At 38.1% G+C, this 115,343-nt stretch carries 93 protein-coding genes and 1 tRNA gene (2 of these 94 running past the window's edge); 38 read left to right on the forward strand and 56 right to left on the reverse strand.

Annotated features, from left to right (window positions below; translation table 11 throughout):
* Positions 1-84: the beginning of an N-acetylglucosamine kinase gene (locus tag CRT24_RS13550; RefSeq protein WP_099371755.1), read on the reverse strand. Its footprint begins 777 nt before the window's first position; the window shows 84 of its 861 coding nt (coding positions 1-84); it begins with the start codon at positions 82-84; its stop codon lies beyond the left edge, outside the window.
* A 151-nt stretch (positions 85-235) separates the two neighbouring features.
* Between CRT24_RS13550 and CRT24_RS13555 the strand changes: the two genes are divergently transcribed.
* Positions 236-2,899, forward strand: a complete 2,664-nt coding sequence (locus tag CRT24_RS13555) for a M14 metallopeptidase family protein (RefSeq protein WP_099371756.1) — start codon at positions 236-238, stop codon at positions 2,897-2,899.
* Between the two features lie 149 nt (positions 2,900-3,048).
* On the opposite strand, the gene CRT24_RS13560 is transcribed toward CRT24_RS13555, so the two are convergent.
* Positions 3,049-4,053: a D-alanine--D-alanine ligase gene (locus tag CRT24_RS13560; RefSeq protein WP_099371757.1), complete on the reverse strand. Its 1,005-nt coding sequence runs from the start codon at positions 4,051-4,053 to the stop codon at positions 3,049-3,051.
* A gap of 137 nt (positions 4,054-4,190) precedes the next feature.
* On the opposite strand from CRT24_RS13560, the gene CRT24_RS13565 reads away from it, so the two are divergent.
* The 6 genes from CRT24_RS13565 (at position 4,191) to rpsA (ending at position 11,690) form a co-directional block, all read left to right on the forward strand.
* A complete protein-coding gene (locus CRT24_RS13565; protein ID WP_099371758.1) occupies positions 4,191-4,985 on the forward strand; it encodes a PASTA domain-containing protein in 795 nt (264 codons plus the stop codon).
* Position 4,986: 1 nt separating this feature from the next.
* Entirely contained in the window at positions 4,987-6,030 is a 1,044-nt protein-coding gene (gene mltG / locus CRT24_RS13570) for an endolytic transglycosylase MltG (RefSeq protein ID WP_099371759.1), read from the forward strand.
* A 1-nt stretch (position 6,031) separates the two neighbouring features.
* Complete coding sequence (locus tag CRT24_RS13575) at positions 6,032-6,442, forward strand: thioesterase family protein (RefSeq protein WP_099371760.1); 411 nt, start codon at positions 6,032-6,034, stop codon at positions 6,440-6,442.
* Entirely contained in the window at positions 6,443-7,414 is a 972-nt protein-coding gene (locus tag CRT24_RS13580; protein WP_099371761.1) for a YihY/virulence factor BrkB family protein, read from the forward strand.
* Positions 7,415-7,584: 170 nt separating this feature from the next.
* On the forward strand, positions 7,585-9,651 hold the full coding sequence (locus tag CRT24_RS13585) for an ATP-binding protein (protein WP_180269139.1): 2,067 nt from the start codon (positions 7,585-7,587) through the stop codon (positions 9,649-9,651).
* A 104-nt stretch (positions 9,652-9,755) separates the two neighbouring features.
* A complete protein-coding gene (gene rpsA / locus CRT24_RS13590) occupies positions 9,756-11,690 on the forward strand; it encodes a 30S ribosomal protein S1 (protein WP_099371763.1) in 1,935 nt (644 codons plus the stop codon).
* A 251-nt stretch (positions 11,691-11,941) separates the two neighbouring features.
* Here rpsA and CRT24_RS20700 read toward each other — a convergent pair whose 3' ends face one another.
* Positions 11,942-12,172, reverse strand: coding sequence for a hypothetical protein (locus tag CRT24_RS20700; RefSeq protein ID WP_144034586.1), 231 nt, complete (start codon positions 12,170-12,172; stop codon positions 11,942-11,944).
* Between the two features lie 259 nt (positions 12,173-12,431).
* Between CRT24_RS20700 and CRT24_RS13595 the strand changes: the two genes are divergently transcribed.
* Positions 12,432-13,265, forward strand: coding sequence for a sulfurtransferase (locus CRT24_RS13595; protein WP_099371764.1), 834 nt, complete (start codon positions 12,432-12,434; stop codon positions 13,263-13,265).
* A gap of 73 nt (positions 13,266-13,338) precedes the next feature.
* Here CRT24_RS13595 and CRT24_RS13600 read toward each other — a convergent pair whose 3' ends face one another.
* Genes CRT24_RS13600 through hutH form a run of 5 tightly spaced genes read right to left on the reverse strand, consistent with a single transcriptional unit; the run spans position 13,339 to position 20,088 of the window.
* Positions 13,339-14,217, reverse strand: a complete 879-nt coding sequence (locus tag CRT24_RS13600) for a pirin family protein (protein WP_099371765.1) — start codon at positions 14,215-14,217, stop codon at positions 13,339-13,341.
* A 40-nt stretch (positions 14,218-14,257) separates the two neighbouring features.
* A complete protein-coding gene (gene hutG / locus CRT24_RS13605) occupies positions 14,258-15,283 on the reverse strand; it encodes a formimidoylglutamase (RefSeq protein WP_144034587.1) in 1,026 nt (341 codons plus the stop codon).
* Positions 15,252-17,261: a urocanate hydratase gene (locus CRT24_RS13610; RefSeq protein ID WP_099371767.1), complete on the reverse strand. Its 2,010-nt coding sequence runs from the start codon at positions 17,259-17,261 to the stop codon at positions 15,252-15,254. Before CRT24_RS13610 ends, hutG begins: the two co-directional genes overlap by 32 nt.
* 2 nt (positions 17,262-17,263) lie before the next feature.
* The gene (gene hutI / locus CRT24_RS13615) at positions 17,264-18,517 is read right to left on the reverse strand and encodes an imidazolonepropionase (protein WP_099371768.1); all 1,254 of its coding nucleotides are present in this window, start codon (positions 18,515-18,517) and stop codon (positions 17,264-17,266) included.
* 2 nt (positions 18,518-18,519) lie between these two features.
* Positions 18,520-20,088: a histidine ammonia-lyase gene (gene hutH, locus CRT24_RS13620; protein ID WP_099371769.1), complete on the reverse strand. Its 1,569-nt coding sequence runs from the start codon at positions 20,086-20,088 to the stop codon at positions 18,520-18,522.
* Between the two features lie 78 nt (positions 20,089-20,166).
* Here hutH and CRT24_RS13625 point away from each other — a divergent pair, with 78 nt between their 5' ends.
* Positions 20,167-21,066 (forward strand): LysR family transcriptional regulator, encoded by a 900-nt coding sequence (locus tag CRT24_RS13625; protein WP_099371770.1) that lies wholly within the window; start codon positions 20,167-20,169, stop codon positions 21,064-21,066.
* A gap of 74 nt (positions 21,067-21,140) precedes the next feature.
* A complete protein-coding gene (locus CRT24_RS13630) occupies positions 21,141-26,936 on the forward strand; it encodes an alpha-2-macroglobulin family protein (protein ID WP_218962632.1) in 5,796 nt (1,931 codons plus the stop codon).
* A gap of 66 nt (positions 26,937-27,002) precedes the next feature.
* Here CRT24_RS13630 and CRT24_RS13635 read toward each other — a convergent pair whose 3' ends face one another.
* From CRT24_RS13635 to gyrB, 6 genes are all read right to left on the reverse strand, one after another.
* Complete coding sequence (locus tag CRT24_RS13635; protein ID WP_099371772.1) at positions 27,003-29,249, reverse strand: sodium-translocating pyrophosphatase; 2,247 nt, start codon at positions 29,247-29,249, stop codon at positions 27,003-27,005.
* Positions 29,250-29,392: 143 nt separating this feature from the next.
* Positions 29,393-31,291 (reverse strand): ATP-dependent DNA helicase RecQ, encoded by a 1,899-nt coding sequence (locus tag CRT24_RS13640; protein WP_257214048.1) that lies wholly within the window; start codon positions 31,289-31,291, stop codon positions 29,393-29,395.
* Positions 31,278-33,341, reverse strand: coding sequence for a ComEC/Rec2 family competence protein (locus tag CRT24_RS13645; protein ID WP_099371774.1), 2,064 nt, complete (start codon positions 33,339-33,341; stop codon positions 31,278-31,280). The genes CRT24_RS13640 and CRT24_RS13645 overlap by 14 nt, the downstream gene beginning before the upstream one ends.
* On the reverse strand, positions 33,341-35,428 hold the full coding sequence (locus tag CRT24_RS13650; RefSeq protein WP_099371775.1) for a helix-hairpin-helix domain-containing protein: 2,088 nt from the start codon (positions 35,426-35,428) through the stop codon (positions 33,341-33,343). The genes CRT24_RS13645 and CRT24_RS13650 overlap by 1 nt, the downstream gene beginning before the upstream one ends.
* 116 nt (positions 35,429-35,544) lie before the next feature.
* On the reverse strand, positions 35,545-36,705 hold the full coding sequence (locus tag CRT24_RS13655; protein ID WP_099371776.1) for a VCBS repeat-containing protein: 1,161 nt from the start codon (positions 36,703-36,705) through the stop codon (positions 35,545-35,547).
* A gap of 166 nt (positions 36,706-36,871) precedes the next feature.
* Entirely contained in the window at positions 36,872-38,830 is a 1,959-nt protein-coding gene (gene gyrB / locus CRT24_RS13660; protein WP_099371777.1) for a DNA topoisomerase (ATP-hydrolyzing) subunit B, read from the reverse strand.
* A gap of 200 nt (positions 38,831-39,030) precedes the next feature.
* On the opposite strand from gyrB, the gene CRT24_RS13665 reads away from it, so the two are divergent.
* Together CRT24_RS13665 and CRT24_RS13670 are read left to right on the forward strand one after the other, a co-directional pair.
* Positions 39,031-39,642: an OmpH family outer membrane protein gene (locus CRT24_RS13665; RefSeq protein ID WP_099371778.1), complete on the forward strand. Its 612-nt coding sequence runs from the start codon at positions 39,031-39,033 to the stop codon at positions 39,640-39,642.
* A 136-nt stretch (positions 39,643-39,778) separates the two neighbouring features.
* Positions 39,779-40,684 carry a CorA family divalent cation transporter gene (locus tag CRT24_RS13670; RefSeq protein WP_099371779.1) on the forward strand — a complete coding sequence of 302 codons (906 nt, stop codon included), beginning with the start codon at positions 39,779-39,781 and terminating at the stop codon, positions 40,682-40,684.
* Here CRT24_RS13670 and tsaB read toward each other — a convergent pair.
* The 5 genes from tsaB to mscL form a co-directional block, all read right to left on the reverse strand.
* Positions 40,679-41,395 (reverse strand): tRNA (adenosine(37)-N6)-threonylcarbamoyltransferase complex dimerization subunit type 1 TsaB, encoded by a 717-nt coding sequence (gene tsaB, locus CRT24_RS13675; RefSeq protein WP_257214049.1) that lies wholly within the window; start codon positions 41,393-41,395, stop codon positions 40,679-40,681. The two genes, CRT24_RS13670 and tsaB, sit on opposite strands and share 6 nt — an antisense overlap.
* A gap of 7 nt (positions 41,396-41,402) precedes the next feature.
* Positions 41,403-41,657, reverse strand: coding sequence for a membrane protein insertion efficiency factor YidD (gene yidD, locus CRT24_RS13680; RefSeq protein WP_099371780.1), 255 nt, complete (start codon positions 41,655-41,657; stop codon positions 41,403-41,405).
* Entirely contained in the window at positions 41,620-42,033 is a 414-nt protein-coding gene (locus CRT24_RS13685) for a ribonuclease P protein component (RefSeq protein WP_099371781.1), read from the reverse strand. Before CRT24_RS13685 ends, yidD begins: the two co-directional genes overlap by 38 nt.
* A gap of 58 nt (positions 42,034-42,091) precedes the next feature.
* A complete protein-coding gene (rpmH, locus tag CRT24_RS13690; RefSeq protein ID WP_099371782.1) occupies positions 42,092-42,250 on the reverse strand; it encodes a 50S ribosomal protein L34 in 159 nt (52 codons plus the stop codon).
* A gap of 171 nt (positions 42,251-42,421) precedes the next feature.
* The gene (gene mscL / locus CRT24_RS13695) at positions 42,422-42,829 is read right to left on the reverse strand and encodes a large-conductance mechanosensitive channel protein MscL (protein WP_099371783.1); all 408 of its coding nucleotides are present in this window, start codon (positions 42,827-42,829) and stop codon (positions 42,422-42,424) included.
* Between the two features lie 305 nt (positions 42,830-43,134).
* Here mscL and CRT24_RS13700 point away from each other — a divergent pair, with 305 nt between their 5' ends.
* The gene (locus tag CRT24_RS13700; RefSeq protein WP_099371784.1) at positions 43,135-43,779 is read left to right on the forward strand and encodes a response regulator transcription factor; all 645 of its coding nucleotides are present in this window, start codon (positions 43,135-43,137) and stop codon (positions 43,777-43,779) included.
* A gap of 33 nt (positions 43,780-43,812) precedes the next feature.
* On the opposite strand, the gene CRT24_RS13705 is transcribed toward CRT24_RS13700, so the two are convergent.
* The 15 genes from CRT24_RS13705 to mraZ form a co-directional block, all read right to left on the reverse strand.
* Positions 43,813-44,949 carry a sugar phosphate isomerase/epimerase gene (locus CRT24_RS13705; RefSeq protein WP_099371785.1) on the reverse strand — a complete coding sequence of 379 codons (1,137 nt, stop codon included), beginning with the start codon at positions 44,947-44,949 and terminating at the stop codon, positions 43,813-43,815.
* Between the two features lie 82 nt (positions 44,950-45,031).
* On the reverse strand, positions 45,032-45,217 hold the full coding sequence (locus tag CRT24_RS13710; RefSeq protein WP_099371786.1) for a histone H1: 186 nt from the start codon (positions 45,215-45,217) through the stop codon (positions 45,032-45,034).
* Between the two features lie 131 nt (positions 45,218-45,348).
* Complete coding sequence (gene ftsZ, locus CRT24_RS13715) at positions 45,349-47,073, reverse strand: cell division protein FtsZ (RefSeq protein WP_099371787.1); 1,725 nt, start codon at positions 47,071-47,073, stop codon at positions 45,349-45,351.
* Between the two features lie 141 nt (positions 47,074-47,214).
* Positions 47,215-48,597: a cell division protein FtsA gene (gene ftsA / locus CRT24_RS13720; protein ID WP_099371788.1), complete on the reverse strand. Its 1,383-nt coding sequence runs from the start codon at positions 48,595-48,597 to the stop codon at positions 47,215-47,217.
* Positions 48,598-48,630: 33 nt separating this feature from the next.
* Positions 48,631-49,461, reverse strand: a complete 831-nt coding sequence (locus tag CRT24_RS13725; RefSeq protein WP_099371789.1) for a cell division protein FtsQ — start codon at positions 49,459-49,461, stop codon at positions 48,631-48,633.
* The gene (murC, locus tag CRT24_RS13730) at positions 49,451-50,809 is read right to left on the reverse strand and encodes a UDP-N-acetylmuramate--L-alanine ligase (protein WP_099371790.1); all 1,359 of its coding nucleotides are present in this window, start codon (positions 50,807-50,809) and stop codon (positions 49,451-49,453) included. The genes CRT24_RS13725 and murC overlap by 11 nt, the downstream gene beginning before the upstream one ends.
* A 3-nt stretch (positions 50,810-50,812) precedes the next feature.
* Positions 50,813-51,913 (reverse strand): undecaprenyldiphospho-muramoylpentapeptide beta-N-acetylglucosaminyltransferase, encoded by a 1,101-nt coding sequence (gene murG, locus CRT24_RS13735; protein WP_099371791.1) that lies wholly within the window; start codon positions 51,911-51,913, stop codon positions 50,813-50,815.
* Positions 51,914-51,925: 12 nt separating this feature from the next.
* Positions 51,926-53,119 carry an FtsW/RodA/SpoVE family cell cycle protein gene (locus tag CRT24_RS13740; RefSeq protein WP_099371792.1) on the reverse strand — a complete coding sequence of 398 codons (1,194 nt, stop codon included), beginning with the start codon at positions 53,117-53,119 and terminating at the stop codon, positions 51,926-51,928.
* 16 nt (positions 53,120-53,135) lie between these two features.
* Positions 53,136-54,509: a UDP-N-acetylmuramoyl-L-alanine--D-glutamate ligase gene (gene murD, locus CRT24_RS13745; RefSeq protein WP_099371793.1), complete on the reverse strand. Its 1,374-nt coding sequence runs from the start codon at positions 54,507-54,509 to the stop codon at positions 53,136-53,138.
* 4 nt (positions 54,510-54,513) lie between these two features.
* Positions 54,514-55,758 (reverse strand): phospho-N-acetylmuramoyl-pentapeptide-transferase, encoded by a 1,245-nt coding sequence (gene mraY, locus CRT24_RS13750; protein ID WP_099371794.1) that lies wholly within the window; start codon positions 55,756-55,758, stop codon positions 54,514-54,516.
* Between the two features lie 5 nt (positions 55,759-55,763).
* Positions 55,764-57,221, reverse strand: coding sequence for a UDP-N-acetylmuramoyl-L-alanyl-D-glutamate--2,6-diaminopimelate ligase (locus tag CRT24_RS13755; protein ID WP_099371795.1), 1,458 nt, complete (start codon positions 57,219-57,221; stop codon positions 55,764-55,766).
* 1 nt (position 57,222) lies between these two features.
* Positions 57,223-59,349, reverse strand: coding sequence for a penicillin-binding protein (locus tag CRT24_RS13760; protein ID WP_099371796.1), 2,127 nt, complete (start codon positions 59,347-59,349; stop codon positions 57,223-57,225).
* Between the two features lie 15 nt (positions 59,350-59,364).
* Positions 59,365-59,775, reverse strand: coding sequence for an FtsL-like putative cell division protein (locus CRT24_RS13765; protein WP_099371797.1), 411 nt, complete (start codon positions 59,773-59,775; stop codon positions 59,365-59,367).
* Between the two features lie 12 nt (positions 59,776-59,787).
* A complete protein-coding gene (gene rsmH, locus CRT24_RS13770) occupies positions 59,788-60,699 on the reverse strand; it encodes a 16S rRNA (cytosine(1402)-N(4))-methyltransferase RsmH (protein WP_099371858.1) in 912 nt (303 codons plus the stop codon).
* Positions 60,692-61,162 (reverse strand): division/cell wall cluster transcriptional repressor MraZ, encoded by a 471-nt coding sequence (mraZ, locus tag CRT24_RS13775; protein ID WP_099371798.1) that lies wholly within the window; start codon positions 61,160-61,162, stop codon positions 60,692-60,694. Before mraZ ends, rsmH begins: the two co-directional genes overlap by 8 nt.
* 597 nt (positions 61,163-61,759) lie before the next feature.
* On the opposite strand from mraZ, the gene aspS reads away from it, so the two are divergent.
* The 3 genes from aspS (at position 61,760) to CRT24_RS13795 (ending at position 65,863) form a co-directional block, all read left to right on the forward strand.
* On the forward strand, positions 61,760-63,514 hold the full coding sequence (gene aspS, locus CRT24_RS13785; RefSeq protein WP_099371800.1) for an aspartate--tRNA ligase: 1,755 nt from the start codon (positions 61,760-61,762) through the stop codon (positions 63,512-63,514).
* A 186-nt stretch (positions 63,515-63,700) separates the two neighbouring features.
* Positions 63,701-65,083, forward strand: a complete 1,383-nt coding sequence (locus CRT24_RS13790) for a LutB/LldF family L-lactate oxidation iron-sulfur protein (RefSeq protein ID WP_099371801.1) — start codon at positions 63,701-63,703, stop codon at positions 65,081-65,083.
* A 243-nt stretch (positions 65,084-65,326) separates the two neighbouring features.
* On the forward strand, positions 65,327-65,863 hold the full coding sequence (locus CRT24_RS13795; protein WP_144034588.1) for a hypothetical protein: 537 nt from the start codon (positions 65,327-65,329) through the stop codon (positions 65,861-65,863).
* Positions 65,864-65,927: 64 nt separating this feature from the next.
* Here the strand turns inward: CRT24_RS13795 and CRT24_RS13800 are convergent, their stop codons facing one another.
* Positions 65,928-67,772, reverse strand: a complete 1,845-nt coding sequence (locus tag CRT24_RS13800) for a von Willebrand factor type A domain-containing protein (protein ID WP_099371803.1) — start codon at positions 67,770-67,772, stop codon at positions 65,928-65,930.
* A 79-nt stretch (positions 67,773-67,851) separates the two neighbouring features.
* Here CRT24_RS13800 and CRT24_RS13805 point away from each other — a divergent pair, with 79 nt between their 5' ends.
* Both CRT24_RS13805 and CRT24_RS13810 read left to right on the forward strand, forming a co-directional pair.
* Positions 67,852-68,427 carry an RNA polymerase sigma factor gene (locus CRT24_RS13805; RefSeq protein WP_099371804.1) on the forward strand — a complete coding sequence of 192 codons (576 nt, stop codon included), beginning with the start codon at positions 67,852-67,854 and terminating at the stop codon, positions 68,425-68,427.
* Complete coding sequence (locus CRT24_RS13810) at positions 68,420-69,721, forward strand: carboxypeptidase-like regulatory domain-containing protein (protein ID WP_099371805.1); 1,302 nt, start codon at positions 68,420-68,422, stop codon at positions 69,719-69,721. Before CRT24_RS13805 ends, CRT24_RS13810 begins: the two co-directional genes overlap by 8 nt.
* A 274-nt stretch (positions 69,722-69,995) precedes the next feature.
* On the opposite strand, the gene tsaD is transcribed toward CRT24_RS13810, so the two are convergent.
* Positions 69,996-70,997 (reverse strand): tRNA (adenosine(37)-N6)-threonylcarbamoyltransferase complex transferase subunit TsaD, encoded by a 1,002-nt coding sequence (gene tsaD, locus CRT24_RS13815; RefSeq protein WP_099371806.1) that lies wholly within the window; start codon positions 70,995-70,997, stop codon positions 69,996-69,998.
* Between the two features lie 172 nt (positions 70,998-71,169).
* On the opposite strand from tsaD, the gene CRT24_RS13820 reads away from it, so the two are divergent.
* On the forward strand, positions 71,170-75,462 hold the full coding sequence (locus CRT24_RS13820) for a translocation/assembly module TamB domain-containing protein (protein ID WP_099371807.1): 4,293 nt from the start codon (positions 71,170-71,172) through the stop codon (positions 75,460-75,462).
* Here the strand turns inward: CRT24_RS13820 and CRT24_RS13825 are convergent.
* Positions 75,455-75,742 (reverse strand): hypothetical protein, encoded by a 288-nt coding sequence (locus tag CRT24_RS13825; protein ID WP_099371808.1) that lies wholly within the window; start codon positions 75,740-75,742, stop codon positions 75,455-75,457. The genes CRT24_RS13820 and CRT24_RS13825 overlap by 8 nt on opposite strands.
* 162 nt (positions 75,743-75,904) lie before the next feature.
* Here CRT24_RS13825 and CRT24_RS13830 point away from each other — a divergent pair, with 162 nt between their 5' ends.
* The 3 genes from CRT24_RS13830 to CRT24_RS13840 all read left to right on the forward strand — a co-directional run bounded on the left by CRT24_RS13830 (position 75,905) and on the right by CRT24_RS13840 (position 78,892).
* Complete coding sequence (locus CRT24_RS13830) at positions 75,905-76,798, forward strand: AraC family transcriptional regulator (RefSeq protein WP_099371809.1); 894 nt, start codon at positions 75,905-75,907, stop codon at positions 76,796-76,798.
* Between the two features lie 92 nt (positions 76,799-76,890).
* Positions 76,891-77,844 (forward strand): MBL fold metallo-hydrolase, encoded by a 954-nt coding sequence (locus tag CRT24_RS13835; RefSeq protein ID WP_099371810.1) that lies wholly within the window; start codon positions 76,891-76,893, stop codon positions 77,842-77,844.
* A gap of 46 nt (positions 77,845-77,890) precedes the next feature.
* Positions 77,891-78,892 (forward strand): aldo/keto reductase, encoded by a 1,002-nt coding sequence (locus tag CRT24_RS13840; RefSeq protein WP_099371811.1) that lies wholly within the window; start codon positions 77,891-77,893, stop codon positions 78,890-78,892.
* Between the two features lie 73 nt (positions 78,893-78,965).
* Here the strand turns inward: CRT24_RS13840 and CRT24_RS13845 are convergent, their stop codons facing one another.
* Both CRT24_RS13845 and CRT24_RS21325 read right to left on the reverse strand, forming a co-directional pair.
* Positions 78,966-81,203, reverse strand: a complete 2,238-nt coding sequence (locus tag CRT24_RS13845; RefSeq protein ID WP_099371812.1) for a Tex family protein — start codon at positions 81,201-81,203, stop codon at positions 78,966-78,968.
* Between the two features lie 70 nt (positions 81,204-81,273).
* On the reverse strand, positions 81,274-81,822 hold the full coding sequence (locus CRT24_RS21325; RefSeq protein WP_099371813.1) for a twin-arginine translocase TatA/TatE family subunit: 549 nt from the start codon (positions 81,820-81,822) through the stop codon (positions 81,274-81,276).
* Between the two features lie 153 nt (positions 81,823-81,975).
* On the opposite strand from CRT24_RS21325, the gene CRT24_RS13855 reads away from it, so the two are divergent.
* Positions 81,976-83,352 (forward strand): MATE family efflux transporter, encoded by a 1,377-nt coding sequence (locus tag CRT24_RS13855; RefSeq protein WP_099371814.1) that lies wholly within the window; start codon positions 81,976-81,978, stop codon positions 83,350-83,352.
* 53 nt (positions 83,353-83,405) lie between these two features.
* Here the strand turns inward: CRT24_RS13855 and CRT24_RS13860 are convergent, their stop codons facing one another.
* The 3 genes from CRT24_RS13860 to CRT24_RS13870 form a co-directional block, all read right to left on the reverse strand.
* Positions 83,406-84,827: a dihydrolipoamide acetyltransferase family protein gene (locus CRT24_RS13860; RefSeq protein ID WP_099371815.1), complete on the reverse strand. Its 1,422-nt coding sequence runs from the start codon at positions 84,825-84,827 to the stop codon at positions 83,406-83,408.
* A 107-nt stretch (positions 84,828-84,934) separates the two neighbouring features.
* Positions 84,935-86,185 (reverse strand): competence/damage-inducible protein A, encoded by a 1,251-nt coding sequence (locus CRT24_RS13865; protein WP_099371816.1) that lies wholly within the window; start codon positions 86,183-86,185, stop codon positions 84,935-84,937.
* 23 nt (positions 86,186-86,208) lie between these two features.
* On the reverse strand, positions 86,209-88,833 hold the full coding sequence (locus tag CRT24_RS13870; RefSeq protein WP_257214050.1) for a putative LPS assembly protein LptD: 2,625 nt from the start codon (positions 88,831-88,833) through the stop codon (positions 86,209-86,211).
* Between the two features lie 195 nt (positions 88,834-89,028).
* Between CRT24_RS13870 and CRT24_RS13875 the strand changes: the two genes are divergently transcribed.
* Genes CRT24_RS13875 through CRT24_RS13885 form a run of 3 tightly spaced genes read left to right on the forward strand, consistent with a single transcriptional unit; the run spans position 89,029 to position 91,839 of the window.
* Positions 89,029-89,922 carry an N-acetylmuramoyl-L-alanine amidase gene (locus CRT24_RS13875; protein WP_099371859.1) on the forward strand — a complete coding sequence of 298 codons (894 nt, stop codon included), beginning with the start codon at positions 89,029-89,031 and terminating at the stop codon, positions 89,920-89,922.
* A 40-nt stretch (positions 89,923-89,962) separates the two neighbouring features.
* A complete protein-coding gene (locus tag CRT24_RS13880; RefSeq protein ID WP_257214051.1) occupies positions 89,963-90,835 on the forward strand; it encodes an N-acetylmuramoyl-L-alanine amidase in 873 nt (290 codons plus the stop codon).
* A 56-nt stretch (positions 90,836-90,891) separates the two neighbouring features.
* The gene (locus CRT24_RS13885) at positions 90,892-91,839 is read left to right on the forward strand and encodes an MlaD family protein (protein WP_099371818.1); all 948 of its coding nucleotides are present in this window, start codon (positions 90,892-90,894) and stop codon (positions 91,837-91,839) included.
* A 296-nt stretch (positions 91,840-92,135) separates the two neighbouring features.
* Here the strand turns inward: CRT24_RS13885 and CRT24_RS13890 are convergent, their stop codons facing one another.
* The 5 genes from CRT24_RS13890 to CRT24_RS13910 form a co-directional block, all read right to left on the reverse strand.
* Entirely contained in the window at positions 92,136-94,244 is a 2,109-nt protein-coding gene (locus CRT24_RS13890) for a S9 family peptidase (RefSeq protein ID WP_099371819.1), read from the reverse strand.
* A gap of 141 nt (positions 94,245-94,385) precedes the next feature.
* The gene (gene creD, locus CRT24_RS13895) at positions 94,386-95,882 is read right to left on the reverse strand and encodes a cell envelope integrity protein CreD (RefSeq protein WP_099371820.1); all 1,497 of its coding nucleotides are present in this window, start codon (positions 95,880-95,882) and stop codon (positions 94,386-94,388) included.
* Positions 95,872-96,354 carry a Coq4 family protein gene (locus tag CRT24_RS13900; protein ID WP_180269141.1) on the reverse strand — a complete coding sequence of 161 codons (483 nt, stop codon included), beginning with the start codon at positions 96,352-96,354 and terminating at the stop codon, positions 95,872-95,874. The genes creD and CRT24_RS13900 overlap by 11 nt, the downstream gene beginning before the upstream one ends.
* A gap of 79 nt (positions 96,355-96,433) precedes the next feature.
* Positions 96,434-96,736 carry a transcriptional regulator gene (locus CRT24_RS13905; RefSeq protein WP_099371822.1) on the reverse strand — a complete coding sequence of 101 codons (303 nt, stop codon included), beginning with the start codon at positions 96,734-96,736 and terminating at the stop codon, positions 96,434-96,436.
* Positions 96,733-97,356, reverse strand: a complete 624-nt coding sequence (locus tag CRT24_RS13910) for a hypothetical protein (protein ID WP_099371823.1) — start codon at positions 97,354-97,356, stop codon at positions 96,733-96,735. Before CRT24_RS13910 ends, CRT24_RS13905 begins: the two co-directional genes overlap by 4 nt.
* A gap of 318 nt (positions 97,357-97,674) precedes the next feature.
* Here CRT24_RS13910 and CRT24_RS13915 point away from each other — a divergent pair.
* Together CRT24_RS13915 and CRT24_RS13920 are read left to right on the forward strand one after the other, a co-directional pair.
* Positions 97,675-97,756 (forward strand) — tRNA-Leu (locus CRT24_RS13915).
* A 71-nt stretch (positions 97,757-97,827) separates the two neighbouring features.
* Positions 97,828-99,162, forward strand: a complete 1,335-nt coding sequence (locus tag CRT24_RS13920; protein WP_099371824.1) for a trigger factor — start codon at positions 97,828-97,830, stop codon at positions 99,160-99,162.
* A 79-nt stretch (positions 99,163-99,241) separates the two neighbouring features.
* Here CRT24_RS13920 and CRT24_RS13925 read toward each other — a convergent pair whose 3' ends face one another.
* Positions 99,242-99,892, reverse strand: a complete 651-nt coding sequence (locus CRT24_RS13925; protein ID WP_099371825.1) for a hypothetical protein — start codon at positions 99,890-99,892, stop codon at positions 99,242-99,244.
* Between the two features lie 87 nt (positions 99,893-99,979).
* Positions 99,980-101,458 (reverse strand): DUF3943 domain-containing protein, encoded by a 1,479-nt coding sequence (locus tag CRT24_RS13930; protein WP_099371826.1) that lies wholly within the window; start codon positions 101,456-101,458, stop codon positions 99,980-99,982.
* 112 nt (positions 101,459-101,570) lie between these two features.
* Between CRT24_RS13930 and CRT24_RS13935 the strand changes: the two genes are divergently transcribed.
* Positions 101,571-102,260 carry a hypothetical protein gene (locus CRT24_RS13935; protein WP_099371827.1) on the forward strand — a complete coding sequence of 230 codons (690 nt, stop codon included), beginning with the start codon at positions 101,571-101,573 and terminating at the stop codon, positions 102,258-102,260.
* 59 nt (positions 102,261-102,319) lie between these two features.
* Here CRT24_RS13935 and cysM read toward each other — a convergent pair whose 3' ends face one another.
* From cysM to CRT24_RS13960, 5 genes are read right to left on the reverse strand one after another with little or no spacing between them, the layout of a single operon-like run.
* Entirely contained in the window at positions 102,320-103,192 is an 873-nt protein-coding gene (cysM, locus tag CRT24_RS13940; protein ID WP_099371828.1) for a cysteine synthase CysM, read from the reverse strand.
* Positions 103,192-104,001, reverse strand: a complete 810-nt coding sequence (locus tag CRT24_RS13945) for a serine O-acetyltransferase (protein WP_099371829.1) — start codon at positions 103,999-104,001, stop codon at positions 103,192-103,194. The genes cysM and CRT24_RS13945 overlap by 1 nt, the downstream gene beginning before the upstream one ends.
* A gap of 34 nt (positions 104,002-104,035) precedes the next feature.
* Positions 104,036-104,419: a DUF3037 domain-containing protein gene (locus CRT24_RS13950; protein ID WP_099371830.1), complete on the reverse strand. Its 384-nt coding sequence runs from the start codon at positions 104,417-104,419 to the stop codon at positions 104,036-104,038.
* The gene (locus CRT24_RS13955) at positions 104,409-105,197 is read right to left on the reverse strand and encodes a HipA family kinase (RefSeq protein WP_180269142.1); all 789 of its coding nucleotides are present in this window, start codon (positions 105,195-105,197) and stop codon (positions 104,409-104,411) included. The genes CRT24_RS13950 and CRT24_RS13955 overlap by 11 nt, the downstream gene beginning before the upstream one ends.
* The gene (locus tag CRT24_RS13960) at positions 105,175-105,732 is read right to left on the reverse strand and encodes a DUF4269 domain-containing protein (protein WP_099371831.1); all 558 of its coding nucleotides are present in this window, start codon (positions 105,730-105,732) and stop codon (positions 105,175-105,177) included. The genes CRT24_RS13955 and CRT24_RS13960 overlap by 23 nt, the downstream gene beginning before the upstream one ends.
* A gap of 127 nt (positions 105,733-105,859) precedes the next feature.
* Between CRT24_RS13960 and CRT24_RS13965 the strand changes: the two genes are divergently transcribed.
* The 5 genes from CRT24_RS13965 (at position 105,860) to CRT24_RS13985 (ending at position 109,838) form a co-directional block, all read left to right on the forward strand.
* Positions 105,860-106,399, forward strand: a complete 540-nt coding sequence (locus CRT24_RS13965) for a DUF1599 domain-containing protein (protein WP_099371862.1) — start codon at positions 105,860-105,862, stop codon at positions 106,397-106,399.
* A 9-nt stretch (positions 106,400-106,408) separates the two neighbouring features.
* Positions 106,409-107,614, forward strand: coding sequence for a BT_3928 family protein (locus CRT24_RS13970; protein WP_099371832.1), 1,206 nt, complete (start codon positions 106,409-106,411; stop codon positions 107,612-107,614).
* Positions 107,611-108,141 (forward strand): shikimate kinase, encoded by a 531-nt coding sequence (locus CRT24_RS13975; RefSeq protein ID WP_257214052.1) that lies wholly within the window; start codon positions 107,611-107,613, stop codon positions 108,139-108,141. The genes CRT24_RS13970 and CRT24_RS13975 overlap by 4 nt, the downstream gene beginning before the upstream one ends.
* Positions 108,131-109,084: a glycerophosphodiester phosphodiesterase family protein gene (locus CRT24_RS13980; protein WP_099371833.1), complete on the forward strand. Its 954-nt coding sequence runs from the start codon at positions 108,131-108,133 to the stop codon at positions 109,082-109,084. Before CRT24_RS13975 ends, CRT24_RS13980 begins: the two co-directional genes overlap by 11 nt.
* A 157-nt stretch (positions 109,085-109,241) precedes the next feature.
* The gene (locus CRT24_RS13985) at positions 109,242-109,838 is read left to right on the forward strand and encodes a hypothetical protein (RefSeq protein WP_099371864.1); all 597 of its coding nucleotides are present in this window, start codon (positions 109,242-109,244) and stop codon (positions 109,836-109,838) included.
* Positions 109,839-109,936: 98 nt separating this feature from the next.
* On the opposite strand, the gene CRT24_RS13990 is transcribed toward CRT24_RS13985, so the two are convergent.
* Positions 109,937-111,424 (reverse strand): succinate CoA transferase, encoded by a 1,488-nt coding sequence (locus tag CRT24_RS13990; RefSeq protein WP_099371834.1) that lies wholly within the window; start codon positions 111,422-111,424, stop codon positions 109,937-109,939.
* 355 nt (positions 111,425-111,779) lie between these two features.
* On the opposite strand from CRT24_RS13990, the gene CRT24_RS13995 reads away from it, so the two are divergent.
* Both CRT24_RS13995 and CRT24_RS14000 read left to right on the forward strand, forming a co-directional pair.
* Positions 111,780-112,589, forward strand: coding sequence for an AraC family transcriptional regulator (locus CRT24_RS13995; protein WP_099371835.1), 810 nt, complete (start codon positions 111,780-111,782; stop codon positions 112,587-112,589).
* 10 nt (positions 112,590-112,599) lie between these two features.
* Entirely contained in the window at positions 112,600-113,457 is an 858-nt protein-coding gene (locus tag CRT24_RS14000; RefSeq protein ID WP_099371836.1) for a DUF1080 domain-containing protein, read from the forward strand.
* A 146-nt stretch (positions 113,458-113,603) separates the two neighbouring features.
* Here the strand turns inward: CRT24_RS14000 and rpsT are convergent, their stop codons facing one another.
* A complete protein-coding gene (gene rpsT / locus CRT24_RS14005) occupies positions 113,604-113,858 on the reverse strand; it encodes a 30S ribosomal protein S20 (RefSeq protein WP_099371837.1) in 255 nt (84 codons plus the stop codon).
* 118 nt (positions 113,859-113,976) lie between these two features.
* Here rpsT and CRT24_RS14010 point away from each other — a divergent pair, with 118 nt between their 5' ends.
* Both CRT24_RS14010 and sucD read left to right on the forward strand, forming a co-directional pair.
* Positions 113,977-114,516, forward strand: a complete 540-nt coding sequence (locus CRT24_RS14010; protein WP_099371838.1) for an RNA methyltransferase — start codon at positions 113,977-113,979, stop codon at positions 114,514-114,516.
* A 73-nt stretch (positions 114,517-114,589) separates the two neighbouring features.
* Positions 114,590-115,343, forward strand: the 5' portion of a protein-coding gene (sucD, locus tag CRT24_RS14015; protein WP_093098465.1) for a succinate--CoA ligase subunit alpha. Its footprint extends 119 nt past the window's final position; the window shows 754 of its 873 coding nt (coding positions 1-754); the start codon lies at positions 114,590-114,592; its stop codon lies off the right edge, out of view.

Here is a 115,343-nt window from a genome sequence, read left to right on the forward strand (position 1 = left end):
GGTACTAAAACGTAATGGTTTGCTATCTGGAAGATGAAGCATCCAATCTGATCTTGATGATCCGCTATCTGCTACTAAAATCATATGGTAATAATGTCATCAAATCAAATATACAAAATCCAAGAGAATTTAGCACTGTAATATTGTTGTGAACAATTGATTAATTAGGTCTCTTCTGGCCGTAATTAAGCGGGGTTTTATATCTTTATGCAAGAAATTATTACCTAATAGAAATATGAAAAACTCATTTAACCTAATCAGGTTACTATTAATTTCATTGGCCTTAGTACAATTCGGATTTGCACAACAAATCACGAGCCCCAAAGAACATTTTGGGTTCAACATAGGCGATGATTACCAATTGGCATCCTTCACTCAAACCGAAGATTATTTTAAAAAATTAGATCAACAATCAGATCGTTTGAAATATACGGTCATTGGAAAAACGGAGGAAGGCAGAGACCAATGTATGTTGATCGTAAGTTCCCCTGAGAATCTTCAGAATCTTGAGGAGTATAAAAAGATTTCTACTAGTTTGGCAAGGGCTGAAATGACTGAGGAAGAAGCAAGAAGCCTATCGCAAAAAGGAAAAAGTATCGTTTGGATCGATGGTGGATTGCACTCGACAGAGGTAGTTGGTATGCACCAATTAATTCAGATTGCTTATTTATTGGCCTCTTCAAATGATGCTGAAACAAAGAATATCTTGGATAACACCATTGTTCTATTGGTTCATGCAAATCCAGATGGACAAGAATTGGTGACCAATTGGTATATGAGGGAAAAAACTCCGGAGAAGCGCTCGAGCAACTTTGTTCCTGTACTGTATCAAAAATATGCCGGCCACGATAATAACAGGGATTTCTTTATGTTGAACCTGAAGGAAACTCAGAACATGGCAAGACAGTTATTTGTAGAATGGGTTCCTCAAATCATGTACAATCATCACCAGACAGCACCCGCAGGGGCTGTTGTGGCAGGTGCGCCATATAGAGATCCTTTCAATTATGTATTCGACCCTTTATTGATGTCAGGGATTGATGCATTGGGCGCTGCAATGGCAAACAGATTGAACGTAGAAAATAAACCCGGTTATACTGCCAAAGATGGTTCAGTGTTTTCTACTTGGTATAATGGAGGGCTGAGAACAACTACCTATTTCCATAATATCATGGGATTATTGACTGAAATGATTGGCAACCCTACTCCATTTGAGATTCCATTGGTTCCAAATCGATTGATCCCTAACAATGACACGCAAAACCCTGTACTTCCCCAAGTATGGCATTTTCAGCAGTCTATTGATTATTCTACATCACTGAATTATGCTATCCTGAACTATGCTAGCCGTTATAAAGATGAAGTTTTGTACAACATCTACAAAATGGGCAGAAATTCAATTGAGCGCGGTTCCAAGGATTTCTGGGCTTTGTCACCTAGCCGCGTCGCTGTTATTGACACGGCATTGCAACAGGCAAAAAGAAAAGATCCTAAAATTGAATCCAACAGAGCAGAGGAAAGAAAATTATTGGGAAGCTTATTCAATGACAAGGTTCTACGCGATCCACGTGGTTATATAATTCCTTCCAATCAGCCAGATTTTGTTAAAGCAACAGATTTCATCAATGCCTTGATCCAAAACGGAATTGAGATAAAACAGGCTTCCAATGACTTTACTGTAAATGGCAAAAAATATGCTAAGGATTCTTATATCATAAAAACAGATCAAGCCTTCAGACCCCATATCTTAGATATGTTTGAGGCACAGGATCACCCTGATGATTTCCAATATCCTGGAGGCCCTCCTATTCCACCTTACGACGCTGCAGGTTGGACATTAGCTTATTTAATGGACGTCAAGTTTGACCGTGTCCTAGATGATTTCAATGGTCCTTTCCAAGATCTAGAAATCGGTAAGATGATTCAACTACCTGAGGTTGCAAAATCAAAGGGTAAATATCTGAAATTGCCTGCAACCATTAACGAATCTTTCCGTATAAGTAATGATCTATTGAAACAAGGAAAGAATGTTTGGCGAGATGAAAGCAATGGCGATATCTACGTCGAGAATAAAGCTGATGTGAAATTGAATTTTGCAACAGCTACCAGCAATAACTTGCCTAAGAAAAGCAAAAAACTGAAACCAATGCGTATTGCCCTTTGGGATACTTATGGAGGAAGTATGCCATCAGGATGGTTGAGATTTTTGTTGGAACAATACCATTATAACTTTGATGTAGTCTATGCTCCAGATATTGACAAAGGTAACCTGAATGCCAAATATGATATTATTATTTTCCCAGGCAATTCGATTCCTCGTTTTGGGTCAAGCCAAAGTACTGGCGGATATTACGGCAGGATGCCAGCTGAAGCTCCTGAAAACATCCCTTCTCCTTACAAAGAAAGATGGGGAAGAACATCGGTGGAAAAAACGATCCCTGTTCTAAAATCTTTCCTAGAAAATGGCGGCAAGGTGCTAACGATTGGAAGCAGTTCAGATCTTGCGGAGCACCTAGAGATTGGTGTAGAAAACCACCTTGTGGATGCAAATAAAGTCGAATTAAAAAGAACAGAATTCTATACTCCTGGATCAGTACTTACAGCTAAAGTCGGTAAAGACAGCCATAGCACTTGGGGATACGAAGATGAAATCGATGTTTATTACAGCAATGACAACCTATACAAAATTACAAACTCTGCGATTAAGCCTATATTATGGTTTGATTCAGAAAAGGTTCTGAAAAGTGGTTGGTCTTGGGGCCAAAAATACCTGAAAGATGGTGTGCTTGCCTTTGAAGCACCTGTAGGAAAAGGAACCTTGGTTTCATTCGGAAATGACATCAATTTTAGAGCCCAAACACATGGGACATTTAAGCTGCTGTTTAATCAATTGATGTGAGGGTAGTATTTAGAAGTTAGTATTTAGAAGAAATTAAAAGGCTCAAAATTTTTGGATGGTTAAAACCACCTAAAATTTTGAGCCTTTTAATTTATTATGAAGAGTCTATTAAAGTATTATTATACTTTAATATGTTCTATAAACTTTATTTAGGAGATTAGAGCTGCTTCGATCAGTTCGCCGTAGAATTCTATTGCTGTTCTTCCGGATGCTTTGACTTGTTGAGGGATAAAGCTCTGTGGTGTTTGTCCTGGGATTGTGTTGATTTCGATAAAATAGAATTTATCAGTTTCATTTTGAAGGAAAAAATCTACCCGTACCATTCCTTTACAATTCAAGCGGATATAAATTTCCTTAATGATTTCATCGGCTCTATTTTTTTGGTCAGCATTTATTTCTGCAGGAGTAATTTCTTGAGTTAACCCAGGCGTATATTTTGCCTCAAAGTCGAAAAATTCACGGGTGGTGATTACTTCTGTTGCTGGCAATACCTGCAATTCACCTTTGGAATCCCTATAGATGCCTTGGGAGAATTCTCTACCTTTTACAAATTCCTCTACAAGCACCTGCTTACCTGTTCCTTCTGCGTCATAGGCATCGTCCAATGCTTTGGGCAGTTCTTCCCAAGTATTTACTTTATTCATACCGATACTACTTCCACCAGCATTAGGCTTTACAAATAAGGGCAATGAGAGTTTGTTTTTCACAAATTCCGAAGCTTTTGGCCTATCAATGTCAAATAAAAGCACTGACTGTGCAACATTTAATTGATCGATGTCCTGTATAATAGCTTTGGTATAGCCTTTATTCATGGTCAATGACGATGTAAGCGCTCCGCAAGATGTATATGGCAAACCAATCATATCAAAATATCCTTGCAACCTTCCATCTTCCCCTGGAGTTCCATGAAGAATGATAAATGCCACATCGAAATGTATCTTTTCATTATTGATGTTCAAAGAAAAGTCTTGACGGTCAATTTCATGTTTTTGATTGTCCTGATCAATATACCCCCAGCTTTGTGGGGTAATATCGATAAGGAAAACATCATATTTTTCTTTATCAATTTGCGAGTACACAAATGCCGAACTTTTATAAGAAATTTCAGCCTCTCCGGTGTATCCTCCAGTAATTAATGCTACTTTAGTTTTCATATGTAATAATCGAGAAACAAATATAATTTGAGATACGAGGAAAAACGAATATTTTTGCGTTTAATTAAGTCCAATGATGCGAAATAGAAAAATTGGAATTAATATTGTTAATAAGATTTACAAAAACACAACATTAGATGTCTAAGTTCTTTTTATACTTGAGGACGAGTGCTTTCAGAAAAAACTTGATAAGTGGGCTCATTTTCATTGTCATTCTTTTTATTTTAGTTTATTTCGGGTTAAAGATTTACACCAAGCATGGTGATTCTCAAGAGGTTCCATTACTGAAGGGATTAAACATCAGTGAAGCATTGAACATTTTGGACAAAGCTGGTCTAGAGGTTGAAATTGATTCAATATACCAGATGGATGCAAAGCCTGGTTTGGTTATCGATCAAGATCCAGATCCAAAAGCCCATGTTAAAGGTGGTCGTACCATCTATTTGACTATAATTACGCAGTCCGCTCCGGAAATTGCATTTCCTGAAATCATAGACAAGACATTTATTGAAGCATCAGCAATTTTAAAGAACCATTCTTTAAAAATCGCTGATACCGTTTATAAAAATGATATTGCCAGAGATGTGGTATTGGATGTAAAATTTGCTGGTCAACCTATCAGACAGGGCAGAATGGTTCCTAAAGGTTCAAAGATCAGCTTGATCTTGGGTAATGGTCGTGGCGATGATGAAGTAGAAATACCGGTATTGATCGGCTTGAACTTGACTGAGGCTAAATTTGCACTGGCAGGGAAAGGCTTGGCCTTAGGTTCTGTATCCTTTGCAGACAACTCTAATGACACATTGGGCTCCGTTGTTGTCAAACAAAACCCTGACACCAGCGCGAAAATTATTTCGATAGGGAATGCAATTCACGTAACATTGGGCAAACCAGTGACTGCGGAACCCGTAACAACCCCACAAATCCCATAACATGACACAGAACACGAAGAAAAGAAGAGGATTAGGAGTGGTTCTAATCATAATCCTTCTTGTAGCCTTGGTTGCAGGATGGATAGGTTACCAAGCTTTTATGGGACCGAGCATCGCGACAGATGAGGAATATTTTTACGTAAAGACAGATGAACCTTATGAAAGCGTAATTTCAAGGATAGAATCTGAAGGCATTGTAAAGAACCCAACATACTTTAATTACGTAGCAAAAGCTATGGACCTAGAATCCACAGGCATTAAAGCTGGTCGCTATAAATTGAGCAAAGATCTTAGCAACCGCAGATTTATCGGAAACTTGCGTGCTGGATATCAAGATGCGGTGAAATTCAGGTTTCAGAATATCCGTCTGAGACAAGATTTTGCAGGTCTGTTAGGTAGAGACTTTGAAGCTGACTCATTGGCTTTCTTGAATCTACTGAATGATGAAAAATTAGCTGAAAAATATGGCTTCAACAAGGAGAATTTCTTCAGCATGTTCATTCCAAACACCTATGAAATTTACTGGAACACCAAACCAGAGGAGATAATCGATCGTTTTTCAAAGGAATATGAGAAATTCTGGACTGCCGAGAGAAAAGCAAAGGCTGACTCTTTGGGAATGACCACACAAGAAGTGAGCACTTTGGCTTCTATCGTGAAGGGCGAGGCATTGCACCAAGACGAAATGCCAAAGATTGCTGGGCTATATTTGAACAGATTGAAGAAAGGGATGCTTCTACAGGCTGACCCTACTGTAATCTTTGCAAACAATGATTTTACGATCCGTCGTGTATTGAACAGACATTTGACCATTGACAATCCATATAATACTTATCGTTACAAAGGATTGCCTCCGGGTCCTATCATGATGCCTAGTATTGCATCTATTGATGCGGTATTGAACTATGAGCATCATCCATATATTTACATGTGTGCCAAGGATGATTTTTCAGGATATCATTTGTACGCACAGACTGTTGCAGAACATTTGGTGAATGCCAGAAAATTCCAAAAAGCATTAGACGCAAGAAATATTAAGAAATAATATGTTTCTATATCAGCATCAAGTGAGGGTCCGTTATGCCGAAACCGACAATATGGGCTATGTTTACTATGGCAATTATGCTACCTACTATGAAGTAGCCCGTACGGAGATGCTTCGAAGCACAGGAATTTCTTATAAAGAGCTCGAGGACATGGGTGTTATGCTCCCAGTGATTGAATTGACCTGCAAATTCAACAAAGCTGCAAAGTATGATGATTTAGTGACGATAAATACTTATATTCGGGAAAAGCCTGGGATAAGGATTAAATTTGAATATGAGCTGTTTAATGAGGCTGGTGAGTTGCTGAATACGGGATCAACCCAATTGGTATTTGTTGATATAGAAAAGAACAGACCCTGCAAACCTCCACAGATTTTCATTGACAAAATGGCTCCATTTTTTGGAGAATAAATGAAAAAAATTCACCAACAATTACTGTACGTCAAACCCTACGACAGATTTATCGAATGGACCAAGTCAGCGACATTGCCTGGTTTTGGAAAACTCCCTCTGTATACCGTCATGGTGTTTTTCTTTCAGGAAATCGCTCGTGAATCGATCCTTAACAAAGCCTCTTCCCTAGCCTACAACTTTATGTTGGCTGTATTTCCCGGGATTATATTTTTATTTACCCTCATCCCCTATATACCGGTCGATAATTTTCAAGAACAATTGATGGAGCTAATCCAACTAGCCCTTCCCAATAACGCTTACGAAATCCTGGAAGCTACATTAGAAGATATTATTAAAAGACAGAATGGTGGATTATTGTCAGCCGGTTTCGTATTATGTACTTTCTTTGCGACCAATGGTATGACCACCCTGATGATGAGTTTTAACAAAGCATCCCTTTCTAAGGAGTCGAGAACTTGGTTCCAAAGAAGAATCGTTGCTCTAGCTCTTTCCCTTGCTATTGTTTTGGCCCTAGCCGTTGGAATTGCATTATATGCTGGTTCAAACTATTTGATCAACTACTTGAAGACCCATATCGATTATGACCTCAAATGGTTTTGGGCATTCTTGATCAAAGTAGCACAATGGAGCATCTTGTTTAGTATTTATTTTTTTACTGTAAGCTTAATCTACAAGTTTGGTCCCAGCTCCACTAAAAAATGGAAACTTTTTACTCCGGGAGCTACATTGGCCACTTTGCTAGCGATGCTGTCTTTTTCTTTTTTCACCTTTTACATCAACAATTTTGGAGCTTACAACAAACTTTATGGCTCAATCGGAACTTTGATTGTAGTCATGATCTGGATGTACATTAATGCCCTTATTCTTATCATAGGCTTCGAATTAAATGCTAGTATAGCACTTTCAAAGCAGAGTATAAAAATTGTAAAGCCACGTATATATAATTCTTTTAAGCCAAACAAAATTTAATTTTTGATTATTTTATTATAATTGTACTCTTAATTGAGTTGTTAACGCACCTCAAGTATTAACTGAAAAATTACGGGATGGAAAACAAAGAGTTACAAAAGAGAAGTATTCGGAATAAAAATGTTCGAAATATACTATTGAGTTCTATAATAGTATTATTCATAACTTTTGTGATTTTTTTTATTTTCTCATATATCCAGTATAAGAGCATCCAAAATAAAATTCAGAATATTTACACCTCGGTAAATAGCGACCAGAACAATTTCACGGAACTATTGAACATCTTCAGTGATGCGGAGGATCATTTCCGTAAATTCTCCATTACCTATAATATGCGAGATTACAACCTCTACAGGACCAAGCTCGTTAAATTAAAAACATCTGTAGACTCTTTGATTCAGATCCGGACCAAGGAATCCAAGGTACAGGGAGATAGTTCTTATAAAGGGAGAAGCCTTGAGGATTTGATGCCAAAGTATACGCTGTTGAACAACAAGTTGGATTCCATGCTTGTAGCATCTGAAACACTAAAAAGTTTTAGGATGGAATCAACGGATGAAACGATTTTTGATTTGCCTCAAGCTAAGGTTCCCTCACCTATCGTTGTTCAAGAGCCAAAAACAGTAGTAGTCAAAAAGAAATCTCTTATCAAACGGATTTTTCAGAAAGGTGATGACACCATCACTGTTGAACCTGATAATCCAGGCCATACAGAGCAAGTGGTAGCTCAAAACAATAATCTCAAGAATATTATCCGAGAAAAAAATTCGCAGACCAAAAATAAAATGGATGAGTTAAAAAGAACTTTAACTGAAATCCGAAAAAGCGAACGTTCTCTATTGGCAGATAATTTCACTTTGTTGCACAGTGCCAATCAATTGATAAGAATTATCCATGAAGATAGGATTCAGATCCAAAGGGACAAAACAGACCATGAACTGAGCATCCTAATCGGCAAAACCGATACATTCAAATGGCAGATTATTATTTCGCTAACCTTTGTATTTATCGTCATCTGTATATTGGTGTATTATCAGTTTTTCACCAGCTATTATGAACGAAAACTGTTGGATGAAAAAATCTACGCTTCTAAATTAGCAGAGCAGAAAACTGATATCCTGGCTGAGATCACCCACGAAATCAGAACGCCTATTAACTCCTTAATTGGAATTGTGGATCTATTGAAGAGCCGTAAGGATTTATATCAAGCTAAGGATGTACAACTGCTGGAATCAGCATACACAAATATTACAGCGACATCGAAGACAATCAATGATATCTTAAATCTGAGTAAGATCGATCAGCATGACAACATTGAAGCTATTCACTTTGATTATGCGGATTTATTGATTGAGGTTGTAGAGACCCATCGGAACCATGCTGAAATGAAAGGTATAGAATTGGAATATACATTGGACAAGGATCAACCCACCATTATCTTTTCAGATGAATTTAAGGTTCGCCAGATTATGAGCAACCTGGTGAGCAATGCCATTAAATACTCCAATGCCGGCAAGGTTGTAGCAACAGCCTTTGTGGATGACCAGAGCAATTTGATCTTTAAGGTTTCGGACCAAGGGCAAGGAATTCCGGAGGCTCTAAAAAAGAATATTTTCAAGAAATATTACACGGTTAATAAATCTAATAAAGTAGAAGGTGGCGTCGGTTTGGGCTTATACATTACCAAAAACATCGTAAATACATTAAAAGGGAAAATAAACTTTAAGACCAATGCAGGTCAAGGAACTACTTTTAAGGTTGAGATTCCAATTCCTAAGCCAAAATTCAGAAGGAAAAACACCTTGAACATCCAAAAGATCAGTGATTTTTCCAAAGATTTGAGATGGTTGATTGTGGACGACAATGCCTTGAATTTATTATATTTAAAACAGTTCTTTTCGTTACACACCCATGTAAAGACCGCCACCAATGGTAAAGAGGCCTTAGATGTAATTAGCAGATTTCCAATAGATGTTGTTGTTACAGATATCAATATGCCGGTTATGACAGGCGATGAACTTTTGGCGACTGTTCGAGAGAATCCATTATACGATTCTGTGAAGATTATTGCTACATCATCTGATAATGAGCAGGTTAAGAAGTTAGAGAAAGAGCGTAAGGTTAATTTCGATGGCATCTTGATTAAACCTTTCAATGAGCGTAAATTAACGGAGATCATTGTAAAAACTATCTATCCTATCTTTGAGGACAGCGATGAGCTGAGCCAGGAATCTTAATAATTTCAATCTTTTTAAACTTTTTTACATCTAAACTATTGTAAATAAAAGTTTTTCGTATCTTTGCAATCCCTACATTGTAGGGAAAAGGAGATTATTAATTAATGGCAAAAAAACAAGAAGCAGAAAAAGAGTTAGCGGCAAAAAATGCAGAGCTACAAGGTGCTGACACAAAAGTTGTGAAGGACACTGAAAAGATTGAGTCTGAGGCAGATTCAAATTTAATCGATGAGATTAAATCAAACACTTGGAGTACTCCTTCTGGGGACTTCGACTGGGATCTTGATGAAAAAGCTTTTGGTAACTACAGTGATTCAGAACGTACTAAATTAGAAGAGCAGTACGCTGGAACATTCAACCAAATCAATCAAGGTGAGATTATTGAGGGATCAGTTGTATCTATCAATAACAAAGATGTTGTTTTAAACATCGGTTTCAAATCAGACGGTCTAGTAGCATTATCTGAGTTCCGTGACTTACCTGACTTAAAAATCGGTGATACGGTTGACGTATTTGTAGAATCGCAAGAGGATGCAAACGGTCAATTAGTATTATCACGCAAACGTGCGAAAACTCAAAAATCTTGGGAAGAAATCAACGAGGCTTTGGAAAATGACAAAGTTATCGATGGTTTCGTTAAATCACGTACAAAAGGTGGTTTAATTGTAGACATCAAAGGTGTTGAGGCTTTCTTACCAGGATCTCAAATTGATATCAAACCTATCCGTGACTATGATGTATACGTAGGTAAAACTATGGAGTTCAAAGTTGTGAAAATCAACCACGAATTCAAAAACGTAGTAGTTTCTCACAAAGTATTGATCGAGGACGATTTAGAAAACCAAAAATCAGAAATCGTTGCGAAATTGGAAAAAGGACAAGTATTGGAAGGTACTGTTAAAAATATCACTGACTTCGGTGTGTTCATCGACTTGGGTGGTGTTGACGGATTACTACACATTACAGACATCTCTTGGGGCCGTATCGAGCATCCAAAAGAGGTATTGTCATTAGACCAAACTATCAACGTTGTAGTTCTTGACTTTGATGATGAGAAAAAACGTATCGCATTAGGCTTGAAACAACTTTCTGAGCACCCTTGGGAATCTTTAGACAAGAACTTAGAAATCGGTTCTAAAGTTAAAGGTAAGATCGTTACTGTAGCTGACTACGGTGCATTCTTAGAAATCATCCCTGGTGTTGAAGGATTGATCCACGTTTCAGAAATGTCTTGGTCTCAAAACTTACGTTCTCCACAAGAGTTCTTGAAAGTAGGTGACGAAATCGAAGCTGAGATCTTAACATTAGATCGTGAAGAGCGCAAAATGAGCTTAGGTATCAAACAATTGACTCCTGACCCTTGGCAAAACATCACTGAACGTTACCCAGTTGGTTCTAAACAATCAGCAGTTGTTAAGAACATGACTAACTTCGGTGTATTCGTTGAGTTAGAAGACGGAATCGACGGTTTAATTCACATTTCTGACCTTTCATGGTCTAAGAAAGTTAACCACCCTAACGAATTTACTAAAGTAGGTGAAAGATTAGACGTTGTGGTTTTAGAATTAGACGAAGAAAACCGCAAGCTTTCATTAGGTCACAAACAATTAGAGGAAAACCCTTGGGATACTTTCGAAACTATCTTCACTGAAGGTTCAGTTCACGAAGGTACAGTAATCAAAGTTGGTGACAAAGGAGATATCGTTGCTTTACAATATGGTGTTGAAGGATTCTGTCCTAACAAGCACTCTGTAAAAGAAGACGGTTCTGCATTGAAAGTTGACGAAGTTGCTGAATTCAAAATCATCGAGTTCAACAAAGAAAACAAACGTCTAGTTATTTCTCACTCTCGTATTTGGGAAGATGCTAAAGCTGAAGCTCGTATCGAAGAGTTCAACGCTCGTAAAAAAGAAGCTAAAGCTGCTAACTCAGCAGTGAAAAAAGTTAAAGATTCAGTTGAGAAATCAACTTTAGGTGATCTTGACGTATTAGCTCAATTGAAAGAGCAAATGGAAGACGACGAGAAAAAATCTAAATAATTAGGTTTTTAAATAAAAAAACGAAGCCCCGATTGAAAAGTCGGGGCTTTGTTTTTTTTAGACATTAGACATAAGACAAAAGACATAAGAAATGGCAGGGCGAAAAATTTCTTTAGCAGACATGCCACAGAAAGGGAGTTAGTTTACCGAAGTTGGTGCCTCACCATTCATGGCGTAGCGGGTGTCACTTCCATTCATGCCGTGGCGAGTGTCCCCTCTATTCACGCCGTGGCGGGTGTCCCCACCCGACACTATATATTACGACAAAGGCCTATTGCCTTTTTTTTCGCTGTGGTTGGTGTCTCTCCAAAAATAACTTCTGGGTGGGCAGGTTGTGTTTTTAACAAGCGTATCACAGCGATGACGATGATTGTTGAAGTGATTTTAAAATCTATAGATTGGCTTTGTTTTTTTTTAGACATAAGACATAAGACATAAGACATAAGAAAGGCAAAGCGCAAAATCATTTCTTTAGCAGACATGCCACAGAAAGGGAGTTAGTTTACCGTAGTTGGTGCCTCACCATTCATGCCGTAGCGGGTGTCACTTCCATTCATGCCGTGGCGGGTGTCCCCACCCGACACTATATATTACGACAAAGATCTATTAGTTTTATGTCATAGGTCCAGTGTGTATTAGACATATGTCTAGTGTCTAATGTCTTGTGTCTAATGTCTATTAGTTTGTTGTCTAATGTCTATTTTATTGTTAATTTAATGTTTTATTCCAATCCTATAGAACATGAGAACTTCAGCTCTAATCAGCACCGATCAAGCACTCAAATTAATTAATGAGGATAATGCCATTGTATTGGATGCAACGATTGACAAGGTCAACGAGAAAATGGACAACAGTAAACTGTCGTTAATTCCCAACAGTCAGTTTTTTGACATTGAAGGTGTTTTTTCGGATCATAAGAGTGGTTTCCCTCATACGATGGTCAGTCCGGAGCAGTTTTCAAAAGAAACAAAGAAACTGGGAATCAACCAGGATTCTACGGTTATAGTGTATGATCGATGGGGTGTCTATTCAAGTCCGAGGGCATGGTGGATGTTTCGGTACATGGGATTGGAAGAGGTGTTTGTACTTAACGGAGGAGAACCAGCGTGGAAAGCTGCTGGATTACCTATTGTAGATGATTATAGGACTCCTGAAGCACAAGGTAACTTTAAAGCGAAACCCAATTATGAATGGTTTATATCCAAAGAGGAATTGGTTGAAAGATTGGGAGATGATGATTTCACCATCACGGATGCTCGATCATCAGGTCGATTTCATGGCACTGCGCCAGAACCGCGCGAAGGTTTAAGGTCTGGCCATATTCCGGGATCCAAGAATTTGCCCTTTGACCAGGTTTTGGACGGCATTAATTACCAAGATGACATGGAACTCCAAAGATTATATGAGGGAAAAATAGATAGCGGTAAGCAGAATATCTTTACCTGCGGATCGGGTATTTCAGCTGCTATTATTGCACTCGGAGCCTATGAATTGGGCAATGATTACGTGACCATTTATGATGGCTCATGGAGCGAATGGGGAGCAGATACGGAAGTTCCTGTGGAAAAAGACTGATGACCCACCAGTATAAAAATAAAAGCCGCCCTATCTGTTGAATGAGCGGCTTTTTTATTTTAATCTCTTGATGTTATTTTGATTGACTTGGAAGTGGTACATAACCATCATCTCCTGGTATTTTTGGAAATTCATGGTTGATCCATTTTTCTTTGGCTGCATCGATAGTTTCTCTACTGCTCGCAACAAAATTCCATGATATAAATCTTTCCTCCGGAAAAGGTTCGCCACCAAATATATAAACTGTGGTGCCAGCTTTCATTTCAAAGGTACAAAGATGGGCATCCAATGTAATTAATATTTGTTTGGGACCATAAGTAAATCCATTGCTCTCAATCTCCCCTTCCAGGATATAAAGCCCACTCTCGCCATAAAGCTCTCCTTTGATATCGATCAATGCATCTTTTTCTGCCTTCACCTCTATCATATACAATTTACTATAAACGGGTACTGGAGATTTTTTGCTAAAAGCTTCACCTGCGATCAACTTATACTTTACTCCATCCTCCTCCCATGCAGGGATTTGATCAGCTTCGGTATGATGAAATTCAGGTTCCATAAATTCCAGGTCTTTTGGCAATGCCACCCAGATCTGTAATCCGTGTAAATATTTATCCTTTACCCTTAAATATTCTGGTGTTCTTTCAGAATGCACCACACCTTTGCCGGCAGTCATCCAGTTGACAGCTCCAGGTTTTATTTCCATTGCTGTACCCAAGCTGTCCCTATGAAAGATGGACCCATCAAATAAATATGTAAGGGTTGACAATCCAATATGTGGATGAGGGCCAACATCTAAATTCTCATGGTCTGCAAGACATGCAGGACCCATATGGTCAATAAATACGAATGGACCGATAGATCTTTTCTGGCGGAATGGTAGCAACCTTCCGACCATAAAATTCCCGATGTTTGCAGCAGTTTCTTCTCTGATGAAATCAATATTCGACATAAACTCCTTAATTAGTGTTCTATTTCTTTAAAGTTACGAATTAAAGAGGCTTCTTAACGAGCTTAAAAATCAAATCGCACGCTAATTTTGTCGTTCTATTGTCAATATCGAATATGGGATTTAGTTCTGCAAAATCAATGCAGTCCAAATTTGGTAGCGAAATTATCGTCTGATAAATAGTCTGAAAAGTTGCATCCGGTATGACGCCATTGAAGGCTGTAGCACTAACTCCAGGTGCAAATGCTGAAGCAAAGAAATCCATATCTACGGTAACATAAATATGGTCCACCTTTTTAGAAAATTCAAGGATCTGGGTTTTGATATTTTGAAGATTCTCAGCATTTATCTGATCAGCTTTAATGATTTCAACCCCTCTTTCTTGTGCAAAATCAAACAATGCTTTTGTATTGCTAATATCTTGAATACCGATGGCAAGATATTTCACGCTGTTTCCTTCCTTGATCCCTTCTTCGATTATCTGGTAAAATCCAGTGCCTGAATTTCCTTGATTATCTATGGTGGTTCGGATATCTAAATGGGCGTCCAAATTGACAACTCCGATTTTCTTGGACATACTGTATCTCTTGAGTCCATTGAAGTGAGCGTAAGTAACTTCATGTCCACCACCCAGCACAATAGGAAAAGCACCTATTTCAAGAATTTGAGCCACTCTTTTAGAAAGTTCATTCTGGGCGCTTTCCATATCGTCTGAAATGCATATTACATCACCTGCATCGACTATTTTTCTGGAATTAGGGAGATGATTAGGGAGGTTTGCCAAGACTTTCCTTAATGCCTCTGGCGCATCCTTCGCACCTACTCTACCTTGGTTTCTTTTCACTCCTTCATCACAACAGAAACCCAAGAGCACATATTGAGAATTTAGATCTGGCAAATGATCGTCTAGATTTATAAATTCAATAATCTGATGCCACCGCTTTAATTCCGGGGTATCTCCATCATTGCGTCCTATCCAATTTTGTGGCTCCCCAGGTTTATAAAAAACATTTCCAAGTGATTCCATAATTTCCTCCTTAAAATAGGTTGTCGATAATACTGTCTTCAACCAATTCTGGTTTTGTAATTTTCAGGGTTGAAGTTCTTTCTAGTTCAGTTTCGATTGCACTGAGAGCCTCCTTGTTTCTTGCCCATGCTCTTCTGGCAATACCATTGTTGACATCAAAGAACAGCATTTGCTTTAATTTGGTGTCACTTTCCATAGACCCATCCAATAACATACCAAAACCGCCATTGATCACTTCACCCCAACCTACGCCACCTCCATTATGGATAGAAACCCAGGTTGCACCGCGGAAGCTATCCCCGATTACGTTGTGTATAGCCATATCAGCAGTAAATTTACTGCCGTCATAAATATTACTTGTCTCACGATAAGGAGAATCTGTACCGCTTACATCATGGTGATCTCTCCCTAGGACAACAGGAGCAGAAAGTCGTCCGTCATTTACTGCATTGTTAAATGCTTCTGCGATTTTCATTCTACCCAGTGCATCAGCATATAAAATACGAGCTTGTGACCCAACGACCAATTTATTCTGTTCCGCTTCCTGTATCCATTTTATATTGTCTTCCATTTGCTGGAAAATTTCTTGAGAAGCATTTTTTTGAAGGTCTCTCAGGACTTCCAATGCCAAGCGATCTGTTGTTCTGAGGTCTTCAGCTTTTCCAGAGGTACAAACCCATCTAAATGGACCAAACCCATAGTCAAAACACATAGGCCCCAGAATATCTTGCACATATGATGGATATTTGAAATTAATTCCATCGGATGCCATGATATCTGCACCTGCACGGCTTGCTTCCAATAAAAAAGCATTTCCATAATCAAAAAAGTAAGTGCCACGCTCCACATGTTTGTTGATAGCGTCAGCATGTCTAATCAGTGTCCTTTGGACTTCTTTTTTGAACTGCTCAGGATTATTGGCTATTAAATTATTTGATTCTTCAAAAGATAAATCAACAGGATAGTAACCTCCCGACCATGGATTGTGAAGAGAGGTCTGATCAGACCCTACAGTAACCGTTATATTTTGTCTGTAGAATTGTTCCCAGACATCCACGATATTACCAATATAAGCGATAGAAACTGTTTCTTTTTTCTCAATTGCAGTTTTCACAGCAGTTATTAGGTTTTCTATATCCTCAACCAATATATCCACCCAACCTTGCTCGTGTCTTTTTCTGGCAGCTGCGGGATTCACCTCTGCGCATACGGTGATACATCCTGCAATATTTCCAGCTTTCGGTTGAGCTCCGCTCATACCTCCCAATCCTGAAGTTACAAAGACTTTCCCTTTGATATCTTCACCTTCTTTGAGGTGTTTTCGGAATGCATTCATCACTGTGATTGTGGTGCCATGAACGATTCCTTGAGGTCCGATATACATGTACGATCCAGCGGTCATCTGTCCATATTGTGTTACTCCTAATGCATTGTACTTCTCCCAATCATCAGGTTTAGAATAATTGGGTATCATCATACCATTGGTAACTACTACCCTAGGAGCATTTTCGGATGAAGGGAATAATCCCATCGGATGTCCTGAATACATGTGTAGTGTTTGGCTATCGGTCATTTTTGACAAGTAGCTCATAGTAACCAAGTACTGAGCCCAATTTTGAAAAACAGCACCATTACCACCATAGGTGATTAATTCATGCGGGTGTTGTGCTACAGCTGGATCTAAATTGTTCTGGATCATCAACATAATTGCAGCTGCTTGTTGACTCTTTGCAGGGTATGAATTGATCGGTCTTGCAAACATTTTATAGGAAGGCCTAAACCTATACATATAAATTCGTCCATAAGTCCTTAACTCATCCAAAAAATCCGCAGCCAGTTCTTCGTGCCATTCCTTGGGGAAATACCTTAATGCATTTCGAACAGCTAATTTCTCTTCATCTTTTGTCAAAATTGCCTTGCGTTTTGGAGCATGGCTTACCGTATGATCTAAATCAACTTTCTTAGGTAGTTCCTTTGGGATACCCTGAACGATTGATGCTTTAAATTCTTTTTCAGTCATTTTTAATTTTCATTTACAAAAACCTCAATACCATTTTTCCAAACAGCCTTTGGCTGTAAACCACCTTGGAGGTAGGTTATATTTTGATAATTATCAGTTTGATAAATAACAAAATCTGCTAGTTTACCTTCCATTAATCGACCTCTATCATCCAGGTTCAATGCTTTAGCAGCTCTGAAAGTGATAGCTGCAAAAAGTTCTGCATTGCTTAATTTCTGCATGGTTGCCAAAATACTGGCACTTTCGATCAATTTTCCCATAGGTGCTGACCCAGGGTTCCAGTCAGTAGCGATTGCCAAGCTTGCTCCGGCATCCAATAATCTTCTTGCCGGTGTAAATTCACATCCTATTCCAAGGGATGCTGCTGGTAATGCTACAGGGATAACCTCAGAGCCTGCCAAAAGAGTAATTTCATCTTCGGTCGAAGCTTCCAGGTGATCCGCTGAAACTGCTGCAAGTTCAACAGCAAGTTTAGACCCTGAAGTACTAAACTGATCAGCATGAACGGTCAGATCGAAGCCCATTTCTTTGGCTTTTTTATAATATGGTAGGATTTGCTCTGCCGAAAAGGCACTCTTTTCCACAAAAGCATCTATTCTGTTTGTAAGTTTTTCTTCCTTTAAGATTGGGAATAATTTTTCTCCCATCTCATACAAGTAATCTTCAGGAGTTCCCTTGTGGTCTTTGGGGTGCATATGTGCAGCCAAACATGTAGAAATTAAATCCACATAAGTGGATTTATTAGCTTCTTTAATTGCTCTCAAGGTTTTGAGCTCCTCTTCTACTTTCAATCCATAACCGCTTTTTACCTCGACTGTTGTAATACCCTGTCTAAGGAGGGCATCTGCTCTTTTTAGAGTAAGTTCTTTGAGTTCTTCTTGACTACAAGCACGTGTATGCTGGACTGTGCTCCAGATTCCACCTCCTGCTTCCGCAATCTCGAGGTATGAGCTACCTGCATTTCGCATGGCAAAATCATTTGCTCGGCTTCCACCGAAAGCAATATGGGTATGACAGTCAATAAATCCCGGCAAAGCCACGAAATCTCCGTTCAGTTCGATTATTTCAATATCATTACCCAAGGCTTCCCTTAATCCCTGAAAATCCCCCACAACAGATATTCTGCCATCCTGGATAAAAATACCGGCATTGGCAATGATTTCTAGTTCACTATCTTTCAAAGCACCCTTCACAGGCAGGTGCTGCATGGTGAGCAACTGTTTGAATGGTCCTATAAGTTTTCCTGTTTCCTTCATGATTAATAGTTTTCAAAATGTTCAACACCTTCACCAAAATATGGCAATGCATTCTTTGCTGCAGCCTCTTTGGCAACTTGAATCAATTCTCCAGATTTAATAAGTGCCAAAGCATTGTCCAAAATATCCTGCATTGGCTGATCCTCTTCAATATGTGGGATTTTTGTGCGTATGTGTTGGTGAATCGCCTCAATAACAGGCGTAGATTGCATTGGATTATGGAAGTCCTTGGCTTGAGCAGCACACAGCAATTCAATACTTAAGATCTTATCAACATTATCCAAAACCTGCAATAATTTTCTACCGGAAATTGAACCCATACTTACATGATCTTCCTGGCCCAATGATGTCGGAATACTATCTGCACTTGCAGGGAAACATAATCCTTTGTTTTCGCTCGCGATTGCAGCAGTACTATATTGTAGAATCATAAATCCAGAGTTTAATCCAGTTGCTTTCATTAACAATTTAGGAACGCCATTGGTTTCTCCTTCAAGGGATAAGTAAACCCTGCGATCAGAGATATTCCCTAATTCTGAAACGGCCAATGTTGCATAATCCAATGGCAATGCAATAGGCTGACCATGGAAAGAACCTCCACTGATTGTCAATTCACTATTGATGATAATCGGGTTATCAGTAACTGAGTTTATTTCTGTTTCTATGATATCCCTGAAATGTAACCAGGCATTCCTTGAGGCACCGTGAACCTGCGGAATACAACGAAGGGAATAAGGATCTTGTACACGAGAACAGTTTTTATGGGATTCTAAGATTTCGGAACCCTTTAGTAGATTGTAAACTGTAGAGGCAACAAAAGTATTTCCTTTATAGGGTCTCAATTGATGTAGCTCACTAAAGAACGGTTTAATAGAACCATTCAATCCTTCGATCATTAAGGTTGCGATCAAGTCAGCGTTGTTCATTAATCTGTTCATTTCCACGACTGCTTTAACACCATGAGCTGCCATAAATTGAGTACCATTGATCAGAGCTAATCCTTCCTTTGCTCCCAAATGAATCGGTTCTAAATTATGATCACTTAATACTTGAGCGGTATCTACAGCCTTTCCATCTTTCCAGACTTTTCCTAATCCAATCAGTGGCAAAAATAAGTGCGACAATGGCGCTAAATCGCCTGATGCTCCAACAGAACCTTGCTTCGGAACGACAGGGACAACATCATTTTGTATATGCCAAATAATACGTTCTATCGTGCTCAATTGTACACCAGAGAAACCCTTTGCCAATGCATGGACTTTTAGGATCATCATCAATTTGCTAAGTTCCTTGTCAATAGGCTCACCCATTCCAACAGCATGGCTCTTCAAAATATTCTCTTGCAATTTTTTGGTATCCTGAGGACTGATCAAGGTGGTGCATAATGGACCAAAACCAGTATTTATTCCATAAACAACCTTTCCGGCGTCTACAATTTCTTGAACATACTGCGCACTTTGGTTGATTTTTGCTGTTGTTTCATCAGTAAGAATACCTTGACATTCAGACTTTGCTATAGATAGAGCAATAGAACTGCTCAAATAATCTTCTCCGTATTTAAATGAATTCATAATTAATTTCTGTCTTACCCAAATTTACCTGCTATATTTGATAATTAATAATATCAATATTATCAACAACTGATAACTATGAATTATCAAATAGAACTTAGACATCTTTTATATTTTAAGGTTGTAGCTGAGGAATTGCACTTCCGTAGGGCAGCTGAAAGACTTTTTATTGCACAACCAGGTTTATCCAGACAAATCAAACAACTCGAGGATTACTATAAGACTAATTTATTTATTCGTGATAAACGAAATGTTGAACTGACCGAAGCAGGAGTTTATTTGAAAAAGGAAGTTGATTTGATTTTCAATCAACTTTCTAATGTGAAGGACCACATTGAGAAGATTTCTGAAGGCAAGATAACATCACTTAAACTAGGATTTATAGGGTCGGCAGTTCAGGCCATTTTACCGCAGCTATTGGTTGAGTTGAAGCAAAAGCAGCCTCTGATTGATATTACACTCAATGAACTTTCTAATGAGGTGCAGATGGAAATGATTCACAAACAAGAATTGGATTTTGGTTTTGTAAGGATAGAAAGCACTCCTTTGGGAATACAATCTGTTCCTATTTTGACGGAACATTTCTCCTTAGTCGTTCCCAAGAACAGATTTCCAAAAGCTAAAGGAAAAGTAAATTTGATGGACTTTACGGAGGAGCCATTTATCTTATTTTCCAAAGAATACAGCAATTCATATTATGAATTGGTCATGAGTATTTTTGATGACCATGGGTTTGAACCGAATGTAACCCTAAAAACTGTCAATGCATTGAGTATTTTTAATTTGGTGAGTCAGGGCTTGGGAGTTGCCATTGTACCTACTTCATTGAAAAAGGGTTACCATACCCATGTTGATTTCCTTGAATTGAACCATTTGCCACAAAGGACAACATTATCATTGGTATGGAACAAAAAAAACAGAAACCCAGGGATCCCTCTGATGTTGGAAATTGTAAATGGGTTGAAAGGAAAAAGTTAATTTTTTTCTCCTAAATTTATGGAATCCAAACTTTTCCTGCATCAGTAGGTGAAACAAGGTTTTATTTAATGGTTATGAAAAAATTAATCCTGCTAGTTATCATCCTTGCCCCTATTTTTTTGTTCGGGCAGAAAATTAAAACAGATCCTATGATTGCAGAAAAATGGAAAGAAATAGACCGTCTCAACTCCATTGGGAATTTTGAGCAGACAGCCCCTATAGTGAAGGAAATAAAGGCTTATGCAAAAAAGAACAATGATGCTCCAATGTTAATTCGAGCAATTCTTGCTGAAAGTCAATTCCTAAGGATTAATACTATGCAGAAAGATTTTTTTAGTAAAGTCGAAAAACACTTTCAAGAAAATATTAATGAAACAAATGGGGTTCAAAAAAGTCTTCTATATGGTTTTTATGCTCAATTCTTAGGCAGTAACTCCGATTATTACAGTGAAGGCGACAATAAATTCCTTACATCTGATGAAAAAACTAAGAATAAAATCATTGATTCTATTTTTCAACAATCAATTGAAAATAAAGATCTTCTGTTAAAAGAGTCCATAGATAAATGGTTACCCCTGTTTGCAGATACGAACAATGTATCTTTGACTCCAACCTTGTACCATTTTAACATCAATTCTTATTTAGCCTTTTTAAGACTAGATAGGGAAGCAAATAAAAGCAGAATAGAGAGCTTATCGAAGGACCTGCTAGCTATCAATGCAAAAGGTAATTACCATAATGCAACATCATACCTGTTATTGAACAATATCTCTAAAGAAAACGGAGATCCAAAGGATAAAATCAATGAATTAAAGAAAATAATTGCCCAAAATAAGAGTGATTTCAATGCTTATATTTATTCCATGATGGCCTCATTGGCACATCAACAAGGTAATTCCACAGAGGGAATTGGTTATTTAGAAAAGGCTAAAATGGAATACCCCAAATCACCATGGCTGAGAGAAGTTGCTGTCATAGAACATTCCATAAAAAAGGCTGAATTGGATTTCAGGATCAACAAAATTCTTCCATCTAATGAGTATAGTCCTATTGAGTTGAGCTTCCGAAACACTGAAAAATTGTTTATCAAAATTTTCAATACGACCAATACCCCAAAAAACTTTAAAAGATATAAGGTTGAAATTGACAGTATTACTTATAAAGTGTCATTAGATGCTAAGGAAGTATATTCTGAGGTAGTAGAACTTAAAGATTTTGGAGATTATAAATTTCATTCTACGATTTATAAAATAAATCCATTGCCATACGGTAGTTATGAATTAATGATTTCCAACAACAGCGAATTTATTAATGATGGAGCATTCAACACGGTTTCTTCCTCTAAATTTCTAGTGAGTGATCTATTTATTTCGAGTGGAATTGAGCATAATATTGACAATTCACAAAGTTTTATTGGGATGCTAATGAATCGGAAATCAGGCAATCCTTATGCAAATAAGACGCTGAATATTTTCGATATAAACTCAGGGAAACAGCCCAAGCTAAAGACAACCGTTAAAACCAATGCTGTAGGTAAATTCAAAATATCAAAAATATCTCAAGAGGAACCACAAAGAATTGCCGAACTGCAAATCTTTATTCCTGAGGAGAACCAATTGATTGATATTCAGAACTACGAGCAATTTACGGGAAATGTGGATTTTTGGGATAATGAGTCAATAAATTTCAATAGCAGGACACTAACAGACCGTGCGATTTATAGACCAGGCCAAAAAATATTATTCAAAACTATTGTTTACAGCTCTAATTTATTGGCTGGAAAAATAGAAGCAGAAAAGAAAGTTCAAATCATATTAACAGATGCAAATGGTCAAAAAGTAGACTCTCTGAATCTAACCACCAATGGATTTGGATCGGTAAATGGTGAGCTTCAGATTCCCAATAATATTTTAGCCGGTGGATTCAACATTTTGGTTTTGGAAAATGGAAATCAGATTGGTTTCCATTTTATCCGGGTAGAGGAATATAAACGACCTACCTTCAAGGTGTCATTTGATGAGAATAAAGATACTTACAAAAGAAGTGACATTGCAGTCTTCTCAGGGAAAGCAGAATCTTTATCCGGCGCTAATCTATCTGGTGCTACGGTCAACTACATCGTCAATATATCTAGCCATTCACCACGTTATAAGAGTTTCTTATTTACGGACAGCTCAGTTATTGCAGATGAAAATGGCAAGTTCAGCATTAAAGTTCCACTTGAGGATACAGCTTTAATGAAGTACGAGAATTTCACGATATCTATAACTGCTGAAGTAGTGAATCAAACCGGTGAGATGCAAAGCGGATTTACATTTTATACCTATTCCGACAAGCCTTGGAGAATAAATATTCTCACTCCATACCAAGTTGAAGCAGGGAAATGGGATTCAGTTGAAATTCGAACCGTGAATCAGAACGGTCAACCATTGAATTTTGCTGGTGAAATTAAGATATTTAAATATCCAGAACCTGGGATTACTTTGCCAACTGATTTTAGGAATATTTTCTTGGACTTAAAATATAATCTACTTAGCAATGAAGAATACAAAAAATATTTTCCAACCATATTTGACGAATCTTTAGAAAGCAAACAAGAATCAGAATTGATTAAAACATATTCCTTTGACACAAACGATACGACCATAATCAAGATTGACCCTGAATTATTCAAAAAGGGGAAATACTATATCCAAGCTATGTCTATACAGGGGAAAGACACGGTAACATCAGTTCATAATATTCAGGTGTTTGATCCTGTTACCAAAAAAACTAGTGACCATGATTATCTAGTCTATAGTTTTGACAAAGAAAGCTATGGTCAAGGAGACCAAGTAAAAGTTACATTTTATACGGATATCAAAGAAGCAGAATTAATTTACCTGTACCCATACACCGATATAGAAAGTCTAGAGACCATAACCATTCCTGTTAAGGATGGAAAAGCTTTCTATGAATTTACATTGGATAAGGAGAAATTCAATAAATCTTATCGCATTCAGGCTATGCTTGTTGTAGACAACAAACAAGAAAATGTGTTTGTAAATATTCCTATTAAGGGCAAAGATCAAGACTATATAATTAAAATCAACACATTTAGGGATAAAATAACTCCTGGTGTGAAAGAAAAATGGAGCTTTAATATTTTTCAAAAGGATAGGGTTGTTCCAACTGAGGTTTTGGCAACGATGTACGATATGTCCTTGGATGCTTTCGCAGGAAATTATTATCCAGCCTTTTTTGATAAAAATAATAGCTTTTACTTTCGCTCATTCTATCGTCTTGGCGAAAATTTCAATCAGGTTCAATACTCTAATAGACTACCTGATTATTGGTCCATAGAAAATTTGACCGGCATAGAACTTCCAAATGTCTATAACTATGGATTATGGGATTATATGTGGTTGAGTCCAAATGAAATAGTTTATTATGGATATGGGGCGAAAATTTCAGGATCAGTAACTGGAAGTACAAGAGGAACGGCTGATAACGCAGCTCCTGCAAGGCTTATTTTAAGGGGTGCTACTTCTATTGAACCAACTGTGGTAGATGCACGTCAGGTGGTTGAGGAGGTAGTTGAACAGGATTTATTGGCAAGTAAATTAAATGAACCGTCAAATATTGAGAAGAATGAATTTGAAATTGATTTAAATCAGGTTCAAGCGCGCACCAACCTTCAGGAAACAGCCTTCTTCTATCCCACCCTTTACACGGACAAGGACGGAAACATAAGCTTTGAGTTCGACAGTCCCGAAGCTTTGACCACATGGAAACTACTTTTGTTTGCTCATGGCAAGAACCTTGAAGTTGGCTCAGGTCAGTTTGTGACCCAGACACAGAAGCAATTGATGGTGCGCCCAAACCTTCCCCGTTATTTTAGGGAATCGGATGAGATTGAACTCATCAGCCAGATCCAGAACCTAAGCGATCAAGCACAGCAGGGGCAGGCAAAAATTGAGATCATCAATCCCGTAGACAATTCCGTCATCACGGAAAAATTTGTGATCAGTCCTGTAACCACGGACTTTAGGGTCGAAAAATTCAGCAATCAAACTGTAAGCTGGAAATTAAAGATACCTGAGGGTTATCCGACAGTTCAGGTTAAGGTAGTGGCTGCCTCAGAGGCATTTTCAGATGGCGAGGCTCAGGAGCTGCCGATATTATCGAACAAAGTCCTGATCTCCGAAACCGAAAAGATCACCCTGAAAGCCGGTGAAAATAGAACCTTCGAGATCGATGCTGCCGAAAAGGACAATTTACAGGCCAAGGTGCAAGTTCAGAGCAACCCCATCCTGGAAATCATCTCTGCTATCGACTACCTGAAAAACTATCCTTATGAATGCACAGAGCAGACCAGCAGCAAGTGGTTTGGACTGAAGATGGTCCAATATATCGGAAAAAATTATCCTGCGATCTCTGCCTATTTTAAGACCACCAAATCAAGGGAGACCAAGGGCAGATTGGAAGAGAACGCCGAACTGAGCGAGCTGAAGCTCCAGGAAATGCCTTGGCTCAGAGATATCCAACATGATGACAAAAGAATGGATCAGTTGGCCGAGCTCTTCAATACCAATATCGTGTCAGAGTTGAATTCACTGGAACAAAAACTGATCAGGAGCCAACTGGACAATGGTGCTTTCCCGTGGTTCGAAGGCGGAAAAGAAGATCAGCATATCTCTATTCGGATCCTGGAGATAGTCGGAAAGGTCTATAATCTGGATCCGACATTGGTCGATTCAGACCTGAATGGCAGCATGAAGAAACTGGCGGGTTACCTGGACAAGGACAGGGAAATCACAAAACCGAATTCCTCCGCTACATTGGCACTTGACTATTTATATGCCCGTCATTTCTGGAATTCGGAAGTGAAGGTTCCTGAGGACAACAAACAAGCCCTGAAAACAAAGATTGCCAAGGCTCCGTTGATCACTGCCAAAGGCCCTGCAGGATATGCTGCGAAAGCATGGATCGTCAATCAGCTCTTCGGAGACAGCAAAGAGGCCAACGAGATCAAGAACAGGATCCAACAGGAAGTTATCCTAGATCCTGAAAAAGGAATGTATTGGGAAAGCAACGGCAAATCCTACAATGACATCAGCCTGCACAGTTACCTGCTGGAAGCTTACAGATTATATGACCCGAGCAAACTGAACCAGATCAGTCAATGGATCTTCTATCGCAAAGAAGCCAATTATTGGAGAAGTACCTGGTCGACCGTAGATGCTATCTACAGTCTTTTACTGGCCAATAACCCCAAGGACTTCAGCCTTGACAACAATGTCACGGTATTGGTAGATGGTCAAAGATCAACGATGGACTCGGTGGTGCTTGGTCAGGTTTCCAGGACTTTTGAGGGGGAAGAGCTTTCAAGCAACAGATCTGTCCAGGTACAGAACCACAATGACAGGCCTGTCTTTGGTGGAGTGTTCCACCAATATTTCCTGCCGGTTTCTGAGGTCAAGAGTTCTACGAACGACCTGAAGGTGAGCAAGCAGTACATGGTAGAGCGAAACGGAAAATGGGTAGAGAGCAACGAAGCCAAGCTCGGCGAAAAGATCAAGATCGTCATCACGGTGATCAACGACCAGAACTTGGAGTATGTACATCTGAAAGACAGCCGCCCAGCCGGTGTCGAACCAGTGTTTGTTCCTTCAGGATACAACTGGAGAAACAATTACTACTTCACCCTGAAGGATGCTTCGACCAACTATTTCTTTGGCAACCTGGCTAAAGGAAAACGGACCCTTGAATATGAGGTGAAGGCAAATAACATCGGGGTTTTCAATTCAGGAATTACTACCATAGAAAGTATGTATGACCCTACGGTGAATGCGAGGTCGGACAATAAGGTGATTACGATAGTGAAGTAGGTACCAAAGAAAAATCCTTCTGGAAACCATATGGCTTTCAGAAGGATTTTTTTATTATAAAGTTTTCTATTTAACTCTTGAAATTGTTGGTTTTTGATCGACAACTACCACTTTTTCTTTAGTCTCAACCTTTTCTTTCTTGGCATTTTCACTAAGCGTATGACCACCTAAAATAGGTGCAATTACTAAACCTACTAAACATGTCAGTTTAATCAGAATATTCATTGAAGGTCCAGATGTATCTTTGAATGGATCTCCGACTGTATCTCCAGTTACTGCAGCTTTATGGGCATCAGAACCTTTATAAGTCATTTCACCATTGATCATTACACCTGCTTCAAATGATTTTTTGGCATTATCCCATGCTCCACCGGCATTATTTTGAAAGATAGCCCACATTACTCCAGAAACAGCAACACCTGCCATATAAGCTCCTAATGCTTCAGGTCCCATCACAAAACCAACAATAATTGGAGTAATAATGGTAATAGCTCCTGGAAGCATCATTTCGCGCAATGCTGCCTTCGTAGAAATATCCACACATCTTCCGTAATCAGGCTTTCCTGTTCCTTCCAAAATCCCAGGGATTTCACGGAACTGCCTTCTAACTTCATTCACCATGTCCATTGCTGCTTTACCAACAGATTGCATGGCCAACGCCGAGAAAACAACAGGTATCATCCCACCGATGAACAATGCCGCCAACACATCCGCTTTGAAGATATTGATTCCATCAATTCCTGTGAAAGTAACATAGGCAGCAAATAGTGCCAATGCAGTCAATGCTGCTGAAGCAATAGCAAACCCCTTACCTACCGCAGCTGTTGTATTTCCTACAGAATCTAACACATCCGTACGCTGACGAACTTCTTTAGGTAATTCACTCATCTCAGCAATACCACCTGCATTATCAGCAATAGGTCCGAATGCATCGATTGCCAACTGCATCGCTGTGGTTGCCATCATTGCCGAAGCCGCAATAGCAACTCCATAAAATCCTGCCAATTCATAAGATCCCCAAATTGCAGCAGCAAAAAGGATAACTGAAGAAGCTGTAGATTTCATACCTGTAGCCAAACCTGCAATAATATTGGTTGCTGCACCAGTTGAGGAGTTTTGTACAATATTCAATACTGGTTTTTTACCAAGACCAGTGTAAAACTCAGTAAAAGCTGAAATTAATCCACCCACAGCTAATCCTACGATTGTGGAGTAGAAAATGTTCATGCGCGGTACATCTTGATAGCCCTCACCAAAGAATTTCATCTGAATAACTTCTGGTAACATATATTGGATCAAGAAGAAACACGCAATCACAGTCAATATAATCGAAGCCCAGTTACCTGTGTTCAATGCTTTTTGAACTTGGTTCTCTTTAGCATCATTTGAAGATACATTGACCAAGAAAGTTCCGATAATGGACGCAAGGATACCCACCCCTGCAATAACAATAGGCAATAAGATCGGACCCATTCCATTGAACGCATCTGTATATTGAGAGCCTGTAACTTCCGACATATCCTTGATAATATAATTACCAAGAACCATGGAGGCTAATACAGTTGCCACGTACGAGCCGAATAAATCTGCCCCCATACCTGCAACATCACCCACATTATCGCCTACATTGTCTGCAATAGTTGCTGGGTTTCTAGGATCATCCTCAGGAATTCCGGCCTCTACTTTTCCTACCAAATCCGCACCTACATCGGCAGCTTTGGTATAAATACCACCGCCTACACGTGCAAACAGGGCAATAGATTCAGCTCCCAATGAAAAACCTGCCAGGGCTTCCAAAACAACGGTCATCTCATTATAGAAATTACCGTTTTCTGTAAGGAACATCTTAAGGAACAATAAAAAGAAAATGCTTAATCCCAATACCGCCAATCCAGCTACGCCGAGTCCCATAACAGTTCCTCCGGAAAAGGAAACCTTTAAGGCTTGTGGTAAACTAGTCCTAGCTGCTTGGGTGGTGCGTACATTGGCACTGGTCGCAATACGCATACCGATATTTCCTGCCAATGCCGAAAAAAAGGCCCCGCAAACAAAGGCAACCACTATAATCCAGTGAGATGTCTCAACAAGCGTAGACACAATAAATAATGCAATCGAAGCGATTACAACGAAAATCAACAGAATCCTGTATTCAGCTTTCAGGAAAGCCATCGCTCCCTCCTGAATACTTTTGGAAATGGATTGCATTTTGCCGTCGCCAGCATCTTGCTTACCAACCCATCCTGCCTTGACAAACATAAATAAGAGACCCAATACAGCGAGTGCTGCTGGTAAATAGATGATAAATTGTTCCATACAAAGTTTATTTGGTTACTATTAAAGATAACAACTTTTTTTATCAATATACAAGACCAAAAAAACAAGTTTATGATATAACTCAATCGATAAACCTTGGAGAAACAATTACTTAGAGATAGGAAATAAAAATATTTAAAACCTTAAAAGGCATTCCAATGGTAAAGGTCATCTTCAATTTTGACTGTATCGTTATCCATCAAGTTTCTTAAGACTTTTAGACGATCTTCTTCCTTGCCGATTTCTATCGCTTCGATAAGGTCATGCAATGACAATGGTTTTTCCAAAAGGAGATATTGGATTTTCTTTTCAATGGATTCAGATACTCCCGATTTATGCTGCCTGACCACACATAGATCACATACTCCACACGATTCTGTCGCCTCTTCGCCAAAATAATGCTGTAATGATAAACTGCGGCAATCCTTACCGTCCAAATATTGATAGATAGCTTTGATTTGCTGTTCTTTTATCGCTTTTCGCTCAGCAATAAACTGAGTATCGATATAAAGATTTTTATAATCCACTCGAGGTTGCAGAAACTGTAGCTGAGGGGCATCAGTTTTGGCCACATAGGTGGCGAGCTCTTGTTGTTGTAAGGACCTTAACATCTTAACGACCTCTTCATAAGGTTTGCCAATCTTCTTTGCAATTTCAAATTCATTGATAGGAACATAATAATCAAATACTCCACCATAAGCTCGAAGAATAGCTTTGATCAACGGATCAAAATGGGCGCTTTGAACTTGAAATCTATATAACTCTTGATAATCTACTTCAAATTTAATTCGAGCAGGAATATAAACCGCCTCACTCAGGGCCAACCATTTGTCCCTCTCTAAAAATTTCAGCGCACTCAAGGTTTTCACGACATCCAATTTATATTTTTTGGAAAAATCAACTACATCAAAGTCATAAGTCAATCCCTTGCCAGCACCATACGCTATTTGATAATAATTGCATAGATGATGGTACACCTGTTGAATAAATTGAAAGTCAGGGAAGCTGAGGTCAATATTTTCCCAAAGCTCATTTCTATCAGACTGTTGATACAGCATAACGGGGTATGCTTTTTTACCATCTCTACCTGCCCTACCGGCCTCTTGATAATAAGCTTCTAAAGAATCTGGAATATCAAGGTGGACAACAAACCTGACATCAGGTTTGTCTATGCCCATTCCAAAAGCATTCGTTGCTACTATGACACGAATTTGATTGCTGGTCCAAGCATCCTGTTTTTTTGCTCTACTCTGCATATCCAACCCCGCATGATAAAAATCTGCAGGAATGCCATGGTTCAATAAATACCTCGCTACCTCTTGCGTCTCCCGCCTATTGCGAACATACACTATCCCCGTGCCACCAATTTTACTGATCACCTTCAGCATTCTACCCATTTTGTTTTCTTCATCGAAAACCATATATGCTAGGTTTTCCCTTCTGAAGCTTTTAGATAGAACATTTGAAGTTTGAAATCCAAGTTTATCTTGAATATCATCAATTACCTTCGGAGTAGCTGTTGCAGTAAGCGCTAAAACAGGAACCTTAGTTTTCAGTTCCCTCAATTTTATTAGCTCTAGATAGGAAGGCCTAAAATCATAACCCCATTGAGAAATACAATGGGCCTCATCAATGGCAAACAGGTTCACGTTCATATGACGGATCCTTTCCTGAACCATATCATTGTACAAACGCTCTGGAGCAAGATATAAGAACTTGATGTTCCCGAAAATACAATTGTCTAATGCGATATCAATCTCTCGGTGCGACATACCTGAATAAATCGCAATTGCTGGAATATTTCGCTTTCGAAGGTTTTCTACCTGGTCCTTCATCAGCGCAATCAAAGGACTGATTACAATACAAATCCCCTCTCTCAATAATGCCGGAACCTGAAAACAAATAGACTTACCACCACCTGTAGGCATCAAAGCCAAGGTGTCATTTCCTAAGAGAACTTCGTGAATGATTTCTTCCTGCAATGGACGAAATTTATCATAACCCCAATATTCCTTAAGTATGGATAAGCTAGTTTTTTCCATGGTTGTTATTCTTCCAAACATACGCAAAATTATCCTTCAATACGTAGTAAGCCCGATTTTTGGACTCTAGAACAGACACTGACTGATGAATATGTTTCCAACTATTGGACCCATCTAAGATGGTCAAAGTTGAATTTATTTCATTTGGCAAGTCGGTATTATTCCTGAGAAAAAGGATTTTAGAGTTATGAACGGAATCATTATTTCCATTCATTACATACAAACTCATATCGTTTTGAATGGCTAAAGATTGGTTTTTATTATTACCACTTAAATTAGTAAATCCTACTTTGGAGAGGTCGGTATATCTTTTGAGATCCGGATGTACAGCAAATTTTAATGCTTTGTGGGAAATTGAATCGTAGGTACTGTAAAGATGAACTGATCCGGCATCGATAATGGCAAATGTCAATTCTTTTTTTGTATTGTATACTTTTAATCCTTTAAAGGATTTATTTATTAACCTAGAATGCAATACTAAACTGGTCGTTAACATAATCAAAGACAAACTGATCATAAATAACCATTTCTTCTGAAATCTAATCGAAAGAAATATCAGCAAAATAATTATATAAGATAATATGGTAAGTGCTGCGGAGAATGGAATCCCTTGAATACTTGAAAAAGGCAAAGAATCAATATAATTCAAGATATCATAAGTAGATAAAACTAGTTTTTTGACGATGTCTCCCAATATTTCGTTAAATCCTGTCCAAGGAACAACTAAAAAAGTACCAAAGTATAAAATTAGGGTGGAAGGAATCGTAAGAATAAGGTTTGAAATCAAAAAGTAGGTTGGAAATTGGTGGAAATAGAACATAGCTAAAGTAGTTGTGGTTAGTTGAGCAGATAGTGACACATACACTATGGTTAATATGTTGTTAAGATGTTTATTTTCACATTGATATAGTTTCTTGAGGAGGGGTACAAAGAGTAAAATTCCTAAAACAGCTAAATAGGATAGCTGAAAGCCTATATCAAATAGCATAAATGGATCATAAATCAAAAGGAGAAATGCGGATGAAAAAACAGCATTGACCGAAAATAAAACTTTATTTTTCCAATACCCAATTAAGAAAATACTGAACATCAAGGTCGCTCTTAGCACTGCAGGTACAAGTCCGCAAATCAATGCATAGAACCAAATAAATAACAGAACAAATAAAAACCTCAATGACCGGCCTTTTGGCAGCCTATCCATAGGTTTTAAAACCCAAGTCAACAAACCAAACATCAGACTGACATGAAACCCTGAAACACTCAATACATGAATGGTCCCGGTATTTGAAAATACCTCCAAGATCTCTGCCGAGAGGTCAGCTTTATATCCAAATGTTATCGCACTTGCTATTTGATACGCTGAATGGTCACTAATAAAGCTCTTAAACTTTGCCTGTAAAAAATTCTGGATCTTAAAAATATTGGCTTCAAATTTATAAGCATCCTGTGGTATTTTAGAAAGTATCTTAACATCTTTGGAGGGAATAAATATTTGATAAAATATTCCATTTCTTTTTAAGTAGCTCGAATAATCAAATTGATTTGGATTATAAGGAGAAGGCAAGTTTTGAATCCTTCCTTTTAAAACGATGGCATCTCCTTTTTCAAGGTTCGTAATCTTTAAATCTTTATCCCAAATTGTTGTTTGTAATCGAAGGTTCGACGATTTCAAAAATCGAAATTCTAGTGTGTTTATTATTTCTACTCTAGTTTGTAAAATCTCTCCTTTTCTTACTGGAATTTCGGCTACTACAGCTTTATAAAACCTTGTGTTTTCAAGGTCAGGAATATCTATGGGCAATTGATTGGCCATGCCCAATACTCCTAACAAAAATGTGGTTACAAATAAGATATAATCTCTGTAATTGTATATTTTGAAAAACAACAGTCCAATGTAAATGCACAAAAGAAGAAACAATGTGACGATAGATGATAGTAATAGGAATTCACTCCAAGTCATCCAAAATGCAACCACAATTCCAATAGCATAGAAAAGAAAAATTCTCAAAAACGGAATCTGTTGGAGATTGATCTTTTGAATTTCCAGCATCACCAAGAATATCGAAGTTGGAGTCTTACATCTGATTTTTGATTTCCAGAAATTTTATCCAAACCAGAACCAAGCTCACTAATTCCTAAATAATGTGTAAGAGCATAGCGAAACCAGATATCCAATCCCCTAACAGGTTTGATCTTCTTGTTAAAATAAATCCTCAATCCTTTCCTGAAATAGGAAGGAAATGAAAATGAATGCAAAACATTTCTTTCATAAGCATATAACCGTGATTCATAACCATCAGCTTGAAAATAGGCTACCCTAAAATTCCCTCCTATTTTCCATTTCGGATATCCCCATATCACATCCTGAAAAATTAAAAATCCATGCTTTCTTCCAACAGCTGTTTTTTCGAAACGCTTAAATTCAACCTGATTTCCAATCTGAAAGTTGGGCTTCAATTTATACAGAAAAGCTACTCTAGCTTGTTGTCTTGCCACATCCGCAATTCCTATTTTACGTTTCATTTCGGATGGAAAATTCTCCTGAAAGAACTTATATTGATAACGGAACTTCAAGTGCCCTTTTTTGTACCAGATATAGCTGAATTGCGTCCTTCCTTGAAAAGAAAAGGTAGATTGATTTGCACGAAATTTCTTCCATGGAAATTTTATATAATCTATGCTATTCATCCATTCAATTCTCCTTCGGGGATGGTATACAAAACTTAGATGCCAACCTTTTTCATTGGCAAGGAGTGATTGATCTTGAAAAGACTGAGCAAAAAAACTGTGATAGTCAACCGTATAATTTCGATAACTTAAAGAAGTTGAAAACTTCCTACCTAACGCGGCAATTACCCCATGATTATTTGCAAAACCAGAACCTAACGAATGTGCCGATTCACCAAAAAACAGTAAGTTGTAAAAATTAAACCGATAATAAGCTGAAATATTTTGAAGAGCATGGCCTTCAAATCGATACTTACTGTATTCTCTTGAATTTAGTTTCAGAGGAATATCAAAATGTGTAGAAATAAAATTAGTACCTATTACAAATCCCCTTTTTTGATAATCTGCATTCAATCCATAGGTTGTTTGGCCCAAACCTCTTCGATTACGCAATTCAGAGGGAGTGCGATGAAGTCCAGAATAATTGATGCTAGTTACATTTCTATGAGGACCTTGTTCCTTTACTGTAGCAGTTAATCGATTATATGAAATAAATGGTGTAAGATTAATTTTTTTGAAAAGAAATGTACCAGCAACTCCTCGCATATACTTACTCTCCATCATGCCAGTATGCGGCCTAATCCCCAAACCTTGCTGCATAACATGAGCTACGGAAGCACCTTTTCCAAAGACTGCGCCATTCCATATAGTCAAACCTTGACCAAATTGTAACAAATAATCCCCAAAAATAACCTTAGAAAAAGGACCGACTTTATTGAATAAAAGTGAACCTGAAATATGATCAAATCCGTATATTTTTTCTTCCATAAAAAATGGCTCACCGGCATCCTTTTCCATATTTAATGTCATCCGCAAACGATCTTGATATGTCCAGCGATAGCGCACGCTCATCTTATCTGGTGTACCCAAATATTTGGATCTTTTTGGATCCGAAATCTTATAGCCCTGTGGAACTTGCAAAGATCTCCCATAAGTAACCATCACTGTACTGATTGCCTTCTTGGCCACTTCTGGAATTGAAAATTGATCTAAAAATGGTTCTTTAACGATTACAAATGGCAAAAGCTGATCGAGAGTTTCTAGACTTAATCCAGGGATCACCTGAAGCTCCAAAGGCGAAATAAAAGAACCGACCTTTTCGCGATGCAATAAAATCTGTTGAATCTGAAATGCTGAAAGAAAGATTAATTGGTTTAGGTCCTGCTCTGTGGCTTTATTAAGATCAATAGGTTTTTTTAAAATATCTAATAAGGCTTCACTATATTCTGCAAGCTCATTGGATGCTTCAGATTCATCCAAAACTTGATTGGCAATTATATCTTCAAGTTGATTATTTTGTTGAGCAGATACCTCTTTTGTAAATAATGACAATAAAGGCAACAGCAAAACGTAGCCCACATATGGTCTCCGACGCCATGAAAAAATCACCCCATAAACAAAAATTGCCATCGATACTAAATATCGGATGGCAGTTTTAGTTCATCGTAAATTCCACTTTAAAGATATAAGTAGGTTACGAAGGTTATTATTAAGAAATTGTTAGGACTTTAGCCTTTAGAATCTCCTTACCTACTTCCTTCATTAAAAAATATATACAGTCCATCTTTTCCCGCAACCACAATATCCTTCCTACCAGACTTCCTTAAATCTTCGATTGCAAAATAAATTCCAGCCCCTTTCCCATCTACACCAGATCCATAAGCAACAATATTTTTAGTAAAAGATTCTCCATTCCATTTAAAATAATAAACTCCCGCAGGATCATTAGCACCCGGATCACCTCCATTATGTGCTCTATATCGTTTTCCGGTTACCAATTCATACTCGCCATCATTATCGATATCTACCCACTCCATGGTGTGGTATTGTGAATTATATGGATCAATAACATGTTTTTTCCAAGTGGTATTTCCTTTTTTATCTTTTACCTGTTCATACCAATCCAATCCATAAGAATGTCCTTGCCCCACGATCAAGTCATTTAGACCATCTTTATTTACATCAACCACTAGAATTGGCACTCCAGCATCTCCAAAATCAAACCCTTCATGAAGCTTCCACTCTGCATTTGCCGTTGCTGGTCCTTCCAACCAGCCTGTATTCAATATTATATCTACGCGTTTGTCCCCATTGATATCTCCAAATCCAAAGCCATGACCCTGCGTTTTGGCGACTTCAACCTTTGTGAATTTTCCTGTTCCTTTTCCTTGAGCATCCTTTTCAAGCTTATAATATTTCAATGGATGATTAGGATTGTTAGGGATAATCTCAGGTGTGCCATCTCCGTCCAGGTCATATGCTCGAGTAGTTTCAATATTACCGGTTTGATCAATTACATGTTTCTTCCATGGGCCATCATTCCCAGGATTTTCCATCCAGATAAGAGAAGCATCAAACCATCCACCTGTGATGTAGTCCATCTTTCCATCACCATTCACATCCATCGGAATATTTGAAAAATCATCCCAATATTCCTGCACACGTTTTACTTCTCCAATAAAATGTCGTTTTATAAAAGTTGGTCCTTCGTACCAGAAAGCACCAGAAACCAAGTCTGGATGGCCATCATTATTGACATCCATCACCCCCACAGATTCATAGGTCTCCGAAGAAACTTTCATTTTTGTGAAGTGCAATGGACCAGCTGGAAGTTCTTTTTTAGGGTTTTGGCCAAAAGCTAGATTGGACAATCCCAAGGATAATAATAAAGGTATAATTAGTCGCATACTACAAGTTAGGAAACTTGAATTGCTTAACTGTCATGGCGCATCATGCTCTATATCAACAAAAAAGCCACCTTAATGGTGGCTTTTCCGATTTTATCAATTTTTGACTTTTAGATCAAAAAACCTTTAGCTTCTCATATCTCCCATCACAAATCTTACATCTATTCTAAATATCAATCTTCGCATAACGTGCATTTTGCTCGATAAATTCACGACGAGGAGCAACTTCATCACCCATCAACATCGAGAATATACGGTCACATTCTGCTGCATTTTCGATTGTAACTTGGCGTAATGTACGTCTTTCTGGATCCATCGTAGTTTCCCACAATTGCTCCGCGTTCATCTCACCAAGACCTTTATAACGTTGAACATGTACGCTATCTTCTTTACCAGCACCCTTCAAGCGCTGAATAGCTGCCAAACGTTGAGGTTCGGTCCATGCATATTCAAAATCTTTACCTTTCTTAACCAAATATAAAGGCGGCGTTGCGATATAAACATATCCGCGCTCGATCAATTCCTTCATATAACGGAAGTAGAATGTCAACAATAAGGTTGCAATGTGAGAACCATCGACATCGGCATCCGTCATGATGATAATCTTATGGTAACGAAGTTTATCAATGTTCAGAGCTTTTGAATCTTCGGCTGTTCCAATGCTTACACCAAGCGCAGTAAACATATTCTTGATCTCTTCATTCTCATAGATCTTATGTTCCATTGCTTTCTCCACATTCAGGATCTTACCTCTCAAAGGCATAATCGCTTGTGTAGCACGGTCCCTACCTTGTTTAGCAGTTCCACCCGCAGAATCCCCCTCGACAAAGAAAATTTCACATCTATTAGGATCTCTATCTGAACAGTCCGCCAATTTACCCGGAAGTCCTGAACCACCCATCACAGTTTTACGCTGTACGAGTTCTCTAGCTTTACGAGCGGCAGCGCGTGCTTGAGCAGCAATTACTACCTTCTGAACGATCTGTTTAGCCTCCTTAGGGTTTTCTTCCAAATATGAGCTCAAGATCTCGCCTACAGCAACATCTACAGCACCCATTACTTCAGAGTTACCTAATTTGGTCTTGGTCTGACCTTCAAACTGTGGCTCTGCAACTTTAACAGAAATTACGGCTGTTAAACCTTCACGGAAGTCATCACCTAAGATTTCAACCTTCAAGTTTTTCAACAAACCAGAGTCATCCGCATATTTTTTCAATGTACGGGTCAATCCTCTACGGAAACCTGCCACATGAGAACCACCCTCAATTGTATTGATGTTGTTCACATATGAATGTACATTTTCAGAATAAGTATCATTGTATTGAAGAGCAAGCTCAACTGGTACACCTTGCTTAATACCTTCAACATAAATTGGCTCAGGGATTAAGGCAGTTCTGTTACCATCCAAGAATTTAACAAATTCTTGAAGACCACCTTCTGACAAGTATACATTTTTCTTGAACTCGCCATTATCCAAGATTTCTCTCTCATCGATCAATGTCAATGTAATGCCTTTGTTCAAGAATGACAATTCCCTTAAGCGGTTAGCTAAGGTGTCATAGTTATATACAGTGGTAGTTGTAAAAATCTCTGGATCCGGTTGGAATGTAACGATGGTACCAGTATCTTCACTGACACCGATTTCTTTTACATCCTCTTGTGGTTTACCTTGAGAATATTCTTGCACAAAGATCTTTCCTTCTCTGTGTACTTCTGCACGCAAATGCGTAGATAAAGCGTTCACACAGGATACACCCACACCGTGCAAACCACCGGAAACCTTATAAGTATCCTTGTCGAATTTACCACCGGCGTGCAATACTGTCATTACAAGCTCTAAAGCAGATTTCTTTTCTTTTTTATTGATTCCTGTTGGAATACCGCGACCATTATCGCGAACTGATACACCGTTAGATTTTAAAATGGTTACTACAATGTCGTTACAATAACCGGCAACAGCTTCATCGATAGAGTTATCGACTACTTCATAAACCAAGTGATGTAGACCTTTTACGCCTGTATCACCGATGTACATGGAAGGGCGCTTACGTACAGCTTCTAATCCTTCTAATACCTGGATATTATCCGCTGAATACGTAGATGCATTTTTATTTTCTTCGCTCATGAAAATCCTTTAAAATTACTGTTGATTAACTTTCAAAAATACGAAATTTTGTCCTAATTATCAAATAAAAAAGGCAATGTGAACGAGCAAAATTAACATAATTTAAGAGTTGATTTTTACCGTAAATAATGTCGATTCTATAATATTTCAAAATTTTATCTTAGGTTTGTCATTGACAAAATCGAAATACAGTAAACAGAATGAATAAACTATTAAAAATTACCCTAGGCCTTGTTGCAACTGCAGCGATCGTATCATGTAACCAACAAGCTAGTACAACAACTGAAAAAACTACAGCACCTGCAACTGAAACTGCAACTGCTGCTGACCCAATTGACAAAATCGCATATGTAAATTCAGATACATTATCTGAAAAATACCAATATTTCAAAGACATCCGTGCTAAACTGGAAGCTAAAGTTAAAAAAGCACAGAATGATCTTCAAGCTAAAGGACAAGCTTATCAACGTGAGGTAGCTGACTACCAACAAAAAGCACCTACTATGAGCGCATCTGAGCGCCAAGCTACTGAAGAACGCTTAATGAGACGCCAAAACGAACTTGGCCGTCTTGATCAAAACGCATCCACTTCTATCGCACAGGAAGAACAAACGGAATTTACTAAGGTATATACATCTATCACAGACCACCTGAAAAAACATTCTGAAGAAAAAGGATACAAATTAGTATTGACTTATTCAAAAACTAATCCTGCTGTATTGTACGCAGACCCTAAAATGGATATCACAAATGAAGTTCTTACTTCTTTGAATAAAGAATATAGTGACAAGAATGCTGCAGCTAAAAAATAAGCAGCTTCTTTAAACATAAAAAAACAGGTCATTAACATAAATGACCTGTTTTTTTATGCTCTAATTTTCATATTCAAACTTGTAATCAATTTGATTTCTGCATTAATCTCATTAATTTCAATTAAAATCTACTCATATGGTAAGACAAATTCTACGCAAAGAAGAAAACGGTTACGACTGGTACGAAATTCTTGACCCTACTCTGGAGGATTTTACAGAACTTAAGAAAAAATACAACCTAAACGACGCCTCCATAAAAGATTGTCTAGAAATTGGTCACCTACCGAAAATCGAAGAATTTGAAAATTACCACTTCCTGATCTTAAGATCGATTGCAGAAAATTTCCCAGAGAACTCAGATACCCTAATGGATATAACCCTGCGTATCTCGGTATTCTATGATGAAGACTTTATTATCACGGTGCACCGCAATGAGATCAAACTATTGGACGAGCTAATAAATCTTGATAAAACCAATAAAAAACTTAAGTCAAGCAAAAGCCTGGTCAATAGCCTAGTTTCTCAATCGCTAAAAACCTTTGAAAACTTAGTGATCAATGATCTATCTGAAAAATTAGATGATTATGAAGAGAGAGTATTTTTGCACAGCAGAAGGAAACCGTTTTTGATGAGACTCTATTACCTGAAAAGACAAATCGACCTGATTCGAATCATTCTAACACTTTACAAAGATATTGTCGATTATTTCCACATGCCGGAATATCAGAACATCTACACCCAAGACCTCAGGGATATCTACTCTAGAACCAACACCCTTTTCAGAAACATTGGCGAGAATACAGCACAACTATTATCGGTATATTTCAACATCGAGTCCAACCATACCAATGAAATAATGCGGACACTGACCATTATATCGGTATTCTTTATGCCACTTACCTTTATTGTTGGAGTCTACGGGATGAATTTCAAATACATGCCCGAATTGGACTGGAGAATCGGATACCCAGCAGTTTGGTTGTTGATGGTAGTAGTATCGATCCTAATTTACATCTGGTTCAAAAGAAAGAGATGGCTATAAAAACGGAGATTTTTTAGGTGTTGTCGCGACAAAATCTTTAAGGTAAAAAGGCTCAAAATATGCAACATCCTCAAAACCTTCATCCTGATATTTTTGAAAAGAAAGAGCATCCTGATAGAACGCCAAAGAATCAAATCCTGAGATTACCTGAACAGAACTGTTATTTTCAAAGGTTTCCTTAAACTTATCAGCACCTGATCCAAAAAGAACCAATTTAAAACCTTGTTCTAAATAAGGGTTGAAACTTTCTTCATCAATAATCAGCGCTTCAGTCTGCTTGATTAAGCTACCTTCATGAGAATAAACCGCAGTATAAACCTCTCTCCTTCTAGCATCGATCATTGGCAGCAACAATGTCTTGCTATCTAATTCTAAAGTATGATGAGCTAATAACCCTGCGACAAGCGCATCTAAGGTATTATTGGCAATTAACGGAATATCCAGTGCATAACACAGACCTTTAGCTGTAGAAACTCCAATCCTGAGACCTGTATATGATCCCGGACCCATACTAACTGCAACTGCAGCCAAATGATTGAATTGCAATCCTGCCTTCTCTAATAACTCCTGGATGAATACGGTCAATTTTGTTGCATGAAGATTGGGATCTTCACCTACAACTGATAAGACATGTTCACCATGATTGGATAAAGAAACAGAACACAGGTTGGTAGCTGTTTCAATGGCAAGGATATAAGAATTTGACATCATTTTATTTCTAAGGTACTGGATCATGGCCATGTCCGCCCCATGGATTGCAGCGAACAATACGTTTTATGGTTAACCAACCTCCTTTAAAAGGTCCATATTTTAGGATCGCCTCCTTCCCATATTGTGAACAAGTTGGGGAATAACGGCAACTAGCGCCCAATAAAGGTGACAGGAATATTTGATAACCCCTAATAATCACAATAAAAAGCCATTTCAATGGCTGCTTAATTCCCTTCTCCCAGATTAGATTTAGATATCTCATTTTTTAGTTTTCCTATCAATTGTTGGAGCTTGGACTGCAATGTTTCCAAAGGAAGCTTTTCGTTGCTCACATATTGAATAGCTAACAACAAATTTAAAGAATGATCCTTTAAAAAGGAATAGAGCTGATGTTTTTCAAGCCTATAGCTTTCACGCATCAATCTCTTGAGGTAGTTTCTATCTACAGCCCTTTTAAAGCGCTTCTTTGGAACAGATGTAATTACTTGTACAGGGAATTCCTGATTTGGATTGTCGGGTTTTACGAGAAAAACAACCCGAAAAGGATATACAACAAAAGAAGAACCATTATGGAAAAGGTCATCAATCAACCTTTTGCTACATAATCGTTCTTCTTTTGTAAATGTATATTTTTTCATCTCGATGACCATAAAGCCGGCTAAAAGCTCGGTCCCTACATCACCGGCGAGAGTAATATTAACCTTTGTGGCGGCTTTCGTCAGAAACTGAAAGGCGTTTTCTTCCTTTTGCTCTACGAGAAGCAAGTACTCTTCTACCATTTGCAGAGCTCATACGCTCTCTGAATCCGTGTTTATTTCTTCTTTTTCTTTGCGAAGGTTGAAATGTTCTTTTCATGACGCTTTTATGCTTTTTTAAATACTTTTTATCAAATTATCCCTCAAAAGAGGAATGCAAAAATAAAGTTTATTTCACAAATAAGCAATACCCAAAATCTAATAAATAAAAAAAAGCAGATTATTTCAGCGAATAACTGTCATAATCTGCTATAATGCTCAAAAATTAAGCTTATTTATTTTTTAAAATATCGCGAATCTCAGTAAGCAATGCTTCTTCCTTAGTAGGAGCAGGAGCTGCTTCTGGCTCTGCTGGCTCCTCCCTTTTCAAAGAGTTGATACCTTTGATCACCAAGAATATACAGAATGCAATGATTAAGAACTGGATCAATACATTGATAAAGTTACCATAGGTAATAGCAACTTCTGTAACACCAGCAGCCTCATTGGCCTCCTTGATTACATACTTCATGCTCGAAAAATCAACACCACCAGTAATAAAGCCAATTGGAGGCATAATAATATCGTCTACCAATGAAGTAACAATTTTACCAAATGCACCTCCGATTACCACACCGACAGCCAAATCAATCACGCTGCCACGCATAGCGAATTCTTTAAATTCTTTTAAAAATCCCATAAGTTTAATAGTCTAAAAAGTGAATATAATGTAATTAAATAGTTTCGTAAATGTTTAGTAAGTATAACTACCCTACAAAAAAAGCTGTTTACTTTCAGAAACTGAAATTTTATTCAAAATAAATGAGTATTTTTAGCATGTCTGTAGATTAATTCAGTAAAATAATTTTAAAATTAAGTGAAAACGTATAAAATTATTATATTTGAGGAAACAAATTAACTACTAAAAACAATTTTTCAACCTTTTAAATCCTCCGGTTGAAATCATTCAAAAAGTGAATCTAGGAAATTTGTGTAATAATCTTTATGAAAAAAATATTAATAGCCGACGACCATATCATAGTACGCCTGGGTGTTTCAACTGCAATCAAAGAGACAATTAAAGCAGTTGAAATTGTTCATGCTCAAACTTATGATGAGGTATTTGCACAATTAAAAGCAACAAATTTCGACCTTCTACTACTGGACATCAATATGCCAGGCGGAAACAATATCAAAGTTATTAGAGAGTTGTTGGACATACAACCGGACTTGAAAATCCTAGTCTTCTCTTCTTATGACGAGACACTCTACGCTCTTAGATATATTGAAGCTGGAGCTGCTGGATATGTCAATAAAACAACCAGCATGACCGAATTCACTAACGCCATCAACAGCATTTTCGAACGTGGCCGCTATATGTCAGAAGCAATTAAGGATCTATATGTTCAAAAACTGACAACCAGCAAATCTAAAGTAGATAGTTTAAACCCACTTTATAAATTGTCTAACCGTGAGATGGATGTCGCAAGGCATTTGATTGAAGGTCTAGGAATTATTGAAGTGTCAAATAGACTTAACTTGAGCTCATCAACGGTCAGCACTTATAAAAGTAGAATTTTTGAAAAACTGGGAGTACACAACATCCCAGATTTAATATCACTGTTCAAAATGAACGCAGATAAGGAATAACCAAACGGTTATTCCTTATTTTTTTAACTTACCTTATCTAAGCTGATCCATAGTCATTACTGGAATATCTTCCCTTTTGACTGTCTTCAGTTCTTTCTGATCAGTATATTCATATCCATTTTCCCCCAATTTCCACAACAGTGGTGACAAGAAGTTGATACAGGCTTGTGCTCCTTGACTAATCGCTGCCATGTTTTGGGTATCTTTCGAATTCTTGGCCTCATTCTCAATTTCAAAAGGACCGCTAAAACCTCGGTCGTGCAGCACCTCCACAAAACTGTTCCAATCCATATCATCTGTTCCACCAAAACCAGGTAACATTGCCGTGTAGTGATGTCTGTCCCAATCGCTTTGAGGAATACTGACTCCTGCAAGCTTTGCCAATTCTTCATTCACATGCTGCATTGGGTACATCCCACCCCACTCTATCCTACCTTTGCTGCTCAGCATCCTTGTGGTCTTTACATGCACTCGCTTCAACCTCGAGATATCCATCTCTTCGATAACCTCAACAGGATCCGTATTTTGCCAAATGTCATGCGAAGGATCATAAATTTCCCCATGTGCTTTACTTGGAACTAAGGCATACATGAGTTTCCTAGCAGCCAATACACCTGGAAGGTTATTAAAAGTACTTGTAAACCTGGATGAACGCCACCCTTCCATCGGACAGTTTTCATAAACAATCGTTACCCCAAGACTCTCAGCATAATCTACAATCGGACCGAATACTTTTTTATATTCATCTAGGTTCTTTTGGAAACCATCAATTTGGTTCCCAAGTTCGTGATTGTAACCTACGAAAGTCCCAACCATCGCATTGTTTTCATCGCCACCCAGCAAATAAGCTATTCTTATCAGTTTTAAGAGATGATTCTGGTTCTTAAGCCTCTCAGACTCTTCTCCACCAATCATGTTCTCAAACGCCCCCAAAGACAGCCTCAAGCCTTTAGAATTGAAAGCTTCTAATGTTCTCTTGGCGTCATCGGGAGTAAATCCATCATAATCCAAATGCGTAGCAGTATGATCTTCCCGAGACCCGTCCTTCCTGAACACACATAAATCTATTCCTTGGGCACCTAATCTTGCTGCAGTTTCTAATAATTCAGATTGATTGAGTTTATCGTAAGCTGAGCTCATCAGCCATATGGGGTTTTGAATTTGCTTCATTTATAATTTTGTTCTTTTGTTCAAATATACTCATAAAAAAAGCCCAGAACTGGGCTTAGATTGTAACAGAATCTTAAGAACTTTATTTCTTGTTCTTGAGATCCTGGATTCCTAGGCGCAAATCTTGGGCTAAAGTTTTAATATCCTGAAGACCTTTTCGCACACGGGTACCAGCTGCGCTGTTTCCCTTTGCAAAAAATTTGTCCGCATCACCTTCTAATCCGTCGACTAGAGACTTTAGCTCTTTAAATTTATCAATACTTGCCATAATCTTAAGTTTAGTTTATAATGTTTTTTAGTAACTCACTTAAAATTAACATCTTTTTTCCATAAACAAAACCTAAACACAAAAAAAGGTGACCTTTGCAAGCCACCCTTTATTTATTAAATAGGATAAGATTAATCTACATTGTCATGTAAGAATGAATTATTTGGTCTGATTTCAGTCTCACCATCATCAAATGACAAAGTGAAACGTGATACCTGAGACTCTGAAGAATGAGGAACATCATCTAATGTTTTTTGCTTTCTTTTATAAGCTGGCTCATTCTCAAGCTCTTGAAGACCATTCGAAGATTTCAACTTCATGCTCAATTCTTTCAAACGCAAGATACGCTCTTTCGTTTTCAACAACTGATCTTCAAAGTTTGTTTCTTCTTTTTTCGCTTCTTCCAATTCAATTTCAGCTTTTTGCGGCTGCGCCTCCATTACTGGTTCAGGTGCAGGTGCTGGAGCTGGCTCTTCTACAGGCTCCTCAGATTTGTAAGTGTCAAATACCGTAGGTAATTTGAATTCAAACATTGAAGGTGATGTTTTCAACTCAAAACCGTGTGGATTCGGATCTTCTTCAATCTCTTCAACATCTGAATTATCTTCTAATTCCAAGGTATGACGGATCATCTGAGAATCGTTCTTTTCAACAGCATTTGCATTTACTTGTTGAGTAGCTGCAGCAGCTTTGTTAGAGAACAAGTCTGTTTGTGGAGCTTGATTTGATGGAGTTTCCGTTGGAGTGCTAGGTTTCACGAATGAACTAGCCTCTGTATTGGTTCTGTCCACAAATTGATTTGTTGCTACGGGTTTTACGAATGCAGAAGTTGGAACTTCTGGTGTCAAGGGAATGGCAATTTTCTCCATTTCCTTCTCTTTAACACGTTCCTCTGCAGTTTGGAAACCAGTCGCTATAATAGTTACCGAAAGTTCATCTTCAAAGTTCTCATCAATACAGTTACCCCAGATCAAGTCAGCCGATAGACCAGCTTTCTCTTGGATGTAATCCGTAACGATTGCAACCTCATCCATTGTTACTTCACGTGTTCCTGAAGTAATGTTCAATAAGATGTAACGAGCACCTTCGATTTCATTGTCTTTTAATAATGGAGAAGCCAACGCGCCAGTTACAGCATCTAATGCACGTTGTTCACCTGTTGCCACAGCATTACCCATGATTGCAACACCAGAATCGTTCATCACAGTACGAACGTCCTTGAAATCCACGTTTACATAACCTGGGATGGTAATGATTTCAGCGATACCTTTGGCCGCAGTGGTCAAGATATCATCCGCTTTCGCAAATGCCGCCGTCATCGTCAAGTTCCCAAAGATCTCGCGTAAACGATCGTTAGAAATAACTAAATAAGAATCTACATACTTACGCAATTCCGAAAGTCCATCTTCAGCTTGCATACGACGTCTCTTACCCTCGAAAGTAAATGGAGTAGTAACGATCGCTACTGTCAGAATGCCCAACTCCTTTGCCGCTTTCGCAAGCACAGGACTAGCACCAGTACCAGTACCACCACCCATTCCAGCTGTGATAAACAACATCTTCGTATTGGTACCCAACATACGTTTGATATCCTCAATACTCTCGATAGCTGAATTTTCACCAACATCAGGGTCGGCACCTGCACCCATACCTTCAGTAAGACTCGCTCCTAATTGTACCTTGTTTGGAATAGGACTCAACTCCAAAGCCTGCGCATCAGTATTGCAAACAATGAAATCAACTCCACTTATTCCCTGCTTATACATGTGATTAACAGCGTTGCCACCGCCACCACCAACACCGATTACCTTAATAATCGATGAGTTCTCCTTTAACATTTCAAATTGTATCGACATATATTTTATCCTATTTAATTCTTCATCAATCTATTACGTTAACACAACGTAAGTCGACAATCCTAATGTAATATTACCAAAATCTTAACAAGAGTTTTCCACATTTGTTAAATTGTGGAAAAAACATACCGATGTTGATAATTATTTCTTACCAATGAAAGTGTCATCGTCTATATCCGCCCCATCTTTGATCCAATCGCCTAAAAAACGAGTCAACCAACCCTCCTTTTTGCTCTGACCTTCCGCTATCTCTTTAACGCCTTCTTTGTGCTTTTCTTTTGTAGGAGCTGCCTTTTTGATGAATTTTTCTTCGTTCCTCTTCTCCTCTTCCTCAATCGACTGAATACCCTTAATCAATAAACCAATACCCGTCGCATACAATGGGCTCTTCAACTCATCGAATGCTTGCTTGTTCAACATATCTGTCTTAGCAAGGTATTCGTTCGGATATCCAATACGACAATCGATTCCTGTGATATACTCAACTAATTGAACCAAATGTTTCAATTGTGCTCCACCACCGGTGATCACGATTCCCGCAATTAATTTATCTTCATATCCTGATGCCTTGATTTCGTAGAATACGTGCTCAATGATCTCCTCCATTCTAGCCTGAATAATAAATGCTAGATTCTTTACAGAAATCTCCTTCGCCTCTCTGCCTCTGATTCCTGGAACACAGATCACTTCGTTTTCTTTGTTCTCATCAGCAAGTGCAGAACCATATCTTACTTTCAATTGCTCAGCTTGATTGCGCAATACAGCACAACCTTGACGAATGTCTTCTGTAACGATGTTACCTCCCAATGGAATTACTGCCGTATGGCGAATAATACCCTCATGGAAAATAGCAACATCTGTCGTACCACCACCGATATCTACCAAAACAACTCCCGCAGTTTTTTCCTCTTCATCCAACACAGCCTCGGATGATGCTAGAGGTTCAAGAATCAATTCTGAAACTTCAAGATCTGAGTTGTCAACACATCTCTTGATGTTCTTGATATCAGTAACACGACCTGAGATAATATGAAAGTTTGCTTCCACACGTCTTCCGGCCATACCGATAGGTTCTTTGATACCTGGTTCGTTGTCAATCGTAAATTCTTGTGGCAATACATGAATGATCTCCTCTCCCGGAGGAAGTACCAATTTGTACATGTCTGAAATCAAACGCTCAATGTCTAAACGGCCGATCTCATCATCGTCATTCTTCGTTAAAATACCACGGTGCTGGATACTCTTGATGTGCTGACCTGCAATACCAACATTGACTACCTTGATGTCAACATTCGATTGCCCTTCAGCCACAGCAACAGCTTCGCGGATGCTCGTTACCGTCTTCTGGATGTTCGCAACAACCCCACGGTTTACGCCGGCAGACTCCGCCTTCCCTACACCTAATAACTCAACCTTGTTCGATCCACTACGACGACCCACTGTGACGCAGATCTTTGTAGTCCCGATGTCCAATCCCACAATGATTGGATTCTCTTTTTCATTTTCTACAATTCTAGGTTTCATATGCTGTGTTTGATGCTGTATGTAATTAATTTCTTATATTTTCTTATTTATTTTCATTTGAAGGCTATCGATAAACCAATCGCCCTTCCGCTCGCAGACTATCTGTCCGCTGTACTTCACATTTACCTTGCTGTAAGCATCAGAACCTACCTTCGGTAAAATATGAGTGTAAAATTTCTTCAATCGATCCAATTTATAGCTCAATGAATCCGCATTGCCAATGATCAATTGCTGATTTCCAACCCTTGGAACAATCTCGATATCCTTGTCGTCATTCACATATAATTGAACAATCTGATTGCTCCACAATTCATCAGACTTGGTATCTTCAACGATTTTTACCAAATCTTTCACTAAGTCGCTGGTCACTGGCTCCAAAGATTTTTTATATCCCTCGCGGATATTTCCATTCGCAACCATCACATGAGGTACATATTTCAATGTCACCGGAATTTTGTTGCCTTTTGAATCTACATAATACTCTTGCCCAACCTGGTTAATGATTCGTACTACCACTTCCCTTTGTTGAACTGCAACCTGCATCGTGCCATCCATATCCATATGAACATCTGCTGACGATACATATGGAGATTTCATCAATTCGGTTTCTATCTTTTGCAAGGGAAGCGCATTTAGTTCCTTGCCTACCACCTTTCCAAACTTTTCTTTGATCATAGAGGAGATATCATTTTGATCAATGAAGGTCTCCTTTCCCTCAACCATTACTTTCAAATCAGTACATACTTGAACTTGGTCCTTCTTGTTTACCAAACTCATCAACATACCAACCCCAACTAATCCAACCAGACCTAAGAAAAAATAGCCTACTTGACGCCATTGAATATTTCTTATTCTATTTAACATGGTTTAATTCTTCTTTTAATGGTTTCACCAATTTATCAATATCCCCTGCTCCAACCGTTACAAGCAGTTCAGGGTTTTCTGTCTTAACGATTTCAAGAACTTCTTCCGGACTTACCAATCGCTTGTTTTCAAGATTAATTTTTTCCAATAACCAAGATGAATCAACCCCTTCAATCGGCAATTCCCTCGCTGGGTATATTTCCATTAACAACAACTCATCCGCCAAGCCCAATACTTCAGCAAATCCGTCTACAAAATCACGGGTCCTGCTAAAAAGGTGTGGCTGAAATATCACTGTCAATTTCTTCTCCGGATATAATTTGCGCATCGATGTCAGAAATGCTCTCAACTCTTCAGGATGATGAGCATAATCATCGATATATACATTATTATCTGTTTTTACAATGTATTCGAAACGACGTTTTACACCTTGGAAAGCAGATAATGCCGCAACAATTTTATCAGCCTCGATATCCAACAATTTGGCAACCGTAATCGCAGCAACTGCATTCTCTACATTGTGCAAACCTGGTATTCCCAAATGAATATCTTTGATGGTTAAATCCGCAGAATGATAATCAAAATAGAACTCACCGTTTTCAACGCGAACATTTTCAGCATAGGCATCGCAAACTTGCTCACGTGCATAACTGATATCTCCACTAAATGGAAGTCCTAACTTCACAATTTTAGTTCCGCCATCAACAACTCTGTCCAAGAACATCTCAAAGGACAGCACCAATTCCTTAGGATCACCATAGATATCCAAGTGATCAGCATCCGCAGAAGTAACGATTGCAATATTTGGATGCAAAGTCAAAAATGAACGATCGTATTCATCGGCTTCTACAACTACTACATCATTGTCCCCAAACAATACATTGTTTTGGTAATTCGTACTGATACCTCCCAAAAATGCAGAGCAATCATAGCCACTATGTTTCAACACATGTGCAACCATCGTTGAAGTTGTAGTTTTACCATGCGTACCAGCAACGGCAATCGTGAACCTGCTAGCAGAAATAAATCCCAATACTTGTGAACGCTTGAACAATTCATGACCGTGGTCAACGAAAAATCCTTTTAACGCCAAATCCTTTGGAATAGCAGGAGTAAATATGATCAGGGTTTCTTCACTTGCTGTCTTGAATGCTGAAGGAACAGATTCCACATCATCCGTATAGGTGATTGGCATCCCTTCTTCTTCCAATGTTCTAGTAAGCTCAGTTGAGGTACGGTCATAACCAGCAACCTCACATCCCAAACGACTAAAATAACGAGCCAACCCGCTCATGCCGATTCCGCCAATCCCAAGTAGATAAACTCTTTTTATTTTGTCGATATTCATATTCTATTTTTTTATTAAACTCAATACTTCTTGTGCAATTACTTCGTCCGCATCTGCAAGTGCCAACATCTTAATCTGCTCTTCCAGCTCCCGTTGCTTTGCTTCATCTTTGAAAAGACCCAAAACAGTTGGAACTAATTCTTCCCTAGCAACAGCATCTCTCACCATTAATGCAGCATGTTTCTGAACCAATGCATTCGCATTTTTGGTTTGATGATCATCTGCTACATTTGGTGAAGGAACCAAAACAACCGGTTTTCCTATCACACATAGTTCCGAGATGGTTCCTGCTCCTGCCCTAGCCACAATAACATCAGCAGCAGCATAAGCATAATCCATACGCTCTAGAAATGGCATCAACTTAATTGACTCTGGCAAGGTATCACCAAGCTCAGCCTCCAATTTCTCGTAATAGTAACTACCACATTGCCAAATCACTTGAATTCCTGCAGCTGTTAATGCTGGAATACCAGCCTTGATGCTATCATTCAAGGTCAATGCGCCTAAGCTACCCCCAGTTACCAATAAGGTCTTCTTTTCAAGATCCAATCCAAATGCATGGATAGCTTCTTCTCTTTTTCCTTCTATAGCAACCGAAGACTTACGGATAGGATTCCCTGTCAACAGTACACGCTCGGCAGGAAAAAATCTTTCCATCCCTTCATATGCAACACATATTTTCTTGGCCTTCGCACCCAACTTTTTGTTGGTCATCCCTGCATATGAATTTTGCTCTTGGATAACAGTCGGCAAACCCATCATATTTGCCATCATCAACAATGGACCAGAAGCATAACCTCCAACACCAATTGCTGCCTCAGCTTTAAAATCTTTAAGAACTCTTCTCGCCTTCCATAAGCTTTTCAGCATCTTGAATGGAAGACTAATGTTTTTTAATAATGATTGACGATTGAATCCAGCAATGTCCAATCCTACAATCTCATATCCCGCAGCTGGAACTCTTTCCATTTCCATCTTTCCATTGGCACCTACAAATAGGATTTCAATATCCGGAGATATGTTCTTCAACGCATTGGCAATCGCTATCGCAGGAAAGATATGACCTCCCGTTCCACCACCACTTATGATTACTCTATGCGCCATTCAATATTTCAATTAAATTGTTCCAACCACTACTTTACGTGGAGCCTTCACAACTTCTTTTTCTTCTTTTACTTTTAATTCTTCAACATTACGGCTTACACTCAAGATAATCCCTAATGCAACACTCGTAAATAAAATGGATGTACCACCCATACTCACCAATGGCAATGGCACCCCTGTTACTGGACCCAACCCTACGGCAACTGCCATGTTGGCCAAGGCCTGTATCGTAAGACTGAAGCCCAACCCGGCTGCCAGAAAGGCACCGAATGCCCGAGGACTCAACGTGACAATCCGAATACATCGGTACATCAACGCTATATACAGGAAGAGTAATACCGCCCCTCCAATTGTGCCATATTCTTCAATGATAATCGCGAAAATAAAATCCGAATAAGGGTGTGGCAATACATTTCGTTGAACACTGTTACCAACTCCTTTTCCAAACATTTCACCTGTCGCAATGGCTATTTTCGCATTATTCGCTTGGTAGTTCTTGTCATCTTGGAAAGAAGTCTTTCCATCATGAACCTGCTCCGTATTAAAGAAACCTTGGATACGACTCAAATAAGTAGCACGCCTTGGCCCCAAGAATATCACCAGCATCAATAAAACTCCACCGCCCATACATACCACAGCAATCTGCTTGAAACTGATACGACCAATTAATAATAACAAGACACTAACTCCAAAAAGCATCAAAGCAGTCGATAAGTTAGCCCATGCAATCAATACAAACACAAAACAAACCGCTCCCATGATAGGTATAAAAGACTTCTTTACATCCTTGATTTCCTCCTGCTTGCGAGATAACATCCTTGCCAAAAATGTGATCAATGCCAACTTCGCCAAATCCGAAGTCTGAAACGTTTGATTAATCACAGGGATAGTCAACCAACGACTAGCCTCATTTACCTTACTACCAAAAACTAAGGTGTAAAGCAATAGAGGAATCGTAATGACCATCAATAACTTCGAAATACCAGCATAATAACGGTAATCCAATTTATGTGAAAGGTACATCAATGCTAAACCTGCAATCACAATGAATAGGTGTTTGAATAAGTACATCTCAGTACCTTTACCTTCCTTGTAGGCCAATGTTCCCACTGAACTGTAAACAGCCAATAGTGACCAAATGGATAATAGAATCACAATGATCCAAATCCATTTATCGCCTTTTAGTTTAGAAAAAATGTATTCCATTGTCTCTCTTTTATGTTTATAAAGTCATTACTGCTTCTTTGAACTTATCTCCACGGTCTTCGTAGTTTTTAAACCAATCAAAGCTGGCACATGCTGGCGACAACAATACCGTATCACCTTTTTTAGCCAAATGTGAAGCTATTTGAACAGCATCACTCATAGATGCGCTGTTCACGATTACATCAGTATCATCCTCAAATGCTTCGTGGATACGACCAGTATCTTTACCGATGCAGATGATTGCTTTTACCTTAGAGCGAACAAGATCTTTCAACATCTCATAATCGTTGCCTTTATCAACACCACCCATGATCAATACGATATCCGTAGAGAAACTCTCCAATGCATACCAAACTGAGTTCACGTTTGTAGCCTTTGAATCATTGATATAGTTCACTCCGCCAATACAAGCAACGTGCTCCAACCTGTGCTCAACATTCACAAAGGACCCCATGCTCTCCTTCATCTTTTGGTTCCTCAATTCCTGAACCTTAGCAACTAAACCCGAAGCCATGTTGTTGTAAACATTGTGCTTGCCCTGCAGTGATAATTCTTCAATATTCATGATAAAAGCTTCTCTATTTGGTATTAAAATATTCAAATTCTTCTCGTCGTCCAGATACGCTCCGGTATCTAATTTCCCCTCCAATGTGAATGGCAAGTGCATTGCTGCTGTTGGATGTTTATCCAGGGCTGCCACAGTTTCAGGATCATCCTTGCAATAAATAAAGTAATCCGTATCCTTTTGATTTTGAACCATGCGGAACTTTGATGCCACATAATTCTCCATCTTGTATTCATATCGATCCAAATGATCGGGTGTAATATTCAATATCACTGCTACATCTGCCCTGAAATGGTACATATCATCCAACATAAAACTGGAGATCTCCAATACATAAGCATCATGTTTTTCCCTTGCTACCTGCAATGCGAAGCTATTACCAATGTTTCCTGCAAGACCAACATTCAAGCCTCCATTTTTCAACATGTTATAGGTCAACAAGGTGGTCGTTGTTTTTCCGTTTGACCCAGTGATGCAAAATAATTTCGCATCCGTATATTGCGCGGCAAACTCGATCTCCGAAATAATCGGCAAGCCTAAGCCTCTCAATTCTTTAATTAATGGAGCCTTTTCAGGAATCCCAGGACTTTTTACAACTAAATCAGCATTGATGATCTGGTCCTTAGTATGCTGTCCCTCCTCATAGGCAATACCCTCTTTTTCCAAAGTGGATTTATACGTATCAGCTATGCTTCCCATATCTGACACAAATACATCAAAACCCTGGTCTTTGCCGAGAATCGCAGCTCCAACGCCGCTCTCACCAGCACCTAGTATCACTAAGCGACCTGATTGTGGGTAATATGTATGTGCAATATTTGGCATTTCGTTATCTTACTTTCAATGTCACAATGGTTAAAATCGCCAAGATGATAGACACAATTACAAAGCGCGTAACAATCTTGGATTCGTGATAACCTTTCTTTTGATAATGGTGATGCAATGGAGACATCAAGAAAATCCTTCTTCCTTCTCCAAATTTCTTTTTGGTGTACTTGAAGTATGATACTTGAAGGATTACTGACAAGTTCTCGATCAAGAAAATACCACATAACACAGGAATCAAAAGTTCCTTACGAATTAAGATCGCAAAGGCTGCAATGATACCCCCAATTGCCAAACTACCTGTATCACCCATAAACACCTGTGCAGGGTAGGCATTGTACCATAAAAAGCCAGTACATGCCCCAACAAAGGCTCCCGCAAAAATTACCAGCTCACCCGAATTCGGAATAAACATGATGTTGAGGTAATCCGCAAAAATGATGTTACCAGATACATAGGCCAAAACAGCTAAGGTAATACCCATAATTGCCGATGTACCCGTCGCGAGACCATCAATCCCATCCGTAATATTCGCTCCATTGGAAACCGCAGTAATAATAAATACGACTACGACCAAGAAAACAAAGAACGTCGCCATAGGGCTATTGACACCGAATACATCCAATACTTTGGAGTAATCGAACTCATTGTTTTTATAAAATGGAATGTTCGTCTTCGTAGACTTCACATTCTCAGCGTATGACTTCTCTCCAGTCGAAGGATTGATAATAACCTCTACCGGCTTCGAAGATGTTGGATTCGCAACCTGTTGCCTTGCAACAATCTCAGGATGGAAATACATCGTAATAGCAATCAAAACCCCTAATCCCACTTGGCCAATTACTTTGAACTTCCCTGCTAATCCTTCTTTATTCTTACGGAAGACTTTGATATAATCATCTAAAAATCCAATTGCACCCATCCAAACTGTGGTAATGATCATTAATATGATATAGATATTGTCCAGTTTAGCAAAGAGCAAGGTTGGTATTAAAATACCAGCGATGATAATCAAACCACCCATTGTCGGAGTACCTTGTTTCTTTTTCTCTCCCTCTAATCCAAGGTCGCGAATAGTTTCTCCAACTTGTTTTTGATGCAACAAACGAATTAAACGGCTACCATATACAGTAGTGATAATCAACGAAGTGATAACTGCCATGGCTGTACGAAACGATATAAATTGGAATAATCCAGCACCTGGAATATGGATGTGCTCGTTAAGCCAAGTGAATAAATAGTAAAGCATGCAGTTTAATTGTGTTCGTTAAAAATCTTTATTAATTCCTCTTTGTCATCGAAGTGATTCTTCACCCCGTTTACATCTTGATATTTCTCGTGTCCTTTTCCAGCAACCAAGATCACATCACCTGGCTGCGCCAAATGAAAAGCAGCACGAATTGCCTCTCTTCTATCTGTTATGGAAAACACATTCTTTCTTTTGTCTGACGGAATACCCACTTCCATCTCCCTGATGATAGTACCTGGGTCTTCGGTCCTCGGATTGTCTGAAGTCAAGACTACTTTATCGCTCAATCTTGCTGCTACCTCAGCCATCTCGGGACGTTTCGTTTTGTCACGATCTCCACCACAGCCCAAAACCGTCAAAATCTGCTGACCTGGCTTTCTCAAATCACCAATCGTTTCCAAAACATTTTCTACAGCATCTGGTGTATGCGCATAGTCAACAATAGCAACTACGCCAGTCGAAGATTTCATTGTCTCAAAACGACCCTCAGCACCAGAAATCTCACTCAATGCCATCAACACCTTTATCGTTTCTTGCTCCAATAAAATTGCAGCTCCGTATACCGCCAATAAATTGTAAGCATTGAAATCACCTACCAATTTTACCCACACTTCCTGACCATCAACCTGCAAAAGCATCCCGTCAAAATGGCTTTCCAAAATCTTGGCCTTAAAATCAGCCATTTGGTGCAAACCATAGGTTTTCTTGTGCGCAAAAGTATTCTGAAGCATAACCAATCCGTTTTTATCATCGATATTGGTCAATGCAAATGCATATCTGTCTAAATCATCAAAGAACTTTTTCTTTGCCTTGATATAGTTGGCAAAGGTTCCATGGAAATCCAAGTGATCATGCGTGATATTGGTGAAGATGCCACCAGCAAACTTCAACCCTGCAATCCTTTGCTGAACCACAGCATGCGAACTCACTTCCATGAAACAATAATCACATCCATCCTCGACCATATCCTTCAACAAAGAATTCAATGAAATTGGATCAGGTGTGGTATGTGTCGCTTCAACAACCCTATCCCCAATCTGATTTTGAACAGTAGACAATAAGCCTACATGAAAACCCAGCTTGCTAAAAAGGTTGAAAAGCAAGGTAGCAACCGTTGTTTTACCGTTTGTACCTGTTACTCCCACCAATTTCAATTTCGAGGAAGGATTGCCGTAGAATGTAGATGCCATCACTCCTAACGCATAGGCAGAATCTCCAACAACAACATAAACTACTTTTTCATCCAGCTCCTCTGGTAATTCTTCAACCACCACAACCGAAGCACCCAATTCAATGGCTTTACCAACAAATAGATGACCATCAGTTTGATGTCCACGAACTGCCACAAACGCACTGCCTTCAACCGCTTTTCTCGAATCTAGACAAAGCGAGCTAACCTCTGTCTCCAGAGAACCTCGGTAATCAGTTACCGGAATAGCATGTAGCAACTCCTTCAACAACATATTAATTCAATTCTATTAAAACATTAGTCCCTGGTTTCAATCGCTGACCAGCTGCTAATGATTGATTCACAACTTTACCCTTTCCTCTAACTGTCGCTTTAAATCCAGCGTTTTCCATTGCATACAATGCATCAACCAAACCCATCCCCTTCACATTCGGAACAACACCTTCTTTAAACTCGCCAACAGTAAATGCCTGTGCTGTATGATTCGAAGAATCTTTGTCAGACTCTACGATCGAATTCCAGTTTACAGACTGAACACCTAACATCTGATATACTTTGGCTGTAGCATCTTTCGATCCTCTCAATGTATAAGGAACTTTACTTCCTGATACATTCACTTGACGGTTGTTGAATGTTTTGTGCAATGAAAGGTCATTTGCATAAACCATATCCGCCAACTCTCTGAATACCGGACCAGCTACCGAACCACCATAGTATCCATTCCTTGGATTACGAATCACCACAATCATGGAATATTTAGGATTCTCTGCAGGGAAATATCCAGCAAATGATGATTGATACCTTCTCGCTCCATACCCACGTGCACCATCTGCCATCTGAGCAGTACCAGTTTTACCTGCCGAAGTGTACAATGGACTTCTCAAGCGTTTACCCGTTCCTTCCGTCATCACCCCAGCCATCATCTTCTGCATTTTACCAATCGCCTCCTTAGAAGCAATTTGTTTATTGATCACGCGAGCTTCAAATTTCTTTACGGTTGATCCCAAGTGTTGAATTTCTTTTACAAACAATGGCGCAACCATTTTACCGTCATTTGCAACTGCATTGAACAAAGTCAATGTCTGCAAAGGAGTTAATTTCAACTCATATCCATACGCCATCTGTACCAATGAAAGCTTACTCCAAGATCTGCTATCTGGCATCTTAACCCATGGGTTAGCCTCTCCCGGAATCTGAAGACCCAATGGTTTCGCCATACCCCACTCATGAAGCTTACCAGTGAATTTCTCTGGATTCTTACCGTAATAAGTACCAATCGTTTTCGCAACACCCACGTTTGAAGACTCCTCAAATGCTTCTTTGATAGTCACTTTGGATTTCTTTGGTGGATGTGAATCTTTAATCGTGTGTCCAGGAACTTTCCAAGTACCATTACCGATATCGATAACAGTGCTTGTATCAACCATATTGTCATCCAATGCCACCAAATAAGAAGCTACCTTGAATGTTGATCCCGGATCCGCTCCTTGAGCAATAGCATAATTGAATTTTTCTCTATAAACACCTTCAGAATCCCTAGTAAAATTGGCAATCGCCCTTACTTCCCCTGTCGCTACCTCCATCAGCACTACACAGCCATTATCTGCATTGCTTTGGATCAATTGTTTCTCCAAAGCGCGCTGAGCCATGTCCTGCATGTTGACATCAATGGTTGCAATAATATCAGAACCATCAGTCGGAGCAACTTCCATCTCACGGTTTACAGGAATCCAAACACCACCAGCAATACGCTGCATTAACTGAACACCACTCTTACCTTCAATATAATCCCCATAAGCACCTTCAAGACCAACACGTACAGTATCACCCTTACTATTTTTGTAACCAATGGTACGTGCTGCCAAATTTGTAAATGGCAGGATACGCTTGTTTTCTCTAACTGCTATCAAAGAACTTGAGAATCTCTCTTTCTCTTCCTTAAAATTCCTCAACAAAGGAAAGGTCTTTAAGACCTTCAGTTGTTGATGTGTAACATCACGTTTCAAAAGCACGTAACGTTGCTTTTTAGCTCTGGCTTCTTTTAACTGGGTCAGATACTGCCTTGCTGACCTGTCCTTAAAGTAGGCAGCCAGCTTATTGGCCAAAGAATCCACCCGAGCATTAAAAACATTGTTATGCTCGGATGGAATGGCCATCGCATCAAACCGTATCTCATATTCCGGAACAGAAGTAGCCAGTAAACTTCCGTCATTGGAATAAATATTTCCTCTTGCCGCTTCGATCACACGCTCGCGAATAGTCAAACTATCTGCAATTGCGCGCCACTGATCCCCATCAACATATTGAAGGTGCAATAGCTTGCCGAAAACCAATAAAGCACCAAAAACCATCAGGCCAAATGCCAGGTACACCCTAATCAATATGGACTTCCTAATATTCATCTATTGGTCTCTTTATTATTTTACTTCCCTTACTATTTCTAACTTAATTGGCGGTTCTGTTCTTTCTTTCAATCCCAGCGTATCCGCTCTTTTAGCAATCTCCGTTTGCGTCGTCAACTTCATCAATTCCGCATTCAATGACTTGTAATCCCAACCTAGCTCCTTCACTTCCCTCCCCAACTTATCAATCCTTCTAACCGTGTTCTCTGCCAAGTGGCGATTCGAGATGTACAGCAATCCTAACAAGGCAAGAAATGCCACAAACGGCAAATTTCTGGCAACTAACAAGGAAGAGATTTTTTTCTGCGAAAAGAATGTTTTCAGAAAGTCCTGGGTCTCCTCGACCTTCTCCTCCAATGCATCCGACATCTCCTCTTGAACTTCCTCACTCAGCTCCTTTTGCTTTATAGTATTTCTCTTTGCCATACTTTTACTCTACTATATTTTTTCTGCGATCCTCAACTTTGCACTGCGTGCTCTGTTGTTTTGTTTTACTTCATCTTCCGAAGCCACGATCGCTTTCCTACTAATCACTTTAAATGGCTTGATCTCATTTCCAAAGAAATCCTTCTCTACCTCTCCCTTGAACTTGCCCTTGGCCATAAAATTCTTTACCAATCTATCCTCCAACGAATGATATGACATCACCACCAATCTGCCTTCAGCTTTCAAAACTCCTGCTGTCTGTTCCAAAAATTCCTGCAAGGCCTCCAATTCTTTGTTAACTTCAATTCTTAATGCCTGAAAAACCTGAGCATGATATTTATGTTCCTTGCCTTTAGGTACTAATTTTTGAATCGCAGCCTTCAATTCTGCAACAGTCTGGATTGGATTGCTCAATCGGCCAGTCACAATTGTTTTGGCCAACGATTTTGCATTTTGGATTTCACCGTACATACCGAAAATCCTATGCAAGTCCTCCTCAGAATATGTATTCAATACTTTGCGAGCATCAAGATCAGCGATCTGATCCATCCTCATATCCAAGTCCGCATCAAAGCGAATGGAAAAACCGCGGTCCGCAGCATCAAATTGATGCGAGGAAACTCCTAAATCGGCCAAAATACCGTCTACCTGTTTTACACCTTCTAAGCGCAGATAATTTTTTAAGAACTTAAAATTTTGGTGGATCAATGTAAACCTTTCATCCGGAAGCGCATTTTTAATAGCGTCAGGATCTTGATCAAAAGCGATCAATCTTCCCTGTGGCCCCAAATGCTTTAGAATCTCTTTCGAGTGTCCGCCACCCCCAAATGTCACATCTACATAAATCCCGTTTGGTTTTATAGCTAGTGCGTCAATACACTCCTGGAGCATTACTGGAACGTGATAACCGATTTCGTTACTCATTGCCATCTCCGAAGTTAAATCCGCCCATTACTTCTTCTGCCAATGAAGAGAAGTCATCATCCAAACTTCCATCCATCATTTTTTCGTATTCATCCTTCGCCCAAACCTCGATCTTGTCGAACTGACATTGCAAGAAAACATCTCCGTTAACATTTGCATACTCCAACAATGATTTTGGCAAAAGAACCCTTCCTGCAGAATCCAAGGAAAGCTCCGTAGCACCACGCATAAACTGACGGATGAATTTTCTGTTCCGCTCGTTATACTGGTTCAACTTCGACAACTGAAGCATCTTCTTGCTCCATTCCTCTTTCGTGTAAATCACCAAATTTTTCTCAAAACCACGATTCACAACAAGCCCTTCACGCTCTACATCAGGCAGTTGCCTTTTGAGCGCTGCAGGAACCACCATTCTTCCTTTGGTGTCCAACTTGCATTCGAATTCGCCGATTAATTGAATCATTTAGTAAACTTCTACAGTAATATTAATGTAAAAGTATACACTTTCTCCCACAATCTCCCACAATGCCCCACAAAAAAGTTTTCCACATAGTATATCGACTACAAAAAACCCCTTTAAACACCCTAAAACGCATAATAATATTGAAACACAATAAATTAAGGTTTGTAAAAAATCTCAGCTTTACGCCAAAAAACGGATACAAATTCCTTGTTTTTAAGGAATTGAATTCCCCAAAAACAGCAAAAGTGGGGCAAAGTGGAGGAACATCAGCAGAATCGAAGGTCAAGTGGGAGGAAGTGGAAGAATCTATGGTCTTTTTGAGAAAAATCCTACCAATCTGGATTTGTTTTATATGAATAATACAAGGTCAAACAGGGGACTTGTTCCACTCTCGTTATTCTTTCATTCGGACCTTGTTCGGACCTTGTTCGGGAGTTTTCCGAACAAGGTCCGAACAAGGTCCGAACAAAGCCCGAAGGAGAGACGAATGAGAGTATAACAAGGACCTTATTATACTGCCTGCTGATAGTATAGATAATATTCTTTATTCTCGCATAAATCCGATAATTTTGTGGGTCAATAAAAATTGAGATAATCATGCACAGAACACATACTTGTGGCGAATTAAGAATTGAAGATTTAGGAAAAACAGTAACCCTGTCTGGATGGGTACAAAAATCACGTGACTTAGGTGGAATGACTTTCATTGATGTACGTGATAGATATGGAATAACACAGCTGACGTTCAATAGCGAGGATGATGAAATCCTGCGCAGCAATGCACGTGATTTGGGTAGAGAATATGTAATTAAGGTAACAGGAACCGTTATAGAACGCTCAAGCAAAAACCCAAAACTCCCTACCGGAGACATTGAAATCAAAGTGAGTAATTTGGAAATTCTGAATGAATCAAAATTACCTCCATTTACTATAGAAGATGAAACTGATGGTGGTGAAGACATCAGAATGAAATATCGTTACCTTGACATCCGCAGAAACCCTGTTAAAAACAGCTTGCTATTCCGTCATAAAGTAACACAAGAGGTTAGAAATTATTTATCAGGGTTGGATTTCTGCGAAATCGAAACGCCTTATTTAATAAAGTCTACTCCAGAAGGTGCAAGAGATTTTATTGTCCCTTCACGTATGAACCCAGGCCAATTTTATGCCCTGCCACAATCCCCACAAACTTTTAAACAGTTGTTGATGGTAGGTGGAATGGACAAATATTTCCAAATCGTGAAATGTTTCCGCGATGAGGATTTACGCGCAGATAGACAACCAGAGTTCACTCAGATTGACTGTGAAATGTCTTTCGTAGAACAAGAGGATATATTAAATGTATTTGAGGGGATGACTCGTCATTTATTGAAGACTATCCACGGCATTGAAGTCGCTGAATTTCCGAGAATGACTTTTGATGAGGCGATGCGTACTTATGGTAACGACAAACCTGATATTCGTTTTGGAATGAAATTCGGGGAATTGAATGATGTCGCTCAGCACAAGGATTTCGCTATTTTCAATAATGCAGAATTGGTGGTCGGCATTGCTGTACCGGGAGCGGCTTCTTATACCAGAAAACAGATCGATGAATTGGTAGATTGGGTAAAACGTCCTCAAGTAGGTGCTTCAGGAATGGTATATGTAAAATGTGAACCTGACGGCACTTTCAAATCTTCGGTAGATAAATTCTATGATCAAGCAGATTTAGCTAAATGGGCAGAAGCAACTGGCGCTAAAGCTGGAGATTTGATTTTAATCCTTTCGGGTCCTGCAAATAAGACAAGAGCTCAATTGAGTGCGCTTCGTATGGAATTGGGTAACCGTATGGGTTTACGCAAGCCTGATGAGTTTGCTCCGCTATGGGTTATTGACTTCCCATTATTGGAATGGGACGAAGAAACAGAGCGTTTCCATGCTATGCACCACCCATTTACTTCTCCAAAAATTGAGGATATGCCTTTGTTGGACAGTGATCCAGGAAAAGTGCGCGCGAATGCTTATGACTTAGTGCTGAATGGTAATGAGATTGGTGGTGGATCTATCCGTATCCATGACAAAGATATGCAAGCATTGATGTTCAAGCATCTTGGATTTACATCAGAACAAGCTCAGGACCAATTTGGTTTCTTGATGAACGCTTTCCAATATGGAGCTCCTCCACATGGTGGTTTGGCATTCGGACTTGACCGTTTGACAGCAATCTTGGGCGGCCAAGAAACTATTCGAGACTTCATTGCATTCCCTAAAAACAATTCAGGACGTGATGTTATGATCGATGCGCCTGCGGAAATTGCTAAAGAACAATTGGATGAATTGAGCATCAGCTTGATTGAACCAAAGAAATAACAATACAATCGATATTTATAAAGCGGTCTTTCTTAATTAGGTTGACCGCTTTATTATTTTCGGAATTTTGCACAGCAGGGATTTTATAAACATTCTTGAAGGTATCACAGATAATTTTTTATCTTTAAAATTGGTTGATTTTCACGGTCAACCTTTAATTTTGCAATTAGCAACGAAATCATCCCTATGGCACAGACAGTAGCAGATAAATTTTTGAAGGATAGTGCTTCAAAATCATTTGATTTACAGCATCGTCAGGTTATCAGTAATAATATTGATAAGTATGAGATTGCTTTTGAAAAGGGAAAGAGCAAGTTTTTTGACTTGGAGAACAGCAAGACCAAGGCTAATTTGATCAAATGGAAAGCTATTGAGAATTTGGACCGCTATTTATTGGATTTTGAGTCTAATTTTACGGCCAAGGGTGGCAAGGTTATATGGGCAAATGATGCTGCCGAGGCTCGGGAAGAGATTTGGCGCATTATGGAACATCACCAAGCCAAGTCTGTCGTGAAATCAAAATCAATGGCAACCGAAGAAATTGAACTCAATCATTTCTTGGAATCCAAAAACATCGAAACCATAGAAAGTGACCTTGGTGAATTTATAATTCAATTGCTGGGTCAAAAACCCTATCATTTCGTAACTCCTGCTATGCACTTAAGCTTGGAAGAAATTGCCAAGTTATTCCACGAAAAATTTGACACACCTCTTGAAGCAACTGCGGAAGAACTCACCATGAAGGCTCGTGAAATCCTGCGTGAGAAATACACCACTGCGGACGTAGGTATTACAGGTGCAAATTTTTTGTTGGCAGATACCGGTAGCATTGCCATTACCGAAAACGAAGGTAATGCAAGACTGACCACAACATTTCCAAAAGTTCATATCGCCGTGGTAGGAATTGAAAAAGTGTTGCCAAGCATCAATGACCTCGACTTATTTTGGCCTCTCCTATCAACACATGGAACTGGCCAGAACCTGACCGTTTATAACACGGTACTTTCTGGTCCTCGTAAAATCTCGGAATACGACGGACCTGAAGACATGTACGTCATTTTGCTAGATAATGGAAGAACAAATGTTCTGGAACAAAAAGATCAACGCCAAGGACTTTATTGTATCCGCTGTGGAGCATGCTTGAACGTGTGTCCAATCTACCAAAATATCGGCGGACATACTTATGAAACAACCTACCAAGGCCCAATTGGCTCTTTAATTTCACCGCATCTAAATGGCATGAAAGAGTTCAAACATTTGAGTTATGCTTCTTCCCTGTGTGGTAAATGTACAGAAGTTTGTCCGGTAGGAATTGATATTCAAAAAATGTTGCTCTTGAATCGTAGAGATGCTGTACAACAAGACCTCGTGAGTTCGGTCGAGAAAAAAGGATGGAGTATGTTTACTTGGGCAATACAAAAGAGAAAACTCCTAGATTTCTTTGGCGGAAAAACCAAAAACTTCTTCGCTCGAAACTTCTTCAAAAAAGCGTGGGGCAATAAAAGAGAATTGCCAAAAATCGCCGATAAATCCTTTACTCAACAATGGAAAGAGAAAAAGAAGGATTAGATATGAGATGTGGGATGTGAGATGTGAGATGTGAGATATGGGATGTGGGAAAAGAAATTGGTGAAATAAAGATTTTACTTTATTTATAATAGAAATAGGGAGTTTGGATTCAGGCTCCCTATTTTTTATTGTTGTATTTAAGGGATATAAAGAATTAATACCAAAATTGATTGTTTTTTAACACATGGTTAATATTAATTAATCATTTTGACCAAAAGTAATTATCTATTAAACATTTACCGTATGAAAACAATCACATCATTGCTATGCTTGATGATTTTGGCATCCGCATTAAAAGCTCAAAAATTAGTTAACGACAGTACGTTAATGATCAATGACAGTCTGCAAATTCAAATTCATGATCAAATCCTGGTCAATGTTCCTCATTCCTTTGAGTTTGTTTCAATTGAAGAGCATAAACGTAATAAACTGAATCTTTCGAGTATTGGAGAAATAGCAGGTGCTGCTGGTGAAACCCTAACATCATTTGGATTTCACACACAAAACCTGAGTTTAGTAAAAGGAGGATTAAACTTTATCACAGGCTCTTCTGCATTGACAACCGCTGGATTGACACAAGAAGCCATCAATGAAATGAAGGTTTCAAAAAATGCCAAACATATTATAGGAAAAACTTTGAGAATCGTTTCATTTGAAAAGAAAGGATCAAAAAAAGATGGCTATGCGTATGAAGTCATAACAAACGTACCAGGTGAAAAGAAAAGATACAAAATCGACATTGCTCAAGCTCTTCGATTAAATGAAATTATCATTCTATAACAAAATTAAAAAACAAGCCAGGCTCAAATTGAACCTGGCTCGTTATTTTAACAACCTTACTAATCTATTTCTCAGTATCTAAAATTGATTTGCTATTTTCTGCTAGTCGAATAAATTCTGCTCTATATCCTTCATCGTCTTTTCCTTTTGCTGCTTTTGCTCTAGCCACTAAACTTTCAAAACTGGAGTTTTGCTTATAATCCGAGTTGCGAAGCAACATGCCAAATTCAGCAACAGCGGTTGCAAACCTGAAGTCTTCCGAAACTGCATCCAGAGGTTTTGCTACATTGGTTACTATCTTTTGCTGTAATTGACTCTTATCGGATTCTGGATCTTTATAACGGAACTTAACCGTTGCTAGTTCCCCATTTTTTGAACCCACATTTGGTTTATCATTATTTTGATATTTCAGTGGATCTACGGTTCCAATAATTGAGCTCTTCACACCAACAGGAATAATTTCATAAATTGCTGTTACGGTATGCCCTACCCCCATATCACCACCAAGTTTTGCATCATTATTAAAATCTTCTGCTTCCAACAAACGATTCTCATAACCTACCAATCTATAGCCTTGAACATAAGCCGGATTAAATTCCACCTGAATTTTAACGTCTTTGGCAACTGTAAACAATGTCGCACCGAACTCAGTAACCATTGCTTTCCTAGCCTCAGAGATATTATCTATATAAGCATAATTTCCATGACCTTTATTTGCTAAGGTTTCCATTTTGCTATCCTTTAGATTTCCCATGCCATAACCCAAAACCGTTAAATGAACTCCACTTTCTCTTTCTTTGGCAATTAGGTCTTCCATTGCTTCATTGCTAGATTCACCTACATTAAAGTCGCCATCAGAAGCTAATATGATTCTATTATTTCCGCCCTTGATAAAGTTTTGTCTAGCGATCTGATAAGCCTTTTTGATACCTGCTGCACCTGCAGTAGAGCCGCCAGCAACTAATTCGTCAATCGCTGTTTTAATTTTCATTTTTTGGTCACCCTTTGTACTTTCCAATGGTACCCCAGCACTTCCTGCATAGGTTACTATGGCTACTTTATCTTCTGGTCTCAACTGATCGACCAATAATTTCAAAGAAGATTGAACCAAAGGCAATTTATTATTTGCCATCATAGAACCCGAAACATCAATCAGGAAAACCAAATTTGAAGGCTTCAGATCTCCCTTAGGAATATCTTTAGCTTTTAATGCTATACGCATCAATTGATGTTCTTTGTTCCATGGAGCTGTCGTAAGCTCGGTATATATTTTTACAGGATCTCCATTGGTAGGTGCTTGTAGATCGTATTGAAAATAATTGATCATTTCTTCTACCCTTACCGCATCCTTTTGTGGCAACTGACCCGAATTGATTATTCTTCTCACATTGCTATAAGATGCTGCATCTACATCGACTGCAAATGTAGAAAGTGCTTCTTTGGTTGGAGAAATAAATCCATTTTCTTCAAAACGTTGATATTCCTCCTTATGCTGCGGCCTAGGTTGTATATATATTCCTGCGACACGACCACGCACTTGCGCAGTGGACATAACAGTTGGTGCCTGCTTGGCTTGAGATTCATAGCCAAGCACAACAATTTCTTCCAAATTATGTGATTCTGCTTTCAACAAAACATCTATCTTCTTTTTCTTACCAACTTTTATTTTCTGAGTTTCAAAACCCAAGAATTTAAATAAAAGAACATCACTATCTTCAACATTTATGCTGTATGCTCCATTATTGTCAGTAAGAGTTGCAGTATTTTTCCCTTGAACACTAATTTCAACTCCTGAAAGAACTGCTTTACTATCGGCGTCCTTGACAGTACCAGTAATTGTTCTTTGTTGGGCTAGTCCGCTACTACCTAGAGTAAGCAAAAGGACTATAAAAGCAAATATTTTATTCATGACTAGTAAATTTTGTCAAGGGATGCATAAAAAATCAAATTTCCATAAACGAGAAAAAAAATTTATTTTTCAGCAGTAAATGAGCAATAGGACCTTGTCAAAACAGCGCAATCAAACAGATGAAGATCTGCTCGGAGACTACCTTCGGGAAGGAGACCTCCGCTACCTAGGCGACCTCTATCAACGACATAGCGAAATGGTCTATTATGTGTGTTTACGCTATTTCAAAGAGCCTGAGCGCAGCAAAGACGCGGTCATGCAGATCTTTGAAGAACTCATCGACAAGGTAAAGAAACAAGACATCCAAGACTTCCCCCGCTGGCTTTATGTAGTCAGCAAGAACCATTGCTTAATGGCCCTGCGATCTGCAAAAAACAAGGTTGAAATTGTTACAGATAATTTTGTGGAATTTTCTATGAACCTGCATCAGGAGGAAAACTATCAAGAGAGGGAGGAACAATTATTGAGATTAGAAAGCTGTTTGGATACATTGATCGAGAAACAAAAAAGAAGTATCCAATTATTCTTTATCGAACAGAAATGCTACAAAGAAGTGGTAGAAATAACCGGTTATAGCATGAATGACGTAAAGAGTTTTATTCAAAACGGCAAAAGAAATCTTAAAAACTGCATGGAAAGGAATTCTCATGAATAAGAACTTTGACATAGCCTACTTACGTAAATACGTGAACGGAGAACTGAGCAGCTCCGAGATGTACGCTATTGAAAAAGCTAGCCATGAGGATGAATTTTTAATGGATGTCCTTATGGGATTGGAAGAAGAAAAGAAACTCAAAAAGCCACTTGATGTTTCCGACCTGCATACTCCAATATTTGAAAGAAGTCATGAACCTAAAATACGCTCTTTTAGGAGTTATAGATTTTTGGGTATTGCAGCATCCTTGTTATTAGTTTTGGGTATTGGTACCATTTGGTTTCTAAACAAAGATCAAAAACAATTACATGAGACCTTGGAGGCAGCGTCCGTTGAGCCAGCAGAGGCACCAACCGATACCACATTGAACAGTATAAACCTGGACAGTTTGGATGGACATAGCGACGAGGAAACATTGATAGCAATGGCAAGCCCAGAGACAGCGCCGACTGAAGAATTAAAAGACAGTCGATCTTCAAAACAAACTGCTTCAGCAGCATCTAAGCAAGGTAATGAAGTAGACAGGATTGTGGCTCAAAACAAAGATATCTTTCTGAAAGAAGTGCCAAGAGCAGATACCAGTGGCTTTGCTGATAAAGACGAGTTGCGTATTGCTAGTAATTATGCGCCTGAGCAACAAGTTTTATCAGACAATTCTCCTGTGATTCAGATTCGCAGTAAGAAGGCTCCTCAAGCAAAATTAGCCGGAGCAGTCAGTGGAATACAGGTAGACAGAGTATCTTCTTTGCAAGATGTTAAAAAACTTGCTACCGGAAGAGTATTGGATCAGCAGTCGGGAAGACCAATTGCCAATGCTTCGGTAAGAGATATAAAAACTAACGATGTGGTGATGACTGATGCAAATGGTGAATATGTAATGCCTTTGACCTCTGATAACCAGAAATTGGAAATCTTATCTTTAGGCTATGAAAAAGCAAATATCATTGCCAGCAATAATAAAATCGTGCAATTGGAGCCAAGTTTTGCTCAATTGGATGAAGTTGTAGTTGTAGGTTATGGTGGCAAATCGCCGAAAGTAAAATCCGAACCTTTGGTGGGCTGGGTCGCTTACAAAAAATACATAAACGACAATTCCTATCAAACCTTGTTAGGAAAAGGTTCTGTTACCTTGATATTCGATATTTCTACCTTTGGACGTCCGATTGATATCACCGTTAAGAAAACAAGCAACCCAGAACTAAACCAAAAAGCCATTCAAATTATTCAAAATGGCCCAGACTGGAAAAAAGGAAACGATGGAAAGAAAATCGAAGTGAAAATTAGTTTTAGGTAGAGTAGACAGTAGACATAAGACATAAGATTATTTCTGGATCTCTAATGTCTTATGTCTATAACCAAAAGTCTAAACCTCATTATTGCTGATGGACTAATGTCTTATGTCATATGTCTATAACCACAAGGCAAAACCCCCATTCTTGTTGATGGTCCAAAGTTTTATGTCTATAAACACAAGTCTAAATCCCATTCTTGGTAATGGACTAATGTTTTAGATCTAAAGTCTAATGTCTTGTGTCTTATGTCTAATGTCTATTACCACAACTATATGCCTAAACCCCCATTCTTGCTAATGGTCCAATGTCTTGACCGATGAAATCTTGTTTTAGGAACTTTTGATATCCTGCTATTGCGATCATTGCAGCATTGTCGGTGCAATATTCGAATTTAGGAATAAAGACATTCCAGTTATATTTTTGGCCCATTTCTAGGAGACCGTTGCGTAGTCCTGAGTTTGCTGATACCCCGCCTGCGATAGCAATATCCTTTACTCCGGTTTGTTTCGCTGCCTTTTTAAGCTTATTCAATAATATCGAAACGATTCTACTCTGCACGGATGCACATAGATCATCCATTCTTTCGTCCAAGAAATTAGGGTTCTTTTTAATTTCATCTTGCACTAAATATAGAATAGCGGTTTTCAGTCCCGAGAAGCTAAAATTAAGTTCGGGGATCTGAGGTTCTGGTAATTTAAAGGCATTTGGGTCACCATCTTTAGCGTGCTTATCTATCAATGGCCCACCTGGATAAGGGAGATTCAAGATTTTGGCAGTTTTATCGAATGCTTCACCTGCGGCGTCATCCAATGTTTCTCCGATGAGATCCATTTCAAAATAATCTTTTACCAATACAATTTGCGTATGGCCTCCTGAAACAGTAAGGCATAAGAACGGAAAATTCGGTTTTGGATTATCAATAAAGTGGGCTAAAATATGTGCTTGCATATGATTCACCTCAATCAATGGAATATCTAGGGCAAGAGCAAACGACTTTGCAAAAGAAGTTCCTACTAATAAAGCACCTAAAAGTCCAGGTCCACGCGTAAAAGCTACTGCATCTATATCATTTTTCCGTATTTTAGCAGAAGCGATAGCTTGGTCTACTGTTGGAATAATATTTTGTTGATGTGCTCGAGAAGCTAACTCAGGAACTACACCCCCATATTTAGCGTGAATTGCTTGACTAGCAATAATATTTGACTTAATTTCGCCATCTATACATATAGAGGCCGAAGTTTCATCACATGAAGATTCTATTCCTAGAATAATGGCCATTTTGAGAGAAGTATAAAATTTAATTTACAAAAGTATCAAAAAAATACTTAAAATAACGTTAATAAGCCTGCTCAGCATCTTAGCCCTGCTGTCAATTCTGCTATTCTCTCTACAGTTTTCTGCTGTTCAAACATATGTTACCAAAAAAGTCGCTAAATACCTTTCTAAGGAGTTGAATGCAAATGTTGAGATTGGAAAGATTTATTTCAAGCCCTTTTCCGAACTCAACCTCTACGACTTCAATCTTTCCGATTCAAAGGGAAACCCTATACTTTCAGCAAAGAAGCTCAATGCAGATCTGATCTTAACAGATTATTTTCAGAACAAGATTGTCATCGAAAGATTAAATATTGAAAAGGCGTATGTGGATTTTCAAGTTTACAAGGACAGTTCGAACATTAAGTTCTTAATAGATTATTTTGCTCCGAAAAAGAAAAAAGATCAAACTCCAAAGAAGAAAATGGAGCTAAAGCTTTACGAAGTTAATTTGGTAGACAATCATGTCAAAATCATTAACCATACGCAGAAGCATCATAGCCGCGGTGTTGATTTCTCCGATATTGAGTTAACCCACCTAACTGGAAATTTCAGTAAAATTGAGCAAGATTCCACAACTCTGAAAGCAATTATTAAAAAGCTTTCTTTCCAAGAGAAATCTGGCTTTAAAGTGAAGGAATTAAGTTCTCATGCAGTCGTAACGGACAAGTTCATGGAATTTGACAATTTAAAGCTCTTGACTAACAACTCCACGCTTGGAAATTACTTAAAATTCAGCTATAAAGATTTTGGAGATTTCGGAGATTTTGTAAAAAAAGTAAACATTGATTCCCAGATGGAAAATGTCTTTGTTGATTCTAAGGACATTGAATACTTTGCACCTGACATGAAATTTGTCAGATTTAAAGCGGAAGTAAATCAAGGAAATGTCAAGGGCACTGTAGCCAATATCCGCGTTCAGAATGCCGATATAGAAACCGGGGATGAAACCAGGTTAATTGGGGATTTCAATATTAAAGGTCTGCCAAATATCAATAAAACCATTTTTGACTTTCAGGCCGAACGATTGCAGACTACTGCTCAAGATATTGAAAAATTAGTTCCTGAACTTTCAAATAGAGGTTCTTTTACCCTACCAGAACAACTTCATAGATTAGGTTTAATAAGATTTGCTGGTTCATTTAATGGCTTATATAATTTATTTGATGTCAAAGGAGATTTTGAAACAGAATTGGGTCTTCTCAATACGGAGAGTCACATCAATATCCAGAATAACATCGATTACGCTGGAAGCCTTCAGAGTGATAATTTCCAAATCGGAAACCTCATCAACAGCAACAGCATAAAAAACAGCGCATTTGATTTAAATTTTGATGGCCAAAACCTAGATTTCAAAGAAATCCAATTGAACATCATTGGAGATTTAAGGAATTTTCAAATGGGCAACAATCAATACGACAGCATTTCTGTTGACGCCTTCTTATTTGAAGAGCAGATTGAGGCTAATGGTCATATCAGCGATAAAAATGTAGCCTTAGCCTATGACGGTAAAATAAATCTCCAGGAAGAACAGAGTGTCTATAATGTGGATGCCCAAATTGATATGATCAATTTGAAAAAGCTGGGTTTTGTGACTAAGGATAGCATTATAATTTATGATTCCAATATCAGCACACATTTGACGGGAAATAATCTCAACAATCTAAACGGGGACTTACGTGCCAACCAGATTTCCATGGAGACTTCAAAGGGTAAGTTCACGATTGATGATGTTTATTTTTCTGCTGAAGGAAATGAAATGGATAGGTCCTTGATACTTAAATCCAATGTGATGGATGCAGAGGTTAGAGGAATAATTGACCTCAATACCATTGTACCATATTTTAAGGCATTGGCGATGCGCTATGCTCCAGCAATAGGATTAGAAACAGAGGCATATAACCCGCAGTTATTTGATTTAGATCTCAATATAAAGTCATTTGAAGCGGTATCAGCGTTTTTAGACCCAACCTTAACCTTGGAAGATGGCGCCACTTTGGAAGCTCACTTTTCGTCGGAAGACTTTACCGCCCAGTTTACTGCCTTCAGCCCATTTGTAAAATATCAAGGGGTTAATTTACAGAACCTGACCATCAATGAAAATGCAGATCAAAATGCTTTTTCACTCAACTTAAAAGCAGATAAAGTATTTTTAACGGACAGCATATTTGTTAATAATGTTGAAATAAACAATATCCTCTCCAATGATAGTCTTTTATTTAATATTAAAGCAGCAGAGGATACTGATGAAAACTTTATGCGGTTAAATGGAAACATACATTTTGCCCATAATAAACCTGCTTACATCAGGTTTGACGAATCTACGATTGTCTTGAATTATGAACCTTGGACTTTTAATACCGATGCTGAAATGCGGGTTTCAAAAGGAAAGTTTTACTTGGATAATCTAGTAGCTTCACAAGGAAATCAAAAGGTGGAATTCAATGGAGTGTTATCAAATGAAGATGACAAATTAGAAGTTCAATTCAGCAGATTTAATTTACACTCACTAGAATCGGTCACTAAACCTATGGGGATCCATTTGGATGGTGAGTTAAATGGTCATATTGAAGTGCATTCGATCTTTAAAAAACCGTACTTATCAGCGAATGTAAGTACTACTCCGATGGTTTGGAACCAAATTCCTATAGGACAGATGGTCTTATTGGCAGATTTCGACCCTGAGTCCAAAGTTGCAAATTTAGACTTTCAGCTATTGGATGACCGAAAAAGGGGGTTGACCCTGAATGGAACTTATCAAGTTGTTTCTGGGGATCAGGCCATCAATTTAAAAGGTAGATTGACACAAGCAGAACTTATATTGTTCCAACCATTTATTCGCAACCTAGCTTCGGATCTGCAAGGAAAAATGGATGCAGAATTAAATATAGGTGGCACTCTTCAAAATCCACTCATCAATGGTACTGCTCATATAGAAAGTGCATCTTTCAAAGTGAACTATCTTAAAACTACCTATAATCTGAATAGTCAATCGGTCATGATTGATCAGAATAAAGTTATGATGAATAACTTGACCTTTACTGATATCAAAGGTCATCAAGCCGTTGCTGGAGGCGTCGTAGACCTTTCAAAATTAGCTAACCCTTACATTGATGTGAATGTAGCAACAAACAATGTAATGATTTTGAATACGACCTATAAAGACAACAATCTTTATTATGGAACTGCATACGCTACTGGCACATATCAATTCAAAGGGTTTACCTCGGCAATTGATATCAATATCAAGGCAAGATCGGAAGAAAATACTACCATTACCATTCCTTTCAATACAGCCATGACGGTTTCAGAAAGTGACTTTATTTATTTTGTCAGTAAAGATTCTACAGAGAACCAAGAGAATGCATCTCGTTACTTTTTGAAAGGCATGACGATGAATATGGATCTAGAGCTTACACCTGCTGCTGAGGTAAACCTACAAACCGACATTGGTTCGCTAAAAGGAACGGGTACGGGAGAGATCAGTTTGAAGGTTTCGAGTTTGGGGGATTTTGAAATGTTTGGCGACTATGCCGTAAATTCTGGAAAATTCCATTTTACAGCTCAAGATTTTATCAATAAATATTTTGACCTTAAGCAAGGTGGTACTATCCGTTGGACAGGATCTCCTTCTGGTGCGACGGTAAATATTACTGCAGTCTACCAACAAAGAACATCCATACGGGACTTATACAATGCCGCAGGTAGAGCTGGGCAGGATGAAAGGGTATTAGCACAGGCCGATATGATCATCAAAGGAACGCTTAGTCAACCCGATGTATCATTTGATTTAAACTTCCCGCAAACACCTTATGTTAAGGATGAGTTGCAGGCTTATTTTTCAGATGCAAACAACGTAAACCAACAAGCCCTAAGTTTAATTATCCGAAGGAGTTTTACAGCCAACAATTCTGGAGAGCTTGGAAGGGAAGTAAATAACACGCTCCTATCCGCAGGAACTGAGATTGCATTCAACCAATTGAATAATATCTTAGCCCAATCCTTAAACATTAACTTTTTGGACTTCAATATCCGATCATTGAATGATGCATCCGCGTCTTTTAGATTCTTTGATGACCGATTGGTATTGACTGGAGGAATAGTAGACCGTAGAAATATTCAAACAACAGATTTGACTTTCTTCTCAAATCAAGTAGCTACGGATGCTGAGTTGACCTATAAAATCAGAAGGGATGGAAGCCTTATGTTCAGAGCATATAACAGGCTAAATACGAGAAATATTTTGTTTACACCTACTGATGATTACATCAATGCTGTAGGATTGGTATATCGTACAGAATTCAATACCCTAGGTGAGTTTTGGAAAAAGATGTGGACATTTAAACCTCGGAGAGACACCATTCCTACGATACCTACTATTTCACAAGATAGTATCAAGAATTCATCTCAGCTGCCCGCAGCTAACTAAGATATTTTTCCAATAGATATTCTCTTTCCTCATCTAAAGAACCTTTAAATTCTGGTTGCTTAGCACGATTGTACCAATATCTAGCATTCCACAGATCACCCTCTACCCTATGCAAATAAGCATGGACATGAGCAGACACCATATCATTTAATTGATCGATGAGGTCATGCGCTTTTTTCCAATCTCCGTTGGCATCATACCATAAGGATTTGATCTGTACATCCCATTCTGGGTTTGGTTGAGGATTGTTAAGGGTGGCTTTAAATTCTTGTAGTGTCATGGAATTAAGTTGATTTTTATTACAATAATTAATTATCAGATTTAGTCTTCAAATATCCTTAAAGATAGGTAATTCGACATTTTAGCTTTCAAAAATATTAAGGAACTGTAAAGTTTATATTAATTACAAAATTATTTTATTTGAATTTCTTAATTTTAATCTATGAAATTAAGAGAGGATATAATAGAGTTTTATGATCGGATTCATTATGATGCTCAGGAGGTAGTTTCTCAAGACCGGCCACACATCAATGTATTTGAGCGTTCTTCATGTATTGGATCTATGCCCTATTCCCGGAGGGATTATTATAAAGTCACATTGATTCAAGGGAAGGGAACACTAGAGTATGCTGACAAGACATTTGAAATAAAACAAAGTGCGTTGCTATTTTCGACTCCCAAAATTCCTTACAGGTGGAAAGGCGACGGAGGCGAACAACCAGGTTGGTTTTGTATTTTCAATGAAGCTTTTGTTAAAAAACAGGATGACTTTTTATACAATCTTCCAATGTTTCAAATTGGCACCGATAAGCTTTTCTATTTAACTGAGGAAACTGAAAACCTGATTTCAGTATTATTTAAGGAGATGGTTGTTGAAAACTCTTCTAATTATCAATTTAAGCAAGAAATATTAAGGAGCTACCTGCATTTGATTATTCATCAGGTCATTAAATCCAAACCTTTTGCATCAAACAATTATGAGCACAATGCATCAGAGCGTCTAGCCATGTTATTTTTGGAGTTACTTGAGCGTCAATTTCCCATCGACGCCATTCACAATCAGCTCACATTAAAATCCGCTAAAGATTATGCAGATCGATTATCAGTACACACCAACCACCTAAACCGAGCAGTAAAAGAGATAACAGGAGAGACTACCTCCTATCACATTTCGAATAGAATCATTGTAGAAGCAAATGGATTACTTCGGTATACGAACTGGCCGATATCAGAAGTAGCTTATTCGCTAGGTTTTGAACACCCCGCATATTTCAATAATTTTTATAAAAAACATACAGGTAAAACACCGCGAGAAATAAGAAAGCTGGCAGTTTAATCTTTATTATTTGAATTTTATAATTTTTGGTTTGAATCGATCGTAAATTTCAAAGGATTCGCTTTTAGCTTTGACTTAAGAAAATTACGATTATGAACAAACAAACTTCAAGATTGCTTATTCATGAGGAAGAGAAAACTCCAATTGTAAGAAAAGCAAATTTCCAAAAGTTAGCATTCGATAATTACAAGCTTACGATATTATCGGATGGATCTATACCCCGTCATCCTATTTATCCGGATTTTGCACCCGAAACCTCTAAAGAAATTCTAGAACAGCTTTTGCTATTAAATGGGAGATCAATAAAAACAATTGATTTAGAAATCAATACAGTTTTAATTGAAACAGAAAACAAGAAAATACTGCTGGATGTTGGCTTGGGAAAATCTAATGAAAATCCTGATATCGGTTGGTTGGTCGATAGTCTGTCATTATCAGGAGTAAGACCTGATGAAATTACCGATATTATTATTTCACATTTACATCCTGATCATATTGGAGGATTATATGGCTTAAATAATAGTATAAACTATCCCAATGCTCGCATCCATCTGTCAGAACTTGAATGCACTTTTTGGAGAAACGCTCAATTATCTGATTTTAAAGAAAGTGGTATCTATCATATGGATCGTGAAGGATTAAAACAAATCATCCAAATGATACCATCTATGTTAGAAGACTTCAAGCACCAGATTGAGTACATTGATTTCACAAAAGGACTTTTTGGCTTCCTCTCCTTCCTGCCAACACCAGGACACACTCCTGGAATGTTTAGCACTAAAATATGTAGCGACCATCAATCTGTTACTTATATTGCAGATTTAGCTCATCATGAGCTTATACAATTTGAACATCCTGAATGGTCATTTTCTGGAGACCACAATCCCAAATTGGCAGCAGAGACCCGGATCAATTTTTTCCATGATTTTAACAATACTCAAGAATTAGTTATTGGATCTCACCTCCCTTGGCCAGGAATTGGAAGAATTAATTCAAGCGAAGGAGAAAATCGATTTGATTGGAATCCATATGGATCCATAAGTTAAGCCAAAGGAATTCTATAAATATGATATCACATTAAATAATATAAACATGAAAACGAGAAAATTAGGAAATACCAGCGAGCGTTTGTCAGCTATAGGTTTGGGCTGTATGCCTTTGAGTACAGTTTACGGTCGTACTGATAAATCAGAAAGTATTAAATTACTACATGAAGCATTAGATTTAGGAGTAAACTTTTGGGACACTGCAGACATGTATGGTAATGGTGAAAACGAAGAAATTATTTCAACCGTATTAAAAGACAACAGGGATAAAATTTTCATTGCAACAAAATTTGGGTTTCGATTCAATGATACTGAAAACACCGTTCACAGTCCATTTAATTCTTATTTTGACGGGTCACCAGAATGGATGCGACAAGCCGTCGAATTGAGTCTAAAAAGATTGAAGGTAGATGTTATCGATCTGTATTATGCTCATCGAGTTGATCCCAATATCCCAATTGAGGAAACAGTTGGAGCAATGGCAGATTTGGTGAAGGAAGGGAAGGTTAGATATCTTGGACTTTCTGAAGCTTCATCCGAATCATTAAAAAAGGCAAATGCGATCCATCCAATTGCAGCATTACAAAGTGAATATTCAGTTTTGACGAGAGAAGTAGAAAAGGACATTCTTGCTACAGCTCGGTCATTAAATATTTCGTTAGTACCATACTCTCCATTAGCAAGAGGTTTATTTAATATTATTAACCAAACGAGAGATTTCCAAGAAGGAGACTTCAGAAAAAATCTCCCTAGATTCCAAGACGAAAATCTAGAAAACAATATCATGTTGGCAGAGGCTTGGAATGAATTTGCAAAAACAAAGGAGATTAGTGGAACTCAATTAGCGTTAGCTTGGGTCCTTGCCCAAGGAGAGGATATCATACCGATTCCAGGGACTAAACGTTCGAAATATTTAAGGGAAAACATAGAAGCAGTATCTATTGAACTTTCTCCAGAGGATTTGCAGCAGATGGATGAAATATTGATTCAATTCCCTAATACGGGAGAACGTTATCCTGAAGCTTCCCTAAAATTAGTAAACAATTAATCGGTTATAGATAAAAAGAAAGCTTGGGAATTAATTCACCAAGCTTTCTTTTTATTTATACCTTAAGATTTCCCTACTTAAACTTGCTTGCCAATGCAGCTAGCTTAGCGGCCATATCGGTTTCTGGAGCTTTCTCTTGACGGCGGTCAGAACGCTTCTCAGAATGCTTCCTTGGTGCTTTATCTTCAGTTTTCATCGATAAACTGATTCTGTTTCTTTTTTCATCAACTTCCGTTACTGTGACCTGAACCTGCTGTTGAACTTTTACAATTTCATGTGGATCAGATACGTAATGATTTGCCAATTGACTTAAATGCACCAAACCATCTTGGTGAACACCGATATCAACAAAAGCACCGAAATTAGTAATGTTAGTTACAATTCCTGGAAGCTTCATTCCGATTTTCAAGTCAGCGATGCTATTTACACCTTCAGTAAATGAAAATGCTTCAAATTTATCACGAGGATCCAAACCTGGTTTTGCCAACTCTGCCATGATATCATTCAATGTAGGAAGACCTACTTCCTCGGAGATATATTTTTTCAGGTCGACACTTTTTCTCACTTGATCATCTTTCATCAGATCCTGGATGGATACATTCAAGTCCTTAGCCATTTTTTCAACCAAAGCGTATCGCTCAGGATGTACAGCTGAAGAATCTAATGGATGCTCTGCATTACGAATTCTTAAGAATCCCGCTGCTTGTTCGAAAGCTTTATCGCCTAATCTAGGTACTTTCTTCAATTCACGGCGTGAACTGAATGGACCATTTTCTTTTCTATAATTAACGATTTGCTGTGCCAATGCCGGACCTAATCCTGAAATATAAGATAAGATTTGTTTTGAGGCTGTGTTTAGTTCTACTCCTACCGAGTTTACACAGGACATAACGGTATCATCAAGGGCAGATTGCAGCTTATTTTGGTCAACATCATGTTGGTATTGACCAACACCAATTGATTTAGGATCGATTTTAACGAGTTCTGCCAATGGATCCATTAGTCTTCTGCCTATGGAAACGGCACCTCTAACGGTAACATCATGTTCTGGAAACTCTTCGCGCGCGACTTCCGATGCAGAATAGATAGAAGCACCACTTTCATTGACCATCACGATGGTTGCACCTGGCATATTCATTTTACGGATAAAATCCTCCGTTTCACGTCCGGCTGTACCATTACCAATAGCAATTGCTTCAATATCATAAGAAGATATCAAACGTTTAACAATACGTTCAGCTTCAGCTTGCCCTCCAGCACCGTTATGCGGGAAGATTGCCGTATTCTCCAACAAATTGCCTTGCGCATCCAGAACCACAGTTTTACATCCTGTCCTGAATCCTGGGTCAATAGCCAATAAACGTTTCTGACCAAGAGGAGCCGCCAATAATAATTGCCTTACATTGTCTGCAAAAACTTTGATTGCTTCTTCATCCGCTTTCTGCCTAGTTAGCACACGGATTTCAGTTTCCATTGATGGCTTCAACAGGCGTTTATAGCTATCTGCTAATGCCAATGAAACTTGATTACTGGCATCATTATTTCCTTTGATATATAGCTTTTCGATTCCAGGGACTACATCGGATTCAGCAACATCAATATCAAGATATAACAGCTCTTCTTTTTCACCTCTTCTCATTGCAAGAACACGGTGTGATGGAGCGTCTTTCAAGGATTCAGTCCAATCGAAATAGTCTTTGTATTTCAAGGCTGCTTCTTCTTTTCCAGGCACTACCCTAGATACGAAATTTGATTTGTTTAAGATCGCCTTTCTTGCATGGGCTCTCACTTGTGCATCTTCGGCAATTTGTTCTGCGATGATGTCACGAGCACCAGCTAAGGCCTCTTCAATTGAAGTTACAGCTTTCTCTTCATCAATATATGAACCTGCTGCTGTCTCAACATCTATTTTATCCTGCGCCAATAATAATTCAGCCAAGGGTTGCAATCCTTTTTCACGAGCGACAGATGCTCTTGTTTTACGCTTCGGTTTATAAGGAAGGTAAATATCTTCCAGAGCTGCCATGGTTTCGGCAGACTTCACTTGAATTTCAAGTTCTGGGGTTAGCTTCCCTTGTTCAGAGATGGATTTCAGAACCGCATCCTTACGTTTTTCAAGGTCTCTCAATTGTTGCATTCTATCCCGAATTGCTGTGATCTGAACCTCATCCAGGCTTCCTGTCAATTCTTTACGGTATCTGGCAATAAACGGCACCGTCGCACCTTCATCCAAAAGGTTGATGGTGGTATTCACTTGTTTCTCGCTAATCGACAACTCTTTCGATACGATAATCTCGTGTGATGTAATCATATATAAATCTAAATGGAAATAATAAAGCTGTTGGAAGGATACCAACAGCTTTTAGATATAAGAATATTTTCTAGGCTTGTTTAGAATTATTATCTTCTAATGGATTTTTATCAACTTCAGGAGCAGGGTTCTCCTTAGCAGCATCTTCTGCTGCATTATCTTCAACTGCAGGGGCATCATTATTCGCAAAGTGGTCATTGTAACCATAGCTATAATAATCATCTGCAGTTGGAGTAGTGTAAGGTTTGTGCTCATAAGTTCCTGCTGGTGCAGTAAATTGAGGCACTTTCTTTTCAGCAACAACTTCTTCTTCCGTTACGACCTCATTTTCATTTGAAGCCATCGTGTTTTCAAAATCTTGGGTTGGTGTCGCAGCAGGTTTCTTTTGTTCAGGCTCTCTTTCAATATCGGCCTTTACATCGTCAATTTCTTTTTCAAAATTGTTGATCTGATCTGAAATCTCTCTTTTAATCCCTTCTGAAGCATCTTTAAATTCCCTTATTCCTCTGCCCAGTCCTCTTGCTAACTCTGGTAATTTCTTGCCACCGAAAAGTAATAATGCCACTAAAATAATCAGCATCATCTCTTGGGTACCAATGTTCAAAAACGCTAAATTCATCTCTACTTTATTAATTGATAATAAGCTAAGGTAAGTCTATTATTTTTTTTCAGCAATAAATTCCTGTAATTATTTAGCAACAAAAAGTTAAACTAAGATGATTTTCTATGCGAGTTATAACTTGTACCTTTGTGCTCCTTATTATTTTATTATATGCTCCAGAACTTCAAATCCAATAAAATATATTATCTAAGCACGATGGCCTTGGCAGGTCCGGTTGTGATTTCACAGCTTGGGCATACCTTGGTGCAGACTGCGGATACTATTATTGTTGGCCAATTCGCAGGTACAATTTCCTTAGCAGCTGTTTCATTGGTGCACTCCGTTTTTATGGTTGTGTTGGTAATTGGATTAGGTATTGCCTACGGACTTACTCCTCTGATTGCTCAAGAAAATGGAAGACATAATTTTAAGGAATGTGCTCAATTATTATCGAATAGTTTCTGGTTGAATCTAGTTTCTGGGATATTATTGTTCCTGTTTGTTTACTATGGCTCTATGTATGCCATGCAGCATGCAGACCAAGATCCATTGGTGGTAGAAACTGCGAAACCCTATCTGTTTATATTGAGTTTATCAATTGTTCCTTTGATGATCTTCAATACGTTTAAACAATTTGCTGAAGGCTTAGGTTTTACAAAACAGGCCATGAATATTACGATTTGGGGAAATGTATTGAACGTAATCATAGCAGTCATTCTTGTAAAGGGTATGTTCGGTATTGAACCTATGGGGGTAAGAGGTGTTGGTATTGCCACACTGATTGACCGTATTGTGATGATGGCAGTGATGGCATGGTATGTATTGAATTCGGTGAATTTCAAAAGGTATATCCAACATTTTTCTGTTAAGTTCATTGATTTTGATAGAGTAAAAAAAATATTGAAGATCGGTGCTCCCGTAGCTATGCAATATGTATTTGAGATTGGGGCATTCGCAGGTGCAGCATTGATTGCTGGAAAGATTGGCGCCATTGAGCAAGCAGCACATCAAACCGCTATTACCCTTGCTGCAATGACCTATATGATGGCAAGTGGGATTGCTTCTGCTGCAACCATCAAAGTAGGAAATGCCTATGGCAACAAAAACTTCTTTAGACTACAAAAGTTTGCTACCGTATCTTACCATCTTGTACTGGTATTTATGATAATTTGTGCGATTATATTTGCTGTCTTCAATCAATATTTACCATACATAATTACCAAGGATAAAGAAGTAATTGTGATGGCTGCCCAGTTGTTAATCATTGCTGGGATGTTTCAATTGTTTGATGGAACTCAAGTCGTGGGGTTGGGAACTTTGAGAGGTATGGGTGACGTGAATATCCCTACCTTTATTACGTTCTTTGCTTACTGGGTAGTGGGATTACCGATTGCTTATGTATTGGGCATCACTTTGGACATAGGAGTCAAAGGAATCTGGTATGGACTGACCTTAGGACTTTTAACCTCATCCATTCTTTTATATTTTAGATATCGTTATATGGTTCAAAAGAAATTACCTAGAAACCAAGTTTTGGTTCAAGGTTAATAAAAAAGAAAACGGCTTAGGAAATCCTAAGCCGTTTTCTTTTTTATCTTGAATTATATAACTCTTTCAGAGTCCCAATTTTCTAAATAATCTGCTACTCTGCGTATGAATTGTCCTCCAAGTGCTCCATCAATTACACGATGGTCATAAGACATAGAAATGTACATCATGTGTCTAACAGCAATTACATCACCGAATTCTGTTTCCAAAACTGCAGGTTTCTTCTTAATAGTACCAACTGCTAAAATTGCAGCTTGTGGTTGATTAATAATCGGCATCCCGAATATGTTTCCAAAGGCTCCGATATTAGTAAAGGTGAAGGTTCCTCCTTGGGTATCATCAGGTTTCAATTTATTTCCCCTAGAACGATTAGCTAAATCATTCACAGATCTTGAAATCCCTGTTAAGCTCAATTGATCTACATTCTTGATAACTGGAACTATCAGGTTTCCTGATGGCAATGCTGTGGCCATCCCTATATTAATATTTTTTTTGCGAATAATATTGTAGCCGTCTACCGAAACATTAACCATTGGAAAGTCTTTAATAGCTTTGGCTATTGCTTCAATGAAAAGCGGTGTAAAGGTTATGTTTTCACCTTCAGATTTCTTATAAGCATCCTTTACTTTATTTCTCCAATTCACCAGGTTCGTAACATCGGCTTCAACTACAGAAAAAACATGTGGCGAAGTTTTAACACTGTTGACCATGTGGTCAGCAATTAATCTACGCATACGGTCCATTTCAATAATCTCAGAATCGCCATTGCTGCTCTTTACTACTTGAGCAGGCGGAGTCTGTATAGCTTCTTGTTTTTCACCCTTAGGTTGATGAATTTCCTCTTCGACTGGAGATGCAGGCTTAGGAATTTGAACACCTTTGTTTTTTTCAAGGAAATTCAGAACATCCTGTTTCGTTACTCTGCCTTCCCCACCGGTACCAGGAATGCTATCCAACTCTTGTTGGGATATACCTTCTTGTTGAGCAATATTTCTCACCAATGGAGAATAGAATCGTAGACCTGAATTGATTTGTTGATGATTCTCTTGGAAAGATGGTCTTTCGGCAACCTGATCAATTCCTGGAATTTGTTCTTCAGAAGATTGAACAGATTCTTGTGTACTTTCTTCTGATATATTTCCCTCAGCTGCTAGTTCTGAATGATTGTTTTCAGCTTCATTTTCAACATGCTCCTCGTGTTGAGGGGCTTGTTCTTGATGGTCAGCTTCAGGACCGTCAACCTCGATCAATGCGATGACATCACCAACTTGTACTACTTGATTTTCTTCGAACAATCTTTCTTTAAGAATACCAGAAACTGGCGATGGGACTTCAGAATCGACCTTATCGGTAGCAAGTTCAACCACCGCATCATCTTCATCGATTTGATCTCCAACCTGCTTTACCCATTTGGTCAATGTCGCTTCTGACACGCTCTCTCCCATCTTGGGTAACAATAGTTTATATATAGCCATCTATAATTATTTGGATTGTTAGATTACTAAGTTAAATATTTATACTTACTTGACAAGTGAACAAAATTAAATATTTTGCAGGATATACTGAACAAAATAACATTCTGTCAATTCTGGAGTTCTGCTTGATATAAGTTCCATAGCATCAGGAATGCCTGAGCTGTAGTGCGTTCTATATTTATTAGCCTATCGTGATGAAAATGAAATAACTTCGTTTTCACTTCATTTTTCCCAGCTACAGCAACCCACACTGTCCCTACTGGCTTTTCAGGTGTACCACCATCTGGTCCTGCAATCCCACTTGTTGCTATGGCATAATCCACATTCAACAGTTGTTTTACACCATTTACCATCTGAATTACCGTTTCCTCGCTAACAGCACCATGCGCTTTTAAAGTTTCTATAGATACGCCCAACACACCTTCCTTAACTTCATTCGCATAAGAAACAACAGCACCTTGAAACATATTGCTAGATCCTGGAATTTCTGTAATCAATCTGGAGATATTACCTCCTGTACAACTTTCTGCAGTTGCCAAGGTAAGTTTATGGTCTGAAAAACTACGAACAATTACTTCTTCAAAACTAACATCTTCAGTAGCCACTACTGCAGGTCCAATACGTTCCACCAATTTATTCTTCCATTCCTCAGCTTCAACTTCAAGGGCATCTATATCCTTCCCTGTTAATGTCAGTCGCAATCTTACAAGACCAATTTTTGGTAGGTATGCCAGATGAACATGATCAGGAAAACTGTTTTCGATTTCTGCGATATGTTCTGCTAAATGCGATTCGCCAATTCCAACGGTTAGGATATATTTATTAACAACTTTTTCCTCGGTCTGAAAGTCTTTAAGTTTAGGCAATGCTCGGAAAGTCATTAAGTTTTTCATTTCAAAAGGAACCCCAGGAAGAAAAATGTATACCTTTTGATCGTGTTCTACCCACATGCCAGGTGCAGTGCCCCAGTCATTGAATAAAACCTCACAATTAGCCAACACCTGTGCCTGTCCTTTATTGATATCTGGCATCGTTCTATTAAACCGCTGAAAAATCTGTTGAACATGGTCCATCACATCTTGGTTAAACACCAGGTCAGTATGGAAGAATTTTGCTGCAGTGAATTTAGTGACATCATCTTTGGTAGGACCTAATCCACCTGTACAAATAATAATATCTGCACGCGACCCTGCATCGGCCAAAGCAGCCAAAATATGATCTTCAGTATCTGTAATAGAAGTGATTTGTTGTATTTGAATTTGCTGGGCAAATAACTCTTGGGCAATCCAGGCTGAATTGGTATCCACAATCTGTCCAAGCAAGATCTCATCACCAATGGTAATAATTTCAGCTTTCATAGATATCGTATTATTTAGAGCTTTTAATATGTGAAATGGCTCTGTCTCTTGGTTAATTTTAAATCCTGCAAAATCGATGCTTTTGCTCGAATGGTGATGTTATAACTCTTATATCTTCCGAATGGAACCCAACCTACCGACATATCCCAACAGTGTAGGTCACGATAGATACTAATCTGACTCATGGAAGCTTCTTTTTGCACAAAGTCATATCCTGTGTTGAATTGAACTTTCCATTTCGGGGTTACATTGAAATCACCATGTACATTTACCGTACTTGTAATTCTAGTTTCCATCTGCATTTTTTCACGGCTGAAAACCTGGTTATAGTTCATACTAAATGATCCCGCTAAATTCCAAGGAATATTGAAATCTACGAATGCATTTGGATCAGTACTGATTCTTGCTAATGCTTGTGCCTGCTCAGGCGTAAGGTTAGGCATAGAACTACGTAAAGAATCTATATTTTCACTTCGATTTTCATTCGCCTTAGGGTTTAAGCTATAATCAAATGATAATCCAAAATTAGTCAATCGCGCTAATTTACCGTCTTTAATCGCAAAGCGATCAATTCTAGTACCGGTATACCTATCATAAGAATAAGGATCGAATGAACCATTAAAGTTGACATTTACTTTTTTGTCAAACAATGCTGTACGACCAGAGAAGCTGATTTGAGACAGCTTTAGTGAGTCGGCAGCAACATTATAATTTCCACTAAAGGTCAAACCTTGAATAATCGGAACTTTCTTGACGCCAGTACCCGTAGTATCTTTATCATTCCGGATTTTAGCCTCTAAGTTATTATCAACTGAAAATCCTATCCCAAATGATTTGCCAGCCCCTGGAGTTCCATAAACTCCATTTTCGAAAATCGAATATCTTTTATATACTCCATTTTCATCCGTAAAATCCCTGTAAAAATTATATCTAGGATCTGAGAAATCAGGCCTATAGTTAACATTAATGGATGGGGTAATGGTATGACGCATGGCCTCAACCTTACCAATTTTTCTGTTCATCTGACCATAGATCTTGGTTGAAAGACCAGTAGATACAGAATAATCATAAGCCCGTTTGAAACCCTGCAAGGTATCTTTTACCGCCTTGAAACCATAAGGTTCATTGGTCAGCCTATTACGAATAGATTGAAGATACCAACGCTCGGTGTAATTAAATGCAGTATTGAATTGGAAATACTTCATCACATTTAGACTCAAACTCACCGGTATATTATGTTGGATACCATTTGTAAAATCGCGAATTGATTCTTTTCTGAACAATAATGAATCTTTGGTTTGGATTCTGTTTTGACCTTGTAAGCTATAACCTACTGTAATTCTCTGATACCATTTTTGTTCACCGATACGATCTTTAGAGTCAAATGGGTTAAAGGTCGCTACGTTTAAACTTATGGTTGGTAAGTCTAAGGTTAAGTCCCCAGAAGAGAGGTTTTGATCATGGGACATATTAGCTGTAAAATTCACCTTTCCATCTGCAAATACTTTACCATAAGCAATTGATGAACCCATCCTATTATTGATTGCTTCCATCGGATTATATTGGCCCGTAGTAGCAGCATTTCTATAGGCATTACGAGAACCAAAGTTTACCGAAGCTGAGAATGAAGTTCCCGGGTTGGCTTCTTGTCTTTGGCTATGGTTCCAGGTAAACCTGAAGTTCTTTTCGCGGCCAAAGCTGTCAGTACCTTCAACACCCTGAACATAAGATCCGTATTGAAGAGCAAAGTTACCGTTGAATTTATAGTTTACTAAATATTGCGTTCTTACATTCGCTTCCCAGGTACCTTTGGAATACAATGTTCCTCTAATTTCAGAATCCCAATAATCATTGAACGTAAGGTACCAGCCTAGGTCACGCATTGCGAAACCACGGGCAGCATCTTCACCAAATGATGGAAATAGAAATCCAGAACTCTTTTTATCCTGTTTCGGGAAAAACCCAAATGGAATAGCCAAGAATTTAATTGGTATATTCTCGACAACTAAATAGGAAGGTCCTGCGATAATCTGTTTTTGAGTAATCACCCCTTTGGTAATCTGTATACCGAAGTGTGTATGAGGGTAAGGCAGATTACAGGTCGAATAGAGCCCTTGATACAGGGACATTTCATCATAGATGTTCTTTCTGACCTCACGTGCCTGGATATATCCGCCATCGACCTCAGTCATGACGCCAAAGGTTTTTGGCACTTGTGTTTTGTAATTATAGAGCAGTGAATCGACAGCAATTGGAGACTCTCCCGGCATAATAACCACTGGCCGTCCTACATATTTACCATTATGGTCTATGACACCCGTTGCAAATAATACATTTGTATTTCTATCTAATCGGATGTAATCAGCTGCTAGTTCAAAACCTTCATATTTTACCTTCGCACCTTTATAGAGATGTAAAATATTCTTGCTAACTTCATTCCATGATGAGTCATTTGCGGTGATTGTTACTACCGTTTCAAGACCTCCTTCATTATTCATATGAACGGTGTCTTGCCCATTAACATCTTTGAAATTATTTTTGGAAGTATCTGTAGGAATAGTATCTCTTTGAAGGGAATCTATTGTAACATTTTGATTGTTAGTATTAGGTCTTACCTGAGCATGAAGCACAGATAGCCCTACAAACAAAAACAGAACAGAAAGTAAAAAACAACTTAAGGCCTTCAAAATGAAATATGAATGTTATTTTTGTGCTAATTTTAAACTCTTGTTGGCAAAAATAGTCAAAAATCAATAACAACGATTAGGTTTTTGATAAAGTTCACCATATTTAACAGTTTAATCAACAATGTTGCTGGCAAGACTTAAATAATGACGTTAACTATGCATTTTAATAAATCTACAAAAATTAGCTTAGCAGTATTCGCAATCCTTCTACCTACGATTTTCTTCAGCAGTTTAGTCAATTCTCAAGAGAAAGAAAATCAGGACAATACCACTTCACAAACCACTCAAAATAATAAAGCATTTAAATTGGTCGTTATCGACCCGGGACATGGCGGAAGAATACCAGGAGCTTATGGAAGTATTTCTGCCGAAAAAGACATTGTGTTACAAGTAAGCAAGAAATTAAAAGAAGCTATAGAAAAAGAAATGCCCGGTGTAAAGGCTATGTTGACAAGAGATACCGATATTGATGTTCCTTTTCACGAAAGAACAGCATTAGCGAATAAAAACCATGCTGATCTTTTTATCTCCATTCACTGCAATTCAGCGAATTCAGAAAAAAGGGTTCGTGGAAAAAACGGCAGGTATGTAACTCAAACAATTCGTAGACCACAAGTCAGTGGAACTGAAACTTTTGTTTGTGGTTTTAACAGGCTGCAAAGAGGTGAATCAGAAGTTGCCGTAAGGGAAAATGCCGATATTTTATTCGAAGAGAATTATCAAGAGAATTATGGAGGCTTTGATCCGAATGATCCATCCACCTATATCATTTTCTCCTTGATGAAAAGGACTTACAGAGATAAGAGCATTCGTTTTGCAACTTATATTCAAAACGAGTATGTGAAAAAAGGAAGACCAAATCGTGGTGTACAAGAATTATCATTAGCGGTTCTTGCTTCCGCAGCAATGCCAGCAGTACTTACAGAGATCGGATTTATCTCAAATCCCGATGAAGAGAAATTTATGCTGTCAGAAAATGGACAGGCAGAGATTGTGGGCAACCTAGTAGATGCCATAAAACATTATAAAACCAGTACTGGTTTACAATAAGGTATAGAATTTGTTAGAATAGAGAAACAAAAAGGATAAATTGAAAAATTTTATTAAAACGAAGAAGGTGTTTGGGAAAGTAAGTTTAGTAATAACCTGTGTTTCAGTTGTATTATTAGCGAGTTTTAAGCCGATTGATCCACAAAATGATCAAGGGACTCAAAGAAAATTAAAAACAATCGTTCTAGATGCTGGACATGGAGGGCATGATTCAGGGGCAGTTGGACGACAATCAAAAGAAAAAGATATCGCCTTGCAAGTAGCCCTGAAACTTGGAAAAAAAATCCAAAAAGAATTCCCGGGGATTAAGGTCGTGTATACTCGTACAACTGATGTGTACCCGAAATTGTATGAAAGACCAGCATTGGCTAATAAGCATCATGCAGATTTATTTATTTCTATTCACTGTAACTCAGGTGGCGCATCATCACGTCGAGTAAAAAACAGTAGAGGGAGATATGTAACTCAACGTGTCTTAAATACCTCTGCTAAAGGTACAGAAACTTTGGTTCTGGGTTTTAGCCGTACAGGAGACCAAGATGTAGCGATCCGTGAAAATGCTTCTATCCTAATGGAAGAGAACTACAAAGAAAACTACGGTGGTTTTGACCCTAAGGACCCTTCAACTTATATTGTGTTCTCATTGATGAAAAGAAGATATAGAGAACAAAGCATTAAGTTAGCTTCTTATATGCAGGATCAATTTGCAGGATCGAACAGGACTGATAGAGGTGTCAAAGAACAATCATTGGCAGTATTGGCGACAGCAGGAATGCCAGCAGTACTTACAGAGATTGGTTTTATTTCTAATCCCGACGAAGAAAGGTTCATGATGTCATCAGCAGGTCAAGAATCTATTGTAAATGATTTATTTAATGCTATAAATACATACCGAAAGAGTGTAGAAAAATAAACTTTTTCTTAAATTGGCGGTAGAAATAAAGTAAACACTATATAACTAGGGTAATTTTGAAAATATCTAACGAAACTAAAGTCGGCGCATTAACCAGTATTGCTATTGCTATATTATTTATTGGCTACAGTTTCCTTAAAGGAAACAATGTATTTAGCAGCGAAAATACTTTTTATACCGAATATGATAATGTTGACGGACTAGCGGTTTCTAAACCTGTTTTGGTCAGCGGATTTCAGATTGGTAGAGTCTCCGACCTTACTCTACAGCCAAATGGAAAAATCAGAACAGAATTTAAGATTAAAAATGAATACGACATTCCATCCAATACCGTTGCTAGAATTGTAAGTGCCGACCTTTTGGGAAGTAAAGCAATTGTATTCGAGCTTGGAAACAGTACAACTATGGCAAGAAATGGAGATCCTCTCCTTTCCGATGTACAAGCCAATCTGATGGAAAAAGTAGAACCTCTGCAAAAGAAAATCGAAAACTTAGTCGTAAAACTCGATTCCGTACTATCTGGTGTAAACTCTGTATTGGACGAGAACTTTCAACGTGACTTCAAAAGCAGCGTTCATAGTATTTCAGTTTCTTTGAAAAATCTTGAAAAGATTACTGGTGATGTAGATGGATTGATGGGTGCCGAGAAAAATCGCTTGAGTAAGATTCTTTCAAATATGGAGTCCATTACCATGAACTTCAAGAACAATAATGAAAAAATCAATTCTATATTAGCGAATTTGGACAACCTTTCAGATGACCTGTCTAAAACTGAAATCAAAGCTACCGTTGACAATGCTAATCAAGCCATGAAGGATGTGATGGAAATCACCAATAAAATCAATACAGGCGAAGGTTCTTTAAGCCAATTGATTCATGATGAGAAATTGTACAATAACCTTACTAATGCCTCTGAAAGCTTGGATCAATTAGTAAAAGACCTGAAAGAAAACCCAGGGAAATATTTGAAAATCTCAATCTTTGGTAAGAAGGATACGAAGTAGATATGAGATGTGAGATGTGGGATGTGAGATAGAAAGTGTATTAGCAAACGAAGTAGATGTGGGATATGAGATGTGAGATGTGAGATAGAAAGTGTATTAGCAAACAAAGTAGATGTGGGATGTGGGATGTGAGATGGGGATGTGGGATTGAAAGTGTTAATGAAGGTTGATTGATGAGGTGGGATAAGAGTTGGAAAGTAATTAAATAACACAAGATAAAAGAATAAGGGTTCGGTATACCGAACCCTTATTTTATTCTAATCAGTATTGTGAATTTCAATCACTATTCTGTTCTATTACTTTTTCAAGGTTTCGTCTAGCCATCCGAAGAATTCTCTTTGCCACACTTGAGCGCTTTGGCCTGATAACACCCAGTGGTTTTCATCTGGAAGATATACCAATCTACTTTTTACCCCTCTTAATTGTGCTGCTTGAAATGCTTCTAAGCCTTGGCCGATTGGAACACGGTAATCTTTACCTCCCTGAAATATTAATATCGGAGTATCCCATTTCTCTACATGGTTGCTCGGGTTGAACTCAGTATAGGTTTTCTCATTTGCCTTATCCCAATACGGTCCTCCTAGATCATGATTGGCGAAGAATAATTCTTCTGTTGTGCCATACCAAGATTTCATGTCAAACAAACCACAATGTGAAATAAATGACTTGAAACGTCCTTCGTGAACTCCAGCCAACTGGAATACAGAATACCCTCCGTAACTAGCGCCAACCGTACCTAGCCTATCTTTATCTACGTATGATTCCTTAGCAATATCATCAATTGCTGAAAGATAATCCTGAATTGCTTGTCCACCCCAATCTTTGGAAATTTGCTCATTCCATTTCACTCCCCATCCTGGCATGCCACGACGGTTTGGAGCAATTACAATATATCCTTGGGAAGCCAACAACTGAAAATTCCAACGGAAGGAATAAGATTGTGTAGTTGCAGATTGAGGCCCTCCCTGACAAAACAAAAGTGTAGGGTATTTCTTAGTAGGATCAAAATCTGGCGGGTAGATCACCCATGAGAAAAGATCTAAGCCATCTGTTGCCTTAGTAATCCTTGCTTCAACTTTAGTATCTGCAACAGTAGCATACATCTGGTCGTTTACTTTGGTAATCGGTGATAGAGACTTGGATTTAAAATTAAACATAAATACCTCTGTCGCTCTAGTCATTTTAGTAGAGGTAACAACCAAGCCATCCTTTACTTCACCAACAATTCCGGTGATATCAAAATCACCTGAGGATATTTGTTTGATATTTGGAAGAGACATATTCTTAAGATTGGCAGGAATCTGCAATTCAAAAACCTGAACAGTTCCTTTAGTAGGTGCTACAAAATAGATTTTCTTATTGTCTTTGCTCCAAGTATATGAATTGACGGTACCATCCCAATGGGCCGTAAGATTTAGCTTTTGCCCAGACACAGGATCTTGAATATAGATATCATTTTTATCTGCTTCATATCCGTCCGTTTTCATGCTCAACCAGGTCATCATTTTCCCATCAGGGCTAAAACCAGGTGTATTGTCATAGCCGTTCATTCCTTCGGTCAGGTTGGTAGTCTTTCCTGAAGCCAAATCATAACGATAAATATCTGTGTTGGTACTTTGGGCGTATTCAGTACCGAATTTCTTCTTGCAAACATATAGTACGGATTTGCCATCAGGAGCCCAAGCAAGGTCCTCTGCCCCACCAAATGGCATTGTCGGAGAATAATAAGGTTCATCCGCCATAATGTCCTTTGCCTCTCCTATCTTTCCATTATCATAGGTAGCAACAAAAGGATGGTTAAACTTACCGTCGTTCCAAGTATCCCAATGCCTGTAATCTAAATTATCATAGATATATACATTGGATTTAGGAAGGTCTTCATACTTGTTAGGGCTATAATATGGTTTCAGAAGTACAGCTTTGCTAAAAAGGATATGCTTTCCATCAGGGGAAATTTTCACATTTTCAAGGCCATCTTCATAATTCGTTAATTGAATAGAATTACCATCCTTAAGGTTCTTTTTCCAAATCTGTCCTTTGAACATGTAATGGATATCATCACCTTCAACCTTTAAAACAGATTCAGATCCCGCCTCAGAGGTAAATTGTTTAGCCTCTCCTCCGTTTACAGGAATAACAAAAAGGTTCTTTTCAGATTTATTCTCTTCAAATTGATAATTTGAAACTCCATATATCAATTGAGAACCATCTTTGGAAAGCCCCTCTGCTGTAACTCTTCCCAATTCCCATAATTTCTTTGGGCTCAATGGTTCAACATTTACAGAACGCCTTACGCGATTTTCTACTTTTGGACGATCCACCTTTTGCGGAACTTCTTTTCCTTCTTGTGCAATAACCATATTATTGATCAATAAGAATGCGCCAATCCATGTTATCTTGTGCATAATTTAAAATTCGTTTTGCCTGCCAATTTACTAAAGTTGACAGGCAAAGCGAAATCATGATCTAAATTCTGCGGCTGACTTTCCAAAATAACAGCCACATGCTCGTCAGATACATTCTTATGGATGTTTTACTTAGCTTGATCATTGCTTTTCAAATTGGTACCAATTTATTTTTGTTGATAATCTCATCAAGACAGCAAGAATAATGAACAACCCAACAGTACCCACGATTAATGAATAATCTCTGAGTTGCAACAGCACAAATATAAATGTATAAAACAGGGTTAAAATAGCAGCAAAATTCAGTGCCGATTTCATATCCTTGGTTATCGCTTTTATAAACGATGAAATCAACACAATGGTGGCTATAGCGGCTATAAGATAAGCCATGTTAAAGCCTATATGTTCAGAAATCGCAAGCAATAGCGCATAGAATAATACCATTGCAAATCCAATCAACACATATTGAATGATGTGAACTCTTTGCTTTTTGATAATTTCCATAAATACTAGAGAAATGAAAGTCAGAGCGATCACCAAAGCTCCATATTTTGTTACTCGAGTTGATTTCTGATAGTTATCTACATTTGGCAAGAAATTAATCTGAACCATATCATAGTCATTCGCTAATGTCTGGCTATCTGTTACGCCATTGGCAGCAGCAACACTAGCAGAGGCTGCATCTTGATAGGAGATGTTACCGTCAGCTTCATTTGCTAAATCAATTCCCGAGAAATCATAAATACGCATAGGATCTCCTTTCCATTGCTGAGGCTGCTTCCTGCTAAAGTCAGGAATATTCCAGCTGGCTTTAAAAGTTTCTCCAACTTCTCTCTCATCAGGTAAAAAATTGCCGTTGAAACTTGGATTTGACCATTTACCAGTTGCCATGATTTTTGTCTGGTTAGCTAGCGGCAAGAAGTTCAAAGATTTTGAACCTTTTAAATCCATGTTGATTTCAAATGATTTATTTAATGACTCATTTCCTTCCAAAGGCAAATCAACAGTTAGATTTTGATTGAATAATCTGAGGTCTTGTTCATATTTTCCCATCTCATACTCCTTGCCATCCCATTTGAATTTAGGACTTGCGGAAATACCCTTAATATCTTGAATCCCAAAGACTAATTTTGCTTCATTCCACTTCAGGTCTGCGGCTTGAATTTTCAATTTATCCAAATCAAAGTTTTTAAAATTTCCTTTAATATTGATCTTTGAGTTATAGACAATAGCTTGGTAGATGCCTCTTTTCAGCACTGTAGGTTCTACATCAGCCTGGATTTGAGTTTGGTCAGCCATTAAATAGGCATACTCAGTCTTAACAGTGCGGCTAATAGAACTGCTCTTGCCATCGGAGGAAGGTTCCACAGTTTCTAACACGATATCATAGGGAACTGCTATTATTGGACTCGTAACCACCTGTTCCAAACCCCATTTTCGGGCAATCTCTGTTGATACATTCGACTCTCGATTGTTCCGCTCTGAAATCAAATCTCCAATCAATCCCAACGGAATCAATAGAATCAGCATCAAGAAAAATATAACAAAGATCTTTAGAATCAATGAATCGGTTATCTTTTCGATCAAGGTCTTTTGAGAACTATTCTCAGTGCCTTGGTTTAATGAATTATTTTCCATGTTTTAGTGGATTTACTTGAAGTGTTAGTTGTTTGTTATAAAATGTGTTTTGTAATTCGATGATAGATTCAGAAAGGAATTCCTTGAATTCAATATGGTAGAATTTATGCATGGATTTTCCTTTCCTATAAGAAGACCAATAATACTGACTGTGCTCAGGAAAGATTAAAGTACCAATAAATAACATCGCAATCAGGTAAAGACTGATTTTCCCATTTCCAAATAAGAGATATTGCATTGCAATCTCATCAGAAATGTCAGTTCCAGTTTCTGTCAATAGGTGAAATACATCATGATTTTCTAGCTTTGGCATTACGTCAAAGCCCTTTTCTTGATAAAACATTCCCATTGCGTAGCCCAAACTTCCTTGCGGATAGTTTAGAAAATCTTGTTTTGAAATGCCCCATGCCGCTTTATATCCTTTAAAAAGCTCAGCATACAACCTTGATGACCAGTTGTATAAAAATAACATGAATTTTAATCGTAGTCCTCTCATTTTTTTTCTTTTCAAAAAGTACTTTGACTTTCAAAGTAGGTGGTTAAAAAAAATTTTATTTATACTGTTGTTTAATTAAACTCTCAAGTGCAATCAAATGATTTTCAAATGCTTTTTGTCCTTTATCTGTTTTACTATAGCTGGTATTTGGCTTACGATCAATAAAGGTTTTACTAACCAAAATATATCCCTCCTTTTCCAAACTTTTTAAGTTGGATGCAAGGTTCCCATCTGTCACCTCCAGCAATTCTTTCAAAGAATTGAAATCATAGGAATCATTTGCCATCAATACACTCATGATTTGCAGGCGGACCCTATTTTCAAATACCTTGTCATATAATGTTAAATCCAGACTCACTTTCTTTCGTACTTTTTATGGACAATTAACCCGTAAACGATATGTAATACTCCAAATCCCAAGGCCCAAAACACGACTCCATATCCAGGGAAGGCCAAAGCTAATAAGCCTAAGATGATTTCCAAAATTCCAAGTACTCTTACTTCACGGAACGTGAATACACTTGCGGCAGCTAACGAAAGACCATAAAATATCAACAGACTGGATGCAACCAACCCAAATACACCTTGACTGATAAGGATAATTGAGAATAGACCTCCTGTAATCAATGGAATAGCCATCGCCTTTAATAATGCTTTACTGGTTGGATTCCAAATACTCTGTCCTGCTTTTTTTGCTTTTGCCTTAGCCATGATCACCCCTACGATAACTGAAACTGCCAATACAATAAAAGCTATGATAATAAGTTTCCACAATACTTGTTCATCCAGAACATAATAATCCCTATATCCAAAAAGGCTTCTGGATCCATATACTACAAAATATGCTGCAGTTGCGCCTAACAATGCAAAACAACCAATCAAAACTCCCGATAGTCCACTGATGGACATAAATTTCGACGACTTCTCCATCATGGAGCGGATCTGGCCTATTTCTTTTAAGATATCTCTCTGGTCCATAAAAGTACTTTGTGTTTCAAAGTAAGTGCAAATATTTCATACTCCCAAATAATTTTTATTTTTTTTTCACAACAACACCGGAATTGGTAAAATTAGGAGGGAATCCAGATACTATTTTAGCTATATAAAATTTGATTCTGGATTGAATTTAGGGCATTATATGATTCTTAGCGTCTTACGAAACCATAAAACGGCGTCAATTGAAAAATTAGGTCGTTAACATACAAACAGTTATGAGTAGATATCCAAAAAATAGTAAAAAAAGCTTGACATATATAGGTTTGGTTTCTATCTTTGTGGCTCAATAAAATCCTAACTGCGGAAGTGGCGTAATTGGTAGCCGCACCAGACTTAGGATCTGGCGCCGCAAGGCGTGGGGGTTCGAGTCCCTTCTTCCGCACTTGATGTCCTCCCGAAAATTAAACGTCGGGAGGATTTTTTTTATTAATTGCGAAAAGCTAAAACAAGAGTATGAATATTTCACACCAGAACATTGATGACATCAACGCTAATATCCAAGTGGAAATAGCACCTGAGGACTATAATCCACAGGTTGATAAAGCAATTAAAGACCAAGCAAAACAAGCTAAACTACCAGGCTTCCGCCCAGGGATGGTTCCTACTGGACACATCAAACGTATGTACGGTAAAGCGATCTTATTCGATGAGATCAATAAAATTATCAATGATAAAATTGCTGAATATATCAGTGAACAAAAACTAGAAGTATTAGGACAACCTCTTCCGAAAGAAGAAGATAAAGACGGACAATACAACTGGGATTTCAAAGATACTTTTAACTTCGACTACGAAATCGGTTTGGCTCCTCAATTCGATATTCCGTTCTCTAACGAGACTGAATTTACTGAATACGACATCAAAGCTGATGAGGAAACTCTTGCTGAACGTATCAAAAACTTACGTCGTAGCTATGGTAAAATGACTAACCCAGAAGTTTCTGAAGAAGGTGATGTTCTTTATGCTACTTTGAAACAAGATAAAGAAGAAGGTATCGAAAAAACAACTTCGATCCGCACCGATATTATCGAAGATGCTAAAGTGAAAAAATCACTTGTAGGATTGAAAAAAGACGATACTGTAAAAGTAGACGTTAAAAAAGCTTTCAAAGTTGCTGACTTAGCTCGTATCCTTGGCGTAACTGAAGATGAAGCTGAAAACTTAGACGTTACTAAATTCGAATTGACAGTTAAAAACATCAATAGATTAGAAGAGTCTGACTTGAACCAAGAGTTTTTCGATAAATTGTTCCCTGCTGGTGAAGTAACTACAGAAGAACAATTCAACGAAAAAGTAAAAGAAGAAGTTGAGAACTTGTTCAAACAAAACTCAGCTCAGAAATTACGCAACGATATGTATACTTTCGGAATGGAGAAAGTTGATGCGAAATTCCCTGAAGAATTCTTGAAAAAATGGTTGAAAGCAACTAACCCGAACTTAGAAGCTACTGAAATCGAAGAAGGATTCGAAGATTTCTTGAACAACTTGAAATGGACAATCATCGAAAACCGCATCGTAACAGCTAATAACTTAGAGGTTAAATATGATGAAGTTGTAGATCTAGCGAAAGAACGTATCTATGCTCAGATCAAAATGTACAACATCAATGAAGAACCTACTGATGAGCAATTACAACAATTTGCAATGCAATTGTTAGGCGACAGAGAGCAAGCTAACCGTTTGTTCGAAGAAGTGAAAGCTTTGAAAGTGTTCGATCAATTAAAAGAAACTGTTAAAATCAAATCTAAAAAGATTGATTTTGACAAATTCGAAAAGCTTGACAAATAAGAAAAGCACGAATTAGTTATAAAATAGAAAAAGGCCTGAAATTTATATTTCAGGCCTTTTTATTTATACAGTTATTTCACTAAAAAGATTTTGAGAAACCTACATTTATCCAAGCCCCATATCCAACTTCCTCATTAATCACCAATGATGGACCTAACTCCAAATTAAAATTGAATTTATTGCCCATGTGTCGGTTAATACCCCAAACTGGGGCAATGACAACCGCACCGTCAGTACTAAACTCTGATGCTTTGCTCTCAATTCCATTTACAACACTTTTCTGATTATGCCAACCTAACAATATCCCCACAACACGGCTTCCAAAATAATTTGCGCTATTGTTCTGAATATTCTTGCCACGTTCCTGGCGCTTTGCAAAATTATAAAAGTGTTTGACACCAAAAGTAAGAATTGGGGAAAAAGCATATTCATTGGACTTGTCAGAAAATTCGTCATTATCATTTAAGGAAATTGTTGATTTACTAGAACTAAATGACAAGGCCATTCCTGCATTGAAGTCTAACACCGTTTTTGGGCCAATTGGGTGCTCGTATTGAAACGTTAGAATCGGTGCTAGAACGGATAACTTTACTCCTTTAGTGGAAGTTACATAGTATTCTGAATTTTCATTTGAATCAGCCTCTTGCGCAAATGAAGCGTAATGAACGCTACTGAAAATCAATAGAAGCCCTAAAGATTTCTTTAGTCTAGTTAATGTAATATTGGTCATGGTTTTGAATAATTTTGGCGTAAATATATCAATTGAAATCCACCAACCAATAACTAAATGAAAATATATTTCTACAAAATAAAATTTTTAAAAGAAAATGTTATATCCTACTGAAAGTCGTCCATATGGATATTCCCTGTTGAAATCAGGATATTGTTGGTCTCTGAAATGACCTTGTAAATTGAAATATCCAGAACTTAGATTAATCGACCACCTCTTGTATAACCTGAGGCTAGCCTCAACATTCAAACCATGTAAAACATAATATGAATCAGTTCCAGATATAGTAAAGAAAACACCACCATTATAATCAGCACTCAACATAAATCGGTTGAGGATCATCAAATCCCCTCTAAATCTATAGGATGCCCCCGGTCCATAATTATAATTTCGACTTGCACCGTATAAAAGATATGGATCTGGTACCGCAGCCAAAACAACTGCACCTGTACCAACACTTAGATTCAGTCGATTCCCTTTCTTGTACCTGAATTCAGATAGCCAATTATAATTCAAACTCTGTGCCCCATAGAAGAAAGCATCGTTGTTATAGAAGTCATAATGCGCATTTAGGGTGCCATAATGATCTCCTTTTTGGGACTTGAAAAACTTGGCCCCGTAAAGTAGAGCATGAACATTCACAGCATTGATAAATGAACTATCCCCATTCCCTAATTCAAGGTTGACCGAGAATTGATCAAATGGTCTTTTATAATTATGATCTCCATTGCTATAACGGAATCTCAACCTTCCATAAAAAGCATTCTTACCCTCATTAAGAAAGTCTCCTTCTTTAGCGTCAAATCTTCGAATTCCCAAATCCACTTCTGCCGTGATTACGGATGAATCCGCACCATAATAATCATCGATCTTCTTGCCCCATTTTCCATCCAAAAACCTGTTTAAACCATTTATTGGGTTTACTATGGTTGCTACGATCTCATTTCCCAATCGGTTGTGATCGGTTCTGTTCCTTGCCAAGATATTGCGGGATACTCGATGCATCATCTCCCCCATCAGGATACCGCCAAATGTTGTATTGACCAAATCATTGATGGAAGGATGTTGGGTCTCTCCAGCAGTCTCCCAAATATAACTCCCAGCAACAGTAGCGAGACTAGACTGGTAAAAATTATAACCATTACTTCGAAAAGCATTAAAATATATCTGACCATGAAAAGGATGGTCAATCTGATTGGTCGTAAACTGGTTGTCATCCCAATCCCAAGCACTAAAACGCTGATGGTCTAAAAAGTTCTGAAAAGAGATGTATGAATATGGATCTTTTGTTATAAAGCGGTTAAAGGATGCCGGCAATGCCTGTGCAAGGAACCATTGAGCCCCTGCTCGCCAAAAATTCTTTTTACGCTTTGGATTTAAATCCCATTCAAGGGTATCATTTAAGAATTTGGGTTGGGTACTTAATGTGGAAAGACTATCCTCTCGAAATCTCAGGCTGTCACCAATAGACTTTGGCAAAGAATCCACCTGACCAAATGAGGTAGAAATCGATAAAATAAATAACCAAAAAAAACTAACTAATAGTATACTGTGAGATTTCTGCAAGGCTGCCAGTTTTAAAATTTGCGTAAAAATAACCCTTTGATATGAAGAATCAAACAGTTTGTGTTTTAAATGGTTTTAATTATATTTAAGAGATAACCAACAGAATAACAACATGAAAAGAATATTTTTAAGTTTGACGATTCTGCTGATGAGCTTTGCAGTCATGGCTCAGAGTAAGCAGTCCCCTACAGGAGCATACCTAGCTAAGGATGGCAATGTAAACCATTTATGGCTATTCGTGGATGGATACAGTTCTTATATCCAATATGAAGACAATAAGTATCTCTCAACATGGGGCGGACCATTTTCAGAAGGCACCAATGGAATTCAAGTCCAAGTAGAGTATAACGATGCTAAACCGGATGAAATTGGAAAAGCAAAGGAAACAAATGCCAAAGCAAATGCAGATGGAATTACAATGGGAAACCTAAATTTCAAAAAACAAGTTGCCAATAAGCAAGATTTGGATGGGCTATGGAGAATAACAGGTCGCAAGCAAGATAATAAAATGTCCGAAATCCCTCGGGGTGACCGCAAGACCATAAAAATACTGGTTGACGGGTATTTCCAATGGATTGCAATTAATCCTGCTGAGAAAGGATTTTATGGAACTGGAGGCGGAACATATACCTTTACCAACAAAAAATACACCGAAAAGATTCTTTTCTTTTCGAGAGATAATAGTCGCGTAGGTGCTGAACTTTCTTTTGATGGAGAAATTAAAGATGCTCAATGGCATCATAGTGGTTTGAGCTCCAAAGGAGATCCAATCTATGAAATATGGTCTCGTGACAACAAATAAAAATATACCATAAAAAGAATCGGGCTGATAAATTTTTATCAGCCCGATTCTTTTTATGATTAACCGAATAAATCGGAACTAAGGTATCGGTCGCCTCTATCACAAACAATAAATACAATAACACCTTCGTCTATTTCATTGGCTACTTTGAGAGCGGCATGTAAAGCTCCTCCAGAACTCATTCCAGCAAATACACCTTCCTTTCGAGCTAATTCTCTAGCCCTTTCTGTCGCATCCTTCTGGTCAATATCAATAACACGGTCCACTCGGGAGGGATCGAAAATCTTAGGAAGATATTCTTTTGGCCAACGCCTTATTCCCGGAATAGAAGATTCCTCGGTAGGTTGACAACCCACAATCTGAACATCAGGATTTTGCCCTTTCAAATAAATCGAACAGCCCATAATTGTTCCGGTTGTACCCATAGCACTTACAAAATGTGTTATTTTACCTTCCGTATCTCGCCATATCTCAGGACCTGTGGTCTTTACATGAGCTTCATAATTATCAGGGTTCGAAAATTGATTTAAAATAAAATACTCTCCGGTTGCTGCCTTTTCTTCAGCATAATCGCGGCTGACCTCCATATTATCCAACAAAGTTACTTTACCGCCAAATGCCTCCATAGTCAACGTCCTTTCTCTGGTAGAAGTAGAAGGCATCACCAATTCGATCTCCAATCCATACATACTGGCAATCATAGCCAGTGCAATCCCTGTATTACCACTCGTAGCTTCAATCAATTTCGTATCCTTAGTAATTTCACCTCGTTCCATAGCCGAGCGAATCATATTTAAGGCTGCCCTATCCTTTACGGATCCACCAGGATTATTGCCTTCTAATTTTGCAAATATTTTCACCTTTGGATTATCATGAAACCCTTTGATTTCAACCATTGGGGTATTGCCAATTAAGTCTATTATATTTCCCATTACATGATAGGTTTTGAGTCTATAAATTTAGAATTCGGTTGGTGATAAACTGTTGTATAAGGATCAACACTACTTGTCAGCCATACATTCCCGCCAATTACCGAATGGTGACCTACAACAGTTTCGCCACCAAGAATGGTAGCACCAGCATAGATGATAACATGATCTTCAATGATTGGATGTCTTTGCGTATTGGCCATGTTCTTCTCAACACTCAATGCTCCTAAGGTTACACCTTGATAAAGTTTAACATGCTTGCCAATTCTTGTGGTTTCTCCAATCACTATACCAGTACCATGATCGATGTGAAGGTACTCATCAATAAAAGCTCCCGGATGAATATCTATCCCGGTTTTAGAATGCGCATATTCAGTCAATATTCTAGGAATTAAAGGTATTCCTTGAGTCCAGAGTTCATTTGCCAATCGATAGATACTAATCGCCAAAAAACCTGGATAGGTTCTAATAACTTCATTTAAACTTTGAGCTGCTGGATCGCCGTCCATTATCGCCTGTGCATCCGTTAGCATTCTCTCGTAAATAGATGGAAGATTGGTGAAAAACTGCTCCGAGATTTTCTTGATATTACAACTTGAACATGCTTTGGTTTTAAACAACAATAAGTATAAATCAGCCTCAGATTGTTTAAATGCGTCCTCTATTTCCTGGACAGTATGAAAAGTCTTGGAGTTTCGCTCCGGAAACAAAAGGTGCAGCAATCCTACTGCCCATTGCGCAATTGCTTTGTTGCTGGGCATATCTTGAACAGCTTGTTGCTTTTGATAGATATGTTGATAAAAATCCTCCATTATTAATAGGTAAACGGTTTAAAGTTGAATTTAATTATAGCACTAATTTCTTGAATAACTCCTGATGGGTTTCTTTGGCATCGACACATAAGCCCGGATGTACTGATGAACACTGGATTAAAGTGCTTCGTTTCGCGGTTAACCATCGGAACCTTTCAGTTTGATCTAATGTAGCCAGGGCTCCGCCGGCCTTAGTGCCCAAGCATACTTGTTTCATCGAATCCAGATGACCTAGAATCTGTTCAAAATCAATCTCAGGACTCAATAAGGAACATCGTTCTTGATCTATATGGTACAATATATCAGCATAACGCTGCTTTCTACAGTAAAGTAAAACCCCAATATTCACAAATTCCTCCCGTTCTACACGTGGAACTAACCTTACAACAGCATATTCATATAAAGTTCTATCGTGCATTTTGAATCTGATTTACAAAGACCTCAGAATTTTCAGCCCTTTTTCCAATAAACTCTACATAAACTTCTCTTACCTGTTCAGCGTCAAGCCCTCTCACCTCATCTATCAACCATTCATCAGGAATGGCATCCAATACTTTTCTGATGTTTTGGCGGCTGAACATACTCTTGTAGTCTGCATCAATTTTATCGACAACACTAGCCTTCGATAATAAAACATGGTCCTTAATCTGAACAAAAGGTTTTAAGACCGTATCTTCCCAATTATCCCAATTATGGTGGAAGTATAGAGCTGCACCATGATCAATAAGCCATAATTCCTTATGCCAAATCAACATATTGGTGTTTTTAACGGTCCTATCAACATTCATCAATAAACCATCCAACCATACAATTTTTGATGCCTCCTCTGCAGATATGTCATCCACATTCGCATCAAAGGTTATTGCTCCATTCAGGAAACTAACCCCAAGGTTCTTGCCTACGGAAAATTTCAATAAATCTTGGATTTCTTCATCGGGCTCAGTTCTTCCAAACCCCTCATCCAAATTGGCATAAACCATCTCGGGAACTCGCAATCCTAAAAATCTAGCCAATTCTCCACCAATAAATTCGGCAACCAATGCCTTTTTGCCTTGACCTGCCCCTCTGAATTTTATGACATAACTAAATCCATCATCGGCATCCACCAAACCAGGTAAAGATCCACCCTCCCGAAAAGGTTGAATATAGCGGGTAATCTCAACTTCCCGTATCTCAGGACTTTTTATCTCCAGCATCTGTTAAATTATTAAAAGTCAATAAGCTTTCATACGGGTCTCCTTCTAGATTTAGCAAATGGGCAAATGCAGCTTCAGTCTTAATTCCTTGCGCTTTAAGCCTCAGAATTTCTGTTTTGAACACTTGGCCAAATTGAATAAGCAAATGATGTTCTTTCACCATATGCTTATATCCATATTGCTCAGTTACGAAAGCGCCTTCTGCATATAACTCAACCCGCATATCAGCAATTTTAAAGTTAACAATTCCAACTTCTTTTCCACGTAGAGTTTTGATTTTAAAGTTATATTCTTTGTGAATTCCGAAGTGTTTTAGACAATTCTTTTCAAATTCTTTCAAATCATAAACCTCACATGCAATATCTAGATCGCTCTCCTCAAGTGCAATATCAATCGGAATTGTTCCAATTAAAATGGGATTATACTCAGACAGATGTTCAAAAACCATATACTCCTTCAATAGATTGAAAGATTTTCTTTGAATTTCGCTTCCGTTTTTCAGATAGTCCAAGGTATGGAACATTGGATATTGCATAGTTCAAAGTTAATTGAATGACTCAATAAATATTGAATTTCGAAGAAATTGTACATCAATGTGACTGAAAGGTTAATGATATTCTAGCTATATTTGTGAGAGTCATACAATAATGCAAAATCAATTTATGGATACAAACACTGAATACAATCGTATTATAAGCATCTGTCAAGAATTATTTATCAAAAAAACCAAAGACTATGGTACTGCTTGGCGAATTTTACGATTAAGTTCTTTAACTGACCAGATCTATATTAAAGCCGCTCGTATCCGTTCTCTGGAAGAAAAAAAAGAATCTAAAGTTGGCGAAGGTGTCGTTGATGAATTTATAGGAATCATCAATTATTGTGTCATCGCACTCATGCAATTGGACTTCGGAAATACTGAAAACGAAAACCTAGACCCTAAAATTGTTGAAGAGAAATATTCCGAAAAAGTAAATCAGACTAGAGATCTTATGTTTGCCAAAAACCACGATTATGGCGAAGCTTGGCGTGATATGCGCGTCTCTTCTATGACAGATTTGATCCTGATGAAGTTGCACAGGGTTAAACAGATTGAGGACAACAACGGTCAAACACTAGTATCAGAAGGATTGCAAGCAAATTATCAAGACATGCTAAATTATGCGGTTTTTGCATTAATCAAATTAGGCTTAGCAAAATAATTTATAACCATGACGTATACACAAAGCTATATCCAAACACAACAACCCAAACCTAATGCTTTATTATGGATTGCTAGAATTCTAGTTGGTCTGCTGTTTATCTTCTCCGGATTGATAAAGGCAAATGACCCCATGGGTTTTGGATATAAGCTCCAAGAGTATTTCCATGTTTTGAACCTAGGATTTTTAAATGACTATGCCACTTGGATCGCAATTTTCCTATGTGCTCTTGAAATTATTCTGGGAGCATTATTGATCCTCGGTATTGCAGGTAAAAAAGTAGCATGGGGATTATTGATCCTTATCGTGTTTTTTACCTTCCTCACATTTTATTCAGCATTCTTCGAGGTCGTTAAATCTTGTGGATGCTTTGGTGATGCAATACCATTGACTCCATGGCAGTCCTTTATAAAAGATTTAGTCCTATTGATTTTGATCGTATATATATTTATCAAAAGAGATCAAATCAAACCATTCATTAGAAGTCTTTTCACTAGAAATCTATTAGCAGCATTTATTATTCTTGCATCATTTGGTGCTGGTATATATACTTACTATTTCTTGCCTATAATTGATTTTCTACCCTACAAAGAAGGAAACAACATCCCTGCATTGATGAAAGTGCCAGAAGGGGCAGAACCCGATGTATTTGAGCACATTTATGAATTGAAAAATAAAACTACATCTGAAACAAAAAAAGTTACAGATAAGGAGTATATGGGACAAAAACTTTGGGAAGACGAAAACTGGGAAGTTGTAGGCGAACCTCAAACCAGATTGGTAAAAAAAGGATATGAACTAAAGATCCCAGATCTTATCATTTCGGATATGGATGGCAATAATGTTACTGAAGAAATCATCAATAATCCATATTATAATTTTATCGTTGTAAGTACAGATCTTAAAAAAATGTCACCATTTGATTTGGCTGCTCTCGACAGAATCAATACTACAATTAGAGATCTTTCTGCCGATTATAATATTAGGGCAATCCTAGCAACTGCCTCCTCAGCAGATGAAGTAAATTACCTCAATGATCAGATGGAATTAGTATTGGAAACCTTCTCTGTGGATGCAGTTCCATTAAAAAGCATGGTTCGCGCAAATCCAGGCGTAATGTTGATGTTAAATGGAAATGTTGTGAAAAAATGGTCTCCACATAATTTTCCTAGCAAACATGAGTTAATAACTAAATATCTAGATAAGATAGAATGATTCAAAGACCAGTTTTTTTGATTGGATTTATGGGAAGTGGGAAGACCACTTGGGGAAAGAAATTGGCAAATGCTCTAGAACTTCCATTTGTGGATCTGGACCATGAGATTGTGGACAGCATAGGAATGAGTATTCCTGAATATTTTGCCAAACATGGTGAAGAAAAATTCAGGGAAATCGAACGTGAAGTACTTCAAAAACAACATGGAAAAGCCAGTATCATATCCACAGGAGGAGGTACTCCATGTTATTTTGACAATATGGAGTGGTTGTTGAATAATGGAACAGTTCTCTATTTAAAACATAGCCCAAAATCTTTATGGAATAGACTCAGTCAATCTGACGTTAATAAAAGACCAGCGTTAAAAGGATTCACAGGAGAAGAATTACTTCAATTTATCGAAAGCAAACTTGAGGAAAGAAGCCCTTTTTATGATAAGGCTCATATCTTGGTGGATCAGATCAACACTCCCTTAGAAGATTTAGTTTCTTTAGTAAAAGCAAATATTCAAATTCATGAACAATAGAGTTTCCATCCAGACAATTTTTAGTCTTATTATTCTTATTGCTTTTTCTTCATGTTTTAGAACAAATAGTTCTTCGAATGTCAACAATATGCCTGCGGTTGATCAAGTCTTCAACTTGAAGACGGCGGACGACTTGTATCAATTCTTGACTTATAATGAAAATTCTTACCCGCTGATCAGTGCACATAGAGGTGGTCCGAGTGATGGATTTCCTGAAAATGCTATCCCAACATTTGCGGAAGTAGCTCGTAAAATGCCTGCCATAATTGAATGCGATATTGCAATGACCAAAGATTCAGTCCTGGTCTTAATGCATGACGAAACATTGGACAGGACAACCACCGGCAAAGGAAAATTATCCAAGAAAACATATGCCGAATTACAGGAACTTTATTTAAAAGACAATAATGGTCAAGTAACTCCATATAAAATCCCTACGCTCGAAGAAGCCTTGAAATGGGGCATTGGAAGAGTAATCTATACTTTGGATGTAAAGAGGTCGGTTCCATACGAAAAAGTCATCGAATCGATCAGAAATAACAAAGCAGAATCTAACAGCATAATTATTACCTACTCTGCAAACCAAGCCGAAGTTGTAAACAGATTGGCACCTGATATAATGATATCAGCAACCATAAAAAAAGCAGATGACTTAACGCGATTAAGCGAACTGGGTATCCCTGATACGAGGTTGATCGCATTTGTAGGAACCAGCGAACCTGATTCTACCGTGTATTCCGTATTGAGACAACATGGTATAAAATCAATTTTAGGAACGATTGGTAACTTGGACCGTTCTGCAGAAAGAGCCGGATATCAGCTTTATGCAGATTTTATCGTCAGAGGTGCTGACGTGCTTTCTACCGACAGACCTTTCGAAGCATGGAAAGCTTTGGATTTTTATATCAAGAAAAGAAATTTAGAATCTCCATTCATCAATTAGACGGGAATTTCTTTTAAAATATAAGCCCTGTTTTATTCAATTAAGACAGGGTTATTTTTTTGTAAGTCATTTACTACAATTGTTATTTTTATTCCAAAACGAAAACAATTTTAGCCATATCTTGTTCATTAATTAAATGAATAAATATAAGAGCATTATGAAAAATTTACTACTAACATTAGCCTTATCGATTGGCTTTATTACTTATAGCTCTGCCCAAGTAGAGGTAAAAACTGTTCCACAATCATCTGCGGATGTTGGAATGGCTCCAATTAGACAAGGAAACTGGATGATCGGTGGATCTGTAGGAAGTTTGGGATATAGCTTTGAGTCAGAATCTTTCAACATTCAAGTGAATCCAAGAGCGGGTTATTTTGTTTCTGATGGTGTAGCTATCGGTGCACAAGCTAACTTAAGCTTCAGAACTTCTGATGGAGAAACAGGTTCAAGTAATGAATGGGGTTATGGTATTGCGCCATTTGTGCGTTACTACTTCCCAGGAGGTGCAAGCGCAACTGGACGTTTCTTTGGTCAAGGTGATATTGGTATCGGTGGTAGTTCTGCCGGTGATAACGTATCATTGAACCTAGGATTGAATGCTGGTTATGCCCACTTTATTACTCAGACAGTAGCTCTTGAAGTAATGGCTGGATACAACTACTCTAAAGCAAACATCAGTTCTGATTTGGGTAAACAATCTGGTCTAGGTGTAGCTGTAGGTTTCCAAATCTACCTACCTGGAAGAAACAGATAAGGTAAAAAGTATTGACGTTCCATGAATTAATCCATTTACATTGTTACGTTAATTTAAAAAGGTTGTACCTGAAAATTTGGGTACAACCTTTCTTTTTTTTATTTCTTCATACTGCCCGTCTCATTAAATCGGATATGCCAACTAAAGGCTTCTTCCAATAAATGAGGGGTATGCCCGCCACGCTCGCAAGCACGGTCAAAGTAAGATTGTAATTCCTCTTTGTAATCAGGGTGAACACAGTTGTCAATAATCTTCTGTGCTCTCTCTCGAGGTGCCAAGCCGCGCAAATCTGCTAAACCAATATCCGTAACCAATATGTCAACATCATGTTCCGTATGGTCGGTATGTGAAACCATAGGAAGAATATGAGATATTTTATTATCCTTGGATGCTGCTTGTGTTACGAAAATACTTAGGTAAGCATTTCTCGCAAAATCCCCAGAACCTCCGATTCCATTCATGATCTTAGTTCCTCCGATATGAGTCGAATTTACATTGCCATAAATATCAAATTCTATCGCAGTATTGATGGCAATAATACCTAATCTGCGAATCAAACCTGGTGTATTAGATATGTTCTGTGGACGAAGGACAAACTTGTCGCGATATTTCTGAAGGTTATCGAATACTCGATCATAACATTCCTTGGATACAGTAACTGAAGAAGCAGAAGCAAAACTTAATTTACCAGCATCCATTAAATCAAATGCTGAATCTTGCAACACTTCTGAGAACATCGTTAGATCATAAAAATTACTGTGCAGGAACCCTGTCAAAACAGCATTGGCAACTTTGCCGATACCTGCCTGTATAGGTAGCAATCGATCTGTCAAGTGCCCTAGATTAACCTCCTCTTCAAAGAACTCAAGGATATGCTCTGCTATCTTGGTTGTTTTCTCATCTGGTGGAGCAATATCAGCTGGACTGTCATGCTGATTAGTAAATACGATCGCGGCAACCTTATCCGGATTTAAAGGAATTGATTTTCTTCCAATCTTATTCCAAGGTGCAACAATAGGTATTACATTTCGATGAGGATAGTCCTCAGCTTGATAAATATCATGGATTCCATACACATTTTCGTGAACTGAGGTGTTGATTTCCAAAATTACTTTCTTTGCTAAAGATGCAAAGGTTACTGAATTACCAACAGAAGTAGTAGGTACTATGCTTCCATCTCGATCAATATAAGCGACTTCTAAAACAGCAATATCAACATCTGGAAGATTTTTATTGTGCAACAGCTCTGCGCTCTCGCTTAAATGCTGATCGATAAAAAGTACTTCGCCGTTGTTGATCTTATTTCTTAAAACCGGATCTACTTGAAAAGGCATCCTTTTCTTTAAAGCACCAGCTTCTGCTAATTTCCCGTCAGTACCATGACCTAAGGAAGCACCCGTCATAAGGGTAATTTTAATATCTTCTTTCTTGGCACGTTCGGCTAAGGCAGGTAATATTACCTTACTATCTCCAGCTTTGGTAAATCCGCTGGAACCTACAACCATACCATCTTCTATTAATTTGACAGCCTCCTCGGCAGTAGTTACTTTGTCTTTAAGTCTTTCAAGACGAATTCTGTCCATCATATCAGTGAGTTTCTATTTTCTCTAAAAGAGTGTGGCAATATTAATCAATATTTTATTTATAAAATTATCCATTATAGCCAGTTACTTTCAAATCAAAAATTAAAAGTAACCGGTTACTTACTACATCCAAATCTCAACAATTGTATAAAACATAGGTGTGTGCAGCTCTAGGTGATTTTATGCTGCCATGAAATTAGATGAAATGCAATAAAATCCAAAAGATGGATTGTACTTTTTTTTATTTAATTGTAAAAATGGTATGCAATCACTCACAAATATGCCAGGCTAGACTTGTCGCTTTTGCTTTTATCAAATAAAAACAGGAAATTTATGCCACATTAACGCCTTATTTTGAATGCAAAAGGAATATATTGATAAATACTATTTGACAGAAGTTGATACATACGACAACAGTATCTACTGTCATCATGCAGTAATGGGCGAATCCGTTACTGAACATAGCCATAAAAAAGGGCAATTCCTTTACACTGAGGGCGGTGTAGTTTTCTTGAAAACTGCTGAAAAATCTTATTTCCTCCCAGCTAGACATTATATCTGGATTCCACCTTATGTAAAACACAGTATACATCCGAGCAGTCCAGAAGTTGTCATGAGAAATCTGTATTTTCCGAAATATGAAACTGATACAGAATTCTTCGACAAGGTCAACATCTACCCTGTCAACGATTTGCTGATCGAATTGATCATGTTTACAAATCGATGGAATGGAAACATCTTCCCAGAAGAGGAACCAAGATATTCAATCGCGAAAGCATTCAAACTAATATTACCAGAACTTTCACAGACTGAATTACCACTTGCACTTCCCTATCCAAAGAATGAAAAGTTAAAACAGATCATTACTTACCTAGAGCAAAATATTGCGGAAAATATAAGCTTCAAAAGTCTAGCTGAGCATTTCGATATATCTGAAAGAACTTTGGCAAGACTGTTTCAGAAGGAACTCGCGATGTCCTATATCCAATATTTCACCATATTAAGAATGCTGACATCCTTAAAGCTCCTTTTAGATGACAAGTTGAGTGTCAACGAAGTAGCTCTGAGGGTTGGATACAATAGTCTCCCAACGTTTAGCAACACCTTTAATAAGGTTATCGGAGTCCGCCCAAGTGAATACGTTAAAAACCGAAATTTACTATTATAATCCCTTATTCATGAACTTTAAGACCATTATCGCCGGCTTGCTGTTGGGAACCCTGTTCTCTTGTTCAGCAACTTCTCAAGTCAACCAAAAAACAACCGTTAAAACCCCTAAACCTATTCAATTGTTTAATGGAAATGATATCAAAGATTGGACTCCTAAAATTAGATTGCATGAAGTAGGCGACAATTACGCTAATACATTTAGAGTCGAAGATGGACTCCTAAAAGTACGTTATGATGGATATGTCGATTTTAACCAACAATATGGACACCTTGCATACAACAATCCTTACGGTTACTATGTGCTAAGATTGGAGTATAGGTTTGTTGATGAACAAACCAAAGGTGGTGAAGGTTGGGCCTGGGCCAACAGCGGAGCAATGCTACATGGTCAAGATCCCAAAACAATGCTGAAAGACCAAGATTTCCCTATATCCATTGAAGGTCAGCTATTGGGAGGAAACGGAAAAGATGAAAGAACAACTTCAAATCTGTGTACACCAGGAACAAACGTGGTCATTGATGACAAATTGTTTACTCCGCATTGTTTAAGTTCAAAATCAAAAACTTACCATGGAGACCAATGGGTAACTGCAGAATTTGTTGTCCTAGGAGATTCATTAATACAACATGTATTGGATGGTCAAGTAGTTCTTCAATACAATAAACCGCAAATTGGAGGCGGAAATGTAGACCCTGTTGATCCAAAAGTTAAACAAGATGGCAAATTATTGGATAAAGGATTTATTTATTTGCAAAGCGAGAGCCATCCTATAGATTTCAGAAAAGTTGAGCTTTATGATTTGGAATCCTATAAAGGAGATAAACAAAAATTAGATCAGGTCGTTAAATCAATCCTGAATAAATAAGAAATGTTTAATATAATATAAAAAGGCTAAGAATTTCTTCTTAGCCTTTTTTATTTTTGTTTGAAAACTATAAAACTCAAAAGTCCACAAACAAGAAAAGGGATGTCGTTAAAACACCCCTAAAATATTTTTTAAAAAAGCTTAAATTACGCTAATTTATTAACGAATTTAGTCAATTTAGACTTGTTATTAGAAGCTTTTTTCTTGTGAATAACGTTTTTCTTAGCAAGACGATCAAGCATAGATACCACGCGTGGCAATAATTCTTTAGCTTCTTCTGCTGTAGTAGTGTTACGTAATTTCTTGATTGCGTTACGTGTAGTTTTCGCTTGGTAACGGTTTCTTAGACGCTTCGCAGCGTTTGCTCTAATTCTTTTGATCGACGATTTATGATTTGCCATTTCTCTTAGCTATATAATATTTTAAATCTTTTATACTTTATTTCGGACTGCAAAAATAACACAGAAAATCTAATATTCAAAATCATTTTTAATTTTTCGAATTCCTTATCTTTGCAAGATGCAGAAATTATCCATGGATCAGCTCAATCGAGTTGATGTAGACACATTCAAATCACAGGAAAAAACACCCCTTGTCATTGTTCTTGACAATGTTAGAAGTATGCACAATGTGGGTTCGGCATTTCGAACTGCAGATGCCTTTGCTATAGACAAAATTGTCCTTTGTGGAATTACAGCAACTCCACCGCACCGAGAAATAGAAAAAACAGCGTTAGGGGCTACACAATCTGTTACTTGGGCATATGTCAAAGAAAGTGTTGAGGCTGTAAAACAATTGAAAGAACAAGGTTATGAAGTTTATGCCATCGAACAAACCAACAACAGCATTTCCCTGGAAAAATTTCAACCATTGACCAACAAAAAGTATGCAGTTGTCTTTGGAAATGAAGTTCATGGCGTAGATGAGGAGATTATTGCATTAGCAGATGGCACCTTGGAAATACCTCAATTTGGAACAAAACATTCGTTCAATGTTTCTGTTACTATAGGTATCGTCCTGTGGGATTTAATTAATAAAACTAAGTTTATTAAAAAATAACAAAATACCTACCACTCTGATTTTTAGAAGTCAGTTCAAAATAGTAGATTTGCGTTGCAAAAAATAAGACAAAATGAGTGTATTAGTTAATAAAGATTCCAAAGTAATCGTTCAAGGTTTTACCGGAAACGAAGGTACTTATCATGCGTCTCAGATGATTGAGTACGGTACAAACGTAGTAGGTGGTGTTACTCCAGGTAAAGGTGGTCAAACACACTTAGACCGCCCAGTATTCAATACAGTTCAAGATGCTGTAGATGCTACAGGCGCAAATGTTTCTATTATTTTTGTTCCACCTGCATTCGCTGCTGACGCAATCATGGAAGCTGCTGCCGCTGGTATCGCTTTGATTGTTTGTATTACTGAAGGTATACCTACTAAAGATATGATTCAAGTAAAATCTTACTTGAGCGACAAAAATTCACGCTTAATCGGACCTAACTGTCCTGGTATCATCACGGCAGAAGAAGCTAAAATCGGTATTATGCCAGGTTTCATCTTCAAAAAAGGATCTGTGGGTGTAGTTTCTAAATCAGGCACCCTGACTTATGAAGCAGTTGACCAAACTGTAAAAGCTGGATTAGGTATTACAACAGCTATCGGTATTGGTGGTGACCCGATCATCGGAACTACAACTAAAGAAGCTGTGGAATTGTTGATGAACGACCCAGAAACTAAAGGTATCATCATGATCGGTGAAATCGGTGGTGGAATGGAAGCTGAAGCTGCTCGTTGGATCAAAGAAAACGGAACTAAACCTGTAGTAGGATTCATCGCTGGCCAAACAGCGCCTCCAGGACGCCGTATGGGACACGCTGGTGCTATCG

The organism is Sphingobacterium sp. 1.A.5 (assembly GCF_002734235.1).
Taxonomy (GTDB): domain Bacteria; phylum Bacteroidota; class Bacteroidia; order Sphingobacteriales; family Sphingobacteriaceae; genus Sphingobacterium; species Sphingobacterium daejeonense.

What these genes read in the sequence shown, in the direction of transcription:
- CRT24_RS13960 (WP_099371831.1), bottom strand. Translation starts at nt 105,732, where the DNA reads ATGCAATATCCAATGTTCCATACCTTGGACTATCTGAAAAACGGAAGC.
- cysM (WP_099371828.1), bottom strand. Translation starts at nt 103,192, where the DNA reads ATGGGAAATATAATAGACTTAATTGGCAATACCCCAATGGTTGAAATC.
- CRT24_RS13805 (WP_099371804.1), top strand. Translation starts at nt 67,852, where the DNA reads ATGAGCAATAGGACCTTGTCAAAACAGCGCAATCAAACAGATGAAGAT.
- CRT24_RS13980 (WP_099371833.1), top strand. Translation starts at nt 108,131, where the DNA reads ATGAACAATAGAGTTTCCATCCAGACAATTTTTAGTCTTATTATTCTT.
- CRT24_RS13950 (WP_099371830.1), bottom strand. Translation starts at nt 104,419, where the DNA reads ATGCACGATAGAACTTTATATGAATATGCTGTTGTAAGGTTAGTTCCA.
- CRT24_RS13610 (WP_099371767.1), bottom strand. Translation starts at nt 17,261, where the DNA reads ATGACTGAAAAAGAATTTAAAGCATCAATCGTTCAGGGTATCCCAAAG.
- CRT24_RS13665 (WP_099371778.1), top strand. Translation starts at nt 39,031, where the DNA reads ATGAATAAACTATTAAAAATTACCCTAGGCCTTGTTGCAACTGCAGCG.
- CRT24_RS13790 (WP_099371801.1), top strand. Translation starts at nt 63,701, where the DNA reads ATGGCACAGACAGTAGCAGATAAATTTTTGAAGGATAGTGCTTCAAAA.
- CRT24_RS13875 (WP_099371859.1), top strand. Translation starts at nt 89,029, where the DNA reads ATGCATTTTAATAAATCTACAAAAATTAGCTTAGCAGTATTCGCAATC.
- CRT24_RS14000 (WP_099371836.1), top strand. Translation starts at nt 112,600, where the DNA reads ATGAACTTTAAGACCATTATCGCCGGCTTGCTGTTGGGAACCCTGTTC.
- CRT24_RS13575 (WP_099371760.1), top strand. Translation starts at nt 6,032, where the DNA reads ATGTTTCTATATCAGCATCAAGTGAGGGTCCGTTATGCCGAAACCGAC.
- CRT24_RS13890 (WP_099371819.1), bottom strand. Translation starts at nt 94,244, where the DNA reads ATGCACAAGATAACATGGATTGGCGCATTCTTATTGATCAATAATATG.
- rpmH (WP_099371782.1), bottom strand. Translation starts at nt 42,250, where the DNA reads ATGAAAAGAACATTTCAACCTTCGCAAAGAAAAAGAAGAAATAAACAC.
- CRT24_RS13560 (WP_099371757.1), bottom strand. Translation starts at nt 4,053, where the DNA reads ATGAAAACTAAAGTAGCATTAATTACTGGAGGATACACCGGAGAGGCT.
- rpsT (WP_099371837.1), bottom strand. Translation starts at nt 113,858, where the DNA reads ATGGCAAATCATAAATCGTCGATCAAAAGAATTAGAGCAAACGCTGCG.
- CRT24_RS13840 (WP_099371811.1), top strand. Translation starts at nt 77,891, where the DNA reads ATGAAAACGAGAAAATTAGGAAATACCAGCGAGCGTTTGTCAGCTATA.
- CRT24_RS13865 (WP_099371816.1), bottom strand. Translation starts at nt 86,185, where the DNA reads ATGAAAGCTGAAATTATTACCATTGGTGATGAGATCTTGCTTGGACAG.
- CRT24_RS13855 (WP_099371814.1), top strand. Translation starts at nt 81,976, where the DNA reads ATGCTCCAGAACTTCAAATCCAATAAAATATATTATCTAAGCACGATG.
- tsaB (WP_257214049.1), bottom strand. Translation starts at nt 41,395, where the DNA reads ATGATGTCAAATTCTTATATCCTTGCCATTGAAACAGCTACCAACCTG.
- murG (WP_099371791.1), bottom strand. Translation starts at nt 51,913, where the DNA reads ATGGCGCATAGAGTAATCATAAGTGGTGGTGGAACGGGAGGTCATATC.
- CRT24_RS13825 (WP_099371808.1), bottom strand. Translation starts at nt 75,742, where the DNA reads ATGACACTACAAGAATTTAAAGCCACCCTTAACAATCCTCAACCAAAC.
- CRT24_RS13625 (WP_099371770.1), top strand. Translation starts at nt 20,167, where the DNA reads ATGAATTATCAAATAGAACTTAGACATCTTTTATATTTTAAGGTTGTA.
- ftsZ (WP_099371787.1), bottom strand. Translation starts at nt 47,073, where the DNA reads ATGTCGATACAATTTGAAATGTTAAAGGAGAACTCATCGATTATTAAG.
- CRT24_RS13760 (WP_099371796.1), bottom strand. Translation starts at nt 59,349, where the DNA reads ATGAATATTAGGAAGTCCATATTGATTAGGGTGTACCTGGCATTTGGC.
- mltG (WP_099371759.1), top strand. Translation starts at nt 4,987, where the DNA reads ATGACACAGAACACGAAGAAAAGAAGAGGATTAGGAGTGGTTCTAATC.
- CRT24_RS13755 (WP_099371795.1), bottom strand. Translation starts at nt 57,221, where the DNA reads ATGTTGTTGAAGGAGTTGCTACATGCTATTCCGGTAACTGATTACCGA.
- CRT24_RS13910 (WP_099371823.1), bottom strand. Translation starts at nt 97,356, where the DNA reads ATGGACCAGAGAGATATCTTAAAAGAAATAGGCCAGATCCGCTCCATG.
- CRT24_RS13935 (WP_099371827.1), top strand. Translation starts at nt 101,571, where the DNA reads ATGAAAAGAATATTTTTAAGTTTGACGATTCTGCTGATGAGCTTTGCA.
- CRT24_RS13685 (WP_099371781.1), bottom strand. Translation starts at nt 42,033, where the DNA reads ATGAAAAAATATACATTTACAAAAGAAGAACGATTATGTAGCAAAAGG.
- CRT24_RS20700 (WP_144034586.1), bottom strand. Translation starts at nt 12,172, where the DNA reads ATGTCTGCTAAAGAAATGATTTTGCGCTTTGCCTTTCTTATGTCTTAT.
- CRT24_RS13765 (WP_099371797.1), bottom strand. Translation starts at nt 59,775, where the DNA reads ATGGCAAAGAGAAATACTATAAAGCAAAAGGAGCTGAGTGAGGAAGTT.
- aspS (WP_099371800.1), top strand. Translation starts at nt 61,760, where the DNA reads ATGCACAGAACACATACTTGTGGCGAATTAAGAATTGAAGATTTAGGA.
- CRT24_RS13630 (WP_218962632.1), top strand. Translation starts at nt 21,141, where the DNA reads ATGAAAAAATTAATCCTGCTAGTTATCATCCTTGCCCCTATTTTTTTG.
- hutI (WP_099371768.1), bottom strand. Translation starts at nt 18,517, where the DNA reads ATGAAGGAAACAGGAAAACTTATAGGACCATTCAAACAGTTGCTCACC.
- hutH (WP_099371769.1), bottom strand. Translation starts at nt 20,088, where the DNA reads ATGAATTCATTTAAATACGGAGAAGATTATTTGAGCAGTTCTATTGCT.
- CRT24_RS13705 (WP_099371785.1), bottom strand. Translation starts at nt 44,949, where the DNA reads ATGAAGCAAATTCAAAACCCCATATGGCTGATGAGCTCAGCTTACGAT.
- CRT24_RS13920 (WP_099371824.1), top strand. Translation starts at nt 97,828, where the DNA reads ATGAATATTTCACACCAGAACATTGATGACATCAACGCTAATATCCAA.
- CRT24_RS13900 (WP_180269141.1), bottom strand. Translation starts at nt 96,354, where the DNA reads ATGTTATTTTTATACAACTGGTCATCAAGGTTGTATGCTGAGCTTTTT.
- CRT24_RS13985 (WP_099371864.1), top strand. Translation starts at nt 109,242, where the DNA reads ATGAAAAATTTACTACTAACATTAGCCTTATCGATTGGCTTTATTACT.
- CRT24_RS13635 (WP_099371772.1), bottom strand. Translation starts at nt 29,249, where the DNA reads ATGGAACAATTTATCATCTATTTACCAGCAGCACTCGCTGTATTGGGT.
- CRT24_RS13955 (WP_180269142.1), bottom strand. Translation starts at nt 105,197, where the DNA reads ATGCTGGAGATAAAAAGTCCTGAGATACGGGAAGTTGAGATTACCCGC.
- CRT24_RS13945 (WP_099371829.1), bottom strand. Translation starts at nt 104,001, where the DNA reads ATGGAGGATTTTTATCAACATATCTATCAAAAGCAACAAGCTGTTCAA.
- CRT24_RS13995 (WP_099371835.1), top strand. Translation starts at nt 111,780, where the DNA reads ATGCAAAAGGAATATATTGATAAATACTATTTGACAGAAGTTGATACA.
- CRT24_RS13860 (WP_099371815.1), bottom strand. Translation starts at nt 84,827, where the DNA reads ATGGCTATATATAAACTATTGTTACCCAAGATGGGAGAGAGCGTGTCA.
- ftsA (WP_099371788.1), bottom strand. Translation starts at nt 48,597, where the DNA reads ATGAAACCTAGAATTGTAGAAAATGAAAAAGAGAATCCAATCATTGTG.
- CRT24_RS13555 (WP_099371756.1), top strand. Translation starts at nt 236, where the DNA reads ATGAAAAACTCATTTAACCTAATCAGGTTACTATTAATTTCATTGGCC.
- rsmH (WP_099371858.1), bottom strand. Translation starts at nt 60,699, where the DNA reads ATGAGTAACGAAATCGGTTATCACGTTCCAGTAATGCTCCAGGAGTGT.
- yidD (WP_099371780.1), bottom strand. Translation starts at nt 41,657, where the DNA reads ATGAGATATCTAAATCTAATCTGGGAGAAGGGAATTAAGCAGCCATTG.
- rpsA (WP_099371763.1), top strand. Translation starts at nt 9,756, where the DNA reads ATGGCAAAAAAACAAGAAGCAGAAAAAGAGTTAGCGGCAAAAAATGCA.
- CRT24_RS13640 (WP_257214048.1), bottom strand. Translation starts at nt 31,291, where the DNA reads ATGGAAAAAACTAGCTTATCCATACTTAAGGAATATTGGGGTTATGAT.
- mraZ (WP_099371798.1), bottom strand. Translation starts at nt 61,162, where the DNA reads ATGATTCAATTAATCGGCGAATTCGAATGCAAGTTGGACACCAAAGGA.
- murD (WP_099371793.1), bottom strand. Translation starts at nt 54,509, where the DNA reads ATGCCAAATATTGCACATACATATTACCCACAATCAGGTCGCTTAGTG.
- CRT24_RS13710 (WP_099371786.1), bottom strand. Translation starts at nt 45,217, where the DNA reads ATGGCAAGTATTGATAAATTTAAAGAGCTAAAGTCTCTAGTCGACGGA.
- creD (WP_099371820.1), bottom strand. Translation starts at nt 95,882, where the DNA reads ATGGAAAATAATTCATTAAACCAAGGCACTGAGAATAGTTCTCAAAAG.
- CRT24_RS13565 (WP_099371758.1), top strand. Translation starts at nt 4,191, where the DNA reads ATGTCTAAGTTCTTTTTATACTTGAGGACGAGTGCTTTCAGAAAAAAC.
- CRT24_RS13670 (WP_099371779.1), top strand. Translation starts at nt 39,779, where the DNA reads ATGGTAAGACAAATTCTACGCAAAGAAGAAAACGGTTACGACTGGTAC.
- CRT24_RS13725 (WP_099371789.1), bottom strand. Translation starts at nt 49,461, where the DNA reads ATGTTAAATAGAATAAGAAATATTCAATGGCGTCAAGTAGGCTATTTT.
- CRT24_RS21325 (WP_099371813.1), bottom strand. Translation starts at nt 81,822, where the DNA reads ATGAATTTAGCGTTTTTGAACATTGGTACCCAAGAGATGATGCTGATT.
- CRT24_RS13800 (WP_099371803.1), bottom strand. Translation starts at nt 67,772, where the DNA reads ATGAATAAAATATTTGCTTTTATAGTCCTTTTGCTTACTCTAGGTAGT.
- murC (WP_099371790.1), bottom strand. Translation starts at nt 50,809, where the DNA reads ATGAATATCGACAAAATAAAAAGAGTTTATCTACTTGGGATTGGCGGA.
- mraY (WP_099371794.1), bottom strand. Translation starts at nt 55,758, where the DNA reads ATGCTTTACTATTTATTCACTTGGCTTAACGAGCACATCCATATTCCA.
- CRT24_RS13740 (WP_099371792.1), bottom strand. Translation starts at nt 53,119, where the DNA reads ATGGAATACATTTTTTCTAAACTAAAAGGCGATAAATGGATTTGGATC.
- tsaD (WP_099371806.1), bottom strand. Translation starts at nt 70,997, where the DNA reads ATGGCCATTATTCTAGGAATAGAATCTTCATGTGATGAAACTTCGGCC.
- CRT24_RS13830 (WP_099371809.1), top strand. Translation starts at nt 75,905, where the DNA reads ATGAAATTAAGAGAGGATATAATAGAGTTTTATGATCGGATTCATTAT.
- CRT24_RS14010 (WP_099371838.1), top strand. Translation starts at nt 113,977, where the DNA reads ATGCAGAAATTATCCATGGATCAGCTCAATCGAGTTGATGTAGACACA.
- CRT24_RS13795 (WP_144034588.1), top strand. Translation starts at nt 65,327, where the DNA reads ATGAAAACAATCACATCATTGCTATGCTTGATGATTTTGGCATCCGCA.
- CRT24_RS13965 (WP_099371862.1), top strand. Translation starts at nt 105,860, where the DNA reads ATGGATACAAACACTGAATACAATCGTATTATAAGCATCTGTCAAGAA.
- CRT24_RS13645 (WP_099371774.1), bottom strand. Translation starts at nt 33,341, where the DNA reads ATGCTGGAAATTCAAAAGATCAATCTCCAACAGATTCCGTTTTTGAGA.
- CRT24_RS13600 (WP_099371765.1), bottom strand. Translation starts at nt 14,217, where the DNA reads ATGTCGAATATTGATTTCATCAGAGAAGAAACTGCTGCAAACATCGGG.
- CRT24_RS13845 (WP_099371812.1), bottom strand. Translation starts at nt 81,203, where the DNA reads ATGATTACATCACACGAGATTATCGTATCGAAAGAGTTGTCGATTAGC.
- CRT24_RS13650 (WP_099371775.1), bottom strand. Translation starts at nt 35,428, where the DNA reads ATGGCAATTTTTGTTTATGGGGTGATTTTTTCATGGCGTCGGAGACCA.
- mscL (WP_099371783.1), bottom strand. Translation starts at nt 42,829, where the DNA reads ATGGGATTTTTAAAAGAATTTAAAGAATTCGCTATGCGTGGCAGCGTG.
- CRT24_RS13925 (WP_099371825.1), bottom strand. Translation starts at nt 99,892, where the DNA reads ATGACCAATATTACATTAACTAGACTAAAGAAATCTTTAGGGCTTCTA.
- CRT24_RS13595 (WP_099371764.1), top strand. Translation starts at nt 12,432, where the DNA reads ATGAGAACTTCAGCTCTAATCAGCACCGATCAAGCACTCAAATTAATT.
- CRT24_RS13975 (WP_257214052.1), top strand. Translation starts at nt 107,611, where the DNA reads ATGATTCAAAGACCAGTTTTTTTGATTGGATTTATGGGAAGTGGGAAG.
- CRT24_RS13655 (WP_099371776.1), bottom strand. Translation starts at nt 36,705, where the DNA reads ATGCGACTAATTATACCTTTATTATTATCCTTGGGATTGTCCAATCTA.
- CRT24_RS13970 (WP_099371832.1), top strand. Translation starts at nt 106,409, where the DNA reads ATGACGTATACACAAAGCTATATCCAAACACAACAACCCAAACCTAAT.
- gyrB (WP_099371777.1), bottom strand. Translation starts at nt 38,830, where the DNA reads ATGAGCGAAGAAAATAAAAATGCATCTACGTATTCAGCGGATAATATC.
- CRT24_RS13700 (WP_099371784.1), top strand. Translation starts at nt 43,135, where the DNA reads ATGAAAAAAATATTAATAGCCGACGACCATATCATAGTACGCCTGGGT.
- CRT24_RS13990 (WP_099371834.1), bottom strand. Translation starts at nt 111,424, where the DNA reads ATGATGGACAGAATTCGTCTTGAAAGACTTAAAGACAAAGTAACTACT.
- CRT24_RS13580 (WP_099371761.1), top strand. Translation starts at nt 6,443, where the DNA reads ATGAAAAAAATTCACCAACAATTACTGTACGTCAAACCCTACGACAGA.
- CRT24_RS13810 (WP_099371805.1), top strand. Translation starts at nt 68,420, where the DNA reads ATGAATAAGAACTTTGACATAGCCTACTTACGTAAATACGTGAACGGA.
- CRT24_RS13835 (WP_099371810.1), top strand. Translation starts at nt 76,891, where the DNA reads ATGAACAAACAAACTTCAAGATTGCTTATTCATGAGGAAGAGAAAACT.